Consider the following 86,093-nt stretch of genomic DNA (forward strand, 5'->3'; position numbering starts at 1 on the left):
CTAACCACCCCTGGCGGAGGTGGGAGCCTCAACTTCATCACAACAGTTACCTGGAACGTGCCTGCCGATGAGAAAAGCGGAAGTATTCACGTTGGTAGAAACCGGAAGTATTCATGTTGGCTTGACAGGCCCGTCGGAAGGTTGGCATTCTCCCGGCTCTCATGCTAGAATAACCCGGTTCCCCGACCGCGGAGAGGTGCTGGAGTGGTCGATCAGGAACGCCTGCTAAGCGTTTGCCCTGGCTCAAACCGGGGCCGCGGGTTCGAATCCCGCCCTCTCCGCCATTCCCCCTTCCTCCCGTTCCGGGCCGCCGTTTAACCCCGCCCGAAGCGGCTTGACTTTGGCCCCCCGTTCCCCTAGATTTGAGGACGAATGTCCCTGTTCTTCGATGCTCTCCGGCCCGCCCCCGGCATTCCCGACGGAGACAGAAAGGCACAACTCATGACCATGAACCGCCGTTTTCCGGCCCCGCCGCTCGTCGTCCTCGCCCTGGGCCTTGCCGTTCTCGGCGCCGCCTGCGCGGCAAAGCCCCAGGGCCCGTCCTACGAGACCCTCAAGGCGGCCTTCGCCGATCCGCCCGCCGAATATCGCAGCGCCCCGCTCTGGGTCTGGAACGGCGTCATGACCCGGGAGGAGATCACGCGCCAGCTCGAGGGCTTCAAGGCCCGGGGCATCGGCGGCGCCTTCATCCACCCGCGGCCCGGCCTGATCACGACCTATCTCTCCGACGAATGGTTCTCGCTCTGCGCTTTCGCCGTCGAGGAGGGCAAGCGCCTTGGCCTGAAGATCTGGATCTACGACGAGAATTCCTATCCCTCGGGCTTCGCCGGCGGCCACGTGCCCGCGGCCATGCCCGACGCCGCCCGCTCCGGCCTGAGGATGCGGACCTTCGACGGGCCGCCCCGGAAGCTCGATCAGGCGCCGCTGGTCGTCCTGCGCCAGACCCTGACGGGCCTCGAGGACGTCAGCGGCAGGGCCTTCCCGCCGGGCGACGCCGCCAAGTACTTCGTCTTCGACGTCGTCCGCGCCGACCCGTCTCCGTGGCACGGCGGCTTCACCTACGTCGACATCCTGCGAAAGGACGTCACCGAGAAGTTCCTCGACCTGACCCTCAACGGCTACAAGCGGGTCATCGGCAAGGAGTTCGGGCTGACCGTGCCCGGCGTCTTCCAGGACGAGGCCGAGATCGGCCCGGCCGGCGGCAGCGGGGCCGTCAACTTCACGCCGGCCCTGTTCCAGACGTTCCTGACGCGCTGGGGCTACGACCTCCGCCCGAACCTGGTCTCGCTCTTCGAGCGGTCCGGGAACTGGAGGCGCGTCCGGCATGATTTCTACGCCACGCTCCTCGACCTCTTCCTGGAGAACTGGGCCAAGACGTACTACGCCTACGCCACGGCCAACAAGCTCGTCTTCACCGGGCATTACTGGGAGCACGAGTGGCCGCGGCCGCGCGTCTCGCCGGACAACCTGGCCATGGCCGCCTACGCCCACATGCCCGGCATCGACGTCCTGATGAACGAATACTCGGCCGCCGTGGGCGCCCAATTCGGCAACGCCCGGGCCGTCCGCGAGATCCGCAGCTCGGCCAACCAGCGCGGCCGCGAGCGGACCATGTCCGAGACTTACGGAGCCAGCGGCTGGGACCTGACCTTCGCCGACCAGAAGAGGATCGGCGACTGGGAGTACGCCCTTGGAGTCAACTTCCTCAACCAGCACCTGTCCTACGCCACGATCGTGGGGGCCCGCAAGCGCGACCACCCGCTCTCGTTCTCCGATCACGAGCCCTGGTGGGAGCAATACAACACCCTGGCCGACTATTTCGGCCGGCTGTCCGTGGCCATGAGCCTGGGCCAGCAGGTCAACAGGATCGCGGTCATCGAGCCGACGACGACGGCCTGGATGCTCTATTCGCCGGCCGCCGAATCGCCCGATCTCAAGGCCGTCGGGGACGATTTCCAGGCCTTCGTCCATCTCCTCGAGTCCGAGCACGTCGAGTACGACCTGGTCAGCGAGAAGACGCTCGAGGAGTTCGGCGCGACGGCCCACAAGCGTCTGGTGGTCGGGGCCCGGTCCTACAGCCTGGTCATCCTGCCCCCGGGCCTGCGCAACCTCGAGAACACGACCGTCGGCCTGCTTCGCGATTACCTCATCCGCGACGGCCAGATCCTGTCCTGGGTCGCGCCGCCCGACTACGTCGACGGCCTGGCGACCGAGGACCTGCGCGATCTCCAGGCCTCGTTCGGCGACCGCTGGCGCGACATCGGCCCTGGCGGAGGGTTCGACCGGCTCCGCGAGATGAGCCCGCCCGCCATAGCCTTCAAGGGCCTCCCGGCGGGGATCAGGCTCTTCCACCAGCGCCGCGAGTTCGCCGGCGGCCGGCTGGTCTTCCTGGCCAACACGGAGCCGGAGGCCGCCGCGGCCGGGACCATGACCTTGGCCGGCGGCTCGGTCGAGACGTGGGACCCGTTCTCCGGAAAGGCCGAGCCCTATCCCTTCGAACGCCGCGGCGGCAAGGTCGAAGCCTCGTTCTCCCTGCCGCCGGCGGGGAGCCTCCTTCTCTGCGTCAGGGACGAACGGGCCAAGCCGCCTGCCGCCCGGCCGGCCCCCGCTTGGGAAGACCTCCCCGCCGAGGGCCCTCTGGCCGTGCAGGCGCTGTCGCCGAACGTCCTGACCCTCGACTACTGCGACCTCACCGTGGCCGGCAAGACCGAGAAGGACCTCTATTTCTATGACGCCCAGAAGAAGGCCTTCCAGGCCCACGGCCTCGACCGCGATCCCTGGGACAGCGCCGTCCAGTACAAGACGAACATCGTTGACCGCGACAGGTTCCCGGCCGGCTCGGGCTTCGAGGCGGCGTTCTGGTTCCGGGCCGTCAAGGATGACGCCACGGACTTCGCCGACCTCGAGGCCGTCGTCGAGGAGCAGCATCCGGGCCTCTTCCGCGTCTTCATCAACGACAAGGAGGTCCAGGCCGCGCCGGGGAAGTGGTGGCTCGACCGGGCTTTCGCCGTCTTCCCCGTCGGCGCCCACGTGGTCTCGGGGAAGAACAAGATCACCATCAAGTCGCGCCCCTTCACGATCCACAGCGAGCTCGAGCCGGTCTACCTGCTCGGCGGCTTCCGCCTGGCGGCCGCGGCCCGGGGCTTCGAGATGCGGCCGGCCGCGCCGCTCGCGGCCGGGGCCTGGAACGCCCAGGGCTGGCCGTTCTACGGAGCGGGGGTCCGCTACGCCAGGACCTTCGACGTCCCGCAGGCGGCGCCCGGGACCGCCTACCGGCTTCGCCTCGGCGCCTGGCTCGGCGCCACCGCCGAGGTCTATGTCGGCGGAAAGAGGGCCGGCACGGCCGCGTTCCCGCCCTGCGAAGTCGACTTGACGGACGCCCTGGCCCCCGGCCGGAACGAGGTTTCCGTGGTCGTCTACGGCACGCTCCGGAACACCCTGGGCCCGTTCCATAACGACCCGCCGCTCGGCCGGGCCTGGCCCGGCTCCTTCCAGCAGGGAGCCAAGGGCGGGCTTCCCCCGGGCTCCGGATATTCCTCGGTCGGCTACGGCCTCTTCGACGATTTCATGATCATGAAAGGCACGAGATGAACCACGCCGTCGGCTTCGACAACGCTTCCTACCTCGAGAAGCAGCAGAAGGCCATCCTCGAACGGATGGCCCGGTTCCCGAACAAGCTCTACCTGGAGTTCGGCGGCAAGCTCTTCTTCGACTACCACGCGGCCCGGGTCCTGCCCGGCTACGACCCCAACGTCAAGATGAAGCTGCTTCAGGAACTGCGGAGCCAGGCCGACGTCCTGCTCTGCATCTTCGCCGGTGACATCGAACGGAAGAAGATGCGGGCCGACTTCGGCCACACCTACGATGTCGACGCCATGAAGCTCATCGACGACCTGCGCGAGTGGGGCATCGGGATCCGGGCCGTGGTCATCACCCGGTTCGACAACCAGCCCTCGGCCCGGGTCTTCAAGAACAAGCTCGAGCGCCAGGGCATCCGCGTCTACACCCATCGCTTCACCAAGGGCTATCCGACCGACGTCGACGTCATTGTCAGCGACGAGGGCTACGGCGCGAACGACTACATCGAGACCGAGCGGCCGCTGGTCATCGTCACGGGGCCGGGCCCCGGCAGCGGCAAGCTGGCTACCTGCCTGTCCCAGCTGTACCACGAGTACCGGCGCGGCCTGGCCTCTGGCTACGCCAAGTTCGAAACCTTCCCCATCTGGAACCTGCCCCTCAAGCATCCCGTCAACGTCGCCTACGAGGCGGCCACGGCCGACCTCTGCGACTTCAACCTGGTCGACCCCTTCCACCTCGAGGCCTACAGCGCCGTCGCCGTCAACTACAACCGCGACGTCGAGGTCTTTCCCGTCCTCAAGCGCATCCTGGAGAAGATCACCGGCGGCCCGTCCTTCTACAAGTCGCCGACCGACATGGGCTGCAATGCCGCCGGCTTCGGCATCACCGACGACGCCGTCGTCCGCGAGGCGGCCAAGCAGGAGCTCATCCGGCGCTACTTCCGCTACTCCTGCGAGTACGCCCTGGGCTTCGTCGAGAAGGAGACCGTCCAGCGGGCAGAGCTGCTGATGAAGGAGCTGGCGGTCAGGGTCGAGGACAGGCCGGTCGTCGTCGCCGCCAGGAGGGCGGCCGAGGAGGCCAGGACCACGGGCAAGGGCAACAAGGGCGTCTTCGTCGGCGCGGCCATGGAGCTCGGGGACGGCGCGATCGTCACCGGCAAGAACTCGCCGCTCATGCACGCCGCCTCGGCCCTCGTCCTCAACGCCGTCAAGGCCCTGGCCGGGATCCCGGACCAGATCCCGCTGCTCTCGCCGAACATCATCGAATCCGTGGCCGCGCTCAAGAGCAGCGTCTTCGGGGCCAAGAGCGTCAGCCTCGACCTGTCCGAGGTCCTGACCTGCCTGGCCATCAACGCGGCCACCAATCCCATGGCCCACCTGGCCCTGGAGAAGATGAAGGAGCTGCGGGACTCGGAGGTCCACATCACGCATATCCCGACCCCGGGGGACGACGCGGGGCTGCGGCGGTTCGGCATCAACCTGACGACCGACCCCAACTTCGCCAGCAATCGTCTCCTGATGACCTGAGGGAGGCGCGGATGCCGGACGTGAAGACCATGACGAGAACCTTCAAGAAGCGCCATCCCCTGCGGAGCGCCGCGCTCTTTCTCGGCCTCGTCGGCCTGGCCTACGCGCTCTCTTCGGCCGGGCTGGCCCTGGCCGGGGACGTGCCGGACGCGCCGATCATAGCCGGGATCGGCGCCGACAACTACTACGCCTGGCAGATACTGTTCGTCCTGCCGCTCTTCTACGCGGCCTGGATCCTGGCCTCCGGCGTGCTGCTGGCCCTCGGGACCAAGGGCTGCCACCGGAGCGACGTCCTGGTCCGGGCCTCCCGGGCCATGGGCTGGCCGCTCCTCCTGGCCTGGGCGCCTGCTGCGGTCCAGGCCGGCTTCGCCGTTTTAGGCATGGGCCAGGCCGAGTGGGTGGACATCCTGTCCAAACCCGGCCTGCCGCAAACGCTTTTCCTGGCCGTCTACGCGGCGGCCGGGCTGTTCGCCGCCTGGAGGTTCATCCGGGCGGCCCGGACCATCCACAAGAAATCCTGGCCGGCGGCGGTGGCCACCGGGCTCGCGGCCTCGGTCGTGGTCATCGGCATCTTTGTCCTGTTCGTCCGCTGATCCGGCGGCGGGGACGGAGGAAGAGATGGAAAAGAGCGGATCACGGCGCGGGGATCCCGTCATCCGGGAGTTCCGGATCGGGGACTACGACCGCGTCATGGAACTCTGGAGGCAGGGCGGCCTGCCGCTGAAGCCCCAGGGGCGCGACAGCCGGGACGAGATCGCCGTCCAGATCGGCCTGGCCAACGTCCGGTTCCTGGTGGCCGAGGAGGCCGGGGGCGGGCCCGTGGTCGGCACCGTGCTGGCCACGCACGACGGCCGCAAGGGCTGGATCAACCGGGTGGCCGTGGACGCCTCGCGGCGGCGGCAGGGGATAGGCGCCCGGCTCGTCCGGGCGGCCGAGGACTGGCTCGAGGCCCAGGGCCTGGGCATCCTGGCCTGCCTCATCGAGGAGGACAACGCCGTCTCGATGGCCGTGTTCGAGGCGTTCGGCTACACGAAGCGTCCCGACGTCGTCTACTTCACCAAGCGCAAGTTCCCCGGCGTCTAGCCGAGCCGGGGAGAGGGATCCGTCGAAGAACCCGCGAGAGGGACCCTGAAAAAGGGACAAGGGACTTTGATTTTAAGAAGAAATACTATAAAATGACTCGGAATTGATATAACCGAGGAGTTGATGATGAAACCCCGAGAGATCCTTCCCGGCGTCCATTATGTCGGCGCGCCCGATTTCGACCGGCGGCTTTTCGACGGCCTTATCCCCCTGCCCGACGGGACGAGCTACAATTCCTACCTCGTCCGGGGCCGGGACAAGACCGTCCTCATGGACGCGGTCGATCCGGCCAAGCTCCATGTCCTCGAGGCCTATCTCGAGGACGTCCCCAAGATCGACTACATCGTCTCCAACCACACCGAGCAGGACCACTCCGGCGGCATTCCCCGGGTCCTCGAGCGCTATCCCGGCGCCCAGGTCCTGGCGTCCGAGCCGGCCAGGGCCATGCTGGCCGACCACCTGGGTCTCGACCCGGCCCTGATCCGCGCCGTGGCCGACGGCGAGCGGCTCGATCTTGGCGGCAAGACCCTGCGCTTCATTTACACGCCGTGGGTCCACTGGCCCGAAACGATGTCGACCTGGCTCGAGGAGGACCGGGTCCTCTTCAGCTGCGACTGGTTCGGCTCCCACATCGCCCGGACCGATCTCTCCGTGGATGGGGCCGAGGCCGTCCTGGCCGAGGCCAAGCGCTACTACGCCGAGATCATGATGCCGTTCCGCAAGATCGTCCAAAAGAACCTGGACAAGATCAAGGGCCTCGACATCGCGTTGATCGCCCCGAGCCACGGCCCCGTCCATCGCGATCCCGCCTCCATCATCGCGGCCTATCGCGACTGGACCGACGACAAGCCCCACAACAGCGTCGTCATCCCCTGGACGACCATGCACGGCTCGACCGGCATCATGGTCGAGCGGCTGGTCGCCGCCCTGGTCGAGCGGGGGATCGCAGTCCATCCTTTCGACATGGCCACGGCCGACATCGGCCAGCTGGCCATGGCCCTGGTCGACGCGGCCACGATCGTCGTGGCCGCCCCGACCATGCACGTCGGTCCGCACCCGGTCGTCTTCAACGCCGTCATCCTGGCCAACGTCCTGCGGCCGAAGGTGCGGTTCGCCTCGATCATCGGAAGTTACGGCTGGGCCGGCCGCATGGTCGACTTGGTCAAGGGGGCCATGCCCAATCTCAAGGTCGAGATCCTCCCCCCGGTCATCGCCAGGGGGCTGCCGAAGCCGGCTGACGAGGAGGCACTCGACGCCCTGGCGGCGGTCATCGCCGCCAAGCACAGGGAGGCGGGCCTATTCTAGGCGGGCCGGGCCGGCGCCGCCTTCCAGTCCTTGGCTTCCTTGGGCCAGGCCTGGAGGAAGGCGGGATCGACCCGGAAAAGATAGCCGAGCCCCGGGCTCTTGACCGTGACCGCCTTCCCGGCCGTGTCCTCGCTGCCGACCAGCAGGACGGTCTCCTTCTCCTTGCCCTGATAATCCCTGGTCCGGATGCGGATCTCGGCGCCGGGTTCGAGCCCGTAGGAGGCCGGCGGGCCGGGTGCGTCGATGAACGAGGCGGCTTCGAGCCCCTCGATCTTGCGGAGGAATTCCTCGATCCTGGTCCGGTCGGCTTCTTCCCTGGCCGGTCCTTCGAGCACCCACTTGTCCGCGTTGCCGGCCGTCTCCTTGACCGCCGCGATCTCGACGCCGCCGCGCTTCAGGGAGACCCGGTCCGCGTCCCAGGAATAGAAGTCGGCGACCTTCTTTTCCCTGAGCTCGTCGACCTTGCGGTCGAGGTCGGCCAGGAGCGTGCCTTCGAAGGTGACGATCTTGGTCGATTGCGAGGTCGTGGCGTAGAAGTTTTCGCCGGCCTTGTGCAGGGCGAAGACGATCTCCTGGTTCGAGGCCGGCAGGGACAAGGCGACCTCGTATTCGGGATTGTCCAGGCCGAATTCCTTGAGACCGGCCGGCGTCCTGGCCTCGGCGACGAAGGCCTTGGCCCGGAGTCCAGACAGGGAATCCAGGAGCGAATCCAGCTTGCCCCTGGCGGCCAGGGAGGCGACCGGGCTCTTCAGGGACCAGCCGGCCTCTTCGCGGACCGCCCGCCAGGCGACGTCCCCGGCCTTGACCCGGATGGCCTTGACCTCGGCCGCCGCGAACCTGAAGACGTCCTTCAGGCGAAAATCGAAGACCTTCTTGTCGAGCGCCGCCTTGAGCGACGACGAGATCAGGACGACCCGCGGATCATCGGCCCGCTTGGCGAAGAGCGTCTGGTCGAGCGGGTTCTCCATGCCGACAAGGAGCTTGACCGGCGCCTCCCGGCCCTTGACCCAGAGCGAGACCTCGGTCCTTGGGATCTCGTAGGCCGAGAGGTCCCCGGCCTCCTTCTCGACCACCCGCTCGATGCGGAGCGAGGCCAGCGGATCGACCAGGCCGTTGACCTCGGCGTCGTCGGCGGCCGCCTGAAGGGGCGCGGTCATCCGCCAGGGCCCGCCTTCGTCGCGCTCGAAGGCGATCGTCTCGCCGCCGCGGACCAGGGCGGTCTTGCGGACGTCGGCGGCCTTCAGGTCGATCAGGGTGTTGGTCTTCTCCTGGGCCGCTTTCGTCCGGGCCCCCCGCGAGTCGAAATAAAGCACGACGGCCAGCAGGCCGAGGCCGGCGGCGAGGAGGATCAGGGTCGTCCGGAATTTCACAGCGACCTCCTCCGGACCCAGACGGAGATGCCCAGGAGCAGGACGACGAGCGGCAGGATGACGATGCTGACCAGGAAGATCAGCCGGCCCTGCGAGGGCGTCAGCTGGATCGTCCGCGGCGTCTGGGTCTTGGGCTGGATGGCGATCAGGTCGGCTTCCTCCGTCAGCCAGTTGGCCGCGTTGAGGAAGAAGTTGCCGTTGCCGCTCATCCCGTAATAGCCGTTCTTGGCGAAGTCCGAATCGCCCATGACGACCAGGCGGGCCTCCGTCTCTTTCCCCCCGGGCTTGACGGCCGGGGCGGGCTGGCCGGGCTTGGCTTCCGGCGCGGCGGCCGGCGCGGCCGGGAACTTATAGGTCCCGGCCAGGGCCACGTTGATCGGCCCGGGCCGGTCCTTGCCGGCCGCGTAAGCGATGTCGTCGAGGGTCATCTTCGGCTTGAGAAGGAAATCGATCTTGGCGTAGGCGTTCTGGCTGGTCTTGGCCAGGACCGTCAGGGCCGCCCCGTCGGGTTTCGTTTCGGCGGCGTCGACGGACCGGGCCAGCGGCAGGAATATCGGATAGGGGAACTTGGCCGTGATCGGGTGGGAGGCGTCGTATTCGCTGACGATGGGGATGAAATAGTCTCCGCCGAGGAGCCGGGAGACCTTGTCCACGACGACGTCGTTCTCGAGCTTGACGCCGTAGTCGGCGAGGAAGATCGGCAGGAGCGTCGCGGTCTCCGGGTCGACCAGGACCAGGGCCCGGCCGCCGTTCCGGAGATAGGTCCGGATGGTCTCGTACTCGTTCGGCAGGAGGTCCTTCTGGGGGCCGGCGACGACGAGCAGGGCGCAATCGGCGGGGAAGCGGTCGGCCAGGGCCAGGGCCTGCTTCCTGACCTCATAGCCGAGTTTCTCCAGCTCGGCCTTGGCCGTCGAGAAGCCGCCCTCGTCGGTGGCCTCGATCGAGCCCTCGCCGTGGCCTTCGAGGAAGTAGATGACCTTCTTCTGGGCCCGGGTGGCCTTGATCAGGGCGTTGGTCACGTCCTCCTCGGAGGTCGTGGTGACGCGGCCCTCCTTGTTCCCGGCCTCGAGGACTGTCGTCCCGTCCTGCGTGACGCCGTAGCGCTTGACCAGGGCGGGATTCTTGTCGGGGTCGATGAACTCGTAGCGGACACGCGGCGAGTGGTAGGCGTAGATCTTGAGCAGGTCCTCCATGGCCGCCCGGTCGTAGTTGCCGACGCGGAAGAAGCACTTGAACGAGATGTCGGTCTTGAGGCCCTTGAGCACGGCGATCGACTGGCCGGACAGGCTGTGGACCTTGGCCTTGGTGAAGTCCCAGCGGTGGTTGTGCTTGGCCAGGAAGTAGTTGGCCAGGCCGAGGATGGCCAGGACGAGCAGGACGACGAGGATCATGTTGCCCGAGTAGAGCAGGGACTTGCGCGAGAGCTTCGGGCCGAGCGCGGCCCGATTAAGGTAGACGTAGAGGGCCAGGGCGACGAGGCCGAGGGCGGCGACCGCCAGGGCGATCGCCTTCTTCTGCGGCCAGACGATCCAGCCGATGAGGCCGGCGGCGACAAGCACGCCGGCGACGGTGTTGAGAGATCTCTTCAGCGCGTCCATGGCTTACCTCCAGCGCCTCGATTGGATGGCCGAGTGGGCGAGGAAGAGCCCGAAGAAGGAGAAGGACGCGTAGTAGACGAGGTCCTTGGTGTCCACGATGCCCCGGGTCATGTCCTCGAAGTGCTCGGAGAACGAGATGTAGGAGACGACCGACCGCCAGCCGCCGCCGCCCGACGAGGTGACCCAGTTCAGGACCAGGAGCAGGAACAGCGTCACGATCGTAAGGAACGCGGCCACGATCTGGTTTTCGGTGAGCGACGAGAAGAACAGGCCGATGGCCAGGAACAGCGCCCCGAGCAGGAACAGGCCGAGATAGCCGGTCAGCCAGGGGGCCAGCTCGGGATTGCCGTAGACGAAGGCGAAGACGGAGAGCAGGGCGGTCAGCCCGAGCATGAGGGCCCACATGATCAACGCGGCCAGGTACTTGCCCAGGACGATCTCGCCGACCGACAGGGGCGAGGTGAAGAGCAGCTCGTCCGTGCCGGTCTTCTTCTCCTCGGCCAGCAGGCGCATGGTCAGGAGCGGGGCGACGAAGACGAGGAGGATGGTCATGTTGTGGAACAGCGGCGAGAAGACCATCTCGTTGATGTTGACCTGCTGGGCGTAGTAGGGGTTCTGGGCCATCTGCATCGCCGCCGAGTTGAACCAGGTGATCAGGCTGTAATAGAAATAGCCCACCAGCAGCAGGAAGCCGGAGATGACGACGTAGGCCACGGGCGAGCTGAAGTAGGCCCGCAGCTCCTTCCTGACGAGCGATCCGATGTTCTTCATTGCTCGAGCCCTCCCGCGACGATCTTCATGTAGAGGTCCTCGATGCCGGCCACCGAGCGCATCTCCTTGATCCCCAGCCCTTTATCGAGGGCCAGGCGGGCTACGTCGTCGCGCAGGTCGCGGCCGCGGCCCCACTCGATCCGGATCTCGTCGCCTTCGATCGCGACCCGGTCGACGCCGGGCAGGCCGCGGAACAGGGCCGCTTCCTCGGCCCCGCCGCGGCGGAGCCGGACGAGGACGCCGTCGCTCTTCTCGAAGGAGGCGGCCAGCTCCTCGAGCGAGCCCGAGGCCATCAGCCGGCCCTGGTCGATGATGACGACGCCGTCGCAGACCTGGGTGACCTCGGGCAGGATGTGGGTCGACAGGAGGATCGTGTGCTCGCCCCGCAGGCCGCGGATGAGCTCGCGGATCTCCCGGATCTGGGCCGGATCGAGGCCGATCGTCGGCTCGTCGAGGACGAGGACCTGGGGATCGTGGATCATGGCCTGGGCGATGCCGACCCGCTGCTTGTAGCCCCGGGAGATGTTCTTGATCAGCCGGCCGCCGGTGTCCTTCAGGCCGGCCGCTTCGAGGGCCCGGGCGACCGCGGCCCTGCGCCCGGCCTTGGGGACCTGCTTGATCTCGGCCACGAAGGCCAGATAGCCGGCGACGGTCATGTCCTGGTAAAGGGGGACGATCTCGGGCAGGTAGCCGATCGACCGCTTGACGTCGTCGGGCTTGTCGAAAACGTCGAACCCGGCCACCGTGGCCCGGCCGGACGTGGCCGGCAGGTAGCCGGTCAGGATGCGCATCGTCGTCGTCTTGCCGGCTCCGTTCGGGCCGAGCAGGCCCCAGATCCGGCCGGCCTCGACCTTGAAAGTCAGGCCGCTGACGGCGACGTGCTCACCGTATCTCTTGGTGAGCTCCCGGACTTCGATCATGTTTGCCTCCGCTATAAGGTTTTATAACCTCCAACGGGCGGGAGGGGTTGCGTCACATGCGTTCCGGCTCCGGGATGCCCATGAGCCCCAGGGCGGAGCGGAGCTGCTCCCTGGCCGCCTTCAGGACGAGCAGGCGGAACGACCTGATCTCGAGGTTCCCTTCGGCCAGAACGGGGTATTTGTGATAGTAGCCGTTTAGCTTCTGGCAGAGGAGGAAGGCGAACTTGGCCAGATGGGCGAACTCCAGGGCGGCGACGGAGCGGAGGACCTCCTCCTCGAGCGAGGCGGCCGTCAGGATGAGGTCCCAGAAATCGGCCGACTCGGCCTCGGACAGGCCGGCCGGGATGAGCGGCGCGCCCACGGGCGGGACGATGTCGGCCTGGCCGACGCCGAAGCGCTCCTTGAGCTTGCGGAAGATGCCGGCGAGCCGGACGGCCGTGTATTGGAGGTAGGGACCGGTCTCGCCCTCGAAGCTCAGCGCCTCCTCGAAATCGAAGATTATGAGCGAGTTGCGGGCGTACTTGAGCATGAAATAGCGCAGGGCCCCCGTGGCGATGTCCCTGGCGGCCTTGCGCCGGTCGGCGTCGGGCCGGTCCGGGTCGCGCTTCTCGATCTCGGCCAGGGCCTTGGCCCCGAGCCGGTCGAGCAGGTCGTCGGCCTTGACCCCGAGGCCCTTGCGGCCCGAGACCTCGAGGAAGGACCTCTCCTTCTCTTCGTCCGAAGCGGCGTAGCCCAGCTCGCCCAGGCTTTTCGGCGACAGGGCCACCATCTCGTAGGAGAAATGGATGGACTTGGCCGCCTGGGCCTCGTATTTCAGTGCCCGCAGCCCCTGGACAACGACCTTCTGGAGATAGGACTGGCGGGTGTCGATGACGTTGTAGACCTTGGTCGCCCGGCCGAAGCCCGGGCTGTCGGCCGAAGGCGCGGCCGTCGAGATCCAGAGGGTCCGGCCGTCCTCGACGGCAAAGGGCTCATAATAGAAGTCGCGGCCGAGCAGGCCGAACTTCCAGAGCTGATAGGCGATGTCCTTGCCGACATAGGTCACGGTGCCATCGGAGCGGACGATGACCTTTTCCCGTTCCTCGTCCTCCTCGAGGCGCATGACCCAGCAGCCCTTGTTCTCGCCCTCCGCGGCGAGATAGATGGCCCGCCGCTCCTTGAGCAGCTCGAAGGCCTTGTCCCAGAACTTCAGGTGCAGGATCGTGCTCTCGCAGGGGAGGACGTCGTAAGAGATGCCCAGCCGGGCCATGGTCGCCAGGTGGGCCCGGACGATGCGCCGCGAGATATAGCGGGACAAGCCGTATTCGGGGTCCTGGCCGTGCTCGATCTTCTTCGTGATCTCGGACTTGCGGGCCTGGGCCTCGGGGTGTTCGGCCAGATAGGCCGAGACCCGGGCGTAGAGGTCCCAGCAGTAGTAATCGAACTTGCCCGGCAGGGCCTCCAGGTCCGCGACGGACCTAATTTCGAGCTCCATGAAGCCGAAGACGACGTCGACGACCTGGACGCCGGTGTCGTCGATATAATTCTGGACCTCGACCGTCTCTCCCTTGAAGCGGAGGGAGCGGGCCAGTGTGTCGCCGAGGCAGGCGTTGCGCAGATGGCCGATGTGGGCGGCCTTGTTGGGGTTGATGTTCGTATGCTCGATGACGATCTTGCCCTCTTCCGGCGCGAGATCGGTCCGGCCGGCTATGCGCAGGGTCTCGGCCAGGACGGCCGCCTTGTCGAGCCGGATATTGAGAAAGCCGCCGCCGGCCACCTCGGCCCCGGCCACGCCGGGGATCGCGGCCAGCAGGGGAGCGGCCTCCTGGGCGATGGCCCGGGGCGCCTTCCGGAGCTTCTTTGCCAGCTGGAAGGGGAAGTTGAGGGCCAGGTCGCCCATCTTCGGGTCGGGGGTCGGGGTCATGTCGAGATCCGCCAGGGTGACCGGGAAAACGGTCTTCAGCCGCTCGCAGATCGCGACTTTTAAACGGGCTTTGAAGGCGATCATTGTCGGCCATTATAGCAAAAAGCCGATGAAAATGGTCCTTCGTTCCTGAGCTTCCCTTCCTCCGGCCCGGATCATGACCACAGGTCGCTTCGGGGACCGCGCTTTGATTAGCCGGACGAAGAGGGCGGTCCCCTTCGGGCGGCGAACTCCCGGCCTCGCACCGCCCGGGCGGCTAACGCGACTCGCCGCATCCTCGGACGGGTTCCGCGGCCCGCCCGGTCCGCTTGAACGCGTCCGCGAGTTGTGATAATTTTGGCATTCGTTTCCCGCATGAAAGGAAGGACCATGAAGAAGACGCGCTTCAACGAGCTCCACCACAAGCTCGGCGGCAAGATGATCGAGTTCTGCGGCTGGGAGATGCCGGTCGAATACTCGGGCATCATCCCCGAGCACATGGCCGTGCGGACCAAGGCCGGGCTGTTCGACGTCAGCCACATGGGGGAGGTCCTGGTCACGGGCAAGGACGCCCTGGCCTACGTCCAGTGGCTGACCCCGAACGACGTGTCCAAGCTCGTCCCGGGCCAGGTCCAGTACACGGCCCTGATGACGCCCGAGTCGACCTTCGTCGACGACATGCTCGTCTACGCTATGGGGCCCGAGGAATACTTCCTGGTCGTCAACGCGGCCAACGACGACAAGGACTTCGCCTGGATCGCCGGGCACACCAAGGGCTTCGACGTCAAGGTCGAGCACCAGAGCGACGCTTATTCCCAGCTGGCCCTTCAGGGCCCGCTGGCCGAGGCCATCCTGCAGCCGCTGACGGACATCGACCTGGCCTCGATGAAATCCTTCCATTGGGCCAAGGGCCGGGTCGCCGGCAAGGCCTGCCTCGTCTCCCGGACGGGCTACACGGGGGAGGACGGATTCGAGATCTACACGACCGACCCCGAGCCGCAGGTCATCTGGACCAGGCTCGTCGAAACCGGCACGCCCCGCGGCCTGCTGCCCATCGGCCTGGGCGCCCGGGACACGCTCCGGCTCGAGGCCAAGCTCATGCTCTACGGCAACGACATCTCGGACAAGACGACCGTGCTCGAGGCCGACCTCAAGTGGATCGTCAAGCTGCAGAAGGGCGACTTCCTGGGCAAGCCCGTCATCGAGAAGCAGCTGGCCGAGGGCCTGAAGCGCAAGCTCGTCGGCTTCGAGATGGCCGAGCCGGGCATCGCCCGGCCCCACTACCCGGTGTACTACAAGGGCCAGCGGGTCGGCGACGTCGCCTCGGGCACGTTCTCGCCGCTCCTGAAGAAGGCCATCGGCCTGGTCTACCTGCCCATCGACGGCACGGCCGCCGGCGCCGAGTTCGAGGTCGAGATCCGCGGCAAGCGGACCAAGGCCCGCGTCATCACCACGCCCTTCTACAAGAGGGCCAAGAAATAACGATCCGGTCACCAAGGAGGCATCCATGTACCCGAACGATTTTCGCTACACCAAAGAGCACGAATGGATCAAGGTCGAGGGCGACGAGGCCCTGGTCGGCATCACCGACTTCGCCCAGCACCAGCTCGGCGACATCATCTATGTCGAGCTGCCGGCCGTCGGCAAGGAGCTGGCCCCCCGGCAGTCCATCGGCGTCGTCGAGTCCGTCAAGTCGGTCTCGGACGTCTACGCGCCCGTCCCCGGCGTGGTCACGGCCGTCAACGAGGCCCTCGGCCAGGCGGCCGACCTTCTCAACAAGGACCCCCACGGCCAGGGCTGGATCGTCCGCATCAGGATCAAGGACAAGAAGGACCTCGAGGGCCTGATGACGGCCGGCGACTACGAGAAGTTCCTGGAGGGTCTCGAGCACTGAGGCCGCCCGGCCTGACAAAGGGGTTTTTCCCATGAGCTATCTCTCTCTCAGCGACAAGGACAAGGCGGAGATGCTGGCCCGGACGGGCGCCGGTTCGATCGACGACCTGTTCGGCTGCATCCCCGAAGCCGTCCGCCTCAAGCGGCCGCTCGACCTGCCCCCGGGGGAATCCGAGCTCGAGCTGGTCCGGACGATCGAGGCCCTGGGCCGGAAGAACGCCGGCGCCGGGCGCCTCTCGTTCCTCGGCGGCGGGGCCTACGACCACTTCATCCCGACGGTCGTCGATTACCTCAGCTCCCGGGGCGAATTCATCAGCCCCTACACGCCCTACCAGCCCGAGGTCAGCCAGGGCACGCTCCAGGCCATTTTCGAGTTCCAGACCCTCGTCTGCCAGCTCACCGGCCTGGACATCGCCAACGACTCGCTCTATGACGGCTCCACCGGCGCGGCCGAGGCCGTCCTGATGGCCCAGCGGGTCACGGGACGGAACAAGGTCGTCGTGGCCGGCTCGGTCCACCCGCAGTACCGCGACGTCATCCGGACCTATATCAGGAACCTCGGCATCGAGGCGGTGGAAGTCGGTCCCGGGCCCGACGGGCGCGTCGACAGGCAGGCCCTGGCCGGGCTCCTCGACGACAGGACGGCCGCGGTCGTCTGCCAGTCGCCCAATTTCTTCGGCGTCATCGAGGACCTCAAGGCCTTGTCCGAGGCCGCCCACGCCGTTAAGGCGCTGTCCGTGGCCGTCGTCGCCGAGGCCCTGTCGCTGGGCCTGCTCGAGGCCCCGGGGAAGCTGGGGGCAGATATCGTCACCGGCGAGGCCCAGTCGTTCGGCCTGCCCGTGAGCTTCGGCGGTCCCTACCTCGGCTTCATGGCCTGCCGCAAGGACTTCCTCCGCCAGATGCCCGGCCGGATCACCGGCCAGACGGTCGACAAGGAGGGCCGGCGCGGCTTCGTCCTGACCCTCTCGACCCGCGAGCAGCACATCCGCCGCGAGCGGGCCACCTCGAACATCTGCAGCAACGAGGCCCTCTGCGCCCTCCGGGCGACCATCTTCCTCGAGACCCTGGGCAAGCAGGGCCTCCGGGAGATGGCCTGGCAGAACGCCCAGAAGGCGGCCTACGCGGCCGACCGGCTGACCGCCGTCAAGGGCGTGAAGAGGAGGTTCACCGGGCCCGTTTTCAACGAGTTCGTCATCGAGCTGGCCAAGCCCTGGGCCGCGGTCGACGCCGGTCTCCGGGAGAAGGGGATCGTCGGCGGCTTCGGCCTCGAGGCCGCCTATCCCGGCCTCGGGAGCGCGGCCCTCGTCTGCGTCACCGAGCTCAGGACAAAGGACGAGATCGACCGGCTGGCCCGGACGATCCAGGAGGTCCTGTCATGATCAAGGAGATCCGCGAACCGCTCGTGTTCGAGATCAGCGCGGCCGGCAAGCGGGCCGCCGAGCTGCCCGCCCTGGACGTCCCGGAGAAGAAGGACCTTCTCGCCGGGGTGCCGGTGCGGCAGGAGATCGAAGGCTTCCCCGAGGTCTCCGAGACCGAGATCACCCGCCACTTCACCCGCCTGTCCCAGAAGAACTACTGTGTCGACATGGGCATCTATCCGCTCGGCTCGTGCACGATGAAGTACAATCCCAAGGTCAACGAGCGGCTCTGCGCCCTTCCGGCCTTTGCCGGCTCGCACCCGCTGGCGCCCGCCGACCTCGTCCAGGGGAACCTCGAGCTCATCAAGAAGCTCGAGGCCTGCCTCTGCGAGATCGCCGGCATGGACGCCTTCACCCTCTTCCCGGCGGCCGGGGCCCACGGCGAGCTGACGGGCATGATGCTTGTCCGGGCCGCCCTCACGGCCCGCGGCGATGCCCGCAAGTACGTCCTCATCCCGGACTCGGCCCACGGCACCAACCCGTCGTCGGCCCACATCTGCGGTTACATGGTCAAGGAGATCAAGTCCAACGAGCGCGGCACGATCGACCTGGCCTCGCTGGCCCAGGAGATGACCGGCGAAGTGGCCGCCCTGATGGTGACCAATCCCAACACCCTGGGCGTTTTCGAATCCGACATCTGCAAGATCGCCGAGATCGTCCATGCCAAGGGCGGCCTCCTCTACATGGATGGGGCCAACATGAACGCCCTGACCGGGATCGTCCGCCCCGGGGACATGGGCGTCGACGTCATGCACATCAACCTCCACAAGACGTTCTCGACGCCGCACGGCGGCGGCGGGCCGGGCGCCGGGCCGGTCGGGGTCAAGAAGGAGCTCGTGCCGTTCCTGCCCCTGCCGATCGTCACGGAGAAGGACGGGCGCTACGCCCTCGACTGCGACCGGCCCCTCTCGATCGGCCGCATCCGGGCCTATTTCGGCAATTTCGCCGTCCTCGTCCGGGCCCTCTGCTATATCCTGTCGCTCGGGCCCAAAGGCGTCCGGGAGATCGCCGAGTTCGCCGTGCTCAACGCCAACTACATCCGCAGCAGCCTGGAAGGGGAGTACGACCTCAAGTATAAGACCGCGTCCATGCACGAGTGCGTCTTCTCCGACAAGCTCCAGAAGGAATACGGCGTCACCAACCTGGACATCGCCAAGCGGCTCATCGACTACGGGCTGCACCCGCCGACGATGTCCTTTCCGCTAATCGTTCACGGCGCCCTGATGATCGAGCCGACCGAGACCGAGAGCCGGCGCGACCTCGACATCTTCATCGAGGCGATGCAGGCCATCGCCAGAGAGGCCAAGGACGATCCGCAGGCCCTCCACGACGCGCCCCACGTCACCTACGTCCGCCGGCTGGACGAGGTGGCGGCGGCCAAGTTCCCGGTCCTGCGCTGGGAGAAGAAGGCTTAATGTCCGTCCAGGATCTCATTCTCGGGCTGCACCGCTTCTGGGCCGGGCAGGGCTGCTACCTGGCCCAGACCTACGACGTCGAGGTCGGCGCCGGGACCATGACCCCGGACACCTTCTTCCGCGTCCTGGACAAGCGGCCCTGGCGGGTCGGCTACGTCCAGCCCTCGCGGCGGCCCGATGACGGCCGCTACGGCGAGAACCCCAACCGGGTCCAGAAGCACTTCCAGTACCAGGTCATCATGAAGCCGTCGCCGGACGCGATCCAGGACATCTACGTCCAGAGCCTGCGTTCGCTCGGCGTCGCCCTCGAGGACCACGACCTCCGCTTCGACGAGGACAACTGGGAATCGCCGACCATCGGCGCCTGGGGGGTCGGCTGGCAGGTCATGCTGGACGGCCTGGAGATCACCCAGTTCACCTACTTCCAGCAATGCGGCGGCATCGAGCTCTCGCCCGTCCCGGTCGAGATCACCTACGGCCTGGAGCGGCTGGAGATGTTCCTCGAGCAGAAGGACGACATCTACAACCTCGACTGGTCGGCCGACGTCTCCTACCGGGACCTCCGGCTGCGCGAGGAGAAGGAATTCTCGGAGTACAATTTCCAGGCCGCCTCGGTGACCATGCTCAAGCAGGCCTTCAACGCCTGCCAGAAAGAGGCCGGGCGGCTCATCGCCAGGAACCTGCTGCTCCCGGCCTACGACATGTGCCTCAAGTGCTCGCACAACTTCAACCTGCTCGACTCGCGCGGGGCCATCAGCGTCACCGAGCGGGTCAAGCTGATCTCCCAGATCCGCGCCCTGGTCAATGACATCGCCCGCCGCTACACCGGCGGGAAGGAGGGCGCCTGATGGAATTCCTTCTCGAGCTGCTGACCGAGGAGCTGCCGGCCTCCCACATCCGCGCGGCCCTCGAACAGGTCGAAGCCGGGTTCCGCAAAGAGCTCGCGGACGCCCGCATCGACGTCCATTCGCTCCGGACGCTGGCCACGCCGCGCCGCCTGATCGTCGCCGCCGACCTGGCGGAAGGCCAGGAGGACCGCGAAGAGCTCGTCACCGGGCCGCCCCTGGCCATCGCCAAGGGGCCGGACGGGGCCCTGACGCCCGCCGGCAAGGGCTTCGCCCGTTCCCAGGGCGTCGACGAGAGCCTGCTCGAGGCCGTCCGGACGCCCAAGGGCGAATACCTCGGCTTCAAGCGCCGGGCCAAGGGCACGCCCACGGCCGAGATCCTGGCCGCGGCCGTGCCCCGGGTGCTCGGGTCGCTGACCTTCCCGAAGATGATGCGCTGGGCCGAGAGCCCGTTCCGCTTCTCCCGGCCGATCCACGGCCTGCTCTGCGTCTTCGGCGGCGCGCCGCTGGCCACGTCGTTCGACGGCTTCCCGGCCACGGACGAGACCGTCGGCCACCGCATAGCCGCGCCCGGCCGGATCAAGGCCGCTGACTTCGCGTCCTACCGCGAGGCGCTGGCCCGGAGCTTCGTCATCGTCGACCCGGACGAGCGGCGCAAGATGATCATCGACCAGATGGAGGCCGCCCTGGCCCCGATCAAGGCCAAGGTTTACCCGGACCCCGGGCTCCTCGACGACCTGACCCTCAACGTCGAGTGCCCCCTGGTCATCTTCGGGTCTTTCCCGGAGAGCTTTCTCAGCCTGCCCCTCGAGGTCCTGTCCACGGCCATGCGCGAGGGCCAGAAGCTGTTCTCGGTCGTCCGCGACAAGAAGCAGCTCCCGAACTTCCTGGGCCTGGCCGACGCCCCGGCCGACGCCAAGGGGCTCATCCGCCGGGGCAACGAGCGGGTCCTGCGGGCCCGCCTGGAGGACGCCCGCTTCTTCTGGGACCAGGACCGCAAGGTCCCGTTGGCCGACCGGGCCGAAGGGCTCAAGAACGTCCTCTTCCAGGAGAAGCTCGGCACCTACGAGGACAAGACCCAGCGCCTGAAGAAGATCGCCGGCTACCTCTGCGACCGGCTCGGCGCCGCCGACGAGCGCGAGGCCGCCGTCGAGGCCGCCTCGCTCTGCAAGGCCGACTTGCTGACCGAGATGGTCAAGGAGTTCTCCGGGCTTCAGGGCCGCATGGGCGGGCTTTACGCCAAGGCCGAGGGCCTGCCGGCCGAGGTCGGCCAGGCCATCTACGAGCATTACCAGCCTGTCAGCCTGGAGGACGCCTCGCCGGCCACGACGGCCGGAGCCCTGCTTTCGATAGCCGACAAGATGGACTCGATCGTCGGGAGCATCGGCGTCGGCCTCCAGGTCAGCGGCTCGAGCGATCCGTTCGGCCTGCGCCGCAACGCCCAGGGCGTCTGCAAGGTCGTCCTCGACCGCAAGCTCCGCTTCTCGTTCCCGCTCCTCGTCGACCGCGTCCTGGCCGTCTACGGGGACCGCCTGACCCTGGCCCGGGCTGAGATCAAGGCGGCCACCCTGGACTTCTTCGCCGGGCGCCTGCGCTTCATCCTGGAGAAGAAAGGCTGCCGCTACGACCTCGTCAATGCCGCCCTTGGCCCCGGCGTCGACCAGATCCTCGACGTTCAGGCCCGGGTCGAGGCCCTGGATGCCTTGAAATCAAGCCCCCAGTTCGAGCCCTTCATCCTGATGGTCAAGCGCATCAACAACATCATCAAGGGCCTGCCGGCGGCCAAGGTCAATCCCGACCTTTTCGTCGAGAAGGAGGAGCGCGAGCTGGCCTCGACGCTGTCGATCGTCGGCAGCAACGCCCTGCCCATGATCGCCCGGGGGGACTTCGCCCGGGCCCAGGGCATCATCTTCAGGCTCCAGCCCGTGCTCAACACCTTTTTCGACAAGGTCCTGGTGATGGCCGAGGACAAGAAGACCCGGCAGAACCGGCTGGGGCTGCTCCAGTCGATCTCGAAGATGCTGCTGGGGATCGCGGACTATTCGCAGGTCGTCGTCGAAGGGGAGAAGGCGGCCAGGCCGAAGGGCTCGCGGTAGGGGCTTGGTTCAGGCGGCGGGGCCGCCGCCCTCGGACGGGCCGACCGGGTTCTCGGGCTCCACGAACTTCGTTTCCAGCGCCACGATCCTGGTCAGGATCTGGGGCGCGTTCTGGCGCTTCTCGAGCCCGTAGGGCTCGAACTGGACGCCGACCTGATACTTGTAGCTCTTGCCCGTGTTGAAGGTCGACCAGCGCACCCGCCCGTTGAGATCGAGGGGCGCCCGCTCGCCGGGCACCGTCAGCTGGAGCCGGATGCGCGACTTGAACTTCAGGGGTTTCTGGGTCAGGAAACGGACGCCGCCGCGGCTGATGTCCAGGACCGGGCAGAACTCCTCGTCGGTCCCGGCCTTGGAGGAGAACAGGCGCACGACCCGGTAGGAGACGGTCGCGCCGTTGATCCTGAACCTCTGGCAGAGCCGCTTTTCCACTTCCTTGTTGCCCATGGAGGTCCTCCGTTCTCTCAGGCCGAGGTCGCGGGCCTGGCTCGCGAAGCTCCTCCGGGAAGCCCCGCCTCACGCAGAGATATACCAAAGGCCGCGGGCCGAAGTCAAATCCGGATCATTCTTCCTTGAGGATGACGGCCCGGGACGGGGGCAGGGTGATAGAGGCCCGGGCCGAGACCGATTGGTCGGCGGACGTCGTCCGGGAATAGGCGAAGGACAGGCTGCTGACCTTCTGATAAGAAGGCGGAACTGGTTTGGGCGGCTTCTTGGCCACCAGGTCCTTGATGGATTTGTAGGCCAGGGCCAGGGCATCGAGGATGTTGACGCCGCTCATCATCGGGTCGTTCTTGGCGGGCGGCATGTAGGGCTTCTGGCCCGGCAGCAGCGGGCCGCCGAGAGGGAAGGTGAACGGCGTCGCCCGGGCGGCTATCTTCCGGCTCTTCAGGACGAGCTTGCCGTCGACGTAGAGCGAGATCTCGCCTTCCCGGATGGGCCTGAGCGGGACGCTGCTCGGGGCGGCCAGGAAGTCGTCCCGGCGGATGGGCGCCGGGGCCGGACCCACGTCGGCGATCTCGACGCGCACCCGGATCGGCCGCCGGCAGATGATGTCCCCGGCCTTGAGATCCAGGATGAACTCGTAGGTGTCCGAACGGTCGAACAGGCCCCGGAGAGGGATGGTCAGGATGTGGAAGCCTTTCGGCCACGATCCCCCTTCGAGGACATAGGGCCCGAGCGAGATCCGGTAGAGGGCCTGGTTCAGCAGCTCGAGGCCGATGTCGACCGAGGCGGGGATGCCCGTCGCCGGCGTCCTCGAATAGGACAGGAGGTTGATGTCGTGGACGAGGGGATAGGTCCGTTTCCAGGAGGCCCAGAAGCCGAGGAGCTCCCGCAGCGGGCCGACGTCGAGGAAAGCGTAGTCGGGGTCGTTGTCCTGATAGGTCTCGAAGTAATCCGCCGCGAGGTCCCGCTCGGCCTGCTTGTCGCCGCACCTGGCGGCGAGATAGGGCAGGATGAACGCGGCCGTCCGCCTGTCCTCGGCTTCGAGCTTCTTGGCTTCAGCGGCCAGGAAGAGCCAGGCTCCCCGATAGTCCCGGTCCGGGCTGAGACGGGCGTTCAGCTCCGACTTCCAATCGGCCCGCAGAACGGCCGCCGCCGCCAGGACGAGGACCAGGGCCGTCGCGATGCGCTTAGTCATTGTAGACGAACTCGAAGGTGATCTCGAGGAGGTCGCCGGGGAAATCGGCGGGCAGGGCCGGGAAGGGCAGCGAGGCGCGGAGAGCGTCCAGGGCGGCCCGGTCGAGGGCCTCGATGCTGGTGCCTTCGACGATCTCGATCGAATCGAGCGCGCCCGTTTTCTTGATGACCACGATCATGCCGATCTTGGCGCCGACGGGCACCTCGGGCACGGCCGGCAGCATCCAGTTGATCTGAAGCCGGTCGATGACCTTGGTCGCCCAGGGCAGCAGATCGTAGCCCTTGAGCGGGATGGAGATCCCGACGCGCTGGCCCCCTCCTCCTGCGCCGACCCCGCCGCCTCCACGGCCGCCGCGGCCGCGGCCGTAGCCGCTCGCCCCGCCGTAGGCGCTGCGGTCGAACCTGGAGAAATCCGGAAGGGGGGCGCCGCCCGCGACGCCGGGCGGACCCGGCGGGGTCCCCGGAGGGGCCAGCGGAACGGTCAGGGACGACTTGCCGTGGACCGCCAGGGACTCGCGGAATTTAGAGGACAGGGAGGGAATGGCCGAACCCGCGCCGGGCGGCGGGGCGAGCCATCCGGGCCCCGGCGCGCCGGGAAGGGATGGTTCTCCGCCCCCGGCCGGTCCGGCGGGCCCGGCTTCACCGCCGGCGGCGGCGGTCTCTTCGTAGGCCGCGGCGGCCGGCCGGCGCTGGCCCGGGGCTCCGGCCGGCGCCCCGCCCGGAAGATCGGCCAGGCCCCTGCCCCCCACGACTTTGGGGATGGAAACCTTGAGCGGCGGGACGAGGACGACGCTGCGGACCTCTTCCTGTGGACCGGGAAAGATCTTGACGGTGACCTTTCCATAGTAAACGACCAGGCCCAGAATGGCGTGGAAGAGCACCGTGACCAGGATGCCGGCGATCCGGTCGCGGCGCGGCGGCTTTCCCGGCCTGGGCGTGGAGAAGGAGTCTTCGAACATATTTATGGGCCGGACCATTATATTACAATCCCGTCCGGCCCCGAAGCGTTACAGCAAGCGCGCGGCCATTTTCGCCGCCGGCGGGAGGAGACGAGCCCGGGACGCCCATCGCGCCTTCTTCGAACGGGGGAAAACCGGCCGTGCGCCTCCGTCGAACGGCGGGCCAGGAAAAGGTGGAGATCAATGACGGGGCGAAAGAACAAGGAAAAGGAAGCTGAGTGCGTTGAGGATGGCCAGGCGAAGGATGAGGGCGGGGATGCCGTAGAGAGGGATGATCAGGGCCGAGGCCAGGACGACGCCCGCGAACGAGGCCAGCAGGTCGATGGCGTAAGCCTGCCCGGGATGGGCCGTTTGCCGAAGGAGCCTTCGGTTGGCGGCGACAAAGAGGTACCCGCCCAGGACGCCGAAGCCGAAGAGGACGGCGAACGGCACGGCTTCCCCCCCGGTCCCGGCGATGATCCGGAGCGTGAGGAGCAGGAGGATCGCGAACGCGCCCTGGACCGCGGCCAGCTCGAAGCCCCCCGGCCGCTTGCGGGCCCGGGCCGCGACCGCCCCGAGGACGAGCCCGGCCATGAACAGGGCCAGGAGCAGGGGGACCTTGCCGTAGACGCAGCCGAAGCGGGCCTGGAAAGCGATGAACACGCCCAGCTCCACGGCCATCGTCGTGAAACCCATGACCCCGACGGGCACCAAGAAGCGCGCCGGCGAGCGCCTCCGGAAGAGGGCCATGATCGCCAGTCCGAGCCCGAAGAGGGCCAGGGGTGCGTCCAGGATCCAGCCCGGGGAGATCCTGGCCGCGGCCCGCAGGACCCGGGCCTCGGCGCCGCCGAACTGGCCGGCCCACAGGATAGAATGGAAGTAATAGCTCACCGGGACCAGGTCGCGGTTGATCCTGGCGCCGGGACCGGAGATCTTGGCGGCCAGGTATTCCACGCGGGCCGGGTCGAGGCGGGCCGGAAGCATGCCCGGGCTCAGGTAACGGAGGGCAAGACCCAGCCGTTCGATGGACGCCGAGAGCCCGGCGGGGTCGAGCGACAGCGGCCCGTCGGAAGCCAGGAAGACGCAATTCTCGCCGGGGACGGCCCGGACATTGGGGAACACGACCTGGAGGGTCGCCGCGATCGAGCTCAGGAATTCGGCGAGTGACCCGCTGATATAGTTCTCGGCCGAGGGGACGACGAAGCTGAAGATCCCGGCCGGCGAAAGCCTGACCCGGACCTGGGCGAAGAACTCCCGGGTGTAATACCGGTTGATCTGGGCCGTGGCCGGCTCGGGCAGGTCGAGGAGGATGGCATCGTAGCGGTCGCGGGACCCGGCGATGAAGGCCCGGCCGTCCCGATAGAAGATGCGCACGCGGGGGTCGTCGAGCGCGGCCCGGTCCGGCCCGGTCAGGTACGTTCTGGCCAGCCTGATGACCGCCGGGTCGAGCTCGACGCAATCGACGCGGACGCCGGGGTGCTTCAGGGCCTCGGCCGCCCCTCCGCTGGCCCCGCCGCCGACGAGCAGGACCGCGCGGGGCCCGTCGCGCTGCAGCAGGGCGAAGTGGACCGCCTCCTCGGCCGCGCCCACGTCGGGATGGGAGAAAACGGCCAGCCCGTTGTCGAAGAAAGTGACCTGCTCCCCGGTGCGGATGACCTGCAGCTTGCCGTAGGGCGTGTCCCCGGAAGCGGCCAGCCGGAGAGGGGCCCAGGCCGCTTTCTGGGCCCGGAGATCGAACGCGGCCAGGCCGGCGGCCAGGACGAGCGCCAGGGCGAGGAGGGCCCGCCGCCGTCCCGGCTTCATCCCGGAGAGGGCGGCGACGGCCGCGGCCGCCGAGACTATGGCGGCCCCCTGCCAGTTGGAAAAGCGCGGTATGAGGGCGAAACTGACGACGAGCCCGGCCGTCGCGGCGCCGGCCGATTCGAGGATGTAGACCGTCGGGACATCCCCGCCGAGGAGGCGGGCGTTGAGCGTGAAGCCGCGCCCCAGCGGGAAGTTCAGGAGCAGTCCCAGCAGGAAGGCGAACCCGAGCGCGGGGAGCAGGCCCGTCAGCTCGGCCGGCAGGATGCCCATGAGCCTGTGGGAGAACCTCAGGGCGGCCAGGCCGGTAGCGAAGAGGACGATGGCCAGGCCGTAGAAGCCGGCCAGGCCCGGCCCCGTCGCGGCCCGTTCGCGGCGCGGCCGGATGAGGCTCCCGATCCCGCCCCAGAAGAGCCAGCAGCCGAGGAAGAGGCCGAAGGTGAGCTCGTTGCCGTAGAACTCGGCGCTGAACTCCCTCAGGAGATAGGCCTGGAAGGCCGTGGCCAGGAAGCCCAGGAGGAAGGGCGGCAGCCAGGGCTTCAGGCCCAGATCCCCGGGATCGGCGTGCCGCATGACTCGCACTTGCCCTTCTTCAACCGGAGCGCCTCGATCTTGAACCCGAACCTGGAAATGACCTTCCGCCCGCAGCCGGGACAATACGTGCTCTCGGCCTCGTGGCCGGGGACGTTGCCGATGTAGACGAAGCGCAGTCCCTCTTCGAGGGCCGCGCGCCTGGCGGCCTCGAGCGTCGAGACGGGGGTCGGGGGCAGGTTCTTGACCAGGTACATCGGCTGGAACCGCGAGAAATGGACGGGAACGCGATCGCCGGCCTCGGCCCTGATCCACCGGCACATGTCCCGGATGGTCGCCAGGTTGTCGTTGAGCGTCGGGATGACCAGGACGACGATCTCGAGCCAGACCTTGGACTTGGCCACGATGCGTATGGTTTCCAGGACGGTCTTGAGTGAGCCGCGGACATACTCGTCGTAGAACGCTTCGGTGAAGCCCTTGAGGTCGACCTTGACGGCGTCGACGACCTGCAGGAGCTCGGCCAGGGGCTCCGGGTTGATGTGACCGGCGGTCACGACGACGTTCCGGACGCCGCGGCGCCGGGCCCGGACGGACGTATCGTACATGTATTCGAAGAAGACGGTCGGCTCGGTATAGGTATAGGCGATCGACGGGCAGCCGGCGCCGGCGGCCCGGGCCGCGGCGGCCTCGGGCGGCAGGTCGAAGGCCTCGACCTGCTCGGGCCGGACCTGGGAGATCTCCCAGTTCTGGCAGAACTTGCAGTTGACGTTGCAGCCGGCGGTCGCCAGCGACAGGGCCGAGGTGCCCGGCAGGACATGGAAAAAAGGCTTCTTCTCGATGGGGTCGATATTGAGGCTGCAGGCCTTGCCGTAGACCAGCGTGTAGTAATCGCCGCCGATGTTCTCCCGGACGCCGCAGTAGCCCCGTTCCTTGTCGCCGAGCCGGCAGAGCCGCGGGCAGAGCCGGCATTCGATCTCCCGGTCGGGGAGCTTGACGTAGTGGCGGGCCTCGACCCTGGAGAGATTGGGCCCGGCCGCCGCCTCGCTCAGCCGGCGGCCGATCGCGGGCAGCCCCGCGCCCAGGGCCAGGCCGGCGCCCGCCGCGCCCCGGAGGAATCCTCGCCGGTTCATGCGACCTCCTCCTCGACCGTCTCTATCGCGGCCGGGTCGGCCGTCCCCAGGCCCATCCGCTCGGCCGTCCGCAGGTAGCCCGGCGCCCGCCCTTCTTCCTCGAGCGTCGGCAGGCCGGCGCCGGCCCGGAGGCGCTCGATGATCGTCCAGCCGGCCCGGTCCGCGGCCACGGGGTCGAGGCTGAAGACCAGGCCTGCGTACCTGGCCGCCCAGCGGGCGTGGTACGACGGCCCCTTGTGGAATTGGACCAGGAGGGCGTCGATGATGGTCAGGCGGTGCCGCGACTTGACCGGCGGCGCGTCGAAGACCTCGGCCACGGCCGGGTCGCAGCGATGATCGTGATACTTGTTGGGATTGTGGATGGCCCCGAAATAGTTCTTCATGCCGGCCGTCACGCCGGCCATTCCATGGTCCTTGAGGATGGCCAGGCTGATCGAGGCCGTGACGAATTCGGTCAGGATCCGCGAGAACAGGCTGCCCACGCCGAGGTGGTCGACGAGGTCCGGGCCGTAGCCGACGCCATCCGTGTCCGTGCCGAAGACGCGAACGCCGCCGCGCCCGGCGTTGGGAGCGTACCCGGCGTCGCGCAGCTCGCGCGTCGTCCGGTCCCAGATGAACAGGTCCTTCTCGGCCAGTCCGGCCGCGGCCAGCCTCCGGGCCAGGCCGAGCGCGACCTCGGGCCGGGTGCTGATGGCCCGGCCGCCGATGGTGTTGACCTTGATGCCGACGCGATCGCCCGGCCGGAAGAGGAAGCCCGCTGTCTCCGTCCCCGTCCCGCCTTTCCCGAGCCGGGCGAAGCCCCGATCGAACATCGCGGCGACGACGGCCGGATCGGGATCCCCGGCTGCGGTCCAGGCCCGGGCGGACCTGACGATGACGACGCGCGCCTTGGCCATTTCTTTTCCATGATGGGCCAATCGGCGGGGCCTGTCAACCAAGGGGCCGGCTTGATAACTCCGCCCCCGTCCGTTATAGTAAGCGTGATCCGAGAGCGAGGAGGCTGACCATGAAAAGCGCCCGGTTTCACGTCGGGCCGGCGGTTCCGGCCGGCCTGGCGGTCATAGGCCTTCTTCTCGCCGGGGCCGCGTCTGCCCAGACGCGGCCGGCCAGTCCGGCGCTGGCCGCCCTCGCGCCCGATCTCCCGGGCTGGTCCCGCACCGAAGCCCCGCGCAGCTACTTTCCCGACAACCTCTTCGAGTACATCGACGGGGCGGCCGAGAGTTACCTGAGCTACGATTTCCGGGAGCTCCTGGTCGTCGATCTGGAGAAGAAGGGCACGCCGGCGACCCTGACCGTGGAGATCTATGACATGGGCCTTCCGGTCAACGCCTTCGGCATCTTCGGCGCCGAGCGCTATCCCGAGAACAAGCCGGTCGGCCTGGGCGACCTGGGCTATGTCGAGGGCGAAGCCCTGAACTTCCTGGCCGGCCGCTACTACGTCAAGATGCTTGCCTTCGGCCTCGGCGCGGCCCCGGAATCGATCCTGGCCGAGGCGGGAGGCCGGATTGCCGCGGCCATCAAGGGCGCCGGCGGCGCGAGCGGGCTTCCGGCCCTGGTCCGGGCCTTCCCGGGCCGGGACCTCGCGGCCCGGAGCGAGCGCTACATCAAAAAGAACTTCATGGGGTACGACTTCCTTCACGACGGTTACGTCGCCGCCTACAAGTCGGGAGGCAAGGAGCTGGAGGGCTTCTTCATCGACGCCGGTTCAGAGCCAGAGGCCGCGGCCATGATGGACAAGCTCCTTGACGCCCTGAAGGCCGACGGCCAGGCCGTGGAAACGGCGGGGCCCCTGGCCCACGCCCGGAACCGCTACGGCCAGCACCTCTACATCGGCCGGGCCGGCGCCGTTCTCTGCGGGGCCATGCGCGTCCCGGACGGGCTCGAGGCGGCCGGCCGCTCGCTGGCCGAGGCCCTGATTGGTGCCATGTCGGGCCGGGCGGCTTCGAATCAGGGGGCGGCGTGACGGACCCGGCCGCCGCGGATGACGGCCGTTATCTCAGGTTCGGCCTCGCCGTCGTCCTGCTCGCCGTCGCCGGCCTCGTCCTGAAAGCGGCCCGGCCCGTCCTCATCCCCTTCATCCTGGCCGTTTTCCTGTCCTACATCATCGATCCCGCGCTGACGTTCCTGACCGGCTGCCGCTGCCCGCGGCCCCTGGCCGTGATCATCGTCCTGGGGATGATGTTCGTCGCCCTGTATCTTCTCGGCGTCCTCGTCTACTCGAGCGGCAAGGCCTTCGTGGCCGATCTGCCGAAGTACCAGGAGCGCCTCGGGGACATCGGCCGTTTCCTGGAAAAGGGGATGGGGCGGTTCAGGATCGACGTCCCCTCGGCCCTCGGCAGCCTGGACGTCGACAAGATCGGAGGCTTCGTCATCAAGGCCATCGGCCCGTTCTTCAGCGTCCTGGGCAACCTCCTTCTTGTTTTCATCTTCCTGGCCGCCATCGTCGCCGGCCGGGGCCGGGCCGAGAAGAAGATCAGCCGGGCGATCGGGGACGGCCAGGCCGGCCGCGTGCGCGTGGTCATGGACCGGATCAACGTCGAGATCCGGAAGTACATCGTCCTCAAGACCCTGATCAGCCTGGCCAACGGGTTGGAGGTCTGGCTGGTCCTGACGCTCTTCGGGGTCGATTTCGCCGCCCTGTTCGGCCTGCTGGCGTTCCTGCTGAACTTCATTCCCAACATCGGCTCGGCTGTCGCCACCATCCTCCGCGTCGGGTTCGCCTTTTTCCAGTTCGGGACCTTCTGGACGCCGTTCCTGGTCCTGGTCATCACGGTGGGCATCGACGAGATCCTGGGCACGATCGTCGAACCCCGGGTCCTGGGCAAGGGCTTGGACCTCAGCCCGCTGCTCGTCTTCTTCTCGCTGATCTTCTGGGGCTGGCTGTGGGGCATCCCGGGCATGATCCTGTCCGTCCCGCTGACCGCGGTCGTCAAGATCGGCTGCCAGAACATCCCGGCGCTCCGGCCGGTCGCGGTCCTGATGGGGCAGTGACGGGAAGGGGAGCGCGGAACTCGCGGCTCAGGGCAGGACGAGATCGTCGGCCTCGATGACGAAAGCCTCCGGCGAGATGCGCCGGATCTTGCGGCCGAAGAACGACCGGAGGGCCTTTTCGGCGGCCGACTGCTCGGCGGTCTTCTTGGACGCCCCCTTGGCCTTGGCCAGGACCTTGTCCCCGAGGCAGACCTCGACGGCGAAGGTGCGCTTGTGCGCCGGGCCCTTCTCCGAAACCAGGCGGTACGACGGCGCGGCCAGCCCGGCCTTCTGGCAGATCTCCTGGAGCGCGGACTTGGCGTTGTTGATGGTTTGGGAGCCGGACTTGATCGGCTTCAGGGACGAGCCGAGGAAGCGGGAGACGAAGGTCCGGGCCGCCTCGAACCCGCCGTCGAGGTAGATGGCGCCGGCCAGGGCCTCGAACGCGCCGGCCAGGATGGACACTTTCTTCCTGCCGCCGCACTTCTCCTCGCCCCGGCCGAGGAGGATGGCCCGGTCGAGCTTGATGGCCCGGGCCAGGTTGGCCAGGGCCAGGGTGCTCGATGCCGAGGCCTTGAGCTTCGACAGCTCGCCCTCGTTCCGCTCCGGGAAGGCGCGGAGGAAGAACTCCGCGGCGACCAGGCCGACGACCGAATCTCCCAGGAACTCGAGCTGCTCGTTGTCCTCGGGCGCGCCGGGCCTGGCCTCGAAGGCGTGGGAGCTGTGAGTCAGGGCCTTCTCCAGGAGGGCCCGGTCCCGGAAGACGTATCCCGCGGCGTTCTCCAGGCGCTCGAGCCTCTTAGCGTCCTTGCTCAAGTCCGCCCCTCCGGGCCGGCGCCGTCGAAGGGATAGGCGATCCGGCCGCCGACCATGGTCAGGACCGGGGCGCCGATGAGCTTCCAGCCGTCGAAGGGCGTGTTCCGGCCCTTGGACTCGAAGCGGGTCTTGTCGATCGTGACCGGCCGGTCGAGGTCAAGGACCGTCAGGTCGGCGTCGGCCCCGGGCTCGATCCGGCCCTTGGCGGCGAGCCCCAGGAGGCGGGCCGGCCGGGCGGACATGAGCTCGACGAAGCGGGCCAGCGTGATCGCGCCCGGCCGGACCAGCCGGTCGAGGACGAGCGGGACGGCGGTCTCGAGCCCGACGATGCCGAACGGGGCGTCCGCGAACTCGCGGGCCTTCTCGGCCGCGGTGTGGGGGGCGTGATCGGTGGCGATAACGTCCACGGCGCCGGTCCTCAGCCCCTCGACCAGGGCGGCCCTGTCCGCGGCCGAGCGCAGGGGCGGGTTCATCTTGTAGTTCGTGTCGGGTGACGGGATGTCGTCGTCGGTCAGCAGCAGGTGATGGGGCGTGGCTTCGGCCGAGACCCGGACGCCCCGGGCCTTGGCTTCGCCGACCAGGCGGACGCCGCCCGCCGTCGACAGGTGGGCGATGTGGACCCTGGTCCCGGTGGCTTCGGCCAGGATGATGTCGCGGGCGGTCATGACGTCCTCGGCCGCCGCCGGTATGCCGGCGAGGCCCAACCGGGCCGAGGCGGGGCCTTCGTTGACGACGCCGCCTTCGGCCAGGGATCGGTCCTCGCCGTGGTCGTCGATGAACCGGCCGGCCGCGGCCGCAGCCTCGAGGGCCCGGCGCATGATCCGGCTGTCCGTGACGGGCCGGCCGTCGTCCGAGAAGGCGACGGCGCCGGCGGCGGCCAGGCCGGCCATGTCGACGAGCTCCGTGCCGCCCGAGCCCCGCGTCACGGCGGCGATGGGGAGAACGTTGGCCAGTCCGGCCCGGCGGGCCTCGGCCAGGACGCGCTCCGTGGTTTCGCGCCGGTCGTTGACCGGCCTGGTGTTGGGCATGGCGCAGACGGTCGTGAAGCCGCCGCGGACGGCCGCCCTCGAGCCGGTCAGGATGGTCTCCTTGGCCTCGTCGCCCGGCTCCCGGAGATGGGCGTGGAGGTCGATGAGGCCCGGCACGACGACGAGCCCGGTCAGGTCGACCGCCCGGGCCGCCGGCGCCTGGAGCCCCGGACCGACGGCCGCGATCCGGCCGCCGTCCACCAGGATGTCAGCCAAGGTATCGAGCCCGCGCGCGGGATCGACGATCCGGCCGCCTCGGAGGAGGATCACCGCTTCCTCGCCCCGGCGATCTTGACCGGCTCGGTGATGACGATCTCTTCGCTGCCGTCCGTCTCCCGCAGCCGGACCCGGACGTGCTCGCGCCGGGAGGTCGGCAGGATCTTGCCGATGTAGTCGGGGCAGATGGGCAGCTCCCGGTGACCCCGATCGACGAGGACGGCCAGCTGGACCGACTGGGGCCGGCCCCTGGCGATGACGGCGTCCATGGCCGCCCGGATGGTCCGGCCGGTCATCAGCACGTCGTCGACGATCACGACGTTCTTCCTGAGGACGGGGAAGCCCAGGCCGGCGGCATAGAGCCTATCCTTGGCCGGTTTGACCGGAACGTCGTCCCGGAAGTGGCTGTAGTCGAGAAGCCCGGCCGGGATCTCGACGCCTTCGAGCTCCTTGATCTGGCGAGCCAGGCGCCGGCCGATGGCCAGGCCCCGGGGCTTGACCGCGACGATGACCAGGCTCTTGAGGTTCCGGTTCCGTTCGATGATCTCGGTGGCCACGCGGGCCAGGACGCGCCGGATCCGGGTGGCGTCCATGATCCGGGCCTTGGTCTTTTCTTCCATGCGATCGCTCCTGCGTGGAGGGATGTCCCGTCCTCTGAACATGCCTAAACCCGGCGGAAATGTCAACCCCGGCGGGCAAACCAGGCCCGGGCCGTCCCGACGTCCCGCCCGATGGCCGCGGCCAGGGCCTCGACCCCGGAGAAGGCCCGGGTCGGGCGGATCTTGCGCTCGAACCGGACCGTGAGCCCGGCCCCGTAGAGCGGGCCGCTGAATTCCAGGAGCAGGGTCTCGACGCTCAGCGGGTGGGACCCGAAGGTCGGGTTCGTGCCGATGCTGGTGACCGAGGGATAGGCCCGGCCGCGGCAAAGGGTCTCGGTGATGAACACCCCTTCCGGCAGGATCTCGTTCGCGGTCTCCAGGTTGGCCGTGGGGAAGCCGATCAGCCGGCCCCGCTGCCGGCCGCGGACGACCCGGCCGGCGACCTCGTAGGGACGGCCGAGCAGCCTGGCCGCCTCGCCTACCCGGCCGAGACCGAGGAGGCGGCGCACCCGGGTCGAGCTGACGGCCTGGCCGCCGCGGACGACCGGCGGCACGACATGGACGCCGAGCCCGGCCGGCCGGCCGAGCAGCCGGAGCGCCGTGACGTCGCCGCGGCGCTCCCGGCCGAAGCGGAAGCTCCGGCCGACGACGACCTCGCGGGCGCCCAGGTCCCGGCGCAGGACGCCGTCGACGAAGGCCGGCCCGTCGAGGCGGGCGAAGGCCCGGTCGAAAGGGATGACGACCACGGCGTCGACGCAGGTGGCCCGGAGCCGGTCCAGCCGCTGGGCCGGAGTGTCGATCATCCGCACGGATCGCAGGCCCAGGACCCGTTCGGGATGGGGCTCGAAGGTCAGGACGAGGGAGCGCAGGCCTGTCCGCGCGGCCAGCCGGCAGAGCCGGTCCAGGATCCGGCGGTGGCCGATGTGGAGCCCGTCGAAGTTGCCCACGGCCACGGCGGCCGGGCGGGGACGGAAACGGGGATCGTCGAGGCCGCGGTAGACGACCATGCCTACATCTTCACCATCTCGGCTTTCTTCAGGTAGGCCAGCTTGAGCTGGTCGAGGACGCCGTCGAGGAACTTCTGTTCCTCTTCCCCGAGGTTGCCCTTGGTCCGGTCCCGGAGCAGGTCGAGGAGGTCGATATTCCGCTTGGCCAGAGGCAGGCTCTCGCGGCGCTCGCCGGTCCCGGGCTCCTCGACGAGGCCGAGCTGGACGAGGGCCGGGAAGTAGAGGAGGATGACGATGGAGCTGAATTCGAGGGGCGGCAGGAAGTCCGGGCCTTCCGCTTCGCCGGGTTTATTGTCGTCAGGGGTCATTTCGCGTTCCTTGGGCCGGCGGCCGCGGCCGTCTTCTTGCGCAGGACGAGGGCGGCCTTGATGAATTCGTCGAGATCGCCGTCGAGGACCCGGTCGGTGTCGCCGGTCTCGACGCGGGTGCGCAGGTCCTTGATCATGCGGTAGGGGTGGAGGACGTAGGAGCGGATCTGGTTGCCCCAGGCGATGTCCGACTTGGCGTCCTCGAGCTTCTCCAGCTTCTCGTTCTGCTTGCTCTTCTCGAGATCGTAGATGCGGGCCTTGAGGACCTTCATGGCCATGGCCTTGTTCTTGTGCTGCGAACGCTCGTTCTGGCAGGCCACGACGATGCCGGTCGGCAGGTGGGTGATGCGCACGGCCGAGTCCGTCCGGTTGACGTGCTGGCCGCCGGCCCCGGAGGACCGGTAGGTGTCGATGCGCAGGTCCTCGGGATTGATCTCGACCTGGATGTCCTCGTCGACCTCGGGGTAGACGAAGACGGCGGCGAAGGAGGTGTGACGCCTCTTGGCGGCGTCGAACGGCGAGATGCGGACCAGCCGGTGGACGCCGGTCTCCTGGCTGAGATTGCCGAAGGCGTAGTCGCCCTCGAAGCTGATCGTGGCGCTCTTGAGGCCGGCCTCTTCCCCGGGTTGGTTGTCGAGGATCTCGGTCTTGAAGCCCCGGCGCTCTCCGTAGCGCAGATACATGCGCATGAGCATCTGGGCCCAGTCCTGGGATTCCGTCCCCCCGGCGCCGGGATGGATGGTCAGGATGGCGTTGCGCGCGTCGTCGGCCTCGTAGAACAGGGCCCGGAGCTCGGCCTCCCGGAGGTCGGCCTCGAGCCGGCCGACTGCCGTTTCGACGTCGGCGTCGACGCTCTCGCCCTCGGCCGCGAGCTCGGCCAGGACCTCGAGATCCTCCTTCTGGGTCAGGATGCGCTTGAAGAACTGGAGGTCCTTCTCGAGGAGCTTCTTCTTCTGCTGGAGGGACTGGGACGTCTTCTGGTCCTGCCAGACCTCGGGGGAGGCCAGGCGGTCATTGATCGATGCCAGCTCGGCGGTCTTGTGATCTAGGTCAAAGAAAACCTCGGACCTCCTCGACTTTCGCGAAGAGGCCGTTGAGGCGGGTCTTGAGATCGAGGGCTTTGCTGTCGACTGGTGTCATCGGGTCCTTCCTTTGGAATAAGGCCGGCTGGTCAATCGTGGACGACGCGAAAATCCGTCTTCTTCCGGGCCGCCGAGTTCAGCTTGGCCAGGAGGTCGACGGCGCGGTCCCGGGAGGCGTAGCCGCCGAGCCAGATCCGGTACCAGGTCTTGGTGTCCGTGGGCCTGGGGTTGGCCACGACCGCGGTATATCCCTGTTTCTTGTATTTGTCCGCCGCGGTCTGGGCCTGGGAGCGGTCGGTGTAGGCGGCGACCTGGACATAGTAAAGCGCCTTCTTCGTCTCGGCCGCCGGCTTCCCGTCCGGGGTGGTTTCCCTGGGGGCCGGTTTGGGCGCCGGGACTGCCGCGGCGGGCGGGGCGGCGACGGACGCGGCAGGCAGCGTTCCGGCGCCCGACGGGTTCGGCGCCGCGGCCGGGCCGGCGGTCCCGGGCGTGCTTTCAGCGGCCGTCCCGGCGGCCGTTTCGGACGGGGTCGGCTTGACCGGAGGCTCCTTGATCGGCTCGGGGATCTGCTGGGTGACGATCTGGGTCGGGGCGGCGACGGCCTGCTTCTTGCCGACCGAAACGCCGAGCAGGAAAATGAGCACCCCCAGGGCCAGGACGCCCAGGAAGATGACGACGAGGAGGCTGCTCGAGACCTGGATCTCCCGGAAGTCTTTGTTCTTCATCAGCTGGTCTTTTTCTCCTGGCTCCTATCATAGGTGAAGGCCTTCAAAAGCTCAAGGGGCAGGGGGAAGACGATGGTCGAGTTCTTCTCCGTGGCGATCTCGGTCAGTGTGCTGAGGAAGCGAAGCTGGAGGGCCTGGGGGTTCTGGGAGATGATGTCGGCGGCCTGGGTCAGCTTTTCGGCGGCCTGGAATTCGCCGTCGGCGTGGATGACCTTGGCCCGGCGCTCGCGCTCGGCCTCGGCCTGCCGGGCGATGGCCCGGACCATGTTCTCCGGCAGGTCGACCTGCTTCATCTCGACCAGCTGGACCTTGATGCCCCAGGGGTCGGTATGCTGTTCGATGATCTCCTGCAGGCGGGCGTTCAGCTTGTCCCGCTCCGAGAGAAGGTCGTCCAGGGGGACCTGGCCGAGAAGGCTCCGCAGGGTCGTCTGGGCCAGTTGCGAGGTGGCGTAGATATAGTCCTGGACCTCGAGCACGCACTTGAGCGGCTCGATGACCCGGAAATAGAGGACGGCGTTGACCTTGACCGTGACGTTGTCCTTGGTGATGACGTCCTGCGGCGGGATGTCCATGGTGATCAGCCGCAGGCTGATCCGGACGATGCGGTCGATCGGCGAAAAGACGAGGATGATGCCCGGGCCCTTGGGGCGGGGCAGAACCCGGCCGAGCCGGAAGATGACGCCGCGCTCGTATTCGCGCAAAATCTTGATCGAGTTGAGGATGTAGAGGACGACCAGAGCGGCGATGATGATCGGATAGGTTATCATGGGGACCTCCTGTTCGGGCGATCAGATTTTTTCGACCCTTATCTTCAGGCCGTCGAGGAACTCGACGATCTTGACCTTGTCGCCGGCGCGGATCGGCTCGCCCCGGGTCTCGGCCTGCCAGAGCTCGCCGTGGACGAAGACCCGGCCGGCGGGGGAGAGATCGGTCCGGGCCGTGCCCGTCTCGCCGATCATGCCTTCGCGGCCGGTCGTCGCCCTGCGGGCGTGGGCTTTGAGGACGAGAGTCACGAGGAACAGGACGATGACGGCGAAGCCGAGCACGACCGGCAGGACGAAGTTCAGGCTGGGCCGCATCTCGGAGATGGGGGCCTTGACCAGCATGAGCGAACCGATGATCATGGCGACGATCCCTCCGACGGCCAGCATGCCGAAGCTCTGGACCTTGATCTCCAGGACGAAGAGGATAACGGCCAGGAGGATGAGGCCCAGGCCGACGTAGTTTATGGGCAGGATCTGGAAAGCGAAGACGGCCAGGAGGAGAGATATGCCTCCCAGCACGCCGGGCAGGACCGCCCCGGGATGGGCGAACTCGAAATACAGGCCCAGCATCCCGATGATCAGCAGTACGTAGGCGAGGTTGGGGTTGGCGATGGTCAGCAGGAACTTCTGCCGGAAGGTCATGGGACGCTCGACGACCGGCTTGCCCGCCAGGGACAGCGTCGCCGCCGAGCCGTCGAAGCGCCTGATCGTCCGGCCGTCGAGCTTGGCCAGTATCTCCTGCTCGGAGCCGGCGACGAGATCGATCAGGCCGCCGGTCAGGGCCTCCTTCTCGGTATAGGACAGGCTCTTGCGGACGGCGTCCTCGGCCATCCGGACGTTCCGGCCGCGTTTCTCGGCGATCGACCGGACGTAGGCCGCGGCGTCGTTGGTGACCTTCTCTTCCATCGTCTTGTCCATGGCCTGGCCGGTCAGCGAGATGCCGACGGGATGGGCCGAGCCCGTGCTCGTGCCCGGGGCCATGACGAAGACGTCGCAGGCCAGGGCGATGAGGAAGCCGGCCGACGCGGCCCGCGAGCCGCCGGGGCCGACGAAGGCGACGACGGGCGTCCTGGCGTTGATGATCCGCTCGATGATCTCGCGCATCGAGGTGTCGAGGCCGCCGGGCGTGTCGAGGGTCAGGACGAGGAGGTCGGCGCCGGCCTTGTCGGCCGCGTCGAGCGACCGGACGATGTATTCGGAGGAGACGGGGTGGATGGGCGCGTCGACCTTGATCTTGATGACCTCCGCCGACGCGAACGCCGGCCCGAGAAGCAGGAGGAGGACGAGGATCTTGGCTCTCAACGCATCCTAATTATAGGAACACGGGCCGGTCAAGTCAACTTGCCGGGCCCTGGCGAGTTTATGCTTGACTTTTTATTATCAATTAATTAAATATAGACGTTGCGTTTGACGAAGGAGTGATTCGGATGATCAAGAACGATATCGCCCTGGCGATCGAGAAGAAGACCGAATTCAACAGGGCCAAATCCCTGTCGATCGTCGAGGCCGTTCTGGAGTCGCTGAAGAGCGCGCTCGCCGGCAAGGAAAAGGTCGAGATCCGGGGCTTCGGCAGCTTCAAGGTCGTGGCCAAGAAGACCGGCTTCGGCCGCGACATCCGCCGCCAGAAGCAGATCCGCATCGAGAAGGGCCAGCGCATCAAGTTCCGTCCCGGCCAGGAGCTCAAGACGCTCCTCTCCAAGACGAAGACCTCCTGACCCGGAGCGGCCGGGTCCCCGTAAGAACACCTTCGACCATTCCCGGGATCTAGTTTTGCGAAGATCTGGCCCGCTTTTGATCCCTATATTTTCAGCTCGGCGTCGCGACTGAGCTCGGCGAAGAGCCTCTCCGTCCGCTCGACCGTTTCGGCCAGGGTCCCCGAGGTATCGACGGCGTAGTCGGCGTATCTCAGCTTCTCCCTGACGGGCATCTGCGAGCCGATCCGGCGCAGCGCGGCCGCCCGGCCGATGCCGTCGCGCTCGCGCAGGCGCCGGACCTGGTCGGCTTTGCGGCAGTGGACGACGACGACGCGGTCGAAATGCCGGGCGTACCCGGCCTCGATGGTCAGGGCAGCTTCGACGACGAAGATGGCGGCCCGGCCCCGGCGCTCGAGCCGGCGGACGGCCTTGTCCTGGTCGGCCAGGACGAGCGGATGGACGATCCGGTCGAGGGCGCGCCGCGCGGCCGCGTCGCCGAAAACGAGCGTCCCGAGGACGGACCGGTCGATCGTCCGGTCAGGGCGGAGGATGCCGGGGCCGAAGCGGGCCACGACCTTCTTCCAGGCCGGCCGGCCCGGCCGCATCAGCTCGTGGGCGGCCTGGTCCGCGGAATAGAGAAGGCAGCCTTTTTCGGCCAGAAGACGGGCGACGACCGACTTGCCGCAGGCGATCCCCCCGGTCAGGGCGACCCGGAGGACCCTATTTCTTCTTTTTTGCGACCGGCTTCTTTTCTGGGACGACTTTGAACATGTCATCGCTGAACCGCACGGCGACGCCCTGGCGCTTGGTCTTCTTGTCGGGCTTTTCCAGCCGGACGGTGATGCCGCCGATGCGCATCCGCAGCTTCTTACCGTCGGCCAGCTTATCGGGCAGGTCGATGAAGAGATTGAGCTTGGAGCCGACGACGACGCCCGAGTCCAGCGTGAAATAGGCCCCGCCGGACGAGATGTTCTCGAGGTGGGTCTCCTCCTTGAACCTGGCCCCGTCGGCCAGGCTGCCCTCGATCAGGGTGTCCAGGGGGAAGTCGAACCGCCACTCCCGGCGCCGGTTGATCTCCAGCTCCTCCGGCAGGGGAGCGGGCTTTTTCCTGGCGGGAGCGGCCGTCTTTTTGGCGGTTTTCTTAGTCATGGCGTCCTCGATTCCTCGCTCTAGAAGAGAGCCGAATTGATGGCGTAGAGCGCCAGCTGGAGCCGGCTGTGGGTGTCGAGCTTGGCGTAGATGCTCTTGATGTGGGAACGGACGGTGTTCTTGCTGATGAACATCAGCTCGGCGATCTCGTCGTTGCTCTTGCCCTGGCCGATGAGCCGCAGGACCTGGAACTCGGTCGGCGTGAGCTGGTCCAGCGTCTTCTCCTTGAGCTCCCGGCCGACTACGGAGATGATGCGATCCATGATGCTGGACATCTTGTCGCGGGGCAGCCAGATCTCGCCCTTGTGGACGGCCCGGACCGCTTCCGGCAGCTGGGAGGAGGAGTCGTTGAGGTCGAAATAGCCCCGGGCCCCAGCGTTGATGAGGTTGACGATCTCCTCGTGGGCGGGGATGCTGCCCATGAGCAGCAGTTCCGAGCGGCCCTGGGTCTTGGCCATCTCGCGGATGGCCTTGCAGATCTCGCGGAGGTTCGGCAGGGCTTCCATGTGGGCGAACAGGATGACCTGGGGCTTGAGCTTCTTGATCGAGTCCATGAACGACTCGATCGTGTTCTTCTCGATGTTCAGGATATCCAGGTCCGGGTCGGCCTCGAGCGCCCTGAGGATGCCGCTGAGGATGATGTCCGACGGGCAAAAGACGAGGAGCGTGATCTTGGGCTCGGACGTGTCGGGGATCTTCTTTTTCTCCATGTTGGCCTCGGCCCCTTTGGCGGGTCTTGGGGATTTTGTTGCTGTCTCCATCGAATCGCCCGGAATCATAAGTCATTCTCCCGGGGCTTGTCAAGCAAGGGGGGTGAGGGGGGGTGAGAAGGGGGGGAGGCGAAGGGTCACCCCCCGGACGCCGGGCGCTAGGCCGGCGGCGCGCTGTTCGGGTGCAGGCGGAAGCCGCGATCGAGACGGACGACGATGTGCTGCGGCTTCTCGTTCTTCTCCTCCAGGCGGACATAGACGACCGCCCCGGTCAGGACCAGCCGCAGGGGGCTCTCGAGGATGAGCGTCCGGGGGATGTCCAGGAAGAGGGTCACCCGGGAGTCGATCATCAGGCGGGCCTTGAGCCGGAAGGCGACCTCCTGGGAGCTGATGCCGGAGATCGACGTCTGTTCCTCGAACTTGCGGCCGGCTGCGTCCAGACCCTTGACCAAGGCCGGCAGAGTGAGCTCGAACGACCGCTCCCTCTTGCCGGCCTTGGCCGCGCCTTTATCGGAGGAGGGATCATGAAGGGACTTGACCATTTCCATGTCGCACCGATCTTCCCAGTTCCCGCCGGGGCCGGCAATCGCCACTCCTGGGGAATCGCGGGGTCATATTCGGGCCGGCGATCTCACCGGCAGAGGCTAGGCGTCCGGGCCCGCCGGGGCCTACATTCCCCGGGGACAGGTCAGGCGGCGTCGGCCTGGATGATGTAGCGGGACTCGAGGCGCAGGGCCACCCGGGGCCGCTGTCCGTTCCCATCGCTGGCGTCGATATCGACGATCGTGCCCTTGACCACGAGCTTGAGGCTCTGTCCCTCGCCGAGCTTTGGAGGCAGGGCGATGGCCAGCTTCAGTCGCGACCCCAGGGAGACCGGGTTCGCGAGGGGGAAGAGCGCCCCCTGATGGCTCATGAAGGCCAGGGTCGTCTCCTCGCGGAAGAACGTCCCGGCCGGGTCTGGCCCCTCGACGGTCATGGGCAGGGAGAACTTGAATCCTCGCTCGGCGGGCCGGTGCCGGAAGCTCCTGGACTCCCAGGAAATCCTGCTCAACATCGTGACTTTCCTTTTCCTTTGAAATTGGCAGGACCAGCATCGCACGGCCCGGCGCGGACGGTCAATCACCCCTAACGGTGAAGCCGCGGGGGATATTGGCTTCCTTGACAATTTTCCGGGCCGCCGCTAGAATCGTAAAACGCTCAAACTCAAGGAGATGCTGTGAAAGAGTCAGAACGCCAGGTCCGGCAGATCACGCCGAAGAGCGAGGACTTCTCGCGCTGGTACGTCGAGATCGTCCAGAAAGCCGAGCTCGCCGATTACACGCCCATGAAGGGCATGATGGTCATCCGCCCCCACGGCTACGCCGTCTGGGAGAATATCCAGCGGTCCCTCGACCTTCGCATCAAGGCCGCCGGCCACGTCAACGCCTATTTTCCGCTGTTCATCCCCGAGAGCTTCCTCAAGAAGGAGGCCGAGCACGTCGAGGGCTTCTCGCCGGAGGTCGCCTGGGTAACCGTCGGCGGCAAGGAGGACCTCGAGGAGCGCCTGGCCGTCCGGCCGACCTCCGAGGCCATCATCGGCCACATGTACGCCAAGTGGATCAAGTCCTGGCGCGACCTGCCCGTCCTCATCAACCAGTGGGCCAACATCGTCCGTTGGGAGAAGGTCACCCGGCCGTTCCTGCGGACGACGGAGTTCCTCTGGCAGGAGGGCCACACCTGCCACGAGACGGCCGAGGAAGGCGAGGCCGAGACGCTCAGGATCCTAGCCCTCTACCGCGATTTCTGCGAGACCGAGCTGGCCATTCCGGTCCTCTCGGGCCGCAAGTCCCTGAGCGAGAAGTTCGCCGGCGCCTCGATGACCTACGCCATCGAGGCCCTGATGTCGGACGGCAAGGCCCTGCAGATGGGCACGTCCCACAACCTCGGCCAGCACTTCTCCAAGGCCTTCGACATCAAGTTCGAGGACCGCAGCCAGACCCTCCAGTACGTCTGGCAGACGTCCTGGGGCATGACCACCAGGACGATCGGCGCCCTGATCATGGTCCACGGCGACGACTCGGGCCTGCGCTTCCCGCCGCGCATCGCCCCCGTCCAGGTCGTGGCCGTGCCCATCTCCATCGGCAACTGGAAGGAAACCGTCCTGCCGGCGGCCCAGGCCGCCGTCGAGACACTGAAGCAGGCCGGGCTGCGGGCGGCGCTCGACGCCCGCGAGGAGGCCACCCCGGGCTGGAAGTTCTCGGAGCACGAGATGCGGGGCGTGCCGCTGCGCCTCGAGATCGGGCCTCGCGACGTCAAGGCCGGCCAGGCCGTTCTCGTCCGCCGCGACACCGGGGCCAAGGAGACCGCGCCGCTGGCCTCGCTCGCCGCCCGGGTCCCGGCCCTCCTCGACGAGATCCAGGCCGGGCTCATGGCCCAGGCCCGGGCCTTCCTCGAGGCCAACATCCGGGACGCCTCCGATTACGCGTCGTTCAAGGACATCCTTGAGAACAAGCGCGGCTTCGTCCGGGCGCCCTGGTGCGGCGACGCGGCCTGCGAGGCCCGGATCAAGGCCGAGACCATGGCCACCATCCGGATCATCCCGCTCGAGGACAAGGACGCCGCGACCGACCAGCCCTGCATCGCCTGCGGCCGCAAGGGCCAGGCCCTGGCTTACTTCGCACGTTCGTACTGAAAATAGACCGAGGGGGGCGTCCCCGTTGGACAGCGACTTCGCGCGCGACCGCCGGCTGATGACGGATCAGCAGATCCGGGCCAGGGGCGTCCGCGACCCGCTGGTCCTGGCGGCAATGGAAAAGGTCCCTCGTCACCTCTTCGTCCCCGAGCACCTGCGGGACCAGGCCTACGCCGACGAACCCCTGCCGATCGGTGACGGCCAGACGATATCCCAGCCCTACATTGTCGCCTACATGACCGAGGCGCTGCGGCTGCGCGGCGGGGAAAAGGTCCTGGAGATCGGGACGGGCTCCGGGTACCAAACCGCGGTGCTGGCCGAGATCGCCGGCCGGGTCTGGACGATCGAGCTGGTCGACCCGCTGGCCCGGCGGGCCCGGGCTGCGCTCGACGGGCTGGGCTACGCCAACATCAGCTATCGTGTCGGCGACGGTTCGGAGGGCTGGCCGGAGGAGGCGCCGTTCGACGCCGTCATGGTCACCGCCGCCGCAGCCGAGATCCCCGCGGCGCTCGAGGGCCAGCTCGGCCCTGGCGGTCGGATGATCGTGCCGGTCGGGACCGGCCTCCAGGAGCTCGTTCTGGTCCGCCGGACGATGAAGGGGATAGAGAGGGAAACGCGGCTGTCCGTCCGCTTCGTCCCGTTGGTCCGGGCGTCCTGACCGCGGCTGGCCGGCCCCGCCCGCCTCAGCGCTTTTCGCCGTAATAAACGATCTTGGGCAGCTTCTTGGGGTCCAGTCCGAAGAAGAAGAGCCATTTGTCGTGGCTCTCCTGGTCGTTGTAGATCTTGATCGACTTGTTCGTCGAGGTGCTGACGACGCCGATGATGCGGGGGGCCTTGATGGCCGCCAGGGCGCGCTCGGGCGCGACCAGGACCTCCTGGACGCCCTGGGAACCCGGGGCGCCGCTCCGGCCCGGGCTGCCGAGGCTGCTCGCCGGCACGCTGGCCGGCGAGGACGACGACGGGGAGGCGGGCAGCAGGATGACGTTCCACTGGCCGTCCTTGGCGAAGGGGTCCTTGTAGAGCCGCCTGATGAATTTCTTTTCGAGGAGCTCCTTGAAGCTGGCTGGGTAGCGGCCGGGGTTCTTCTGGACGAAGAGGCGGACGGCCTCGACGTACTGCCCGCCCCGGAAGATGAGCTCCTCCTCCTTCTCCCGCTGGATCTCGGTCTGCCAGACGGGCAGGGCGATGAGGAAGCCCAGACTGAGAGTGAAGACGGCCATCATCAGGATGATGAGGGCGTAGCCCGGACGGCCGGACCGGTCACCAGGTATTGTAGAGCGATCCATCGATGGGCGACTTGGCATCCGATCCGGACTTGACGTCGACGACCCCGGGGATCTCGGTTAGCAACGGGTCCTCGGCCGAGGGTAGCTCGCGGACCTCGACCCAGGTCGCGGACTGGTTGGTCATCGGGTCGACCGGGATGGCCCGGATGTAGCTGTCCTGGACCAGGGCCTGGAGTGAGGCCGGATACTTGCCTTTGTCCTGGGCGTATTGATCGATCAGCTTGCGCAGGATGAACAGGTTCTCCTTGAGCACGGCTTCCTTCGCCTTGACCGTGGCCGATTTGTAGGTCGGCAGGCCGATGCCGACGAGGAGCCCGATGATGCCCAGGACGATGATGATCTCGATGAGCGTGAAGCCGCGGTCACCAGTCTTTGTAGAACGTCCCGTCGAGGGCCTTGGCCGGGCTCTTCGTGTAGACATCGTAGACATTCTCCTCTCCCCAGACGTCCGAATCGAAATCGTCCTGGTAGGACCGCAGCCCCCAATCAACGGAATCGGTCATGGGGTCCTTGGGGATGCGGCGGAGGAATTTGACTGTCTTCTTGGCCCCCGCCTTGCCCTGGGCGTCCTTGTCCTGGACCTGGACGCCCTTGACCAGTGTCTCCAGCGTCGGCGGGTAGCCCTCGGTGTCCTCGCCGATCTCGAACTTCTTCTCGTCGGCGAGCTTCTTGTAGGCGTCGATGGCTTCCCGCATCGTCCGCAGGGCGCGCTGGAGCTCGATCTCGTTCTGGCGCTTGACTGCCATCTTGCCCAGGGGCAGGGCGATCAGGGCCAGGATGGCCACGAGCGCCAGGGTGACGATCATCTCGATCAGGGTGAAACCGGAGCGGTCGTGTGCGAGGCGCATCGTCATCATCCCGGCCCGCCGCCCAAAGGCGGGCGGGCCTCCTGAATTATAGGCGAACGGCCGGAGAAATCAAAACCGGCCGCGCCCGCCCCGTCTGTGCTCGGGGCCGTGCTCCCGGGGATAGCGGCGGGGGGCCGCCGGCGGGCGGGGCGTCGAATCAGGGTTCTCGCCGCCGCCCTCCTCGCAGGCCTTCTTGCTCAGGCGGATCTTGTTGTCGGCCGGGTCGATGCTGACGACCTTGACCGTGACCGTGTCGCCGAGATGGAGAACGTCGTGGATGCTGGCGATCCGGTACGGGGCGACCTCGGAGATGTGCAGGAGGCCGACCAGGTTGGGCATGATCTCGACGAAGGCGCCGTACTCCTCGAGCCGGACGACCTTGCCGGTGTAGACCTTGCCCAGCTCGGCCTCGGCCGTGAGGTCGAGGATCATCTGCTTGGCCGCCTCGGCCGCGGACATGTCGGGGGAGGCGATGAGGATCTTGCCGTCCTCCTCGATGTCGATCTTGGCCCCGGTCTGGCTGATGATCTTCTTGATGATCTTGCCGGCGGGGCCGATGACCTCGCCGACCTTCTCGGGGTTGATGTTCAGGATGAGGATGCGGGGCGCGTAGACCGAGATGTCCTTGCGCGGCTCGGCGATGGCCTCCTTCATCCGGGCCAGGACCTTGAGCCTGGCCGCCTTGGACTTGGCCATGATCTCGCGGAGCATGGGCAGGGTGACGCAGGGGATCTTGAGGTCGAGCTGGATGGCCGTGACGCCCTTCTCGGTGCCGGCCATCTTGAAGTCCATGTCGCCGTAGTGGTCCTCGAGGCCGGCGATGTCGGTCAGGATGGCGTAGCCGCTGCAGTCCGAGACGAGGCCCATGGCGATGCCGGCGACGATCATCTTGAGCGGCACGCCCGCGTCCATCAGGGCCAGGACGCCGCCGCAGACCGTGGCCTGCGACGAGGAGCCGTTGCTCTCGAGGATGTCCGAGACGATGCGGATGGTGTAGGGGAAGGTCTCCATGTCGGGGATGGCCGGCAGGATGGACTTCTCGGCCAGGGCGCCGTGCCCGATCTCGCGGCGGCCGGGGGCCCGCAGGAACCCGACCTCGCCGACGGAGAACGACGGGAAGTTGTAATGGAGCATGAACCGCTTCTTCGATTCCTCGCCCAGGCTGTCGAGCCGCTGGGCGTCCTCGAAGGTGCCCAGGGTGACGGTGGCCAGGGCCTGGGTCTCGCCGCGGGTGAACAGGGCCGAGCCGTGGGTCCGGGTCAGGAGGCCGACCTCGGTCGAGATGGGCCGGATGTCGTCGAAGCCGCGGCCGTCGGTCCGCAGCTTCTTCTTCAGGACGAGCTCCCGGAAGAGCTTCTCCTCGAGCTTGTAGAAGAGGGCCTTGGTCTCCAGCTTCTCCTCGGGCTTGTCCTCGGGGATCAGGGCCAGGGCGGCGTCGCGGACTGCGGTGATGGCGGCCTCGCTGGCCTTCTTGCCCTTGACCTGCATGGCCTGGAGCAGCGCCGGACCCTGCTCGCTCTCGAGCTTGGTCAGCTTCCCGGCGTCCGGGGCCTTGGCCTCGAAATCGCGCTTCCTGATGCCGAGCTGGGCGTAAAGGTCCTTCTGGGCCTTGATGATGCGCTGGTTCTCGGCGTGGGCCATGGCCAGGCCGTCGAGGACCTTGTCCTCCTCGATCTCCTGGGCCCCCGCCTCGATCATGATGATGCCGTTCTCGTTGCTGACGACGGTCATGTTGAGGGGGCTGCGGTCGAGCTCCTTGTCCGTCGGATTGATGACGTAGGCCCCGTCGATCAGGCCGACCTTGACGGCGCCGAGGGGCGTCGTGAAGGGGATGTCCGAGAAGTAGAGGGCGGCCGAGGCGCCGACGACGCCGAGCGTGTCGGGCTCGCTCTCGAGGTCGGCCGACAGGAGCAGGCCGACGATCTGGGTGTCGAAGAAGTAGCCCTCGGGGAAGAGCGGCCGGATGGGCCGGTCGATCAGGCGGGCCATGAGGATCTCGCGCTCGGAAGGCCGGCCTTCGCGCTTGAAGAACCCGCCGGGGATCTTGCCCGCGGCGTAGGTGTTCTCGCGGTAGTCGACGATGAGGGGCAGGAAGTCCTTGCCCTCCTTGAGCTCCCTGCGGGAGGTGGCCGTGACCAGCATCATCGTGTCGCCGTAGCGGACCAGGGCCGAGCCGTCGGCCTGCTTGGCGACCTTGCCGATCTCGATGGACAGGGTCCGTTTGTTGATTTCTAGACTGATAGCGTTTGACATGGAAGGTTCCTTTGGAGGCGGGGCCTACTTGCGCAGGCCGAGCTTCTGGATGAGCTTCTCGTAGCGGCTGACATCGTCTTTCTTGACGTACTCGAGGAGCCGCTTTCTCCGCCCGACCAGCTTCATGAGGCCGGACCGGGAGTGGAAGTCTTTCTTGTGATCGCCGAAGTGCTTGACGAGCAGGTTGATCCGCTCGGTCAGCAAGGCGACCTGGATCTCAGGCGATCCCGAGTCGGCGGGATGGGCCTGGTTGTCCTTGATGATCTTGGTCTTCTGTTCCTTGCTAATCACGCTTGAATATTCTCCTGATATTTTTTTTCCGGATCATTTTAACAGAAACCGCGCGGAATAACAATACTGTCTGGGATTTGCGGGGCGAAAAAGCGGGGGGAGAGGTCCGGGCTTCAGGCCGACAGGGCCTTCTTGCGGGCCAGAAGCTGGCGGGCGTACTTGGAGGTCAGGCTGCCCTGCTTGTCCTTGCATTCGGCCAGCTTGGCCTCGATCTCGGCCAGGGTCAGGGCGTTCATCTTCTTCCGCTTCGGGGCGTTTTCCTGCTTCTCGTCAGCCATGGGTCGATCCTTTCGGGTTTCTCGGGGGGCGCCGGAGCGGCCGCCGCGGACCCTTAATCTAACAGAAACGGCCGGGGAAGGCAAGCCGCCCGCCCGGCCGTTTACTCGAGGCCCCGTTTTGACTATGATGCGGATGACATGGACACCATGAAAAGACGGGCTTTCATCCGGGGGGCGCTGACGACGGCGGCCGTGGCCTCCGCCGGCGGCGCCGGCCTGGTCCTCCAGGGCTGTTCCAAGGGCAAGGACCTCGACCTGCTCATCGCCGGCGGCGAGGTCTACGACGGGTCGGGCGGCCCGCCTGTCCGGGCCGACGTCGGCGTCTCCGGCGGCGCGATCCGGGTCATCGGCCGGGTCCGCCGTTCCCGGGCCGCCGCCGTGATCGAGGCCGAAGGCCGGGCGGTCTCGCCCGGCTTCATCGACGTCCATGACCATACCGACGTCGGGCTGCTGGCTGATCCCAAGGCCGAGAGCGCCGTTCGCCAGGGCGTCACGACCCTGGTCAGCGGCCAATGCGGCGGGTCGCCCTTTCCGCTCACGGACGCGGCCGCCGCGGAGATGAACGAGGACCTCGGCCGGCGATACGGGCTGACCGTGGACTGGCGGGACATCGCCGGCTTCCTCGGCCGGATCGAGAAGTCGGGCGCCGCCCTCAACTACTCGACCTTCGTCGGGAACGGGACCGTCCGGGCCGCGGCCATGGGCTACGCGGACCGGCCCGCCTCGGCCGCCGAGCTCGACCGGATGAAGTCGCTCGTGGCCGAGGCCATGGCCGGCGGGGCGCTGGGGCTGTCGTCGGGCCTGGAATACACGCCGAGCAGCTCCGCTTCGACCGGCGAGCTCATCGAGCTCAGCCGCGTGGCGGCGAAGAGCGGCGGCGTCTATGCGACACACATCCGCAACGAGGACGACACCGTCCTCGAAGCCGCGGCCGAAGCGCTGCGCATCGCCCGGGAAGCGCCCATCCGGCTCGAGATCTCGCACCTCAAGATCGGGCGCGCGGCGAACTGGGGCAAGCTCGACGCCCTGCTGGCCATGATCGAAAAGGCCCGCGCCGACGGCGTCGATCTGCGCTGCGACCGCTACCCCTACATCGCCGGCGCGACGACCCTGGGGCTGCTCTTCCCGCTCTGGTCGCGAGAGGGGACCACGGCGGATTTTTTGGCCCGGCTCAAGGGCCCGGCGCTCGACGCCCGGCTTCGCGCCGCCATCGCCGAGGGGCTCAAGAAGCGGGGGAGCTGGGATCGGGTCATGATCTCGTCGGCGGCCTCGGACAAGAACCGCGTCTACGAAGGCATGACCGTCACCGAGGCCTCGGCCAGGGCCGGGAAGCCGCCGTACGAATTCGTGCGCGACCTGCTCGTCGAGGAATCGGGGACCGTCGGGATGATCAGCTTCTACGGGGACGAGAGCGTCCTGAAGCGCATCCTGGCCCGGCCCTACGTCGGGATCGGGGCGGATAGCGAGGCCGTCGCGCCTTACGGTCCCCTGGGCCAGGGCCGGCCCCATCCCCGCTATTACGGGACCTTCCCGCGGGTTCTCGGCAAGTACGTCCGCGAGGAGAAGGTCGTCCCGCTGGCCGAGATGATCCGCAAGATGACGGCCATGCCGGCGGCGCACATGGGCTTCGTCCGGCGCGGCATGATCAAGGTCGGCTGGGCCGCCGACCTCTGCGTTTTCGACCCGGACCGGATCATCGACAAGGCGACGTTCAAGGAACCGGCCGTCTATCCGGAAGGCATACATCAGGTCATCGTCAACGGCCAGGTCGTGATCGACGAGGGCCGCCACAGCGGACGTCTCCCCGGCAAGGCGCTCCGGAAGGATGCCGGCGGGGCCGTGGCATGAGGCTTGCCGCGAGGCCGTCCCGCCGGGCCGCGGCTCCGGCCGTTCTGGCCTTCCTGGCGGTCCTGGCCGTTCTGTCGGCTCCGGCCCTGCGTCCGCAAGCCAAGAGCCCGGCGGCCGCTCCGTCGGCTAAGACCGGGCCGATCGTCCGGCTGGCCTATCGGTTTCTCCAGCCGGGCGAACCGCTCCTCGTCTTTCTCGAATCAGACGGCTCGGTCCGCTCGGCCACGGTGACGTTCCTGGGCCAGGCCGCCGAGCTGCGTCCGGCGCCGGCCCGCCCGGACGGCGGCCCCGGCTTTCGCGCCTTCGCCTTTTTGGGCATAGACGTCCAGGCGAAGCCGGGCCCCTGCGTCCTGGCCGTGAAGGTCCGCAGGGCGGGCGGCGCCGTCGAGACCGTCCGCAAGGACCTGCTGATCGTCGATAAGAGCTTCCCGTCGGCCAAGCTGACGCTCGACCCGAATTACGTCACCCCGCCGGCCTTCCTGCAGGCCCGGATAAGGCGGGAGGCCGAGCTCGTCGCCCTGGCCATGAGCGTCATCACCCCGGAGTGGCTGGGCGACGGACCTTTCGTCGCCCCGAACAACGCGCCGTCGTGGTCTAACTTCGGCCAGCGGCGCCTCAACAACAACGTCCTCCAGTCCCTGCACTCCGGCCTCGACCTCCGGGTCCCGTTCGGGGAGCCGGTCGGGGCGGCCAACGCCGGCCGGGTGGTCCTCGCGGTCGACCTCTACCTCGGCGGCAAAACGGTCATCATCGATCACGGCCTGGGAGTCTTCAGCAGCTACGGCCACATGTCGCAGCTCAAGGTCAAGCGCGGAGACGCCGTCGCGAAAGGGCAGACGGTCGGGCTCTGCGGCACGACCGGCCGGTCGACCGGCCCGCATCTCCACTGGTCCGTCAGGATCCTCGGCGCCCGCGTCGACCCCGAAGCCATGCTCAAGCTGCCCCTTTAACGGGGTTTTTATCCAGATCCCGGGAAGAAGCTCTCTCCGGTTTTGCCCGGGATATGCCTCTTGCTCCCCGGCCCCCCGGGTGGCGGGATGCGGGCTCTTGGGAGCGACCGGCGGGATCGCGGCCGAGTGCTCGAAGCCGTGATCCTGCCAATATCCTAAGAAAGTGCCGGAGGCGTATCTCGTAGTGAGAACAAGTGAACAATCGCCTCTTGCGTTACGTGTATAAATGAGGTTACACTGGCGCTTCACATGGCAATCGAGGTCAAGGACCTGAGCTTCCGCTACGGCAAGATCGTTGCCCTCGACGGCGTGACCATGCGCCTGGACGGGGGAGCGGTCGGCCTCCTGGGGCCGAACGGGGCCGGCAAGAGCACGCTCCTGCGCATCCTTCTCGGCTTTCTCGCTCCCGAGCGCGGCGGGGGCAAGGTCCTCGACTACGACATCCGCCGCGACCAGGCCATGATCCGCCGCTCCGTCGGCTACATGCCCGAAGGCGACTGTTTCATCGCCGGCATGGACGCCGTGACCTTCACGGCCTATTTCGGCGAGCTCTCGGGCATGCCGCGCCAGGAAGCGATGAAGCGGGCCCACGAGGTCCTTTTCTATGTCGGGCTCGGCGAAGCCCGCTACCGCCTCCTCGACACCTATTCCGCGGGCATGAAGCAGCGCCTCAAGCTGGCCCAGGCCCTGGTCCACGACCCGAAGATCCTGTTCCTCGACGAGCCGACCTCGAACCTCGATCCGACCGGCCGCGTGGAGGTCCTCGAGCTTATCCGGGACATCTCGACCCGCAAGTCGATCCAGGTGCTCCTGTCGTCGCACATCCTCGACGACATCGAATCGCTCTGCGAGACGGTCGTCATCCTGAAGCAGGGCAAGGTCGCCGCCGAAGGCCGGATGGCCGATCTCCGGGCCATCGACTACAGCCTCTACGAGGTCCGGATCAAGGGCGATCACGGCGCTTTCCGCCGGGACCTCGAGGCCCTGGGCGGCCGCGTGGACGAGATGGAGGACGGGCTCATCAAGATCTACATGCCCGAGGCCGGCGACCGCATGGACATCTTCCGGGCCGCCGGCCGGACCGGCGTCCAGCTGCGCTCGTTCGTCAAGAGCCGGACCTCGCTCGAAGACCTCTTCGCCGGCGTCGTGGGGGTGGACTGATGGCCACCGTCCGGGAAAAAGGCTACAGCCACTGGGACGGCCGGCTGGTCGAGCGGCGCTTCCCCTGGTGGCCGATCACCCGGACGGGCATTCAGCTGGCCTTCCGCAAAAAGCGCTTCAAGCTCATCTTCGCCCTCACGTTCGTCCCGGCCTTCGTCTTCCTGGTCGGGCTCTACATCTCGGAGCGGCTGGAAGATTTCAAGACCATGATCCAGGGGAGCGACCGCCTGATCAACATCGGGCCGAAATACTTCGCCTCGTACTTCAACAACGACTCGCTCCTCTTCCTGATCGCCCTCGTCCTCGCGGCCGGGGCCGGCGGGCTCATCGCCGACGACCTGCGGCACAGCTCGCTCCAGCTCTATTTCGCCCGCCCCCTGGGCAAGAAGGACTATGTCGCCGGCAAGATGTCGGTGGCCGCCTTCTTCGTCCTCCTCTACACGGCCGTTCCCGGGCTCGTCCTGATCATCTTCAAGCTCGTTTTCGCCGGGAACTTCAAGTTCTTTTTCCAATATCCCTGGCTGCCCCTGTCCGTATTGGGCGAATCGCTCGTCCTGACCGTCTTCTTCGCCTTCTACATCATGCTCCTGTCCTCCGTGAGCAAGAGCAACCGCTACGTCTTCGTCCTGGTCTTCGGCGCCTATTATTTCTCCGACGTGCTGTTCCACGTCCTCCAGGGCATCTTCAGGACCCCGTACATGGGCCTGTTCTCGATCCCGGCCAATCTCAAGCAGGCCGGGGCGGCCATGTTCGGCCAGAAGCCGCCGCTCGCGGTGCCGGCCGTCTGGTCCTTCGCCGTCCTGGCCGGGATCTGCGCCCTGGCGGCCGCCGTCCTCGACCGCAAGATCCGCAGCGTCGAGGTGATCAAATGAACGCGGTCATCTCCGCCGCGGGCCTGTCCAAGTACTACGGCAACATCCTCGGCCTCAACGACGTCACGCTCGACATCGAACCGGGCATCACCGGCCTGCTCGGACCGAACGGGGCCGGCAAGTCGACCTTCATGAAGCTCATCACCGGCCAGATGAAGCCGAACATCGGCACGGTGACCGTGCGCGGCGTCCGGGTCTGGAACAACCCGGAGATCTTCCGGGCCATCGGCTTCTGCCCCGAGCCGGACGCCTTCTACGAGGACGTCACCGGCTGGGAGTTCCTGACCGGGCTGCTCCGGCTCCAGGGCTTCGCGGCGGCCGAGGCCGCCGAGCGGGCCGCCCGGGCCCTAGACATCGTCGACCTGACCGAGGTCAAGGACCGGTTGATCCGCGGCTACAGCCGGGGCATGCGCCAGAGGGCCAAGTTCGCCCAGGCCGTCGCCCACGACCCGGACATCCTCATCCTCGACGAGCCCTTGAGCGGCCTCGATCCGCTGGGCAAGCGCAAGCTCATAAAGCTCATCAAGGGGTTCAAGGAACAGGGCCGCACCGTCCTCGTCTCGAGCCACGTCCTGCCTGAGATCGAGGCCCTGACCTCGCGGATAGTGCTCATCCACCAGGGCCAGATCCTGGCCCAGGGCGACATCCCGTACATCCGCGACCTCATCGAGAGGCATCCGCACCAGATCTCGGTCCGGTCGAGCGACCCGCGGGCCCTGGCCGCGCGCTTTGTCGGCGACCGCTCCATCCAGAAGATGACCTTCGGGGACGACGGCCGGACGCTGGTCGTCGAGACGCATAAACGTGATGAGTTCTTCGGCCGGCTGACCGGGACCGTCCTCGAGGCCGGGATCGACGTCGACGAGATCTCGTCTCCGGACGACAACCTGCAATCCGTCTTCGAATACCTGGTGGAGAAGTGAGATGACCTTGGGGAGCGCGGCCGGCCGGGTCTTCAGGTTCTTCGCCTTCCTCGGTCGCCGGACCGGCCGAACCCGCGTCTTCGCCGTCCTGGGGCTCATCCCGGTCGCCCTGGCGGTCGTTGCCCGGATGTTCCTCCACGGCCGGGCCGGCCTGATGGCCGATGTTTTCACCGAGATCCTGATGGTCTTCTTCCTGCAGTTCTACATCGTCCTGCTGGCGCTCTTTTTCGGGACCTCGGTGACGTCGGAGGAAGTCGAGAACCGGACCCTGTCGTATCTTATCACCCGGCCGCTGCCCAAGCCGGCCGTCGTGCTGGGCAAGTACGCGGCCTACTCGACGCTCATCGCCGTCCTGGTCGCCGCCAGCCTGGCCGTTTCCTTCTTTATCCTGAACGCGTCCCGCCTCGGGGAGCCGGGCCTCTACGCGACCTTCCTGCGCTACCTGGGAGTCCTCCTCCTCGGCGTCCTGGCCTACATGGCCTTCTTCACTTTCCTGGGCGCCCTCCTCAAGCGGGCCGTCGTCCTCGGCCTCGTGTTCGGGTTCGGGTGGGAGAACGTCATCCAGTATTTCCCGGGCTCGACGCAGAAGTTCTCCATCGTCCATTACCTGAAGTCCCTGCTGCCGTACCACCCGGCGCCCGTCGGGGCCGGCGGGGGGAGGGGAGTCGCCCTGCTGCTCTTCCGGCTGGAGCCGACGAAGCCCCTGGCGGCCGTGCTGATCCTGACCGCCCTGACGGCCGCGCTGCTGGCGCTGGCCGGCTGGCTCTTCCGGACGAAAGAATACCTGCCCGAGGACTAGGCCGGCCTTACTTCTTCACGTCCGGGGCCGGGGCCTCGCCCTTCTTCTTGGCGTTCATGAACTCGCCGGCCTTGGCCTTGGCCATCGCGCCCATCTTGTCCATGACCTCGTGGGAAACGCTGATGCTGAGGCGGGTGTAATCGCCGCCCGAAAAGATCTGGACGCCGTTCAGGAATTCGCCGACGGCCGGCTGGTTGGCCCCGAACATCGCCCCCATGGCCTTGAAGCCGTTGAGGGCGGCGGCCAGGTTGGTGTTCTGCTCCTTGGTGCCGCCGACCGTCTGGATCTCGGCCAGGATGCCCGAGACCCGGTCGTCGAACATCAGGGTCAGGGCCTTGACGCCCTCGAGCATCTTGAGCTGGGGCTTGGAGGCGAGGCCCTTCTTGAGTAGGTCCTGCGGGACGGCGAAGGCGCCCCAAAGGATGCCGGATTTGTCGACCTTCTTGAGGACGGGCGCCATCCCGGCGTTCCTGGCCATGGAATCCGCCTTCTTCATGCGGACATCGATGATGCCCTTGAGGCCGTTCTCGCAGCCCAGGGCGATGTGGGAGTCGTCGAGGAACGCGGCCCGGGCCGCCTGTTTCTGTCCCTTCCCGCCGTCCAGGTTGCTGTAGACGGTCACGCCGTTGTAGATCTCTTCCTTGACCTCGGGGGCCTTGGCCTTGATCAGGGCCTGGAGCCTGGCCTTGTCGTACTTGAGGCTGATGATGACGCCGCCTTCCAGGCCCGAGGACGCGCCCGCGGGGACTCCGGTAAGCCCGGCCCCGATGTAGAAGATGTCCCTGGTCGGGTCGATGCCGCTCATGCGAACGAATTCGTCGAGCTTCTCCTTGGCCTTGGGATCCTGGAGCGCCTTGACGACCGCTTCCGTTCCCATGAGACGCCGGACGTCGAGGGCCGCGACACCCGTGGCCGACTTGGGCAGCATCCTGATCAGGGCCTCGCCCGCCGCCGCGCCCGTCTTGATGCCAGTGGCCGGGGCGCAGGCCGCGAAGAACGCCGCCAGAAGCAATGCCGAGCCGATAGCCGCTGTCTTTTTCATCGCCGGGACCTCCTTGTGGGTATGCTTGAAGTACGAAAGCCGCTCCGGGACGGTTCCCCCGCCCGGACTATACCACCATAGCCGGGCCGCGGGCAATATCCGGGCCGGGACAGGGGAGGGCCTGGCCCGGTCCGGCCGCGCGGTTGCCGGGGACCGCGTTTTGATATATTTTTAAGGGCTCCGGCCGTTCGTCGAGCGGCTTGGGGAGAAAGGAGCGCGAGACATGTCGAATCGTATCCGCGGAACGGTCCTCATCGGCAGCCTGCTTTTAGCCGCCCTCGTCCCGGCCCTGAAGGCCGCGGCGACCCCGGCCGTCCTCGGCCTCAAGGAGCAGGCCGCGATCTGCGACGGCTGGCTTCGGGTCAAGCTGGAGAAGGTCCTGCCTGAGCTCATGCGCCGCGAGAAGATCGATATGTGGCTCGTTCTCTGCGAGGAGTACAACGAGGACCCCGTCTATCTCTCGCTCGTGCCCTTCGCCGGCCTCTCGGCCCGGCGCCTGAGCCTGCTCGTCTTCTTCGACCGGGGCGGGGACAAGGGCGTCGAAAGGTTCGCCGTCAGCCGCTACGGCATCGGCGCCCTCTACCCGACCATCTGGAAGGCCGGCCAGGAGGACCAGTGGCAGGCCCTGGCCAAGGCCATCAAAGCCCGCGATCCTAAGCGCATCGGCATAGACGAATCCGAGGTCTTCGCCTTCGGCGACGGCCTCAGCGCGTCCATGAAGAAACGGCTGGTCCGGGCCCTCGGCCCCGACTACGCCGGGAGGCTGGTCAGCGCCGAGCGGCTGGCCGTGGGCTGGCTCGAGCGCCGCCTGCCCGAGGAGATCGAGGTCTACGACCATATCTGCGCGGTCGCCCACGCCATCATCGCCGAGGCCTTTTCCCGGGAGGTCATCACGCCCGGCATAACGACGACATCGGACCTCGAGTGGTGGATGTGGGAGAGGATCCGGTCCCTGGGCCAGACGACCTGGTTCGATCCGGGCGTCTCCATCCAGCGGCCGGCCTCGAGCCCGTACAAGGACAGCCCGGTCATTCACCCCGGGGACCTCCTGCATTGCGACTTCGGCATCAACTACCTCCGCTTGGATACCGATACCCAACAGCACGCCTATGTTCTGCGTCCCGGCGAGACAGAGGCCCCGTCCGGGCTCCGGTCCGCCCTGGCCCAAGGCAACCGCCTCCAGGATATCGTTTTCGGGGAGATGAAGCAGGGCCTGACCGGGAACCAGGTCCTGGCCGCAGCCCTGGCCAGGGCCAGGGGCGAGGGGCTGCGCCCGAGCATCTATACCCACCCGCTGGGCGTCCACGGCCACGCGGCCGGGCCGACGATCGGCCTGTGGGACAGGCAGGACGGCGTCCCCGGCCCCGGCGATTATCCGCTCTTTTCCGACACTGTCTTTTCGATAGAGCTAAACGTCCGGACCGCCGTTCCGGAGTGGGGCGGCCAGGACGTCCAGATCGCCCTGGAACAGGACGCGGCCTTCACCCGGGACGGCCCCCGCTTCCTCGACCGGCGCCAGACCGAGCTCATCCTGGTCAAATAGGCCGTACGACAAGGAGGCCGCCATGACCGACGAAAGCCGGACCTTCGAGCCGACGCCCCTGCAGCGGATCATCCGCGGCCGGCGCAGCATCCGCCGCTACCTGCCGGCGCCCGTCGAGCCGGAGAAGCTCCGGGCCTGCCTCGAGGCGGCGCGCCTGGCGCCGTCGGCCCATAACGTCCAACCCTGGCGCTTCATGGTCGTCGACGACCCGGCCCTCAAGGCCCGGCTGGCGGCGGCGGCCTTCAGCGGCATCTACAAGGGCTCGCAGTTCGCCGCCCAGGCGCCGGTCATCCTGGTCCTCCTGGCCCGGCCCGGCCGGGCCGTCGTGCGCCTGGGCTCGAGGATCCAGGGCGTGCCCTTTTTCCTGCTCGACATGGGCATCGCCGGCGAACACCTCGTCCTCCAGGCCGAGGAGCTGGGGCTGGCCACGTGCTGGATGGGCTGGTTCAATTACCGCAGAGCCCGCCGGGTCCTCGGCATCCCCCGGTCGTTCAGGCTCGTGGCCCTGATGCCGCTCGGCTACGCCGAAAAGCGGCCCCTGCGCGAGCCGCCCCGCAGGACCCTCGAGGGCATCGCCGCCTTCAACAAGGTGCCGCCCGAATGAAAGGGCAGCGGATGCTCGGCTTCATGGCCATCGCCTTCACCGTCTGGGGCCTCGTCAACTTCTACATTGCCCGCCGCGGCGCCCAGGCGCTGGCCCCGGTTCCCGGAGCCCGGCGCGTCTTCCTCATCGTCTACGTCGCCGGGGCGCTTCTTTTCCCCGTCGGCCGGATCCTGATGGGCTCCGTCCAGGGGCGCCTCGTCTCCCTTCTGGTCGAGATCGGGACCTACCACATGGGAGTCATGCTTTATGGGTTCATGGCCGTCCTCGCCGTCGACGCGGTCAGGCTGGCGAACGCGTTCGTGCCGTTCCTGCCGGCATCCCTCACCGCCGGCGGGGCGAGGACCGGGCCGGTCCTGTTCGCGGCCGTGGGCGGCGCCGTCCTGCTGACGGTCGCCGCGGGCGTCTGGAACGCCACCCGGCTGCGGACCGTCGATCTCGACCTCACGCTGCCGCGCCTGGGCGGCGCCGTCGGCCATCTGACCGTCGCCGCGGCCTCGGACCTCCATCTCGGGGCCCTGGTCGGGCCGTCGCGGCTGGAGAAGGTGGTCGAGCGGATGAACGCCTTCGAGCCCGACGTCGTCCTGTTCGCCGGCGACATCGTCGACGAGACCGTGACCGAGGCGGTCGAGTCCAGGCTCAGCGGCATCATGCGCCGGCTGCGCGCCCCGCTGGGCCTGTACGCCTGCCCCGGCAATCACGAATATTACAGCGGGCTCGAGCGGAACGCGGCCTGCCTCCGGGCCTGCGGCGTCACCGTCCTGCAGGACGAGGCCGTGGCCGTCGACCGGGCCTTCACCCTGGTCGGGCGGCGGGACGCCGGGTCCCTGGGCCGCGGCGAGAAGCGCCTGTCGATCGGCGGCATCCTGTCCCGGAGCGGCCTCCCGGCCGGCCTGCCCGTGGTCGTTCTCGATCACCAGCCGCTCCATCTCGAGGAGGCCGAGGGGGCAGGGGCGGCCCTCCAGATCTCGGGACACACCCATGACGGGCAGATGTTCCCGATCGGCGTCATCAACAGCCTGATCTACGAGCTCAACAGGGGTTACAGGAGGAAGGGCGGGACGCAGTACTACGTCACGAGCGGGGCCGGGACGTGGGGGCCGCCCCTGCGCATCGGCAGCCGGGCCGAAATCGTGCGCATTCGGATCTCGTTCGAGCGCAAGCCGTCCTGAACGGGGGAGCGCCAGGCCCGCACCGGGGCATGACGGCGGGCGAGGGATAAGCCGGGGAGAACGGGATTGGCCCGCTCCCCCCGGACCGGATCGGCGGGGGGACTTACTTCTTGACGGGGGGCTGGGGCGCCGCGGTCTTGGCCTGGTTGTAGCGGCTGACGATCTCGTCGGTGATGTCGATGGCCGGAGCGGCGGTGACGACGCCGCTGGTGGCCGCGTCGAGCACCAGGTCGAAACCCCGCTCCTTGGCCAGGGCCTCGATGACGGCGACCATCTCGACCCTGATGTTCTGGATGAGCTTGGTCGAGAGGGCGTTGGCCTCGCGGGCCTTGTCTTCTTCGTAGCGCTTGCGCTCGGTCGTCTTCTTGTCGATGTCGGCCTGGAGCGCCATCAGGGCGTCGTTGGTCATCGTCAGGCGGCCGGTGTTCAGCCTGTTCTCCAGGAGGCGGATGGCGTCGTCCTGCTTCTGGATGTCGGCCTTGATCTTGGTGTCGAGGTCCTGAAGCTGGGCCAGGGCCTTCTTGCCTTCGATCGAGGTCTCAAAAGCCTTCTGGGAGTTGATGATGGCGATCTTGGACGTCTGCTGGGCGTACGAAGCGCCGGCGACGGCCAGAACAGCCAGGATGATGAGTGGGGCGATGGCCCGGAACTTCTTCATGTGAGGCCTCCTCTGATCCTATGACTCAAAACTCATAACTCATTCCGGCAGGGAATGGATGCGGTATCTTACCACGATTGAGCGATTTTTTTAAGGGTTTCATTCCATTTCCGGCCAGGCTCAGATCTCGACCTTGAATACGCCCTTGAAGGCGAAACCGAAGACGATGGACAGGGCGAGATAGGCGACGAGCCAATGGACGCGCAGGCCGAAGGCGACAAGGCTGCCGGCCGGGTAGAGGATCTCGATCGAACGCACCGGCGTGCCGGCGGCGAGCGGCGCCTCGCCGGGATACAGGACCCGCTTCCAGAAGGAGCCGCGAGAGGCCAGGCCCGAGACCCTGGCCAGGGGGCCGCTCCCGACGACGACCGACTTCTCGAGGATCGCGCCTCCGGCGCGCAGCGTCAGCCGTCCGGAGCCGGGCGAGAGGGCCTTTATCCGCCAGACGACCTCGTGGAGGTCGGCGATGCGCACGGCCGGGGCCGAGATCTCAAGGCCGGGCGGGACCTCGAGGTCGAGGCCGGCCGCGACGGGGTCGGCCGTCGCTTCGAGCCCGGCCTTGACCAGCGTCTCGTCGCCCGGCCGGAGCGGCGCGCGGTCGTACCAGACGCTGAGCTGGGCCAGGATGAGGACAAGCGGCGCGATCATGACCGCCAGCGGCTTGAGGTTGGCGGCGAGATACGACAGATTGGCCTTGAGGATCGCCCCCTGCGAGGCCAGGGTGACCCGCATGTTGTCCTTGTAGAGCCGCATCTCGTAAAGGTGGGCCTTGATGAGGTCCTTGGCCCGGCGGATGGCCGCCTGGTTGGACGTCAGCTTGTAGACCTCGAGCATGAGCAGGGCCGTCAGGAACGAGACGGCGACCATCCCGAACCAGGGCGAAAGCCCCCGGAAGGGCCACAGGACGGCCCCGACGATCCAGCCGAAGACGAGGTTGATGACGGACATGGCGATCAGGAGAGGTAGCCGAGGCCTTTCAGCTTCTTCTTGATCTCCTCCTCGGAGTCGGCCTCTTCGAGCTTGGCCACTTCCTTTTCGAGGCAGTGGGCGACGAACTCGTCGGCGGAGGAGTAGCCGGACATCTCGGCGAGCTTCTTGATCTTGTCGAACAGGTCCTTGTCGATCTTGACCTTCACGCTGGCCATGGGGTGGCTCCTTTCTCAGTCTTTCGCGAGGACGTTCCGGCCGATCATCTCACCGGGCTTTTCGACCCCGAAGACCTCGAGCACCGACGCGGTCAGGTCGTACAGGGCCGGAGCCTCGGCCGTGAACTTGCGGTTCGAGAAGGCGACGCCGGGCAGGACCTCCGGCGCCGACATGTGGTCGCCGCTCCATTTCTGGGTGTTGTCCTCGAGGATCTCCTTGGGGAAGCCCCCCAGCGGCGACTGCCAGGAGATGCGATAGCCGCGGTTGAAGCCGAGGACGATGTCCGGGGCCATCTCGAGGTTCCGGCCCCGGTAAGCCTCCTTGGCGATGAAGGCCCGGAGGACCGGGTGCTCGCCGGTCTTGGGATCGATCACGGCCTCGAGCTTCCCGGCGATCTCCCGAAGGAGGCCGTCCTTCTCGGCTCCGGACGCGACGACGCCCTCGCCTTCGCGGCCCCGCTCGTTGATGAACAGGCCGTTGAGGCCCATGCCGTAGGCCCGGGTCTTCGACCAGTCGGTATTGTCGAAATAAGCCGACTCCAGCTGCTTCCAGGGCCGTTTGAGCCGGTGGTAGCCCTGCTGCAGGAGCCAGGTGTTGAGATTGAAGCCGCGCCGGAAAGCGTTGAAGCCGTGGTCGGACATGACCAGGACGACCGTGTCCTTGTCGGCCTTCCGCAGGGCCGCATCCAGGGCCCGGTCCAATTCGGCGTACGTCCGGGCGATGACGTCGCCGTAGCGGGCGGCGAGCTTCGCGTCGTAGGCCGGGTGGCCGGGATCCGTCAGGCGCCAGAACATGTGCTGGCGCTGGTCGGCGTTGGAGAAATAGAAGAAGAGCAGGCCCTCGTCGAACCGGCCCAGCTCGTACTCGAGCATGGCCATGCTCTCGTCGTAGACCATGGCGTCCTGGGCCAGGAATTCCTCTTCGTCAAGGACGTGGTTCTCGAGGGCGCTGGTGTCGGCCGGCAGGCCCTTGGTGAAGTAGGGGCCGAAGCGCCTCTCCAGCTCCTTCGAATACGACTCCGGCGTCGAGATGGGCAGGGGCGGCCGGGCCGGGTCCATGTGAACGGGCGAGACGTAGAGCTTGAACTTCGGCCGGACCTCCTTGAGGTAGAAGAGGCAGATGCCGTGGACGCTCTGGGTCGGGATGAGGTCGAAGTGGACATGGACCCAGCGGCTCCACTCCCGCTCCTTGAGGACGAATTCGTGGCCCTGGATGACGATCTTGGCCGCCGCGTTAGAGGGATCGATGAAGACCTGGAAGGGGACGGTCGCCTCCGGCGCGTCCGTCCGGAAGGTGTTGGTCGGGCCGGGAAGCTCGGCCTCGACCCTGTTCCCGGCCACGAAGACGTCGTAAACGCGCCCGCCTCCGCCGGCCTCCTGGGTGACCGTCGCCGAGTCATTCGTGAAGTAGCTGAACATGCCGTAGGAGCCCTTGAGGTCGGGCGTGTTCATCCCCGACAGGGTCCTCTGTTTCGAATCGACGGGCGGGTAGTTCGAGGGCATCTTGAAGACCGTCGACGGATGGCCGGACGCCTCGAGCAGCTGCCAGAAGGCCGGGCCGCGGCGGAGATTGCGGACCGTTCCGCCCGACAGCGGGATGATCGTCTTCCCGAGGCGGATGGTCTTCGCGGCCCCGGCCGTCTCCGTCGCGGAGAAAACCGGGACGTAGGTCTTCGGATCGCGGCTGAAGAAGTCGAAGATGCCGTGGCCGCCGGGGTCCATGCCGCTGATGAAGTTCGACCAGGCGACGGGCGACTGCGGCGGCAGGCTCGTCCCGAGGGGCCGGAAATCTCCTCCCGCCTCGAGCAGCCTCCGGAAGGACGGCAGCCGTCCCTCGTCGATCCAGCGCCGCGTCAGAACCGGGTCAAGCCCGTCGATGCCCAGGATGATCATCTTCTTCGACGTCCGGCCGTAGCCGTAGGCTTTCGGCCCGAGGCGGGCGGCGCCGCCGAGGCCGGCGGCCGCCGTGGCCGCGACCCCGGCCTTGAGGAATTGCCGGCGCGTCAGGGCGCCGTCCCTGCGTCCGTTCATCGTCCTTGCCCTTTCCCCTGTGCGGGACCGGCCTGCGTCCCGGCATCGATCAGGCTCCGCCCGTCCATGTGGGCCGGCGGGGCGATGCCGAAAAGCTCCAGGACCGTCGGCGCGACGTCCATGATCGACGGGTCGGTCCGCTTAAGCCGGAGGTTGGAGAACAGGACCCCCGGCACGAGGGCCGGATCGATGCAGTGATCGCCGCTCCAGGCCTTGGGGTTGTCCTCGATGACGGTCCCGCCGACGACGCCGGTGACGCCGTCCCAGGACGCCCGATAGCCCTCGTTGTAGCCGATGATCAGGTCCGGAGCGTTGTCCTTGTACGGCCCGGCGTAAACGGCGTCGCGGTCGTAGACGTGGGTGACCGCCGCGGGCCCGTTCGGGCCGTCCTTCAGGGCCAGGAGCTTGCGGGAGATCTCGGCCTTGAGGGCCTTGGCCTCTTCGCCGGGGGCCACCGTGCCGCGGGCCTCGCGGCCCTTGAGGTTGAGATAGACGCCGCCGAGGCCGAGCCCGTAGGCCCTGGTCCGGTCCCAATCGACGTCCTTGAACCATTCGCCGCTCTCGGCCCGGCCCTCGACGAGGCTGAGGTAGCCGTTCTGGCGGAGCCAGGCGTTGAGGTTGACGCCGCGGCGGAAGGACTTGAAGCCGTGGTCGGACATGACGAACAGGGCGCCCTTCGGGCCGAGGCCGGCCGCGACCCGGCCGACGAGATCGTCCATCTTCCTGTAAAGCTCCTCGATGACCGCCGGGCTCATCCGGGCCGGCGCGGCCTTGAGGGCCGGGTGGGCCTTGTCGAGGTAGCGGAAGAACATGTGCTGGATGCTGTCGGTCGTCTCGAAGACGATGGCCACCAAACCGCGGGGGGTCTTGGCCAGCGCGTTCTGAAGCATGCCTTCCCACTCGGCGTGGTTGGCGTAGGTCAGCTCGAGGAAGGCCGCTTCGTCGAGCGCCCCCTCGTTCAGGGCCCAGGTATCGTTGGCCTCGCCCAGGGTGATGTAGCGCCCCAGCAGCTTGGCCAGGTAAACGGCGTAGATGAACGGCTGCGAGATCGGCAGGGCCGGCTTCTCGGGGTCGATGTTGAGCGGCGTCACGTACATCTGGAACTTGGGCCCGAGCGAGGCGATGCGAAAGCGGCAGGCGCCCCGGACCTTCGTGCCCAGGCCGGCCTTGAAGACGACCGGGGTCCAGGGGCTGAATGTTTTTTCTTTCAGGAAGAACCTGGGATGGCCCTTGAGGGCCAGCCAGGCCCCGCCGGCCCCGGCGTCGATGGTGATCGTCAGCGGGACGCGGATCTCCTTCGGCTCCCGCAGCAGCGAGTTCTCCGGGCCCGAGAGCTCCGTCCTGATGACGTCGCCGTCCCGCCGGACGAGGACGGCCACGCCGCCTTCGTGCCGGCGGACCATGTCGGCGTCCTCGGTGAAAAAGGCGAACGTCCCCTGGCTGCCTTTGAGGTCAGGGGCGCACATGCCGGAGAGCATGTGGCCTTTGAACTTGTCGGGCGGGAAGGTGACGGGAACGCGCAGGACGGTCGAGGCGATGCCCTTGTCGCCCAGGATCTTCCAGAACGGGACGCTCCTGCGCAGGCCCCGGATCTCGGGCTTGGAGAGCTGGATGAGATACTTGCCCAGCGGCAGCGTCCGCCTGGGCCGGCCGATCCGGGCCGAGGACAGGTCGGGCAGATAGGTGCGCGGGTCGCGGCTGAGGAAGTCGAAGATGTTGTGCTTGGACGGCTCCGTGCCGGTCGTGAACGACGACCATGCTACCGGCGAGATGGCCGGCGTCGTCGTCCTCAGGCGGGCGTACGAGCCCTCCTTCCTCAGCCTGGCCAAGTGGGGCATCTTGCCCTCGGCCATGAACTTCTCGGCCAGCGTCGGCTCCATGCCGTCCAGGCCGAGAACGACGACGCGCTCGATGGGCCCTTTGCGGTAGGCCCGCTGGCCGCGGACGGCCCGCCAGGCGAAGCGGAAGGGCCAGGACAGCAGGGAGAAGACGGCCAGCAGGAAGGTCACGAAGAAGACCAGGAACGACGACAGGAAGGCGAAGCCGGCGCCGGGGCCGATGTAGGCGGGCAGGGGAGCGGCCAGGGCGCAGACGAGGAGGAGCGTCGCGGAGGCCAGGCGTCCGGGCTTCTTCATCAGAAGTTCTTGAGGATGACGGGGGCGAGGTCGGAGATCTTGAGATCGTCGCCGAGGTCCTCGGCGGACCAGAAAAAGGCGTCGTCCCAGGTGTGCATGCCCTGGAGCCCGGGCCGGCCGAAGACCTCCTTCTTCCGGACCGAGCCCTTCATGTCGAAGCCAGGCTCGGCAACGACGATGAGGTCGGGGCCCTTGGACGCGCACGGCCCCGAGTAGGCTTCTTCGGCCATGAAGACCCGGCGAACGACCCGGCGGCCCTGGCATTCGAGCTTGGCCAGCTTGGCCGCGATCTCCTCCTTGAGGGCCCGGCGGGCCGTGCGCTCGACGGAGCCCTTGGGGAACTTGCTCTTGTAATTGAGATAGATCCGGTTGGGATCGAGGGCGAAGGCCCGCGACCGGCCGTGGATGTCCTCGAGCGATTCGGGTTCGGGCTTGACGAACCGGAGGTAGCCGTTCTGCTCGAGCCAGGCGTTGAGATAGACCTCCTTCTCGGCGCCGCAGAAGCCGTGGTCGGACAGGATGTAGAAGCCGGCATAGGTGTTGGCGAACTTGTGGTAGGCGGCGACGATCTTGCCGATGAGCCGGTCGATGTGGCGGTAGAAATCGAGGAAGGCCTGGTGGGCCGGATGATCGGCGTCCTCGTAGGCCCGCCAGAGGAGGTGGTGGAGCCGGTCGGTCCCCGTGATGATGAACTCGAAGTAGTCCCAGCCGTCGTCCCAGAAGAAGTTGAGGGCCTTCTGGCCGCCGGCCATGGTCTTGTTCAGCTCCGGCCAGAGCAGCTCCGGGCGCTCCCGGCACTTGAGGATGTCGACGTCGATCTGGTAGCCCATCTGCTCCAGGGCGGCCCGGCAGCTCATGGGCCAGACGGCCCGGGCCAGCTCCAGGGCGACGAAGCCGGAGATGAGGATGCCGTCGGTCTTGCGGGCGGGATAGGTCGAGGGCTGGTTGATGATGACGCTCTTCTTGCCCTTGGCCCCGAGCTTGTCCCAGATGGTCGGGGCCTTGACGTCGAGGAAGTTGGGGAAGCGGATGGCGTAGGACTTGGGCTTGAAGTCCGTGAAGCCGAAGATGCCGTGCGTGCCCGAGTTCGTCCCGGTCATGAAATCCGTCCAGGAGACCGAGGAGATCTCGGGCAGGCTGGCCTTCATCCGGTGGATCTTGCCGACGTCCATCAGCCTGGCCATGGTCGACATGACGCCGCGGCGGGCCAGCTCGACGATCATCCCGTAGGGGACGCCGTCGAGCCCGATGACGCAGGCTTTGTTGGTCTTCTTCGGCTTGAGGTCGGCCATTTCGAGCTGTTCCTATCCCGGAACCACTTATATTATCTCAAGATACGGGCCCGGTCAATGACTTTTGAGTTGACAAGGGCCGCCGGCGGTTGTTAAATGGGGGCTCAAAAACGAGGTCATATGCAAGGATTCGACAAGCTCCGGGCCCATCTGGTCCGGGAATACGAGAAGAAGACGCCGCGGAGCCGCTCGGTCTTCCGGCGGGCCGAGAAAGTCATGGTCGCCGGGGGCAGCCACACCATCCGGCTGTGGCGGCCCTACCCGTTCTTCGCCGCTTCGGCCGAGGGCGCCCGGGTCCGCGACGTCGACGGCAACGGCTACATCGACTACTGGCAAGGCCACTACGCCAATATCCTCGGCCACAATCCCCGGAGCGTGCGCCGCCGCGTCGCCCCGTCGCTCGAGCGCGGCGCCTCGCACACGGGCTTCGAGGCCGAAGCCCAGATCGAGCTGGCCGAGACCCTCGTCCGGGGGCTCGGCGGGCGCGGGGCCAAGGTCCGCTTCACGACCTCCGGCACCCTGGCCACGATGTACGCCGTCATGATGGCCCAGGGCCTGACCGGCCGGGACCTGGTCCTGAAGGTGGGCGGCGGCTGGCACGGGGCTTCGCCGTACCTGCTGAAGGGCGTCAAGTACCGCCCGGTCGTGGGTTTCGAGGGGAAGGAATCGGCCGGCCTGCTCGACGACATCGTCCGCCGGACCCTGGTCACCCGATTCAACGACGCCGCAGACCTCGGCCGGATCGTGGCCGAGCACGGCGACCGCATCGCCTGCTTCATCGTCGAACCGTTCCTCGGCGTCGGCGGCTTCCTGGCGGCCTCGAAAGAATACCTGGAGACGGCCCGCCGCCTGACCGCGGAGCGCGGCATCATCCTGATCTTCGACGAGATCATCTCCGGCTACCGCTTCCGTCCCGGCGGCGTTCAGACGCTCTACGGCGTCCGGCCCGACCTGACCACGCTGGGCAAGATCATCGGCGGCGGCCACGCCGTGGCCGCGGTCGTCGGCCCCCGCGAGATCATGGACGAATGCGAGCACGGCCGCGACGGAGGCGCCCGGGTCTTTTTCGAGGGCGGGACCTTCTCTGCCCACGGCGAATACATGAAAGCCGGGATGATCATGCTGGCCGAGCTGGCCGCCCGGGCCGGGGCCATCTATCCACGGATCGCGGACCTGGGCGAAAGGCTGCGCCGGGGCATCGAAGCGGCTTTTGCCGAACAGGGGATCGCCGCCCGATGCACGGGCTGCGGGAACGAGACCGTCCGGGGAAGCTCGCTGTTCATGGCCCATTTCCCGCTCCGGCCCGGACTCGCGTATGACCGGCCCGAGGACATCCACGACCCGGACCGCTCGAACATCCCCATGCGGGAAGAACTGCTGAAGCTGGCCCTGCTCGTCAACGGCGTCAACGTCGTCCATGGCGGCGGAGCCGTTTCGGCCGCCCACGGCCCCCGGGAGATCGAGGCGACGATCGCCGCCTACGCGGAAGCGGCCCGGCTGTTCGCGAAATACCTCGATTAGGGCTCAGGCCGTCTTCTTCAGCTCGAACCGGCAAGCGCCGCTTCCGACCTTGAAGACCGCCCGATCCTGCCGTTCCCCGAGCGGCTCTATCCCCTCAATGGTTTCGACGGCGCGGCCGGCCCGCCAGAGCGTGCGGCCCGATTCGAGGATCCGGGCCCCGGGCCAGAGCAGGGGAACATGCACCTCGCCGGCGGCGCCGACGGGGATCTCGGCTTCGAGCGAGAAGGTCCCGTCGTCCTTCCGCCAGCTGGCCGCGACCCGGCCCGCTATCGTCTCCAGGGAGGCCTCGACGAAAGTCAAGTCGCCGAGGACATGCGGCCGGACCCGGACGGCCTGCCAGCCCGGCCGGAGCGGGGAGAGGCCGGCCAGGGTCCGGTAGAACCAGGCATCGACGCTGCCGAACATGATATGGTTCTGGGAATTCATGGCGGGTCCCGTCAGCTTCTCCCAGCGCTCCCAGAGCGTCGTGGCCCCCTCGGCCAGCATGTAGCCCCAGCCCGGATAGCTCTTGCGGGTGGCCATGCGGAAGGCCGCCTCGGCCTGGCCGTTCTCGGTCAGGACGTCGAGGATGTAGCGGGTCCCGAGGATGCCGGTGTCGACGTGATGATCGTGCACCCGGACGACGCTCTGCACGAGGCTGGCCACGACCTTGTCCTTGCGGCCGGCCGGGACCATGTCCAGGTAGAGGGGCAGGGCGTTGGACGTCTGGTCGGGCAGGTTGTCGACCGGGCTGACCCGGATGGCCGCGTACTGGCTCTCGCCGAGGAAGGCCCGGTTGAAGGCGTCCTTGATCGAATCGGCCAGCCGGCCGTACTCCCGGGCCTCGGCCTCGCGGCCCAGCACGCCCGCCAGCCGGGACATGATCAGGACGTCGTGGCAATAGAACCAGGTGGAGGTCAGCTCGACCGGGGTTTTCTTGGGCACGACGCCGCCGGGCGGACACCAATCGCCGTACTTGCCGAGCCCGCGGATGATGTGGCCGTCGGCGTTCCGGCCGAGGAAATCGATGTACGCCTTCAGGGCGGCGTAATGAGCGGCGATAGCCCGCCGGTCGCCGTAATGGTCCCACAGGAGCTCGACCAGCGTGGCGTAGGCGGCGCTCCAGGCCGGGTCGGCCGGATAGAGCCGCGGCAGGTAGGCCGGGGCGATGTCGGACAGGCTCCCGTCCTCCCGCTGTCCCAGGCGGATGTCGTCGAGGAACTTGGCGTAGAAGGCGGCCAGGTCGAAGTTGAAAACGGCCTCTTCGGCCGAGAGATGGGCGTCGCCGAGCCAGCCGTGGCGCTCGTCGCGCTGGGGGCAATCGGTCGGGATGCTCATGAGGTTAGAGAGCTGGCCCCAGAGGACGTTGCGGTGCACGGCGTCGACAAGCTCGTTCGACGACCGGAACCGCCCTGCCCTCTCGACGTCCGAGTGGACGAACAGTCCTTCGAGCGCCTCGGGCCCGGGCCGGCCGGGGTAGCCGGTCACCTCGACGTAGCGGAAACCGTGATAGGTGAACTTCGGCTCGTGGACCTCGGGCCCGCCGCCGCGGAGGATGTAGACGTCGGTGGCCTCGGCGTTCTCGTTCGGGCCGAGGTTGAGGGTGCCGTCCTCGTTGACGAGCTCGGCGTGGCGGAGGCGGACCTCGGTGCCCATCGGGCCCTCGACCTTAAGGCGGGCCCAGCCGGAGAAGTTCTGGCCGAAATCGAAGACCGCGGCGCCGTTCGGCAGCAGCCGCACCGACCGCGGGGCCAGCGCCTCGGTGACCCGGACGGGCGGCATCATCTGGGGGGCGAGGGGATAGCCGGGCACCGGGACGGCCGGGTCCCAGTGCCGGTCATCGAATCCTGGCTGGTCCCAGCCGTCGATGAGGATGCGGGCATCGCAGCGCTCGCCGCAGTAGAGGCCGTTCTCCTGGACCGGGCCGCCCGACGTCCGCCAGCTCTCGTCCGCGAAGATGATCTCCCGGCCGCCGCTCTCGTACTCGACCTCGATGCGGCAGGCCAGCTTCGGCGCGTCGTAGCCGAGGCTCCGGGTGTGGCGGCCGTTGCCGAGGATGACCCCGACGGCGTTCCGGTCCCGGACGAGCGCGGTCACGTCGTGCGAGGCGTAGAGGGCCTTCTTCCGATAGTCCGTCCAGCCGGGGTCGAGGACGCTCGTCCCGACCTTGGCCCCGTTCAGCCGGAGCTCGTAGTGGCCCAGGCCGGAGATGAAGATCATGGCCAGCGCGGGCCGGCCGCGAAGGCCGAACTCGCGGCGGAGGTAGATGGCGCAGGACTGGACCTCGTCGGGGCCGGGCTGGCCGAGCAGGACCGTCCCCCTGCTCCGGAACTCGGTCGTCCGGGCGGCGCTGACCCATTTGGCTTTCCAGTCGCCCGGCCTCAGGAAGGCGGTCACGAACGAGGCCGGCTCGCTCCAGGCGCTGGCCCGGCCGGCGCGATCCCACCAGCGGACCTTCCAGAAGTAGCGGGCGCAGCTGTCAAGGGGCTCGCCGGCGTATTCGAGGCCCGGCCCGGCCGGGCCTTCCATCCGGCCCGGGTCCCAATAGTCGCCGATGTCGCTCCGGAGGAGATCTTTCGATGACGAGACCAGGACCTGGAACGCCGTCGGGCGGTCGCCGCGCTCCGGGCTCTCGACGGTCCAGAAGAGCCGGGGCGCGGCCGTGTCGACGCCAAGGGGCTCGACGAGGTATTCGCAGCGCAGCCGGGTCGGGGGCAGGGGCGTCATGGGGACCTCGCGGGCGACGTTCTCGCTGCGGAGATTATAGTGGAACCGCGTCCCGGCCGCAAAGCGGGCGCGGGCGCCGGGACTATCGGGCCTCGGCCAGGAAGTAGCGCGCGACCTCGATGCCGTAATCGTCGGGATCGAGGACCCCGCGGATCGTCCGGCCGGCGCCCCCCGCGGCCGGGTCCTTTTCGGCCAGGTCCACGATCTCGCCGTCGATCCTGCGCCCCGACGCGTCCGTGATCAGCTTGACCTTGGGGCGGAGGGCCAGCTGCGGGTCCTCGTTGAGGGCGAAAACGATGCCGATCTCGCCGGAGCTCAGGCCGACCAGCGAGCCGATGGGGAAAACGCCCATCATGCTGACGAAGGCCTTCAGGATGACCGGGTGGAAGTCGGTGCCGGAGAGCTCGAGCATCGCGCCCAGGGCTTCGGCCCTGGTCATCGCCGAGGGCCGGTAGACGCGCTTGGTCGTCACGGCGTCGAAGTAATCGACGACCTTGACGATCTTGCTGTACAGGTTGATGTCCCCGGTCCCGAAATAGCGGGGATAGCCGCCGCGGTCCTGCTTGATGTGATGCTCAAGGCTCACGTGGATGGCCTGGAGCGGCAGGCGCCGCGGCCCCTTGAGCAGGACGAGCTTCTCGGCCCCCTTGAACGGGTGACGCTCCATGATCTCCCGCTCGTCCGCGCTGAGCGAGGACGGCTTGTTGAGGATCTCCAGGGGCGTGTCGAGCTTGCCCAGGTCGTGGAAGAAGGCGGCGATCCCGAGGTCGACGATCTCGGCCCGGCTCAGGCCCAGGCGCCGGCCCAGGGCCGTGGACAGCAGGCAGACGTTGACCGAGTGGTTGAGGGTGTATTCGTCGTGGTTCTTGAGGTTGGTCAGGCCGAAGACGAAGGACTCGTTGTCGACGATGTGGTTGTAGATCGCCTGCATCAGGCGCCGCGTCGTGTGGACCTTGAGGCTCTCGTTCCGGGCGTTCCTGCGGAACGAATCCTTGAGATGGGCGATGCCGAGGAAGAAGATCCGGGCCGTGCTGCGGTTGAGGCTCGAGGGCGCTTGCCGGGCCGCCGCCTCCTCCAGGACGACGTTGGCGACGCCGGCCTGGTCGAGGTCTTCCCGGAGCTGGGCGAAAGGCGAGCCGGCCTTCTTTTCCCGCCTGGCGAAGACGGGCAGGAAGCGGTTGAGCTCCTCGCGCGTCAGCCCGGGCTTGAAGCGGATGGCGTCGAGCTCGCGCTGCCGGAATTCCTCCATGACGAACTTGAAAACGGCATAGGTCGCGAGGCTGGACTTGACCCGGGCCCCGTTGAGTATGAAGGCGCCGTGGCGGACGCGGAGGGCAGCCTCCTTCTCGTCCTTCAGGATGGGCGCCAGCCCGTCGAAGAAGAGCTTGGCCTGCTCCTGGAAGGCGTCGTTCTTCGGGTCGTGGATCTTGGCGATCTTGTCCACGACGTGGAAGCGAAGGACAAGCTCGCTCGCCGCCCGCTGGAAGGCGCGAATGTCCTCGGCCCCGGCCGGCCGGCGCGGAGCGGTGGAGCCGGCGCCCTGTTCGTCCATGGCCTCAGGACTCCTTAGCCCCCGGCGGCCCCGCGGCGATCCGGCCCAGGGCCGCGGCACAGGCCTCGCGGACCTTCCGGCCCCGGGCGCCCCTGGCCAGGGCGGCCGCCGCCTCGGGCGTGCCCATGCCGGCCAGCCCCGCGACGGCGGCCAAGCGCATCTCCCGGCGCCCGGCCGACGGCAGCGGCGAACGGCGCCTGAGGGTCGCGCTCAGGAATTCCAGCGCCTCGGCGGACCGCGTCCGGCCGAGGAAGGATAGGATGGCCTGCTTTTCCTTGAGGCTCTTCTTGCGGAAAGCCGGAGCCGCCGCTTCTTCGATGAGGCGGCGGATCCGGGCCGTCTCGGCCAGCGGGTCGAGCATCAGGGCCGCCTGGATCCTGAGGCTTTCGTCAGGATCGTCCAGGAACCCGAAGAGGACCTGGTTGGCCCGGGGGCCGCGGGCCCGGCCGAGGGCTTGTATGGCTTCGAGCCGGAGGGCCCGGTTCTTGAACCGCTGGAAGCCCGACAGGTGGAGGAGGCCGGATCCCCCGGGCAGGGCGGCGAGGAGCCCGATGATCTCTGCCGAGAGGTCCGGCCGGGCGTCGCCGGCCAGCCTGGCGAGCAGCCCCGGATCGGGACCGGCGGCTTCGCCGATGAACCCGAGGATCTGCTTCCTGACGTCCCGGTCGGCCTGCCGCTCGAACAGGGCCGCCGCGGTCGGCAGGGCCGCGGGCCCGGTCCGTCTGAGGAACTCGAGAAGCGCCGGCCAGGACACCTCGACGCTCGAGGTCAGGGCCTCGTCCACGGCCCTCAGGGTCCGCGGCCCCGACATCTCCTTCAGGGCGGCGTCGACCAGGACGGCCTTGGGCGAGCCGGAGGGGCCGATGTGGGCCCGGAGATCCTGGACCTCCCGGAGAACGGTGTTGGCCGCGGGGAACTTGCCGGCCCGGACCTGCTCGACCAGGAACTCCTTGAGGACGTCCAGGCCCGAAGCACAAGCGGCCGGATCCTCTTCGAGATAGACGACCTCGGCCGTCAGGCTGACGAAATCCCCCTCGGGCCACAAGTGGCGGTTGGCCCGGATCATTTCCTCGACCTCCCGGGCGTCCCCCTCCGACAGTCCGGCGGGCGCCGCCACGGACGAGCCGGGCCCGAAGCCGGCTGATGATTCGGGAGCGGCGAGCGGGGCCTCCGCGGCCGGTCCCGGCGTTTCCCCGTCGGAGGACGGGACCGCGGGGCCGTGATCGAGGCGGTCCCGATCGGCCGGCGTCAGCGCGATCCGGCCCTCGGCCAGGGAACCCTTGTCGACCTTGATCTCGAACGGCTCCCGGGCCGCATCGGGAAGCTCGGGGATGTTCTCCAGGGCCTCGATCTCGCGCCGCTCGGCCAGGATCCGGTTCTCCAGGAAGTCGTCCGGGGCGTAGTATTGGATGTCGGGGAAGTCGTTCTCCCAAAGGGCGGCGACGATGTCGTTCTCCTCGCCGGGACGCTGGGAGACGGTCTTGACGAGATCAAGGAATTCGGCGAGTTCCCGGCGGTCCAGGCCCGGGCGGAACGAGATCGACTCCATCCCGTCCTTGAAAAAGAAGAAGGGCAGGCTGCGGATGTTCGATTCGTCGAGATAGACGACCCGGTCGGCGCAGACAAAGGCGTGCTCGCGGACATCGAGATCGAGCGGGCCGAAGCGGACGAAGAAGTCGTCGAACTTGGCCCCCAGGGCTTCGACGAAGCTCCTGACCGTGTCATGGTCCGACGGATAGATCTTCATGGCCGAGACGGCATTGGCCATGGTCAGAAGGAGGTCTTTGGCCTTGCGGACGCAGAACTCCAGCTCCGATCTTTCGGCCGTGACGTCCCCCGACCGGGATCCTTGGCCTTCGTCCATGCTTCCCCTGTCCCAGGGCGGTTCCCGGTCTTCAGTTTATGGAAAAACGCCGCCGAGTCAAGCGGCGGCCGGCGGGCGGGTCGCGCTGGCGGCCTGGGCGAGGAAGTAGTCGGAAACGTCGATGCCGTACTTGGCCGGGTCGAGGGCCGCGGCGATGGTCCGGCGGAAGCGGCCGGTCGTCCCGGCCTGCTCGGCCAGATCGACGATCTCGCCGTCGATCTTGTTGCCGGCCGGATCGGTGATGAGCTTGACCGACGGCCTCAGGACGAGCCTGGGTTCGGGATTGAGGTCCTGGACGATGGCCAGCTCGCCGGTCGTCAGGGCCACCAGCGTGCCGATGGGGAAGACGCCCATCATGTTGACGAAGGCCTTGAGGATGACCGGATTGAACTCCGTGCCGCTCTGTTCCAGCATCAGGCTCAGGGCCTCGGCCCGGGTGAAGTCCCTGGCACGGTAAACGCGCCTGGTCGTGATGGCGTCGAAGACGTCGACTACCTTGACTATCTTGCTGAACAGGTTGATGTCGTCTTTTTTGAAATAGCGGGGATAGCCGGACAGGTCTTCTTTGATGTGGTGCTCCAGGGCCACGTGGATGGCCCGGAGCGGCAGGCGGCGGAACTCCTTGAGCAGGGCCAGCTTCTCGGCGCCGTGGAAGGGATGCTGCTCCATGATGTCCCGCTCGGCGTCGGTCAGCCGGCCCGGCTTGTTGAGGATGTCGAGCGGCGTCTCGGTCTTGCCCAGGTCGTGGAAGAAGGCGGCCATGCCCAGGTCGACGAGCTCGGCCCGGCTCAGGCCGAGCCGGCGGCCTAGGGCGGTGGCCAGCAGGCAGACGTTGACCGAGTGGTTGAGCGTGTACTCGTCGTGGTTCTTGATGTTGGTCAGCCCGTAGACGAAGCCCTCGTCCTCGACGATGTGGTTGTAGATCGACTGCATCAGGCGCCGGGTGGTGCTGATCTTGAGGGGCTCGTTGCGCCGGTCGCGGGCGAACGATTCCTTGAGGTGGACGATGCTGAGGAAGAACAGCCGGGCCGAGCTCTGGTGGAGGCCCTGGGGCGCCTCCTCGGCCGAGAGTTTCTCGAGCTCGAAGTGCTCGATCCCGGCGGCCTCGAGGTCGGCCTGGAGGCGGGCGAAGGGATCCTCCTCCTTCTTGTCGCGCTTGGCGAAGACGGACATGAAGCCGTAGAGCTCGTCCAGGGTGATGCCGCGAAGGAAGGTCACGGCCTCGATGTTCCGCGCGCGGAACTCCTCAATGACGGACTTGAATATGCCGTAGGTCCCGACCCCGAACTTGAGCCGGACCCCGTTCAGCACGAGCGTGCCGTGGCGGACGCGCAGGGAGGCCTCCGGTTCGGCCGCCAGGACAGAGGCCAGGGTCTCGAACAGCAGCCGGCCCTGGACCTGGAAGGCGTCGTTCCCGGTGTCGTAGATCTTGGCGATCTTGTCGACGATGTGGAAACGGGTCAGCAGCTCGAGGCCGGCCTTCTGCCGGGCCTTCGGGTCGGCCCCCGCAACCGGACCGGCCGATCCGCCCGAAACCGCGCGAACCCGGTCCTTCTCGTTCATGCCCGCATCCTATCCCCGCGCCGTCCCGGCCGGGGGCAGTCGCATGAGCGCGGCCTGGCAGGCTTCGCGGACCTTGCGGGTCCGGCCGATGGCGCCCTGCTGGAGGGCCTCGAGGGCCTCCGGCGTGGCCATGCTCTCCAGCCCGGCCGCGGCGGCCAGGCGCGTCTCCAGGGCCGCCTTTGAGGCGAAGAGAGGGGCGCGGCGGAGCGTCCGCCTCAGGAACTCGAGGGCCTCGGGCGATCTCGTCCGGCCGAGAAAGACGAGCAGCGCTTCCTTCTCCTTGAGGCTCTTGGCCCGGAAGTCCCTTCCGGAGGCTTCGTCGAGGACCTGCCGGACGCGAACGCCGCCCCGGGCCGGATCGAGGGTCAGGATGGCCTGGATCCGGATCTCCTCGTCCGGGTCGTTGAGGAAACCGGCCAGGATTCGCGAGGCCGTTTCGTTCCGGGACCGGCTCAGGGTCCGGACGACCGCCGACTTGGTCTCGTTGTTGGGGAAGTTCAGGAAGGCCGCCAGATGGGGGATGCCGCGATCGCCCGGCAGCCGGGCCAGGATGCCGACGATCTCGCTGGCCAGGACGGGCCGGGTGCCGTCGGCCAGTCCGGCCAGCTGGGCGGGCTGGGCGGCGCCGGCCTTTTCGATGAAGTCGACGACCTTGTGCCGGGCCTGCCCGTCCGGTGCGATGTCATAGAGGTCGGCCGCCAGGCCGAGGGCGGACGGCCCGAGCAGGCCGAAGAAGCCGAGCAGGGACTCCCAGTCCATGGCCTTCTTCTGGGCCAGCAGGGCCTTGACGGCCTCGATCGTCTTGGGACTGACCGTGCGGGCGAGGAAGTCGTCGAGGAGCGCCGCCTTGTCAGGGTTCCCGGCCAGGTGGCGGCTGAGCTCGTGGATCTTCTGGATGATCAGCACGCCGACATCGAAATGGCCGCGCTGAAGCTGGTCGAAATGGTATTCCAGGAGGGCGTCCAGAGCGGCCCGGCCGTTGGCCGGGTTATCCTCCAGGTAAAGGATCTCGACCATGAGGTTGATGTACTCTTCCTGAGGCGAAATGGTCCGGTTGGCCCGGAGCATGGTCTCGAGCGAAAGCAGCTCGGCTTCGGTCAGGGTCGGGTCCATGGACGCGGCCGGGCTGAGGGGCCCTTTCTCCCCAGGCGGGGGATCGGCCGCCGTCCCGGCCCCGGCGGGCTCGGGGGAAGGCGCGATCCCGGCCTCATCGTCGCTGGCCGAGGCCCTGGCGATCTGCCCGCGGTCCTCCTGGTCGAGCTCGATCCGGCCCTGGGTCAGCTTGGACGTGTCCACCCGGACCTCGATCGTCTCCTGGGCCAGGTCGCCGGGCAGGCCGGGCATGGTCCGGACAGCCTGGGGATCGCGCGTCTCGCCCATGATCCGGTTCTCGAGGAACTCGTCGGGCGCATAGTACTGGATGTTGGGGAAATCGCGTTCCCAGAGCGCGACGACGATGTCGGCGTCCTCGGCCGGCTTCTGAGCCTCGGCCTTGATAAGCTCGAGGAACTCCAGGATCTCGGACCGGTCCAGCCCCTGGTAGAAGAAAAAGATCTGCAGGCCGTCCTTGAAGAAAAAGAACGGCAGGCTCTTGATGGCGACCTCGTCGGTGTAGACCGGCTTGCCCTCATAGGTGAAGGACCGTTCCTCGATCCCTATCTGGAGCTTCTGGTAGGCGTTCAGGAAAGCCGCGAATTTCTCCGCCAGCTGGTTGATGAACGCCGTCACCGTGGCGTGCTCGCTTGGGAATATCTTCATGGCCGAAACCGCATTGGCCAGGCCATGGAGAAGGTCCTTGACTTTGTCGATGCGGGCGATATCGACGGCGTCGGGCTGGACCGGATGCATATCCACCCCAGTTTAGCCAAATCAGGCCAGCCGTCAACCGATTTCGGGCGCGGCGGCCGGGGAGGGTCCCGGCCGGCCGCCAGGAGGACGTCAGCGGCGGCTCAGCACCCGGCGCTCGTAGGCCTCGGCCTCGCGCAGCCAGTCCTCTCCCGCGGGCACGCCGGCCTTCAGGCAGTAGGCGTCCCAGACCGGGCCGAAAGGCAGGCTCTTGAGGTCTTCTAGGAAGGCCAGGCGCTGCAGGGCCCTGGCCGGCCGGTCGAGCTCCCTGGCCTTGTCCGCGGGCTCGAGCAGGGCGATGAGCAGGCCCTTCAGCACCGACCGGGCCCCGAGCACCCAGGCCCCGATGCGGTTGAAGCTGGCGTCGAAGTAGTCGAGGGCGATGTGGATGCGGTCGAGGGCCTGGCTGCGGACGATCTCGGCGCAGAGGTCGCGGACCTCGTCGTTGAGCAGGACCACATGGTCGCTGTCCCAGCGCACGCCGCGGCTGACATGGAGCAGGATCTCGCCGGAGAATGGCAGGATGGCCGAGATCTTGTCGGCGACGGATTCGGTCGGGTGGAAATGGCCGAGGTCGAGACAGATGATCTTGCCGCGGGTCAGGGCATAGCCGAGGTAGAACTCGTGCGAACCGGCGACGAACGACTCGCTGCCGAGGCCGAAGAGCTTGCTCTCGACCGAGTCCTTCATCTGCTGGGGGCTGTATTCGACCTCGTAGATCTCGTCGAGCGACTTGAGCAGGGCGGCCCGGGCCCCCCAGCGGTCGGTCGGGACGTCCTTGGAGCCGTCGGGGATCCAGAGATTGTGGAGACAGGGGGACTGCTGCTCCCGTCCGATCGAGGCGGCGATCCTGCGGCAGCACTTGACGTGGTCGACCCAGAACTTGCGAATGCCGTTCTCCCGGCTGCTCAGGGTGTACCCCGAGACGGCCTTGGGGTGGGCGAAGCAGGTGGCGTTGAAGTCGATCTTCAGGCCGCGGCGCTTGGCCCATTCCGTCCAGCCGCGGAAGTGCTCCGGCTCGATGGCGTCGCGCTCGACGGGCCGTTCGCCGAACTCTCCATACATGGCGTGCAGATTGACCCTGTGGCGGCCGGGGATGAGGGAGAAGGCCTGCTCCAGGTCGGCCCGGAGCTCTTCGACCGTCCGGGCCTTTCCCGGATAGGCCCCCGTGACCTGGAGGCCGCTACCGGCCAGGCTGCCGGCCTGCTTCTCGAAGCCGCCGACGTCGTCGCCCTGCCAGCAGTGAAGGGACAGGGGGATAGCCTGCAGGCGGGCCAGGGCCTTTTCGGTATCGACGCCGCGCTCGGCATAACGCTCGCGGGCGGCGGCATAGTTCTTTTCTATAGCGCTCGGATCCATCCTCAACCCTCCACGAAGGAACGCCATGGTTATATGCCGCCGGTCATGTACTGTCAAGCCTCGGGGAGCCCCCGGAACCGGTCCGCGGCGGCGTCCCAGGCGGGGCCGCGTCCTGAGGGCTGGTACGTCCGCGGCTCGAAAGATTCGCGGACGACGGCCCGGATGTCCTCCGGCGAGCCGACCCGGCCCAGGGCCATGGCCTGGACCAGGATGTTGCCGATGGCCGTGGCCTCGGCCGGCCCGGCCACGACCGGCAGGCCCGTTGCGTCGGCCGTCAGCTGGCAGAGGAGGGCGTTGCGCGAGCCGCCCCCGATGACGTGGATCTTCTCGATCGGATGGCCCAGGACCTGCCGGAGCTGGTCGATGACCGAGCGGTACTTAAGGGCCAGGCTCTCGAGGAGCGAGCGGACCAGGGCGGCCCGCGTGCCCGGGACCGGCTGGCCCGTCCGCCGGCAGTAGGCCGCGATGGCCTCCGGCATGTCCGGCGGATTCAGGAAGTCGGGCGCGTCGGGGTTGACCAGGGCCGCGAACGGCGCGGCCTCGGCGGCGGCGCGCGTCAGCTCGTCGTACGTGACCGGGCCCTCGGCGGACCAGGCCTTGCGGCAGCCCTGGACGAGCCAGAGGCCGGAGACGTTCTTGAGGAAGCGGATGGTGCCGCCGACGCCGCCTTCGTTGGTGAAATTGGCCCGGAGGGACAGCTCCGAGATGACCGGGGCCTTTTCCTCGACGCCGACGAGCGACCAGGTCCCGGACGAGATGTAGGCCCAGTGCTCGCCCTCGGCCGGGACGGCCGCGACCGCGGCGGCGGTGTCGTGGCCGGCCGTGGCGACGACGGGGACGTGGCGCAGGCCCGTCGCCCCCGCGACCTCCTCGGAGAGCTCGCCCAGCACTGTCCCCGGCTCGACGATGTCCTGGAGGAGCTTCTTCGACAGCCCCATGGCCTGGAACAGGCCGGGGATCCAGGTCCTGGTCCGCGGGTCGAGGCACTGGGAGGTCGAGGCGATCGTGGCCTCGGCCGCCTTGCGGCCGGTCAGGAGATAATTGAACAGGTCGGGCATGAAGAGCAGGCCGGCCGCGGCGTCGAGCAGGGGGGACCGCTCCCGGACCATGGCATAGATCTGGAAGAGCGAGTTGAAGGGCATGAACTGGATGCCGGTCGCCTCGTAGAGGGCCGGCCGGGGCACGAGCTTGAAGTACTCCTCCATGGCCCCGGCGTTGCGATGGTCGCGGTAACAGAAAGGCAGGCCCAGGAGGCTGCCGTCCTTGGCCAGCAGGCCGAAATCGACGCCCCAGGTGTCGACGCCGAGGCCGGCCGGGCGGGCCCCGATGGCCGCGGCGGCGTCGCGCATGGCCGCCTTCATCTCGTCGAAGAGGGCGTAGACGTTCCAGTGGATGTGCCCCGCGAGATTGAGGGGCGCGTTGGGGAAGCGGCGGACCTCGTGGACCGTGAGCCTGCGGCCGGCCAGCGTGCCGAGCACGGCCCGGCCGCTCTCGGCCCCGAAGTCGAAGGCCAGGAACTGGGCGGCGTCTTTCGGTTGCGTCATGCGGAGCTTCCGGACCACTTATATATTCGCAACGCGGCCCTTTTTCAAGCCGAAAGTGGAGGGCTTTTGAAAACTGCCGCCGATTCTTCTACAATGAATCCGAACACCGACGACACCCCACAGAGGTTCCATGCCACTCGAGGACAAGCTGAAGCAGTTGCGGCGCGAGCGCGAGGCCCGGTCGCGGGCCCGGACCGTCGAATCGACCTGGGAAACGCTGGGCGAGGACTCCGGCCTGACGGTCAAGGAGAAGCTCGAGCGCCTGATCGCCCTGACCGACAAGGGCCGCGGCCCGGCCGTCCGGGCCGGGGAGCGCCCCGCCGAGAAGAAGCGCTGCGAACCGGTCCAGGTCTTCGAGAACGCCTTTGCTCTCGGCGCGCGCTACGGCCAGATCCCGATCTCCATGGGGCTGCAGATCCCGGCCGGCGTCATAGGCTTCCTCAGCCGCGACGCCGCCTTCGAGGGGCTCGACCTCTCGACGGCTCTCTTCCTCGACCTCGAGACGACGGGCCTGGCCGGCGGCACGGGCACGGTGCCGTTCCTGGTCGGCCTGGCCTACTACCGGGACGAGCGGTTCAAGGTCACCCAGTTCTTCCTCAACGAGATGGCCGAGGAGGACCGGCTCATCCGCGAGCTCGACCAGTTCGTCCGGGAGATGGGCTTCAAGTCGATCGTCAGCTACAACGGCAAGGCCTACGACCTGCCGCTCATCGAGACGCGCTTCGCGCTGCACCGGACGCCCTGTCCGCTTCGCGGCTTGCCGCACCTCGACTTCCTGTTCTCGGCCCGGAGCCTGTGGAAGCACAAGTACGACAGCTGCCGGCTGTTCAACCTGGCCCAGGAGATCGTCCAGGCCGAGCGGTCCGAGGACATCCCCGGCGCCGAGATCCCGCTCCGCTATTTCCAGTACATCCGCAACGGCGATTTCACCCTCATCGACCCCATCCTTTATCACAACCAGGAGGACCTGCTGTCGCTCCTGGGCGTGGTCGTGGCCGGGGCCATCCTGGTCGAACGCCACCGCGGGGCGGCTCAGGCCGGGGCGGGCGACCCGATGGACCTCTACGGCGTGGCCAGCCTGTTCGAGCGGTCGGGGGACGCGGCGACCTCGGCCGCGCTCCTGGAGAAGGCGCTGGCCGGGGGGCGGGGCCTGTCGGCCGAAGCCTCGCACGTCGCCCGCAAGAAGCTGTCGCATCACTTCAAGAAGAACAAGGATTGGGAGAAGGCCTTGCCTTTCTGGCAGGAGATGGCGTCCGGGGCGGAGGCCGACAGCGAATGCTTCCGGGAGCTCGCGATATACTTCGAGCACACGGCCAAGGATTACGCCGAGGCTATCCGAGTCGCGACCGAAGGGCTGGCGCTGGCGAAGGGCCGGTCGCCGCTCGCCGAGAAGGACTTCGAGAAGCGGATCGCCCGGCTCCGGGGCAAGCTGGACCGGGGCAAGGGGCCGGCGCTCGGATGAAGGCCATGGTCCTCGCGGGCTTCCGGCCGCCGGCCGAGCGCCCGCTCGAGCTGCGGGAGGTGCCTGTGCCCGCGGTCGGGCCGGAGGACATCCTGATCAAGGTCCGCTGCTGCGGCGTCTGCCACACGGACCTGCACGTGGTCGGGAAGGAGCTCCCGGAAGCCAGGCTGCCGCTCATCCCCGGACATGAGGTCGTCGGCGTGGTCGAGAAGGCGGGGGAGAGGGCCCGGCGGTTCCGGGCCGGCCAGCGCGTCGGAGCGGCCTGGCTGCGCTCGGCCTGCGGCGCGTGCCGGTTTTGCCTGAGCGGACGCGAGAACCTGTGCGAGTCGGCCCGCTTCAACGGCTATCACGCCGACGGCGGCTACGCCGAATACATGGTCGTCGGCGAGGCGTTCGCCTACGCCCTGCCGGACCGGTTCGGGGACGCCGAGGCGGCGCCGCTGCTCTGCGCCGGGATCGTCGGCTACCGGGCGCTGCGTCTGAGCGGGATCGAGCCGGGCGGCGTCCTAGGCCTTTACGGCTTCGGGGGCTCGGCCCACATCGCCATCCAGGTGGCCAGGCACGGCGGGGCGAGGACGTTCGTCTTTACCCGCGGCGCCAAGCATCAGCGGCTGGCGCATGAGCTGGGCGCGGACTGGGTGGGGACGGCCAAGGACGAGCCGCCGGCCAGGCTGACGGGCGCCATCATCTTCGCCCCGGCGGGCGGCCTCTATCTCGACGCCCTGCGGGTCATGGACAGGGGAGGGACGGTCGTCTCTGCCGGCATCCACATGTCGCCCATCCCGGAGATGGACTACGACCGCTACCTCTATCACGAGCGCCGGATGCTCAGCGTGGCCAACGCCACCCGGAGGGACGGGGAAGAGCTGCTGAAGATCGCGGCCGAGATCCCGGTGAAAACGACGATCAGGACCTACCCTCTCGAGGCCGCGAACGAAGCGCTGGACGATCTCCTGTCCGGGCGCCTCGACGCCGCCGCCGTCCTGAAGATCGGGACATGAAAATGGGGGACATGACCCAATTCTCTTGAATTGGGATCGTGTCCCCCATTTTCCGGTGCATGAGCCGTGGGTCGCGTCCCCCATTTTCATGGAAATTCCCCCCGGCCGGCCGTTGCAAACCCGGCCGATTTCCGCTATATTATCCCCGTTTTTCCGCCCTGCGCGCCCGTAGCTCAGTTGGATAGAGCGTCTGACTACGAATCAGCAGGTCGGGTGTTCGAGTCACCCCGGGCGCGCTTCCTCTTTTCTCCTTGAATATCAATAGGTTATCTCCAGCGTCGCTCCGAGTCATGGGCCAGAATCATGCATTTTTAAGTGCGCTTGTTTATACTTTTTTAAGCAGGATTAGCCCATATTTTGGAAAGCCAATTGGAAAGCCTGTTGACCCCCCGCGAGTTCCGAGTTATTCTTCTGGCGGAATGGTGGTCGTTGGCCTTGGTGCCTATTGCCTCAGCAGGCTAATAATTGCTGATGCGACCATTATTATCGCCAGAATCAAGATAACGATAATGACCTTTATCAGACAGGCTACCATTCCAGAACTCCTATCGATTGTGGCGACGCTGATAGCGCTTCTCGCGCTTCTCGTCTCGATCCTGCTATACGTCTTGAATAAAAGGACTTTTTCTTTGCTCTATTCCAAGCCCGTCGCGAGGATAGGGGAAATCAAACTAGTCGCTCGCGTTGAAAAAGACGGAATGGGAGGATATAGCCAAATTAATACGATCAGGATCCGAGTTTATAATCCCAGCTCTATCGGGAATTATTATTCATATCATCTGGCCGGTAGCCGTTTCGGGAAGGCACTGAAGGAAGGCCTCATTTACGACTGCAATGAAACAGATGAACTCAAGCCGTTTGGCAAGTCCGGCATCCTGATTTACGCCGACGATAGCTTTAAAGCACGCTTCGAGGGAAAGAGGCTTTGGCTAATTATCAAGGACATTCGGGGCAAGAAACATAGGTTATCTTTTCGATTTTTTAATACGGGGCCGCATGATTAGGTGCTTCATAACCAAATAATCTCCCGCCTAATCGCCGGCTTCGCCAGCCCGACTAGAACACCCGAGACGGAATTACAAATATCATCGTGCCCGCCGCCCTGGGGGTGAGTGATTAGATCCTTGCCGGCCGGGCGGACCCTGCGCTCAAGACTAGCGAACTGCGCCACGAGCCGCTTGTTGTCCAGGAGCTCTGCCGTGCCATTGAGGATAATTGGCAAAACATTAAGGTAGTAATCGCTGGCCGACATGTCCGAGCTGTCGATTGTGATGCCGTGGGCCTTGAAGGCTTCGGGCACCCAGGCGCCCGCGTAGTGATCGGATTTGGCACGATAGATATGATAATTCTTCATTAGTTCGGCATATTCGGCCACAACCGCCGAGGGCGTGAAGGGGGGCCTGCGCTCGCGGATGGCGTCGATGACAACCTTTCCAAGCGCCCCCCGGTGCCCGATTGCCATAGTGAAGCTGTCCGACGATCCGCCGCTCGGGTCGATAAACGCCTCGTAGCGCTCATCGGCCAGCGGGGGCAGCTCAAGCCGGCCCGGAATAACGGCGGCTTCCACGGCCTCGAGGTTGATAAACGCAGAGATATCGTCCCGGAAAGTCGCTTCCCACTCGGCCCGCGCGGCCTGCGGGTCTTCCGCAACCGCCCGCTCGATCATCTTTGGGTCGAGCGTGCTGTTCATCCGCCGAGACGGAGCTACCCAAATAAGTGGCCCGTCCGCCTTGCCGTGATAGCGTTTATACATGTCGTAGAGATGGCCGGCCTTCGCGTAGGGAGTCGAGATCCCGATGAGCATGCTCTCCGGGCACGTTGCCAGCGCCGGGCGGATGGCCGCGACTATCTCTTTGTCGGGATTGGCCGATTCGTCTGAACGATAAAAAGACAGTTCTTCCAGGATGGCCGCAACCAAGGTGTAGCCCCGGACGCCTCGGAACGACGCAGGCTTGACGGCGATGCTGATGCCGTTCTTGAGGTCGATTTGTTCTTGGGTCTCGCGCTGGACGTACGGCCGCAGCATCTTTACCCGGTCGAAGATTCCGCTGATGTACCCTTTGATGATTCCTGCCTGCGCCTTGTCCGTCGCGATGATGAATACCCAGCCTCGCTCTCCCGGCGCAAGATATGGCGACCAATCTTTAAAAACAGAAAGATGGGTTGCCAGAATTGAAGAAGTATAGCTCTTACCCGATCGCCGGCCACAGATGACATAACTCTCGCGGGCGGGGACGGTCGGAGGCTCTTCAAGCCCCGTGGCCTGCCGGAAAAGCTCCAAGTCTTTCTCGCCGCGAATCGGCAGCCCGAAGAGAGCGGACAGGTAGACCTCCCAGGCGTGCCAAGTCCTCTGATCCTTGAAGAGTTGTGCGAATAGTTTCTTGTCGTGCAGGACGTCTAGAATTGTTACCATCAATGCCCCTGTATTCTGAATCGGCGAGCGGGGCCGGCCTTGTCAACCGGCCCCACGGATTCAGCCCGCCGAAGGGAAGCTCGCGCCCAAAGCCGACGTGCGCGGGCACCCGTGACTAGGAGATCAGACTATCGTTTGAAAGCTTCGATAAGTGGAGTGTTGCGGGTAATGTACGCCCGAAGCGCATCAAGTTCGACATGCCACACCCGCGCCAGCTCGTCCTCGCTATGGCCTGACTTGAAGGCACCCAGGAGGTCGCAGATGAGGATCGTCTTGACGCCGGCGGGTACCCGGTCACCGCATGCGTTCTCTTCGAAAACGGGGAGTTCATCCTCGGCCAATAGCCTCGACAAGATCGCCGAGGTTCCCGATAGCGGCATCAATATATGCAATCCGTAGCCATAAAAAGCCCTGGCCCGATCACGTGATAGCCCCACTAGGTCGGCCGCTCGCTCGATCGGCAGCCCATGCTGGACGAATCGAACCAGCTTGGCGAACGTCAACGCCGGCTCGGGGATGTCCGCAAACGCCGCGCCGGGGTCCAGAGTTCCGTCAAAAGCCGACTCCACCCGTGGCCCGTCCGCGAGCAACAGCGCCACGGCGCGAGGGATCTTAACGACCTTATCCCCGAAGGGCAGGGTCATGAATTCCGGGTCGA

The 86,093-nt window shown here is 67.3% G+C and carries 76 protein-coding genes and 2 tRNA genes; 31 read left to right on the plus strand and 47 right to left on the minus strand.

Going from position 1 to position 86,093, the window contains the following annotated elements; genetic code table 11:
• The first annotated feature begins 190 nt into the window (after window positions 1–190).
• From ABFD52_06455 to ABFD52_06480, 6 genes are all read left to right on the plus strand, one after another.
• A tRNA-Ser gene (locus ABFD52_06455) sits at window positions 191–284 on the plus strand.
• Window positions 285–441: 157 nt separating this feature from the next.
• Window positions 442–3,591, plus strand: coding sequence for a glycosyl hydrolase (locus ABFD52_06460; protein MEN6560396.1), 3,150 nt, complete (start codon window positions 442–444; stop codon window positions 3,589–3,591).
• Window positions 3,588–5,105, plus strand: a complete 1,518-nt coding sequence (locus ABFD52_06465) for a DUF1846 domain-containing protein (protein ID MEN6560397.1) — start codon at window positions 3,588–3,590, stop codon at window positions 5,103–5,105. The genes ABFD52_06460 and ABFD52_06465 overlap by 4 nt, the downstream gene beginning before the upstream one ends.
• 11 nt (window positions 5,106–5,116) lie before the next feature.
• Window positions 5,117–5,698: a hypothetical protein gene (locus ABFD52_06470; GenBank protein ID MEN6560398.1), complete on the plus strand. Its 582-nt coding sequence runs from the start codon at window positions 5,117–5,119 to the stop codon at window positions 5,696–5,698.
• A gap of 25 nt (window positions 5,699–5,723) precedes the next feature.
• Window positions 5,724–6,188: a GNAT family N-acetyltransferase gene (locus ABFD52_06475; GenBank protein ID MEN6560399.1), complete on the plus strand. Its 465-nt coding sequence runs from the start codon at window positions 5,724–5,726 to the stop codon at window positions 6,186–6,188.
• A gap of 126 nt (window positions 6,189–6,314) precedes the next feature.
• Window positions 6,315–7,493, plus strand: a complete 1,179-nt coding sequence (locus tag ABFD52_06480) for an FprA family A-type flavoprotein (protein MEN6560400.1) — start codon at window positions 6,315–6,317, stop codon at window positions 7,491–7,493.
• Here ABFD52_06480 and ABFD52_06485 read toward each other — a convergent pair.
• From ABFD52_06485 to argS, 5 genes are read right to left on the minus strand one after another with little or no spacing between them, the layout of a single operon-like run.
• On the minus strand, window positions 7,490–8,863 hold the full coding sequence (locus ABFD52_06485) for a DUF4340 domain-containing protein (GenBank protein MEN6560401.1): 1,374 nt from the start codon (window positions 8,861–8,863) through the stop codon (window positions 7,490–7,492). The two genes, ABFD52_06480 and ABFD52_06485, sit on opposite strands and share 4 nt — an antisense overlap.
• Window positions 8,860–10,461 carry a GldG family protein gene (locus ABFD52_06490; protein ID MEN6560402.1) on the minus strand — a complete coding sequence of 534 codons (1,602 nt, stop codon included), beginning with the start codon at window positions 10,459–10,461 and terminating at the stop codon, window positions 8,860–8,862. The genes ABFD52_06485 and ABFD52_06490 overlap by 4 nt, the downstream gene beginning before the upstream one ends.
• 3 nt (window positions 10,462–10,464) lie before the next feature.
• Window positions 10,465–11,232: an ABC transporter permease subunit gene (locus ABFD52_06495; protein ID MEN6560403.1), complete on the minus strand. Its 768-nt coding sequence runs from the start codon at window positions 11,230–11,232 to the stop codon at window positions 10,465–10,467.
• Entirely contained in the window at window positions 11,229–12,152 is a 924-nt protein-coding gene (locus ABFD52_06500; GenBank protein MEN6560404.1) for an ABC transporter ATP-binding protein, read from the minus strand. Before ABFD52_06500 ends, ABFD52_06495 begins: the two co-directional genes overlap by 4 nt.
• 52 nt (window positions 12,153–12,204) lie before the next feature.
• The gene (gene argS / locus ABFD52_06505; protein MEN6560405.1) at window positions 12,205–14,139 is read right to left on the minus strand and encodes an arginine--tRNA ligase; all 1,935 of its coding nucleotides are present in this window, start codon (window positions 14,137–14,139) and stop codon (window positions 12,205–12,207) included.
• Between the two features lie 285 nt (window positions 14,140–14,424).
• Between argS and gcvT the strand changes: the two genes are divergently transcribed.
• Genes gcvT through glyS form a run of 6 tightly spaced genes read left to right on the plus strand, consistent with a single transcriptional unit; the run spans window position 14,425 to window position 21,701 of the window.
• Window positions 14,425–15,516 carry a glycine cleavage system aminomethyltransferase GcvT gene (gene gcvT / locus ABFD52_06510; protein ID MEN6560406.1) on the plus strand — a complete coding sequence of 364 codons (1,092 nt, stop codon included), beginning with the start codon at window positions 14,425–14,427 and terminating at the stop codon, window positions 15,514–15,516.
• Between the two features lie 25 nt (window positions 15,517–15,541).
• Window positions 15,542–15,928: a glycine cleavage system protein GcvH gene (gene gcvH / locus ABFD52_06515; protein ID MEN6560407.1), complete on the plus strand. Its 387-nt coding sequence runs from the start codon at window positions 15,542–15,544 to the stop codon at window positions 15,926–15,928.
• A 31-nt stretch (window positions 15,929–15,959) separates the two neighbouring features.
• The gene (gcvPA, locus tag ABFD52_06520) at window positions 15,960–17,306 is read left to right on the plus strand and encodes an aminomethyl-transferring glycine dehydrogenase subunit GcvPA (GenBank protein ID MEN6560408.1); all 1,347 of its coding nucleotides are present in this window, start codon (window positions 15,960–15,962) and stop codon (window positions 17,304–17,306) included.
• The gene (gene gcvPB, locus ABFD52_06525) at window positions 17,303–18,760 is read left to right on the plus strand and encodes an aminomethyl-transferring glycine dehydrogenase subunit GcvPB (GenBank protein ID MEN6560409.1); all 1,458 of its coding nucleotides are present in this window, start codon (window positions 17,303–17,305) and stop codon (window positions 18,758–18,760) included. Before gcvPA ends, gcvPB begins: the two co-directional genes overlap by 4 nt.
• Window positions 18,760–19,608, plus strand: a complete 849-nt coding sequence (locus ABFD52_06530) for a glycine--tRNA ligase subunit alpha (protein MEN6560410.1) — start codon at window positions 18,760–18,762, stop codon at window positions 19,606–19,608. Before gcvPB ends, ABFD52_06530 begins: the two co-directional genes overlap by 1 nt.
• Complete coding sequence (gene glyS / locus ABFD52_06535; GenBank protein ID MEN6560411.1) at window positions 19,608–21,701, plus strand: glycine--tRNA ligase subunit beta; 2,094 nt, start codon at window positions 19,608–19,610, stop codon at window positions 21,699–21,701. Before ABFD52_06530 ends, glyS begins: the two co-directional genes overlap by 1 nt.
• Window positions 21,702–21,710: 9 nt before the next feature.
• On the opposite strand, the gene ABFD52_06540 is transcribed toward glyS, so the two are convergent.
• The 6 genes from ABFD52_06540 to ABFD52_06565 all read right to left on the minus strand — a co-directional run bounded on the left by ABFD52_06540 (window position 21,711) and on the right by ABFD52_06565 (window position 28,634).
• Window positions 21,711–22,145, minus strand: a complete 435-nt coding sequence (locus tag ABFD52_06540) for a PilZ domain-containing protein (protein MEN6560412.1) — start codon at window positions 22,143–22,145, stop codon at window positions 21,711–21,713.
• A gap of 115 nt (window positions 22,146–22,260) precedes the next feature.
• Window positions 22,261–23,340: a hypothetical protein gene (locus tag ABFD52_06545; GenBank protein MEN6560413.1), complete on the minus strand. Its 1,080-nt coding sequence runs from the start codon at window positions 23,338–23,340 to the stop codon at window positions 22,261–22,263.
• A complete protein-coding gene (locus tag ABFD52_06550) occupies window positions 23,333–24,298 on the minus strand; it encodes a TonB C-terminal domain-containing protein (GenBank protein MEN6560414.1) in 966 nt (321 codons plus the stop codon). The genes ABFD52_06545 and ABFD52_06550 overlap by 8 nt, the downstream gene beginning before the upstream one ends.
• A 180-nt stretch (window positions 24,299–24,478) precedes the next feature.
• Window positions 24,479–26,650: a fused MFS/spermidine synthase gene (locus tag ABFD52_06555; GenBank protein ID MEN6560415.1), complete on the minus strand. Its 2,172-nt coding sequence runs from the start codon at window positions 26,648–26,650 to the stop codon at window positions 24,479–24,481.
• Window positions 26,617–27,738, minus strand: coding sequence for an AmmeMemoRadiSam system radical SAM enzyme (gene amrS / locus ABFD52_06560; protein MEN6560416.1), 1,122 nt, complete (start codon window positions 27,736–27,738; stop codon window positions 26,617–26,619). The genes ABFD52_06555 and amrS overlap by 34 nt, the downstream gene beginning before the upstream one ends.
• Complete coding sequence (locus tag ABFD52_06565; protein MEN6560417.1) at window positions 27,735–28,634, minus strand: DUF362 domain-containing protein; 900 nt, start codon at window positions 28,632–28,634, stop codon at window positions 27,735–27,737. The genes amrS and ABFD52_06565 overlap by 4 nt, the downstream gene beginning before the upstream one ends.
• Window positions 28,635–28,744: 110 nt before the next feature.
• On the opposite strand from ABFD52_06565, the gene ABFD52_06570 reads away from it, so the two are divergent.
• Both ABFD52_06570 and ABFD52_06575 read left to right on the plus strand, forming a co-directional pair.
• On the plus strand, window positions 28,745–29,701 hold the full coding sequence (locus ABFD52_06570; GenBank protein MEN6560418.1) for a DUF6599 family protein: 957 nt from the start codon (window positions 28,745–28,747) through the stop codon (window positions 29,699–29,701).
• A complete protein-coding gene (locus ABFD52_06575) occupies window positions 29,698–30,729 on the plus strand; it encodes an AI-2E family transporter (GenBank protein ID MEN6560419.1) in 1,032 nt (343 codons plus the stop codon). Before ABFD52_06570 ends, ABFD52_06575 begins: the two co-directional genes overlap by 4 nt.
• 27 nt (window positions 30,730–30,756) lie before the next feature.
• Here the strand turns inward: ABFD52_06575 and rnc are convergent, their stop codons facing one another.
• The 9 genes from rnc to ABFD52_06620 all read right to left on the minus strand — a co-directional run bounded on the left by rnc (window position 30,757) and on the right by ABFD52_06620 (window position 38,555).
• The gene (rnc, locus tag ABFD52_06580) at window positions 30,757–31,524 is read right to left on the minus strand and encodes a ribonuclease III (GenBank protein ID MEN6560420.1); all 768 of its coding nucleotides are present in this window, start codon (window positions 31,522–31,524) and stop codon (window positions 30,757–30,759) included.
• Window positions 31,521–32,822, minus strand: coding sequence for a dihydroorotase (locus ABFD52_06585; GenBank protein MEN6560421.1), 1,302 nt, complete (start codon window positions 32,820–32,822; stop codon window positions 31,521–31,523). The genes rnc and ABFD52_06585 overlap by 4 nt, the downstream gene beginning before the upstream one ends.
• Window positions 32,819–33,388, minus strand: a complete 570-nt coding sequence (pyrR, locus tag ABFD52_06590; protein MEN6560422.1) for a bifunctional pyr operon transcriptional regulator/uracil phosphoribosyltransferase PyrR — start codon at window positions 33,386–33,388, stop codon at window positions 32,819–32,821. The genes ABFD52_06585 and pyrR overlap by 4 nt, the downstream gene beginning before the upstream one ends.
• Before the next feature lie 62 nt (window positions 33,389–33,450).
• Complete coding sequence (gene ribF, locus ABFD52_06595; protein MEN6560423.1) at window positions 33,451–34,374, minus strand: riboflavin biosynthesis protein RibF; 924 nt, start codon at window positions 34,372–34,374, stop codon at window positions 33,451–33,453.
• 2 nt (window positions 34,375–34,376) lie between these two features.
• The gene (locus tag ABFD52_06600; GenBank protein MEN6560424.1) at window positions 34,377–34,682 is read right to left on the minus strand and encodes a DUF1844 domain-containing protein; all 306 of its coding nucleotides are present in this window, start codon (window positions 34,680–34,682) and stop codon (window positions 34,377–34,379) included.
• A protein-coding gene (gene prfB / locus ABFD52_06605; protein MEN6560425.1) for a peptide chain release factor 2 occupies window positions 34,679–35,822 on the minus strand; the annotation gives its coding sequence in 2 pieces (ribosomal slippage) (window positions 34,679–35,740 and window positions 35,742–35,822; 1,143 coding nt in all). The genes ABFD52_06600 and prfB overlap by 4 nt, the downstream gene beginning before the upstream one ends.
• A gap of 31 nt (window positions 35,823–35,853) precedes the next feature.
• Entirely contained in the window at window positions 35,854–36,489 is a 636-nt protein-coding gene (locus ABFD52_06610; protein ID MEN6560426.1) for an SPOR domain-containing protein, read from the minus strand.
• Window positions 36,489–37,256, minus strand: coding sequence for a slipin family protein (locus tag ABFD52_06615; GenBank protein ID MEN6560427.1), 768 nt, complete (start codon window positions 37,254–37,256; stop codon window positions 36,489–36,491). The genes ABFD52_06610 and ABFD52_06615 overlap by 1 nt, the downstream gene beginning before the upstream one ends.
• 21 nt (window positions 37,257–37,277) lie before the next feature.
• On the minus strand, window positions 37,278–38,555 hold the full coding sequence (locus ABFD52_06620; GenBank protein MEN6560428.1) for a nodulation protein NfeD: 1,278 nt from the start codon (window positions 38,553–38,555) through the stop codon (window positions 37,278–37,280).
• Between the two features lie 125 nt (window positions 38,556–38,680).
• On the opposite strand from ABFD52_06620, the gene ABFD52_06625 reads away from it, so the two are divergent.
• Window positions 38,681–38,968, plus strand: a complete 288-nt coding sequence (locus ABFD52_06625; GenBank protein ID MEN6560429.1) for an HU family DNA-binding protein — start codon at window positions 38,681–38,683, stop codon at window positions 38,966–38,968.
• Window positions 38,969–39,051: 83 nt separating this feature from the next.
• Here ABFD52_06625 and coaE read toward each other — a convergent pair whose 3' ends face one another.
• The 5 genes from coaE to ABFD52_06650 all read right to left on the minus strand — a co-directional run bounded on the left by coaE (window position 39,052) and on the right by ABFD52_06650 (window position 41,860).
• Complete coding sequence (gene coaE, locus ABFD52_06630; protein ID MEN6560430.1) at window positions 39,052–39,723, minus strand: dephospho-CoA kinase; 672 nt, start codon at window positions 39,721–39,723, stop codon at window positions 39,052–39,054.
• Entirely contained in the window at window positions 39,668–40,096 is a 429-nt protein-coding gene (locus ABFD52_06635; protein MEN6560431.1) for a PilZ domain-containing protein, read from the minus strand. The genes coaE and ABFD52_06635 overlap by 56 nt, the downstream gene beginning before the upstream one ends.
• 20 nt (window positions 40,097–40,116) lie before the next feature.
• Window positions 40,117–40,806 carry a response regulator transcription factor gene (locus tag ABFD52_06640; protein ID MEN6560432.1) on the minus strand — a complete coding sequence of 230 codons (690 nt, stop codon included), beginning with the start codon at window positions 40,804–40,806 and terminating at the stop codon, window positions 40,117–40,119.
• Between the two features lie 158 nt (window positions 40,807–40,964).
• On the minus strand, window positions 40,965–41,354 hold the full coding sequence (locus ABFD52_06645) for a hypothetical protein (protein ID MEN6560433.1): 390 nt from the start codon (window positions 41,352–41,354) through the stop codon (window positions 40,965–40,967).
• Between the two features lie 140 nt (window positions 41,355–41,494).
• On the minus strand, window positions 41,495–41,860 hold the full coding sequence (locus ABFD52_06650) for a PilZ domain-containing protein (protein MEN6560434.1): 366 nt from the start codon (window positions 41,858–41,860) through the stop codon (window positions 41,495–41,497).
• 162 nt (window positions 41,861–42,022) lie between these two features.
• Between ABFD52_06650 and proS the strand changes: the two genes are divergently transcribed.
• Both proS and ABFD52_06660 read left to right on the plus strand, forming a co-directional pair.
• Window positions 42,023–43,477, plus strand: a complete 1,455-nt coding sequence (gene proS / locus ABFD52_06655) for a proline--tRNA ligase (protein MEN6560435.1) — start codon at window positions 42,023–42,025, stop codon at window positions 43,475–43,477.
• A 25-nt stretch (window positions 43,478–43,502) separates the two neighbouring features.
• Entirely contained in the window at window positions 43,503–44,135 is a 633-nt protein-coding gene (locus ABFD52_06660; GenBank protein ID MEN6560436.1) for a protein-L-isoaspartate(D-aspartate) O-methyltransferase, read from the plus strand.
• 25 nt (window positions 44,136–44,160) lie between these two features.
• Here the strand turns inward: ABFD52_06660 and ABFD52_06665 are convergent, their stop codons facing one another.
• From ABFD52_06665 to ABFD52_06690, 6 genes are all read right to left on the minus strand, one after another.
• Entirely contained in the window at window positions 44,161–44,763 is a 603-nt protein-coding gene (locus ABFD52_06665; GenBank protein ID MEN6560437.1) for a hypothetical protein, read from the minus strand.
• Complete coding sequence (locus ABFD52_06670; protein MEN6560438.1) at window positions 44,738–45,184, minus strand: prepilin-type N-terminal cleavage/methylation domain-containing protein; 447 nt, start codon at window positions 45,182–45,184, stop codon at window positions 44,738–44,740. Before ABFD52_06670 ends, ABFD52_06665 begins: the two co-directional genes overlap by 26 nt.
• A complete protein-coding gene (locus ABFD52_06675; protein MEN6560439.1) occupies window positions 45,126–45,611 on the minus strand; it encodes a type II secretion system protein in 486 nt (161 codons plus the stop codon). The genes ABFD52_06670 and ABFD52_06675 overlap by 59 nt, the downstream gene beginning before the upstream one ends.
• Window positions 45,612–45,680: 69 nt before the next feature.
• Window positions 45,681–47,864: a polyribonucleotide nucleotidyltransferase gene (gene pnp, locus ABFD52_06680; GenBank protein MEN6560440.1), complete on the minus strand. Its 2,184-nt coding sequence runs from the start codon at window positions 47,862–47,864 to the stop codon at window positions 45,681–45,683.
• A 24-nt stretch (window positions 47,865–47,888) separates the two neighbouring features.
• Window positions 47,889–48,155, minus strand: coding sequence for a 30S ribosomal protein S15 (gene rpsO / locus ABFD52_06685; GenBank protein ID MEN6560441.1), 267 nt, complete (start codon window positions 48,153–48,155; stop codon window positions 47,889–47,891).
• A gap of 113 nt (window positions 48,156–48,268) precedes the next feature.
• The gene (locus ABFD52_06690) at window positions 48,269–48,433 is read right to left on the minus strand and encodes a hypothetical protein (protein ID MEN6560442.1); all 165 of its coding nucleotides are present in this window, start codon (window positions 48,431–48,433) and stop codon (window positions 48,269–48,271) included.
• A gap of 147 nt (window positions 48,434–48,580) precedes the next feature.
• On the opposite strand from ABFD52_06690, the gene ABFD52_06695 reads away from it, so the two are divergent.
• From ABFD52_06695 to ABFD52_06720, 6 genes are all read left to right on the plus strand, one after another.
• Entirely contained in the window at window positions 48,581–50,281 is a 1,701-nt protein-coding gene (locus ABFD52_06695; protein ID MEN6560443.1) for a D-aminoacylase, read from the plus strand.
• Window positions 50,278–51,231, plus strand: a complete 954-nt coding sequence (locus ABFD52_06700; GenBank protein ID MEN6560444.1) for a M23 family metallopeptidase — start codon at window positions 50,278–50,280, stop codon at window positions 51,229–51,231. Before ABFD52_06695 ends, ABFD52_06700 begins: the two co-directional genes overlap by 4 nt.
• Window positions 51,232–51,480: 249 nt before the next feature.
• Window positions 51,481–52,392 (plus strand): ABC transporter ATP-binding protein, encoded by a 912-nt coding sequence (locus tag ABFD52_06705; GenBank protein MEN6560445.1) that lies wholly within the window; start codon window positions 51,481–51,483, stop codon window positions 52,390–52,392.
• Complete coding sequence (locus ABFD52_06710; GenBank protein MEN6560446.1) at window positions 52,392–53,264, plus strand: hypothetical protein; 873 nt, start codon at window positions 52,392–52,394, stop codon at window positions 53,262–53,264. Before ABFD52_06705 ends, ABFD52_06710 begins: the two co-directional genes overlap by 1 nt.
• Window positions 53,261–54,187 (plus strand): ABC transporter ATP-binding protein, encoded by a 927-nt coding sequence (locus tag ABFD52_06715; GenBank protein MEN6560447.1) that lies wholly within the window; start codon window positions 53,261–53,263, stop codon window positions 54,185–54,187. Before ABFD52_06710 ends, ABFD52_06715 begins: the two co-directional genes overlap by 4 nt.
• 1 nt (window position 54,188) lies before the next feature.
• Window positions 54,189–54,986, plus strand: a complete 798-nt coding sequence (locus tag ABFD52_06720) for an ABC transporter permease subunit (GenBank protein ID MEN6560448.1) — start codon at window positions 54,189–54,191, stop codon at window positions 54,984–54,986.
• A gap of 7 nt (window positions 54,987–54,993) precedes the next feature.
• On the opposite strand, the gene ABFD52_06725 is transcribed toward ABFD52_06720, so the two are convergent.
• Complete coding sequence (locus ABFD52_06725; GenBank protein ID MEN6560449.1) at window positions 54,994–56,028, minus strand: hypothetical protein; 1,035 nt, start codon at window positions 56,026–56,028, stop codon at window positions 54,994–54,996.
• A gap of 223 nt (window positions 56,029–56,251) precedes the next feature.
• On the opposite strand from ABFD52_06725, the gene ABFD52_06730 reads away from it, so the two are divergent.
• From ABFD52_06730 to ABFD52_06740, 3 genes are read left to right on the plus strand one after another with little or no spacing between them, the layout of a single operon-like run.
• Window positions 56,252–57,571 (plus strand): M24 family metallopeptidase, encoded by a 1,320-nt coding sequence (locus ABFD52_06730; GenBank protein ID MEN6560450.1) that lies wholly within the window; start codon window positions 56,252–56,254, stop codon window positions 57,569–57,571.
• A 22-nt stretch (window positions 57,572–57,593) separates the two neighbouring features.
• A complete protein-coding gene (locus tag ABFD52_06735) occupies window positions 57,594–58,175 on the plus strand; it encodes a nitroreductase family protein (protein ID MEN6560451.1) in 582 nt (193 codons plus the stop codon).
• The gene (locus ABFD52_06740; protein ID MEN6560452.1) at window positions 58,172–59,344 is read left to right on the plus strand and encodes a metallophosphoesterase; all 1,173 of its coding nucleotides are present in this window, start codon (window positions 58,172–58,174) and stop codon (window positions 59,342–59,344) included. The genes ABFD52_06735 and ABFD52_06740 overlap by 4 nt, the downstream gene beginning before the upstream one ends.
• Before the next feature lie 103 nt (window positions 59,345–59,447).
• Here ABFD52_06740 and ABFD52_06745 read toward each other — a convergent pair whose 3' ends face one another.
• From ABFD52_06745 to ABFD52_06770, 6 genes are all read right to left on the minus strand, one after another.
• Window positions 59,448–60,002, minus strand: a complete 555-nt coding sequence (locus tag ABFD52_06745) for an OmpH family outer membrane protein (protein MEN6560453.1) — start codon at window positions 60,000–60,002, stop codon at window positions 59,448–59,450.
• A gap of 120 nt (window positions 60,003–60,122) precedes the next feature.
• On the minus strand, window positions 60,123–60,950 hold the full coding sequence (locus tag ABFD52_06750) for a hypothetical protein (protein ID MEN6560454.1): 828 nt from the start codon (window positions 60,948–60,950) through the stop codon (window positions 60,123–60,125).
• Between the two features lie 5 nt (window positions 60,951–60,955).
• Complete coding sequence (locus ABFD52_06755) at window positions 60,956–61,147, minus strand: hypothetical protein (protein MEN6560455.1); 192 nt, start codon at window positions 61,145–61,147, stop codon at window positions 60,956–60,958.
• A 15-nt stretch (window positions 61,148–61,162) separates the two neighbouring features.
• Entirely contained in the window at window positions 61,163–63,178 is a 2,016-nt protein-coding gene (locus ABFD52_06760) for an alkaline phosphatase family protein (protein ID MEN6560456.1), read from the minus strand.
• Window positions 63,175–65,313 (minus strand): alkaline phosphatase family protein, encoded by a 2,139-nt coding sequence (locus tag ABFD52_06765; protein ID MEN6560457.1) that lies wholly within the window; start codon window positions 65,311–65,313, stop codon window positions 63,175–63,177. The genes ABFD52_06760 and ABFD52_06765 overlap by 4 nt, the downstream gene beginning before the upstream one ends.
• Window positions 65,313–66,605 (minus strand): alkaline phosphatase family protein, encoded by a 1,293-nt coding sequence (locus ABFD52_06770; GenBank protein MEN6560458.1) that lies wholly within the window; start codon window positions 66,603–66,605, stop codon window positions 65,313–65,315. The genes ABFD52_06765 and ABFD52_06770 overlap by 1 nt, the downstream gene beginning before the upstream one ends.
• Before the next feature lie 120 nt (window positions 66,606–66,725).
• Here ABFD52_06770 and ABFD52_06775 point away from each other — a divergent pair, with 120 nt between their 5' ends.
• Window positions 66,726–68,126, plus strand: coding sequence for an aminotransferase class III-fold pyridoxal phosphate-dependent enzyme (locus ABFD52_06775; protein MEN6560459.1), 1,401 nt, complete (start codon window positions 66,726–66,728; stop codon window positions 68,124–68,126).
• A 3-nt stretch (window positions 68,127–68,129) separates the two neighbouring features.
• Here ABFD52_06775 and ABFD52_06780 read toward each other — a convergent pair whose 3' ends face one another.
• The 7 genes from ABFD52_06780 to ABFD52_06810 all read right to left on the minus strand — a co-directional run bounded on the left by ABFD52_06780 (window position 68,130) and on the right by ABFD52_06810 (window position 80,559).
• Window positions 68,130–70,832: a family 78 glycoside hydrolase catalytic domain gene (locus ABFD52_06780; GenBank protein ID MEN6560460.1), complete on the minus strand. Its 2,703-nt coding sequence runs from the start codon at window positions 70,830–70,832 to the stop codon at window positions 68,130–68,132.
• A gap of 82 nt (window positions 70,833–70,914) precedes the next feature.
• The gene (locus ABFD52_06785; protein MEN6560461.1) at window positions 70,915–72,384 is read right to left on the minus strand and encodes an HD domain-containing phosphohydrolase; all 1,470 of its coding nucleotides are present in this window, start codon (window positions 72,382–72,384) and stop codon (window positions 70,915–70,917) included.
• A 4-nt stretch (window positions 72,385–72,388) separates the two neighbouring features.
• Window positions 72,389–74,248: a HEAT repeat domain-containing protein gene (locus tag ABFD52_06790; protein MEN6560462.1), complete on the minus strand. Its 1,860-nt coding sequence runs from the start codon at window positions 74,246–74,248 to the stop codon at window positions 72,389–72,391.
• A gap of 57 nt (window positions 74,249–74,305) precedes the next feature.
• A complete protein-coding gene (locus ABFD52_06795; GenBank protein MEN6560463.1) occupies window positions 74,306–75,811 on the minus strand; it encodes an HD-GYP domain-containing protein in 1,506 nt (501 codons plus the stop codon).
• 9 nt (window positions 75,812–75,820) lie between these two features.
• Complete coding sequence (locus ABFD52_06800) at window positions 75,821–77,659, minus strand: HEAT repeat domain-containing protein (protein ID MEN6560464.1); 1,839 nt, start codon at window positions 77,657–77,659, stop codon at window positions 75,821–75,823.
• A 90-nt stretch (window positions 77,660–77,749) separates the two neighbouring features.
• The gene (locus ABFD52_06805; protein ID MEN6560465.1) at window positions 77,750–79,015 is read right to left on the minus strand and encodes an L-rhamnose isomerase; all 1,266 of its coding nucleotides are present in this window, start codon (window positions 79,013–79,015) and stop codon (window positions 77,750–77,752) included.
• A 53-nt stretch (window positions 79,016–79,068) separates the two neighbouring features.
• Window positions 79,069–80,559 (minus strand): rhamnulokinase family protein, encoded by a 1,491-nt coding sequence (locus tag ABFD52_06810; protein ID MEN6560466.1) that lies wholly within the window; start codon window positions 80,557–80,559, stop codon window positions 79,069–79,071.
• A gap of 130 nt (window positions 80,560–80,689) precedes the next feature.
• Between ABFD52_06810 and ABFD52_06815 the strand changes: the two genes are divergently transcribed.
• The 4 genes from ABFD52_06815 (at window position 80,690) to ABFD52_06830 (ending at window position 84,026) form a co-directional block, all read left to right on the plus strand.
• Window positions 80,690–82,021 carry a ribonuclease H-like domain-containing protein gene (locus ABFD52_06815; protein MEN6560467.1) on the plus strand — a complete coding sequence of 444 codons (1,332 nt, stop codon included), beginning with the start codon at window positions 80,690–80,692 and terminating at the stop codon, window positions 82,019–82,021.
• Between the two features lie 5 nt (window positions 82,022–82,026).
• The gene (locus ABFD52_06820; protein MEN6560468.1) at window positions 82,027–83,022 is read left to right on the plus strand and encodes a zinc-dependent alcohol dehydrogenase family protein; all 996 of its coding nucleotides are present in this window, start codon (window positions 82,027–82,029) and stop codon (window positions 83,020–83,022) included.
• 162 nt (window positions 83,023–83,184) lie between these two features.
• Window positions 83,185–83,258: transfer RNA gene (locus ABFD52_06825), tRNA-Arg, on the plus strand.
• Between the two features lie 54 nt (window positions 83,259–83,312).
• Window positions 83,313–84,026, plus strand: a complete 714-nt coding sequence (locus tag ABFD52_06830) for a hypothetical protein (protein MEN6560469.1) — start codon at window positions 83,313–83,315, stop codon at window positions 84,024–84,026.
• 5 nt (window positions 84,027–84,031) lie between these two features.
• On the opposite strand, the gene ABFD52_06835 is transcribed toward ABFD52_06830, so the two are convergent.
• Both ABFD52_06835 and ABFD52_06840 read right to left on the minus strand, forming a co-directional pair.
• Window positions 84,032–85,435 carry a terminase family protein gene (locus ABFD52_06835; protein MEN6560470.1) on the minus strand — a complete coding sequence of 468 codons (1,404 nt, stop codon included), beginning with the start codon at window positions 85,433–85,435 and terminating at the stop codon, window positions 84,032–84,034.
• 128 nt (window positions 85,436–85,563) lie between these two features.
• On the minus strand, window positions 85,564–86,093 hold a 530-nt coding region (locus tag ABFD52_06840), incomplete at its 5' end, for a hypothetical protein (GenBank protein MEN6560471.1).

The sequence above is a fragment of the Acidobacteriota bacterium genome (assembly GCA_039683095.1).
Classification (GTDB): Bacteria; Acidobacteriota; Aminicenantia; order Aminicenantales; family Saccharicenantaceae; genus RBG-16-66-30.

Coding starts and splice junctions, on each gene's coding strand:
- ABFD52_06770 (MEN6560458.1), bottom strand. CDS start 66,605: ATGGCCGACCTCAAGCCGAAGAAGACCAACAAAGCCTGCGTCATCGGG.
- ABFD52_06795 (MEN6560463.1), bottom strand. CDS start 75,811: ATGAACGAGAAGGACCGGGTTCGCGCGGTTTCGGGCGGATCGGCCGGT.
- ABFD52_06755 (MEN6560455.1), bottom strand. CDS start 61,147: ATGGCCAGCGTGAAGGTCAAGATCGACAAGGACCTGTTCGACAAGATC.
- glyS (MEN6560411.1), top strand. CDS start 19,608: ATGGAATTCCTTCTCGAGCTGCTGACCGAGGAGCTGCCGGCCTCCCAC.
- ABFD52_06810 (MEN6560466.1), bottom strand. CDS start 80,559: ATGACGCAACCGAAAGACGCCGCCCAGTTCCTGGCCTTCGACTTCGGG.
- argS (MEN6560405.1), bottom strand. CDS start 14,139: ATGATCGCCTTCAAAGCCCGTTTAAAAGTCGCGATCTGCGAGCGGCTG.
- ABFD52_06500 (MEN6560404.1), bottom strand. CDS start 12,152: ATGATCGAAGTCCGGGAGCTCACCAAGAGATACGGTGAGCACGTCGCC.
- ABFD52_06570 (MEN6560418.1), top strand. CDS start 28,745: ATGAAAAGCGCCCGGTTTCACGTCGGGCCGGCGGTTCCGGCCGGCCTG.
- ABFD52_06790 (MEN6560462.1), bottom strand. CDS start 74,248: ATGGACGAAGGCCAAGGATCCCGGTCGGGGGACGTCACGGCCGAAAGA.
- ABFD52_06645 (MEN6560433.1), bottom strand. CDS start 41,354: ATGGAAATGGTCAAGTCCCTTCATGATCCCTCCTCCGATAAAGGCGCG.
- ABFD52_06480 (MEN6560400.1), top strand. CDS start 6,315: ATGAAACCCCGAGAGATCCTTCCCGGCGTCCATTATGTCGGCGCGCCC.
- gcvPA (MEN6560408.1), top strand. CDS start 15,960: ATGAGCTATCTCTCTCTCAGCGACAAGGACAAGGCGGAGATGCTGGCC.
- ABFD52_06735 (MEN6560451.1), top strand. CDS start 57,594: ATGACCGACGAAAGCCGGACCTTCGAGCCGACGCCCCTGCAGCGGATC.
- ABFD52_06705 (MEN6560445.1), top strand. CDS start 51,481: ATGGCAATCGAGGTCAAGGACCTGAGCTTCCGCTACGGCAAGATCGTT.
- ABFD52_06465 (MEN6560397.1), top strand. CDS start 3,588: ATGAACCACGCCGTCGGCTTCGACAACGCTTCCTACCTCGAGAAGCAG.
- ABFD52_06675 (MEN6560439.1), bottom strand. CDS start 45,611: ATGCGCCTCGCACACGACCGCTCCGGTTTCACCCTGATCGAGATGATC.
- ABFD52_06640 (MEN6560432.1), bottom strand. CDS start 40,806: ATGGAGAAAAAGAAGATCCCCGACACGTCCGAGCCCAAGATCACGCTC.
- ABFD52_06530 (MEN6560410.1), top strand. CDS start 18,760: ATGTCCGTCCAGGATCTCATTCTCGGGCTGCACCGCTTCTGGGCCGGG.
- ABFD52_06470 (MEN6560398.1), top strand. CDS start 5,117: ATGCCGGACGTGAAGACCATGACGAGAACCTTCAAGAAGCGCCATCCC.
- coaE (MEN6560430.1), bottom strand. CDS start 39,723: ATGACATGTTCAAAGTCGTCCCAGAAAAGAAGCCGGTCGCAAAAAAGA.
- ABFD52_06460 (MEN6560396.1), top strand. CDS start 442: ATGACCATGAACCGCCGTTTTCCGGCCCCGCCGCTCGTCGTCCTCGCC.
- pnp (MEN6560440.1), bottom strand. CDS start 47,864: ATGTCAAACGCTATCAGTCTAGAAATCAACAAACGGACCCTGTCCATC.
- amrS (MEN6560416.1), bottom strand. CDS start 27,738: ATGAACCGGCGAGGATTCCTCCGGGGCGCGGCGGGCGCCGGCCTGGCC.
- ABFD52_06780 (MEN6560460.1), bottom strand. CDS start 70,832: ATGACGCCCCTGCCCCCGACCCGGCTGCGCTGCGAATACCTCGTCGAG.
- ABFD52_06490 (MEN6560402.1), bottom strand. CDS start 10,461: ATGGACGCGCTGAAGAGATCTCTCAACACCGTCGCCGGCGTGCTTGTC.
- ABFD52_06775 (MEN6560459.1), top strand. CDS start 66,726: ATGCAAGGATTCGACAAGCTCCGGGCCCATCTGGTCCGGGAATACGAG.
- ABFD52_06540 (MEN6560412.1), bottom strand. CDS start 22,145: ATGGGCAACAAGGAAGTGGAAAAGCGGCTCTGCCAGAGGTTCAGGATC.
- ABFD52_06665 (MEN6560437.1), bottom strand. CDS start 44,763: ATGGATCGCTCTACAATACCTGGTGACCGGTCCGGCCGTCCGGGCTAC.
- ABFD52_06805 (MEN6560465.1), bottom strand. CDS start 79,015: ATGGATCCGAGCGCTATAGAAAAGAACTATGCCGCCGCCCGCGAGCGT.
- ABFD52_06700 (MEN6560444.1), top strand. CDS start 50,278: ATGAGGCTTGCCGCGAGGCCGTCCCGCCGGGCCGCGGCTCCGGCCGTT.
- ABFD52_06740 (MEN6560452.1), top strand. CDS start 58,172: ATGAAAGGGCAGCGGATGCTCGGCTTCATGGCCATCGCCTTCACCGTC.
- gcvT (MEN6560406.1), top strand. CDS start 14,425: ATGAAGAAGACGCGCTTCAACGAGCTCCACCACAAGCTCGGCGGCAAG.
- ABFD52_06625 (MEN6560429.1), top strand. CDS start 38,681: ATGATCAAGAACGATATCGCCCTGGCGATCGAGAAGAAGACCGAATTC.
- ABFD52_06725 (MEN6560449.1), bottom strand. CDS start 56,028: ATGAAAAAGACAGCGGCTATCGGCTCGGCATTGCTTCTGGCGGCGTTC.
- ABFD52_06745 (MEN6560453.1), bottom strand. CDS start 60,002: ATGAAGAAGTTCCGGGCCATCGCCCCACTCATCATCCTGGCTGTTCTG.
- ABFD52_06475 (MEN6560399.1), top strand. CDS start 5,724: ATGGAAAAGAGCGGATCACGGCGCGGGGATCCCGTCATCCGGGAGTTC.
- ABFD52_06670 (MEN6560438.1), bottom strand. CDS start 45,184: ATGTCTACACGAAGAGCCCGGCCAAGGCCCTCGACGGGACGTTCTACA.
- ABFD52_06610 (MEN6560426.1), bottom strand. CDS start 36,489: ATGAAGAACAAAGACTTCCGGGAGATCCAGGTCTCGAGCAGCCTCCTC.
- ABFD52_06820 (MEN6560468.1), top strand. CDS start 82,027: ATGGTCCTCGCGGGCTTCCGGCCGCCGGCCGAGCGCCCGCTCGAGCTG.
- ABFD52_06710 (MEN6560446.1), top strand. CDS start 52,392: ATGGCCACCGTCCGGGAAAAAGGCTACAGCCACTGGGACGGCCGGCTG.
- ABFD52_06760 (MEN6560456.1), bottom strand. CDS start 63,178: ATGAACGGACGCAGGGACGGCGCCCTGACGCGCCGGCAATTCCTCAAG.
- ABFD52_06750 (MEN6560454.1), bottom strand. CDS start 60,950: ATGTCCGTCATCAACCTCGTCTTCGGCTGGATCGTCGGGGCCGTCCTG.
- ABFD52_06695 (MEN6560443.1), top strand. CDS start 48,581: ATGAAAAGACGGGCTTTCATCCGGGGGGCGCTGACGACGGCGGCCGTG.
- ABFD52_06835 (MEN6560470.1), bottom strand. CDS start 85,435: ATGGTAACAATTCTAGACGTCCTGCACGACAAGAAACTATTCGCACAA.
- ABFD52_06555 (MEN6560415.1), bottom strand. CDS start 26,650: ATGCGGCACGCCGATCCCGGGGATCTGGGCCTGAAGCCCTGGCTGCCG.
- ABFD52_06800 (MEN6560464.1), bottom strand. CDS start 77,659: ATGCATCCGGTCCAGCCCGACGCCGTCGATATCGCCCGCATCGACAAA.
- pyrR (MEN6560422.1), bottom strand. CDS start 33,388: ATGGAAGAAAAGACCAAGGCCCGGATCATGGACGCCACCCGGATCCGG.
- ABFD52_06720 (MEN6560448.1), top strand. CDS start 54,189: ATGACCTTGGGGAGCGCGGCCGGCCGGGTCTTCAGGTTCTTCGCCTTC.
- ABFD52_06730 (MEN6560450.1), top strand. CDS start 56,252: ATGTCGAATCGTATCCGCGGAACGGTCCTCATCGGCAGCCTGCTTTTA.
- gcvH (MEN6560407.1), top strand. CDS start 15,542: ATGTACCCGAACGATTTTCGCTACACCAAAGAGCACGAATGGATCAAG.
- gcvPB (MEN6560409.1), top strand. CDS start 17,303: ATGATCAAGGAGATCCGCGAACCGCTCGTGTTCGAGATCAGCGCGGCC.
- ABFD52_06635 (MEN6560431.1), bottom strand. CDS start 40,096: ATGACTAAGAAAACCGCCAAAAAGACGGCCGCTCCCGCCAGGAAAAAG.
- ABFD52_06815 (MEN6560467.1), top strand. CDS start 80,690: ATGCCACTCGAGGACAAGCTGAAGCAGTTGCGGCGCGAGCGCGAGGCC.
- ABFD52_06650 (MEN6560434.1), bottom strand. CDS start 41,860: ATGTTGAGCAGGATTTCCTGGGAGTCCAGGAGCTTCCGGCACCGGCCC.
- ABFD52_06545 (MEN6560413.1), bottom strand. CDS start 23,340: ATGACTAAGCGCATCGCGACGGCCCTGGTCCTCGTCCTGGCGGCGGCG.
- ABFD52_06690 (MEN6560442.1), bottom strand. CDS start 48,433: ATGGCTGACGAGAAGCAGGAAAACGCCCCGAAGCGGAAGAAGATGAAC.
- ABFD52_06495 (MEN6560403.1), bottom strand. CDS start 11,232: ATGAAGAACATCGGATCGCTCGTCAGGAAGGAGCTGCGGGCCTACTTC.
- ABFD52_06715 (MEN6560447.1), top strand. CDS start 53,261: ATGAACGCGGTCATCTCCGCCGCGGGCCTGTCCAAGTACTACGGCAAC.
- ABFD52_06600 (MEN6560424.1), bottom strand. CDS start 34,682: ATGACCCCTGACGACAATAAACCCGGCGAAGCGGAAGGCCCGGACTTC.
- ribF (MEN6560423.1), bottom strand. CDS start 34,374: ATGGTCGTCTACCGCGGCCTCGACGATCCCCGTTTCCGTCCCCGCCCG.
- ABFD52_06830 (MEN6560469.1), top strand. CDS start 83,313: ATGGGCCAGAATCATGCATTTTTAAGTGCGCTTGTTTATACTTTTTTA.
- ABFD52_06550 (MEN6560414.1), bottom strand. CDS start 24,298: ATGTTCGAAGACTCCTTCTCCACGCCCAGGCCGGGAAAGCCGCCGCGC.
- ABFD52_06785 (MEN6560461.1), bottom strand. CDS start 72,384: ATGGACGAACAGGGCGCCGGCTCCACCGCTCCGCGCCGGCCGGCCGGG.
- ABFD52_06615 (MEN6560427.1), bottom strand. CDS start 37,256: ATGATAACCTATCCGATCATCATCGCCGCTCTGGTCGTCCTCTACATC.
- ABFD52_06765 (MEN6560457.1), bottom strand. CDS start 65,313: ATGAAGAAGCCCGGACGCCTGGCCTCCGCGACGCTCCTCCTCGTCTGC.
- ABFD52_06565 (MEN6560417.1), bottom strand. CDS start 28,634: ATGGCCAAGGCGCGCGTCGTCATCGTCAGGTCCGCCCGGGCCTGGACC.